Consider the following 110,639-nt stretch of genomic DNA (forward strand, 5'->3'; position numbering starts at 1 on the left):
GTCATCGTCACTCTGCTCGGTACCCGTTCTCGCCCTGTCCGTATCAGTTAGGGAACTTCATCCCCTCGTGTCTCACCTGAGCCTGACACAGAGGGGTCGGGTGCGCGCTGGACAACGCACCGGCCGAGGCGTTCAACTCCACCCTGAAGGTCGAGTACGTCCACCGGCAGCACTTCGCGACCAGGGCCGAGGCCCGAGTGAAGATCGCGACCTGGATCACCGGGTTCTACAACGTCCGTCGGCGGCACACCGCCAACGACGGGCTCCCGCCGACGGTGTTCGAAGAACTCATGCTGGACAAGAGGAAGGCCACAACAGCCCGCTACGCCGAGGCCAAGGTGGCATAACCAGTCTCCACACTTTCAGGGGATTGACAACGCTCACCTACATGCCCGGGAACCACGAATACGGCGAGATCTGGCAACTGGTCAGGGTGGGCACCGAGAGCGTCCTCCTGCTCGCGGGCGTGCTGACAACCGCGATCGCGCGCAGCCCACGCTGGGCACTGGCGGCGGCGATCTACCTCCTGCCCGGTGCGGCCTCCCCGCTGATCAACCCGCCGCCGAACGCGCAAGACACCGGCTATTGGTTGGCCCTAATCGGGCTCCTGCTAGCCATGATCGCAACAGCATGGCGACCCCAGCTCCTCCCCGACAGGGCTTGATCAAGTTCCGGAGACGTGACGCTGGTCCGGTGGTGACCGGTTGGGGTGCATAGCAGAGCAGGCACGGGCTTCGTGATCATTGGGGTGTCGAAGCTCAACGATCATGAGGTGGCCCGTGCCTGCCGTTGTATCCTCTCCCATTCCCCCGGTGCTGCTGAAGCTGGGCTCCTTGGATGCTGGCCGAGTCGCTGACCTGCGGTCTTTCCTGGACCTGGTGCCCGACCCGCGCTCACGGCGGGGCCGCTGGTACTCGCTGACCGCGATCCTCCTCGTCTGTGCCTGCGCGGCTGTTTCGGGAGCCAGGAGCATCGACGAGATCGCCGAGTGGGCGGGGCGGGCCTCGGACGCCGTGCTGACGAGCATCGGCGTCCGGCGGCATCCTCTGCGGTGGCGCCATGCTCCCTCGCGGACCACGATCGGCCGCGTGCTGGCGGCCGTTGACGGTGACGCCCTGGACCGGGCCGTCGGCACCTACCTCACCGGCCACCACAGCACTGGCACCGACTCCGGACAACGACAAAGGATCGCCGTCGACGGCAAGTCACTGAGAGGGTCGGCCCGCCTGCCGACCGGCCGCAGGCACCTGCTCTCCGCCGTCACCCACCACCGGGCTGTGACTGTCGCCCAGACCGAAGTCGGGGCGAAGACGAACGAGACCGCGCACTTCACGCCCCTGCTCGAACCGCTGGACCTGGACGGAGTCCTCGTCACCTTCGACGCCCTGCACTCGGTGCAGGCGAACATCACCTGGCTGGTCAACACCAAGAACGCCCACTACATCGCCATGATCAAGCGCAACCAGCCGACCGCCTACCGGCAACTCGCCGCCCTGCCCTGGCCGGACATCGCCATCCAGCACACCGCCTCCTCCACCGGGCACGGCCGCCGCGAGTCCCGATCCATCAAGACCTGCGGCATCGCCGACGAACTCGGCGGGATCGCCTTCCCCCACGCCCGCCTCGCCGTCCGCGTCCACCGACGCCGCCGGCAGGCCCGCCGACGCGAGAGCCGCGAGACCGTCTACGCCGTCACCAGTCTCGACGCCCACCAGACCACCCCGGCCGAACTCGCCGCCGCGACCCGCGGCCACTGGGGCATCGAAGCCCTGCACCACCTCAGAGACGTGACCTACGCCGAGGACGCCTCCACCCTCCACACCGGCACCGGCCCCCGAGCCATGGCCACCTTCCGCAACCTCGCCATCGGCCTGCTCAAAACCCTCGGAGCCGACAACATCGCCAAGACCACCCGAGCAATCCGCGACCGGCCCGAACGAGCCCTCCCACTCCTGGGCATCAACAACCACGACGTTCAAGGAACTTGATCAAGCCCTGCCCCCGCGCAGCAGGCGAACGGGTTGGAATCCCCGCCTTCAGGCGGGGTGAGGACGTCAAGGGAGGAAGCGGCGGCGGCCGGCGGCGATGAACTCGTCCCGCAGCGCCGCCTTGTCCGCCTCGTCCATCAGGACGTACTCGGGTGCGCCTGTCCCCCCGCGTGCACGGCCCGCCCACCAGAACACGGGGTCGGACGTCCGCCAGCCGTCGAGCTGCAGTTCCTTCTTCTTCAGCTTGCCCGAGCCGGTCGTCGGCAGCGCGTGCGAGACGCGGACGAACCTGGGCGCGCCCTTGGTGCCGAGGTCGTCCTGGCCGGCGAGGAACGCGGGGAAGTCCAGGTCCTCGAACGCGACGTCGGCCGGGATCTCGATCGCGGCCATCACCTGGTCGCCGGAGTGCGGGTCGGGGACGCCGAACGCGACCGCGTCCACGATCTTCGGGTGGCGGCGGACGACGTTCTGGGTGAGCAGCGCCGAGATGTTCTCCGAGTCGACCCGGATCCAGTCGCCGGACCGGCCGGCGAAGTACAGGAACCCGTCGCCGTCGATGTAGCCGAGGTCGCCCGTCCAGTACCAGCCGTGCCGGACGCGTTCGGCGTCCGCATCGGGGTTCTTGTAGTAGCCCTCGAACTTCGCGGCGCCGTGCACGTCGACGATCTCGCCGACGGCGGCCTCGGCGTTGGTGACGCGGCCGTGCCTGTCCAGGACCGCGAGGGCGCACGTCTCACGCGTCTCCGGGTTGACGATCCGGACGCCGTCGTAGGCGGGACGGCCGAACGCGGTCGGCGGCGCGGCCGGGTCCCGTTCGATCATGCCGGCGCTCTCGCTGGAGCCGTAGCCCTCGACGAGCTTCGCGCCGAACCGGCGCTGGAACTCGGCCTTGTCCTCCGGGGACGCCTCCGTGCCGAACCCATGCGTGAGGGTGTTGTCGCCGTCGTCCGGCCGCTCGGGCGTGGCGAGGACGTAGCCGATCGCCTTGCCGACGTAGGTGAAGAACGTCGCCCCGTAGAACCGGATGTCCGGCAGGAACCCGGACGCGGAGAACTTCGGCGCCAGCACGACGGTCGCGCCGGCCGCCAGCGACGGCGCCCACAGCGCCATCAGCGCATTGCCGTGGAACAGCGGCATCGAGCAGTAGCTGATGTCCTCGCGCTTGACGTCGTACTTGGCGCTGTTGTTGCGGCCCAGCTCGGCGAGCCTGCCCTGCGAGCAGTGCGCCGCCTTCGACGCGCCCGTCGTCCCGGATGTGAACAGCAGCAGCAGCTGCGTCGCCGGGGTGACCGACGGGTCGGCCGTGGGTTCGCATGCGTGGGACGAGACGAGCGCGGGGTACTCGGCGGAGTCGACCAGCAGGAAACGGTCGCGCGGGACGCCGATGTCGAGACCGTCCAGCAGCTTCGCCCCGACCCGGTCGGTGACCAGCAGTTGGAGGTCGGTGTGCCGGACCTCCTGCTCCAGGTAGGCGCCCGTCCGGGTCGAGTTGATGCCGACGATCGTCGCGCCGCTCAGCGCCGCCGCACCCAGCCAGAGCACGTACTCGGGGACGTTCTCCAGCAGCACACCGATGTGGAACGGGCCGTCCCGGCGCAACTCGCGCGCCAGGGCGGCGCGCGCCGCGCTCTCCCGGCCGACCTCGTCCCATGTCCATGTCCGCTCGCGGCTGCGCAGGCCCGGCCGGTCATCGCCCAGCCGAGCCAGCAGCAGACCCGCGATCGTCTCGTCACGCACTCGCGCTGCCCCAGGCCGGTTCGGTGGACAGGACGCAGTGGGTGCCGCCGTAGATCGCGGTCATGCACTTGTTGCAGTGGATGCACAGCGACTCGGTGGCGGGGTCGTCCTTGATCCGGTTGATCAGGTCGGGCTCGCGCAGCAGGGCGCGGGCCATCGCGACGAACTCGAAGCCCTCCGCCATGGCGGTGTCCATGCCGGCCTTGTCGGTGACGCCGCCGAGCAGGATCATCGGCAGCTTCACCGCGGCGCGGATCTGCCGGGCGTCCTTGAGCAGGTAGAGGTCCTCGTATGGGTAGGACTTCAGGAAGTGCTTGCCGATCAGCTTGATGCCGAGCTTGGTCGGCTGCTTCATGACGGCGGCGAACTCGCGCAGCGGCGCGTCGCCCTTGAACAGGTACATGGGGTTGAGCAGCGAGCTGCCCGCGGTCATCTGGAGGGCGTCGACGGAGCCATCCTCCTCCAGCCACCGCGCGACCTGGATGGCCTCGTCGATCCAGAAGCCGCCGGGCACGCCATCGTCCATGTTCAGCTTCGCGGTGACCGCGATGCGGTCGCCGACGGCGTCGCGGACGGCGCGGCCGATGTCGCGCGCCAGCCGGGCGCGGTTCTCCAGCGACCCGCCGTACTCGTCCTTGCGGTGGTTGACCTTCGGGCTGAGGAACGCGCTCGTCAGGTAGTTGTGCCCCATGTGGATCTCGACCGAGTCGAAACCGGCCTCGATCGCCATCGTGCCCGCGTAGCCGTGCGCCTCGACGACGCGCTTCAGATCCGCCGGCGTGGCGGGCTTGGTGAAGGTCTGCGTCGTCATGTGGAAGTGGCGGCTGGGCGCCAGCGCGGGCAGCTTGTTGCTCTTGGGGTTGGCGACCGGGCCGGCGTGCCCGATCTGCGCCTGGGCGGCGGCCCCCTCGGCGTGCACGGCGTCGGTCAGCTTGCGCAGGCCGGGCATCGCCTCGTCCCGCCAGTAGATCTGCCTGCGGTCGGTGCGCCCCTCCGGCGCGACCGCGCAGTACGCGACGGTCGTCATGCCGACGCCGCCGCGCGCGTGCCGGACGTGGAAGTCGATCAGCGCGTCGGTGACCTGGCCGTCCTTGGTCAGCCCTTCGTACGTCGCCGCCTTGACAGTGCGGTTCCGCAGCGTGACGGGCCCCAGCTTGGCGGGGGCGAACACGTCGGGCTTCGGGTCGTTCATGCAGAAGTCCTCCATCCGGACTAGACGTTGATCAGCGAGAAGTCTGGGCACTCCGGACATCCCGCTGACCGGGAGCGTCGACGGGCCGCTAGGGGTGTTTCATAAGTCTCGGACGCGCAGCAGGACAGCGGGCTTATGAAACACCCCCTAGGCGTCCCTGCGCAGCGCGGCGGCGATCTGGTCGGCCTGGGCCTGCTGCTCCACGAGTTGGCGCAGCAGCCACAGCCGCAGGACGCGGGTGACGGCGGCGGCCAAGTACAGGGCCGCGCCGAGGACGGTCACCGCCAGGAACCCGAGGGCGAGGGTCTGCAGCGAGCCCACATCCCGCATGTCGTCCTTGGTGAGCGAGACGTTGTAGGCGATGAAGACGCCGGCGACGCCGGCGACCATCGCGACGATGCCGACGACGCGCAGCACCCCGTCAAAGCGGGACTGATCGGTCTTCAGCCTCTGGTTCGCCACGTCGTCCTTGAACTGCTGGCGCCGTTCCTCAGTGAGCATGATGGGGTCAACCTCCCAGGTAGTCGCTGGACAGCCGGTCTTCGATCTCGTCGGGCGGGCCCACCGCCGCCACGCGCCCGTGCAGCATCAGCGCGGCGGTGTCGGCGATCGGCAGGACGGCGCGGGCGAACTGCTCCGCGACCAGCACCGACAGGCCGCCCTCGACCAGCTCGGCGACCGTCTCGTACATCCGGGTGACGATCATGGGTGCGAGGCCCATGGACAGCTCGTCGAGCAGCAGCACCGCCGGATCGGTACCGAGCGCCCGCGACAGCGCGAGCATCTGCTGCTCGCCGCCGGACAAGGATCCGGCGAGCTGGTGGCGGCGCTCGCCGAGGCGGGGGAAGCGGGTGTACGCCTTCTCCTCCAGGTCCTCCAGCTTCGCGCCGGTTCCGGTGGCGGCCCACAGGTTCTCCCGCACCGTCAGGTTCGGGAAGATTCCGCGGCCCTCGGGGATCGAGCACACGCCGAGGCGGGCCGCATCCTGCGCGGAGATGCCGTTGACCTTGCGTCCCGCGAACCGCAACTCCCCGCCGGTCGGGGGATGCAGGCCCGCGCACACGCGCATCGTGGTCGACTTGCCGCCGCCGTTCGGGCCGAGCAGCGCCAGCAGCGATCCCGGCTTCAGCGCCAGGTCCACGCCGTGCAGGACCTCGATCGCGCCGTAGCCCGCGCGGACGTCCACCAGTTCGAGCAGCGGCTCCGGGCTCGCTTCCCCGGCCGCGGTGCGCGGCGCGGGGACCGCCTTGGCTTCACTCATGGGACGCCTCCTCCGTGCCGATGTAGGCGGCGATGACCTCGGGCGAATCCTTGATCTCCGCCGGCGTGCCGGACGCGATCAGGGTGCCGTAGTCGAGGACGTGGATGGTGGAGCACAGCTTCATGACGAGCGGCAGGTCGTGCTCGACGAGGCAGATCGCGAGGCCCTCGCCGGCGAGGCCGGCGAGCATCTCGGCGAACGCCTCCGTCTCGCGATCGGTCTGGCCGGACGCGGGCTCGTCCAGCAGCAGGACGCGCGGTGAGGTCATCAGCGCGCGCGCCACCTCCACGACGCGGGCCCGTCCGATCGGGATGTCGGACACATCGCGGTCGGCGATGTCGGTGAGCCCGGTGCGTTCGAGGACCTTGTCGGTCTCCTCGTCCATGTCGAAGCGCTTGCGGCTGTGGCTGTGGCTGTGGCTGCGCAGGATGTCGCCCGCGACGCGCACGTTGTCGCGCACCGAGAGCGACAGGAACAGCTCCAGGCGCTGGAAGGTCCGCGCCATGCCGCGCCGCGCACGCTTGGTCGGGGACAGCCCGGTGATGTCGTCGCCGTCCAGGAGCACCTGGCCGGACGCGGGCTTCTGCAGACCGGTGATGGTGTTGAACATCGTGGTCTTGCCCGCGCCGTTCGGGCCGATCAGTCCGGTGATCTTCCCCTCGTGCATGGTGAGGCCGACGTCGTTGACGGCGGTGTTGCCGCCGAACCGGACGGTGATACCCCGCGTTTCGAGCAGGGATGCCGTTTCAGGCATGGACGCCTCCCTTCAGGCCGAGTTCGCGGTCGAGGCGGATGCGCAGTTCGTCGGTGTAGGGCTCGTCCACGCCGATCAGCTCCAGCGGGGTCGGGCGGTCGCGCCGCCCCTCGTCCAGGTACATGCGGCCGAATACGGGCAGCAGCATGCCCGCGCAGAGTGCGACGAGAGCGAACGTCCAGGTCCCGATCACACCGGTGAGGGCGAACAGGTAGAGGACGGCGCACAGCGCCGCCGCCCCGTACAGGACGGGCTTGGCCTTCCGCGTCGCCCGGTAGCCCTCGAAAAGGTCGTGCAGGAAACCGCTCGGGCTCCTGCCGACGCCCATCCCGAGAAGCGCCGTGCTGACCATGATGAGGTGACCGAGCGTGGTGTAGATGGTGGCCATGCCCTCGTTGTCCAGCGCCAGGTCGCTGAACGTGGACACGAGGACCGCCGACCCGACGCCCGCCATCAGGCCGCCGAACAGAGCGCCGCTGATGTAGCCGGTACCCGCGACCACGACGAGCATCAGCAGGGCGAGGCTGCCGAGGAACGTGAAGTTCTCCTGTGCGACGGTCCCGGTCGCGGCCGACATCAGCACGCCGCCGAGGCCCGCGATCGCCGCGGAGATCATGAAGACGCTCAGCTTCAGCCGGACCAGGTTCTGGCCGAGCATCGCCGACGCCGCCGGGCTGTCCTTCATCGCCGCGAGCCGCCGCCCGTACCCGCTGTTGCGCAGGGCGGCGAGCCCGACGGCGATCAGCGCGAACAGGACCGTCGCGGTCATCAGCGACGCCGTCCCGTTCCGCAGGTCGAGCGGGCCCGCCTTGAGTGGCGGGATGACCAGCGACCCGTCCGGGAACAGCGTGAACGTCATCCCGAACAGCTTGTGCTCGGTGGTGTCGCGCAGCACCATGTTCGACAGGAACTCGCCGAACGCCATCGTCGCGAGGGCCAGGTAGAGGCCGCGGAGCCGCAGCGCCGGCAGCGCGACGAGCCCGCCGACGAGTGCCGCGGCCGCGATGCCCAGCACGATGCCCTGGACGTTCATCCGCGCGTCGAGGCCGGTGCCGACCACCCCGGCGTGGAACGCCACGACGGTGGCGACCGCGCCGAACGCCAGCGGCGCGAGGTTCAGTTCTCCCGCGTAGCCGGTGAGGACGGTCAGCGACAGCGCGATGATCGCGAACGTCATGCCGAGCGAGAACGTGTTGATCGCGCCGTCCGACAGCAGCAGGCTGTAGAGGTAGACGACCGCGACGAGCACGAGGCCCCACACGGCCGCGCCCCGGACGGTCGGCACCCGGTACCGCTCGCGGGTCCGGATCGCGGCGCCGCGCAGCCGGTCTTGGGGCAGCACCACCAGCACCACGAACAGCAGGATCATCGGCAGCGAGACGCGCAGGTTGCCGGTGAACGTGCCCGCCGACGGCAGGTAGGCGAGCACGTAGTTGGCGGCCAGACCGAGCACCATCGCGCCCACGAACGTGCGGGGGATGCTGCGCAGCCGGCCGAACATCGCCGCCGCGAACGCGTCGATCACCAGCAGGGTGAGCATGTTCGCGTCCAGCCCCCCGCCGCTGATTGGCACGATCAGGATCCCGGCGAGGACGGCGAGGGTGGAGCCGAGCGCCCACGACAGCATCGCGGCGCGCTCGGGGTCGTGGCCGTTGAGGCGCAGCAGGTCGGGGTCGTCGACCGAGCCGCGCATGACCACGCCCGTCCGGCTGCGGGTGAACAGCACCCGCAGCCCGACGGCGATCGCCACGGCGGTGGCCAGGCAGACGATCTCGTGGTACCGGATCACCACACCGGCCAGCGTGATCTTCGCGCCCGCACCGAAGAACATGTCCACGCTGTGCGCCTCATCCGGATTCCAGATCCACTGGGCCAGGTAGACGGTGCCGAGCAGCACCGCCACCGTCACGATGATCTTCGTGACGTCGGCGGTGCCGCGCAGCCCCTTCATGATCGCGGCGTGCAGTGCGGCGCCCATCGCAGGACCGACGAAACCGATCACGACGATCAGCGCGAGCCACACCGGCCATCCCCACCGCTCGGTGAAGTGCCAGTACAGGAACGTGCCGAACATCGCCTGCGCGCCATGGGCGAAGTTGAAGATGCCCGAGGTGTTGTACGTCAGCACGAGGCCCGAGGCCGCGATGGAGTACACCGACCCCAGGACGAGTCCCAGGATCGTGTACGTCAGGAACGTCGTCACTTGCTCACCGCCATGTGGTACCGCCTCCGGCGGGTCGGATCAGGAGGACTGGGGCTTGATGACGTCGTCGGTCAGGAACTTCGTCGAGATCCGGTCGTCGTTCAGCTTCGCGCCCCAGGTCTTCGGGTCCGTCTTGACGACGAACTCGGGACCGCACTCGAACTCGCCGGCGTTCTTCGGCAGGACCTGCTCGAACGAGGTCTTGTTGAGCTTCACCATCAGCGAGCAGGACGCCGGCTTGTTGTTGCCAGGGTCGGTCGGCGCGTGCAGGCCGCCGCCCGTCCACTCGTGCACCTTCGACAGCTCGTTGATCACGCACTGCCGGGTGAGGTCCGAGCCGCACTTGTCCGCTGACTGCGCCCACAGCAGGAACGACGAGGTCGCCTGCAGGCCGAGCATGGCGATCTTGCCCTTCTTGGCGTTCACGGCGTCCATGTACTGCTTGACCGCCGGGACCTTGTCCGCGTTCTCCAGCGGCTGGAAGATCATGCCGACGTGCACGTTGTCGCCGGCGCCCGAGGTGTTCCACTTGGACACCAGCGGGCTGTACCAGGTCGACTCGAAGACGTACTTCGGCTTCGCGCCGGCCCGCTCGACCGACTCCAGCAGGCTGAACTGGCCGGGGTCGGGCGAGTCGGACGACCACAGGTACTTCGCCCCGCAGTCCTTGATCTTCTCGGCGAAGGGCATGTAGCTGCTCTCGCCCTTGTCGTTCAGCCGGACACCGCAGTCCACGCGCTTGACGCCGATGTCCTTCATGGCACTGGCGATCTTGTTGTTGCCGGTGCTGACGGCGGGCGACGTCGACTGAAGGATGTCCGCCTTGTCCTTGAAGTCGGGGAACAGCTTCTCCGCGAGGCGGAGCCCGCCGATGTTCAGCAGGTCCACCGGGTACGGGACGGCCTCGTACTTCATCGGGCCCATCGAGGAGTTCGGGCCGACGGTGTAGCCGGCGACGGTCGGCAGCTTGCACGCCACCCGGTACTGCTCGGCGGCCTCGTCCATCGCGAAGCCCTGCCCGACGAGCATGAAGTCCTGCTTGCAGGACTCCTGCATCACCTTCGCGGACTGCATGTAGGCGGCGTCGTACTGGTTGCCCTTGATCTTGCGTCCGTTGATGCCGCCCTGCTGGTTGCACCAGTCGATCATCGCGGCGACGGCGTCGCCCATCTCCTTGGACAGGCCGGGCGCCGCGGAGAAGCCGCGGTCGTCGCCAAAGCCGATGGTGATGGCGTCGTCGGTGATGCCCTGGTCGGTCTTGCCCTTGGCGTCGCCGGGGCCGCACGGGGACGGCAGCGTCCCGAACGTCTTGCTCGACGCGGCGGCGCCGCCGGAGTCGTTCCCGCCGGACACGCCGTCCGTGCCCGAACGCTCGCTGGAACAGGACGCGGTGACGAGCGCCACCGCGAGGACGCCTGCGGCGAGGCGCCCGATCTTGTCGACCTTCATAGGTCGTACTCCTTTCACTGGCCGCCGCGGCGGCAAGTGGTGTTTCGGGCAGGCGGGGGACGGGGTTCGTGGATGGTCCGCGGCTACCGGCGACCCTCTGGTCCGCCGGGAGACGGGGTACTGCGAGTTGTCGCGCCCCGCTTGAGCGGGGTCGCTCGGAGGCGGGGAAAGTCTGCGCGGGACGGGGCGGCGTCAGCCGAAGTTGGCCTGGCCGCCGTCCAGCGGGATCGTCGCCCCGGTGAGGTAGCGCATCGCCGGCTGGACGAGCGCGACCACGGCTTTGCCGATGTCGTCCTCGCAGTCGCCGATGTAGCCGAGCGGGATCGTCTTGCGGAACTCCTCGGCCGCCTCGGGGTCGTTCTCCGCCCACCACTTCAGCCCCGGGGACAGCGCGTGCGGGGCGATGTTGTTGGCGCGGATCGCGTCCGGCCCCCACTCGGCCGCGGCAGTGCGGGTCAGCGACCGGAGGGCCTGCTTGGCGGCCGCGTAGGCGCCGTAGGTGGACGGGTCCCAGCGGACCATGGCGGAGGTGACCAGGTTGACGATGCTGCCGCCGCCGCGCGCCTTCAGGTGCGGGTGGCACGCCTTCATGAACGCGAACGCCGCGAACGGGCCGGTGACGAACCCCTTCTGGAACTTCGCGTCGCTCATCTCCAGCAGCGGCCCGTAGGAGCCCGAGTAGGCGTTGTTGACGAGGACGTCGATGCCGCCGAACGTTTCGGCGACCCGCTCCACCACGCCGGGGATCGACTCGGTGTCGGCGACGTCGCACACGAACGCCTCGGCCTTCGCACCGCGCTCCCGGATCAGCTCGCACGTCGCGTCCGGCTTGGCCGCCGTGCGGCCGAGCACCGCGACGGCGGCGCCCTCGGAGGCCAGCGCGAGCGCGATGCCCTGCCCGACGCCCTGTCCCGCTCCGGTGACGATCGCGACCTTGTCGCTGAGGCTTGCCATTGGTTCTCCGCTCAGTCCTGCTTGCGCGCCCAGCCCGGCCCGTCCAGGTCATACCTGGTCAGTCCGGTCTGCTCAGTCCTGGTGCGGTCATGGTGATGTGACGCGGCGCACGCAAAAGGCCCAGTCCCGCTCAGCGGGAATGAGTTCGGCGGAAAACGGTCCGTGACCGTCCCGCTGAGCGGAATAGCCTGGTGGCGCCGGTGTGTCCCAGCGCACAATGGACCGTTCCGGCGAGGAGGGGTCCGATGGAGATGATCGCGAAGCTGACCGGTCCCGGCGGCGAGTTCGAACTGCGGGAGGAGGAGGTGCTCGGCGCGCGGCTGCCCGTGTTCGCCAACCGCGCCCGCAGCCTCGGCGAGGTGCTCGCCCGTTCGGCGGCCCACGGCGACCGCGACTACATCGTCACCGCGTCCCGCCGGCTGACCTTCGCCGAGCACGCCGCCGCCGTCGCGTCCATGGCGAAGGCGCTGCGGGACGACCTCGGTGTCCGGCCCGGCGACCGCATCGCGATCAACGCCGCGAACAGCCCCGAGTGGATCATCTCGTTCTGGGCGGCGATCGCCGCCGGCGCCGTCACGGTCGGCTACAACGCCTGGTGGACGGCGCAGGAGATCGAGTACGCGCTCGGCCACACCGACCCGAAGATCGTGATCGCCGACGCGAAGCGGGCCGCGCTGACCGCCGAGGGCGTGCTGACGGTCGAGAAGGACGTCCCGTCCCTGATGGTCCGCTACCCGGACGCCGAGCTGGACATCCCCGACGTCGCCGAGGACGACCCGGCGGTCATCCTGTACACGAGCGGCACGTCGGGCCGCCCGAAGGGCGCCGTCCATTCGCACCGGAACCTGACCTCGGTGATCGAGTACCACCGGTACAACGACGCCATCATGGGGGCGTTCGGCATCGACGCCTCCTCCCGCCGGTACCTGCTCGCGCTGCCGCTGTTCCACATCGCGTCGCTGCACAACCTGGCCATCCCGCGCCTCGCCACCGGCACCGCCGTGGTCATGCACCTCGGCGGCTTCGACGTGGACAAGGTGCTGAGCCTGGTCGAGAAGGAGAAGGTCACGAACTGGGGCGCCGTCCCCACGATGGCGCACCGCATGATGCAGCACGGTGATCTGGCGAAGTACGACCTGTCGTCGCTGACCGCGTTCGCGCTGGCCTCCGCGCCGTCCTCGCCCACGTTCAAGGAACGGCTCCAGTCGGTGTTCCCGCCGGCGCGCGGCGCCCTCGTCGACAGCTACGGGCTGACCGAGTCGTGCACCGCCATCTCCGTCGCCACCCCGATGGACCTCGCGGAGGCGCCGGGGACGCTCGGCGCCCCGAACCTCGGCGTCCAGGTGGAGATCCGCGACTCCGAGGGCAAGCCGGTCCCGGACGGCACCGAGGGCGAGGTGTGCGCCCGCAGCGCCTACAACATGATCGGCTACTGGCGGGACCCGGAGGCCACCGCCGCGAGCATCGACCCGGACCGGTGGCTGCGCACCGGCGACATCGGCATGATCGACAACGGCCGGCTGCGGCTCACCACCCGCCGCTCCGACCTGATCATCCGCGGCGGCGAGAACGTCTACCCGATCGAGGTCGAGAACGTCCTCGCCGAGTACCCGGGGATCTCCGAGTGCATCGTCGTCGGCGTCCCGCACCCCGACCTCGGGCAGGAGGTCGCGGCGGTCGTCGTCGTCGCCGGCGCCCCGCCCTCGGCCGACGATCTGACGACCTTCGCGAAGGAGCGCCTCGCCTACTTCAAGGTCCCGTCCCGCTGGCACGTCACAACCGACCCGCTCCCCCGCAACGCGACCGGGAAGGTCCTGCGCAAGCAGGTCGAGGACTCGGTGTCCTGACTTCTGCGAGCCGGTGGCCGAACCGGCCGGACGCGCGTGTCGCGCGCCCGGCCGCTTCGCCGTTCCGTGCCCGCTACATCCATTCCGCCCGGAAGAGCTGGTGCGGGAGGCCGTCGCTCCAGCGGCCGGTCGCGGCGAGCGACGCGGTGAGGCGGCCGAGCTCGTCGGCGGCCATGACACCGCGTTCTCCTTCGACGACGACCACGACGTTCTCATCGGCGTGGTCGATGTACGGGTGGCCGGTGTGGTTGGTGGAGACCAGGCACGGCCGCACCCGAGCCGGGCCCAGCGCGGCGGCCGAATCCTCGGAGAGCAGTTCGCGCAAGACGGTGAGCGCCGGGGCGATGTCGTCCGCGGCTCCCCTTGTGCGGACCCACGCGGCGATCTCCTCGCGCGTGCCGAGCGGGTTGTCGAGCAGGCTGGTGCCCGAGCACTTGATGTACCAGCGGCCGTCGGGGTAGCGCAGCGGCGTCATGACGATGCCGCCGTAGAGGAGTTCCCCGCCGCGCTGCTTGTAGTACATGATCCCGGGCAGGTCGACCGCCTCCGGGCCGGGGACCTCGATCAGCACGACGGTGGCGCCGAGCGTGTCCATGGCGAGCTTGCGGGGCAGCAGTCCGCCCGCGTTGGTCGACGCTCCCGTGGCGACGACCACCGTGTCCGCTGTCCACGACGCGCCGGACCGGGCGGTCAGCCGGCGGCGGGGGCCGTCGGCCGCGATCGCCGTGACCTCGTCCCGGACGAGCGTCGCACCGGCGGCGGTGGCGGCGGCCAGTTCGGCGGCGGTGAGGTCGCGCGGGTTGACGATGAACGCGTCGCGCTGCACCACGCATTCATGGCCGGGCTCGAAGGCCAGGTGCGGGTACCGCTCGCGGAGCCGGGGTTCGGAGAGGTGTTCGACGGGCTGCCCGATGTCCTCGGCGTTCCGCATCAGCCTGCCGAGGTCGAACCATTCGGACGGCGCGCGGCCGTCGAGGGCGGCCGGCATGACGGCGAGCGAGTGGACCGGCCGGGTGAACTCCACGCCTGTACGCCGCGCGAGTTCGCCGAACCGCCGGATCGAACGTGCGGCGAGCAGTGCGGCGACGAGCGGGGCCTCGAGGACGTGCCCGAGCCGGCCCTGGTCGTAGTGGCCGGACCACACGCCGTCGTGGCCGGCGAAGTCCGGGGGCTCCGCCGGGCCGACGATCAGGACGCGCGCGCCCCGGTCCGCGAGGTGCCGGGCGGTGGCGGCTCCGATGGGGCCGGCACCGACCACGGCGACGTCGAACTCGGTGTGCTCTTGCATGGGTGCCTTCCGGTCAGTGCACGCGGCGGGTCTGGGAGACGATGCGGTACAGGTCGACGCCCAGTTGCGGCGCGACCTCGTGCAGGAACGGCTGCGGGTCCACGCACGCTTCGGGCGCGAGGACGCCGGTCCGGTCGATCTCCCCGTCGACGAGCCGGCGCAGGAAGGCGGCAGCGGGAATCGCCGTCATGTCGCCCTTGTCCTTCAAGAACCTCTTGGTCATGTCGTGGTGCATCTCGATGACCGCGGACGCGGCGGCGCCGTCCTTCTCGCCTTCGGCGCGGATGTGGAACGCGGCCCCGATGGGGTCTGCGGAGATGTCGACGCCGACGGCGCGCTCGCCCTCCGGCGTGCAGAGGTGCCGGGCGAGGAAGGACTGCGGCGACAGGGGAAGGCCGCCGCGTTCGGAGCTCATCAGGCCGAGTTCGGCGAACCGGCGGTAGATCTCGTTGCCCTCGTTCTGCCACCAGGTGAACCGGCAGGTGGCCTCCTTGAGGCCCGGGATGAACCGGGGCAGCGTGAGCGGCTCGGCGTGCCCGAAGTAGCCGAACTCGCGAAGGCCGTACGGGGCGAGCAGTTCGAACGTCCTCGGATCGCCCCACGCGGGCACCTTGCGGTACTCGCCGCCGAGGAACTGGATGACCTCGCCGCTGAGCGAGTGGAACATGTGCTCCAGGATGGTCGGCCCGAGGTTGGGGATGAACGGAAGTCCCATGACCACGTGCACGGCGTCCGCGCGGTCGAGTTCGTCGCACGCCCAGCGCGCCATGAGGTTGGTCACGCCGGGCGCGGAGCCGCAACTGGTGAGGACGGTGACGCCCGCCGCCTTCGCCCGCTCGTCGTAGGCGGGGTCGGTCACCAGGGCTTCGGCGACGTCGTACTCGTCGCAGATGTCGATGTAGTGCGCTCCGGCGTCGATGGCGGCATCGATGATCGGCAGTGCGAAGCGGTAGAACGGGCCCACGCCGTTGAAGACCACGTCGGCGCCGGCGACGACCGCGGCGACGCTCTCCGGGTCGGTCGCGTCGAAGCGCGCGTGGCGGGCGCCGACGGCCTCGCCGAGGGCTTTTGCGTGGTCGGCGTCGAGGTCGGCGACCAGCAGGTCGTCGATCCTGTCGAACGCGGCGGCGCTGCGGGCGACGCGGCTCGTGACCGTGCCGCAGCCGAGTATGGCGACCTTCACGTGGACCTCCGGGAAAGGGCATGCGTCCGGAGCCGGCGGATCGCCGGTGGCGGGGCCGGGCTGCGGACGGAGACGGGTACCGGTGGACGGCATCGGCCGCACACCGCAACGGTGGGAATCGCCCCCGGTGGAAAGCCGACGGCTCGACCACCGCGGGGCATAGTCCATGATGGGACCGCCTTGAAGCTAAAGTCAACACTATGACCCTTTTGGTGGATCGAGATGAGCGACGGCACCACCCGGCCGGCCCCCGCAGCGCGCACGTCACCGGCGGAGGCCGCCGAACCACCGCGTGAACGCGTCCGCACCGGCGGTCGCAGCGAACGGGTCCGCCAGGCCGTCGCGCAGGCCGTCCTGGACCTTCTCGCCGAACGCGTCGTCGACTTCGGCCCCAGCGAGGTCGCCGCCCGCGCGGACCTCAACCGCAAGACCATCTACCGCTGGTGGCCCACCTTCGCCGACCTGGTCCGCGAGGGGCTCAACGCCCATTCCAGCACGGTCGAGGTGCCCGACACGGGCTCGTGGGAGCGGGACATCCGCGAACTGGCGCACCGCCTGGCGGCGTTCTTCGCCGGCCCCGTCGAGGTCGCCACCAACGCGATCATCGCCGCGCGCGGCACGCCCGAGTTGAGCGCGCTCATCTTCGAGCACTTCGAGCCGGTCCAGGAATCCTGGCGCGCCGTGGTCACCCGCGCCATCGCCCGCGGCGAGGTCCACCCGGACTGCGCACCGGAGGCGGTGCTGAACACGCTGGCGAGCCCGCTCATCCTCACCCCGCTCACCCTGCACCGGGCCGCCACCCGGCAGGAGGTCGACACCCTGGTGGACCTCGTCCTCCGCGCGACCCGCCCCTGAGGCGCGCCTGCGGAGGTCACCGGGCCGACCGGGCTGGGACGTGGGCTCACACGAGCTGATCGCCGAGGTGGCTCCGCCGGTACAGGACGTGCCGCCGGCCGCTGCTCTTCTCGATCGCCTACCGGATCCTGGGCAGCGTCAGCGAGGCCGAGGACGCGGTCCAGGAGACCTGGCTGCGGTACACGACCTCCCCGACTCGGCCCTCGTCCGTCAAGTCCTTCCTCTCGGCGATGGTCACCCGGATCTCGATCGATGTGCTGCGGTCGGCCCGGCTGCGCCGGGAGGAGTACGCCGGGCCGTGGTTCCCCGAGCCGCTGCTGACCGACCCCTACCAGGACCCGGAGCGCGCGGCGGAACTGGCCGACTCCCTCTCGATGGCGGCACTCCTGCTGCTCGAACGGCTCAGCTCGCTCGAACGGGCGGTCTTCGTGCTGCGGGACGTGTTCGGGTTCGGTTTCGACGAGGTCGCGGCGGCCGTCGGACGCTCCGAGGCCGCGTGCCGCCAGCTCGCGGTCCGGGCCCGCCGCCACATGGACGCGGGCCGCACCCGCTTCACCGCCGACCGGGCCGAGCGCACCGAACTCGCCGGACGGTTCCTGCACGCCTTCCGGGAAGGGGACGTCGACGGACTGCGGGAGCTCCTGGCCGCCGACGTCCAGATGGTCGGCGACGCCGGCGGCAAGGCCCCGCAGCTCGGTGGCCGGATCATCGGCCTGGAGAAGGTGGCGCGCGCGCTCGCCTGGTCCGTCTCGCGGTTCGTCCGGGCCGGTGCCGTACTCGAACAGCGGGACGTCAACGGGCAGCCGGGCGCGATCGTCCGCGACCGGGACGGCAAGGTCCTCGGTGCGTGGGCGCTCGACATTCTCGACGGCCAGATCCAGACGATCCGCGCGGTGAACAACCCCGACAAACTCCGCCACGTCGGCCCCGTGGCGGACGCCTGGAGCGCCCTCCACGCAGCGAACCAGCCCATGACGGATTGACAGCGTGCGGGCCGTGCCTGCTGCGGGGACGTCAAGGCTGCTGCCGAGCAGGGCAGGTTCACCCGGGTCCGTTGACTTGCGGCGTGTTGTTGGTATGAGCGCGTCGGAAGCAACAACACGCCGCATGTCAACGAGGTGGCGACCCGGCATGGTTCGGAGCGTCCGGTCAGCGGGGGCGGGGCGGGTATTTGGCTACGAAGAGGCCCTCGGCCGACACGCAGGTTTCGCCGTTCGCCTTGATCTCGCCCGTCGTGCGGATCTTGCGGCCGTCCACCGAGACCTGGCGGGCGATGATCGTCAGCGGTTCGAAGAGCGGGGTCAGGTGGTGGTAGCGGACGGTCAGCTCGGCCGTCACCCCCGAGGCGCCCGCCCAGCCGTTCGCCACGCCCAGAGTGTGGTCGAGGAGGAGCGCCGAGACGCCGCCGTGGACGCTGGACGGCGGCCCCTGGTACGGCAGGCCCAGCGTCGCCACGGCCTGGATGGTGTGGGAGTCCACGGCCGTGTATTCGAGGGGCGGCGCGATCGAATTCTCCGGGCCGGTGACCGGGTCATGGCGGGTCATGCCGTCGCCGCGCCACATGTTGACCAGGCGGTCCTCCAGGGGCGGCGCCGTCGCCTCCAGGTCGTCGGCCACGGCGTTCAGGCGGTCGGCGATGCCGGACATGTCGGCGTCCGTCATCTCGCCGGAGCGGACGAGCGCGTCGATCACGCGGCGGGCCGCCTCGACGGCGGCGTCCACACCGGCGGGCCGGGTCTCGGAATGCAGGTCGATCGTCATCACGCAACCGGGTCCCGGGGCAGGCCGAGGAGGCGCTCGCCGATGATGTTCAGTTGCACGTCCGTCGTGCCGCCCGCGATCGACATGTTCCGGGAGTTCAGGAACATCCAGGCCGGGTCCTTCATGCCGCCTTCGCCGCGGCCGGAGAGCGCTTCGGGGCCGATCCAGTCCATGGCGGTCTCCCACACCTGCTGGATGTGCTCCACGCCGATCAGCTTGCCGATGCTCGACTCGGCGCCCGGCTGCCCGCCGGCGAGGGAGCGCAGGGTCGTGCGCAGGCCGAACAGGCTGCTCGACTGGGCGTCGCAGAGGATGCCGCCGAGCGTGGTCAGGCGCTCGTCGTCGACGTCCGCCGCCAGCTTGAGGAGGGCCTCGCCGCCGCTGCCGAGGGACGAGTCGTTCGAGAGCGAGACGCGCTCGTTGGCGAGGGTCGTCCGGGCGAGCTTCCAGCCGTCGCCGGGGGCGGAGACCAGGAGGTCGTCCGGGATGAACACGCCGTCGAGGAACACCTCGTTGAACAGGGTGTCGCCGGTCAGCTCGCGCAGCGGCCGGATGTCGATCCCCGGGGACTTCATGTCCAGCAGGAAGTACGACAGGCCCTTGTGCTTCGGGACGGACGGGTCCGTGCGGGCGAGCAGGATGCCCCAGTCGGCCTCGCGGGCCATGGACGTCCACACCTTCTGCCCGGTGATCGTCCAGCCGCCCTCGACCTTCTCGGCCCGCGTGGACAGCGCGGCGAGGTCGGAGCCCGCACCCGGCTCGGAGAACAGCTGGCACCAGCGGATGCCGCCGCGGAAGGACCCCGGCAGGAAGCGCTCGTGCTGGGCGGGCGACCCGTGCGCGATCAGCGTCGGCACCACCCAGTTGCCGATGATCATGTCGTGCGCGCGGAGGCCCGCGGCGCGCATCTCCTCGGCGATGACCAGCTGGGCGACGGCGTCCGCGCCCTTGCCCCACGGGACGGGGAGGTGCGGGGACGTGTAGCCGCGGTCGGCCAGGTACGTCACGCGCTCCCTGCCCTCCAGGGCCTTGGCCGGCTCCAGTTCGGCTCGGACCTCCGCGCGGACCTCCTCGGCCTCGGGCGGCAGCTCGACGCTCAGTTCGCGGCGGACGCCGTCCAGGGTCAGGCGTGCGACCCGGCGGCGCCACGACGCGGTGGAGCCGAGCAGGATGCGGAGGGTCTGTGCCCGGCGCAGGTAGAGGCTCGCGTCGTGCTCCCAGGTGAAGCCGATGCCGCCGAGGGTCTGGATGCAGTCCTTGGCGGTCTGGAACGCGGCCTGGACGCTGGTCGCGCCCGCGACGGCCGCGGCCAGGGACGCCTCGCGCGGGTCGGGCTCGTCCTGGGCGCGGGCGGCGTCCCAGGCGCAGGCGCGGGCCTGCTCGGCGTGCGCGAGCATCCGGGCGCAGCGGTGCTTGACGCCCTGGAACTGCCCGATCGGGCGGCCGAACTGCTCGCGGACCTTGGCGTACTCGGCGGCGGTCGCCGTCGCCCAGTCGGCCAGGCCGGACGACTCGGCGGCGAACAGCACCGCCGCGAGGTCGCGGACGGTCTGCGTCCCAATGTCCAGGACGGAGACGGCCGCGTTCGCCGGCTCGACCGTGCCCAGGCGGCGGGTCAGGTCGTGGCTGGGCAGCTCGTCGACGACGGCCGCGCCGCGGGGCAGGACGACCCAGGCCGTCCCGTCCCCGTCCCGGGCCGGGACGACGAGGACGTCCGCCAGCGGAGCGCCCAGCACCGGGCCCGAAACGCCGGTCACCGTGACCTCGGAGCCGGAACGGGTGAGGGCGAGGCTCCCCGCGTCCAGGCCCACCGCGCCGGCCGCGCTCCCGTCCGCGAGGGACGGCAGGTGCCCGGCGTGTCCCGCGCGGGACAGCACGGCGCTCGCCAGGACGGTCGGCAGGAACGGCCCCGGGACGATGGCGCGCCCCAGCTCCTCCAGGACGACGGCCAGCTCGACCAGGCCGTAGCCCGCGCCGCCCGCGCTCTCCGAAAGGTGCAGCCCGAGCAGTCCCTGCGCGGCGAGGTCGTCCCAGAACGCCGGCGCCTTCTCCTGCTCGGCGTCCACGGCGAGGCGCACCGCCGAAGGCGTCACCTGCCGCGACGTGAACGCGCGCACGGCGTCGCGCAGGTCGCGGTGCTCCTCGGTCAGCCCAATGGTCATGCTTCAGATCCGTTCGATGATGGTGGCCGTGGAATGCGCGCCGCCCGCGCACATCGTGACGAGGGCGGTCGACGTGTCGGACCGCTCCAGCTCGTTCACGGCCTGCGTGATGAGGCGGGCGCCGGTCGAGCCGACCGCGTGGCCGAGGGCGATGGCGCCGCCGTTGACGTTGACCTTGTCCATGTCGGCGCCGAGCACGGACGCCCACGACAGCACGACCGACGCGAACGCCTCGTTGATCTCGACGAGGTCGATGTCGGACAGCTTCATACCCGCCCGCTCCAGGACGTGCCGCGTCGAGTCGATCGGCCCGTCCAGGTGGTAGTACGGGTCGGACCCGACCATCCCGGACGCGACGATCCGGGCGCGGGGCCGCAGCCCCAGCTCGGCGGCCCGCTCGGCGGACATCAGCAGCACCGCGGCGGCTCCGTCGCTGATCTGGGACGAGTTGCCGGCGGTGTGGATCCCGTCCGGGATGACGGGCTTCAGCCCGGCGAGCGCCTCGGCGGTCGTGTTGCGCAGCCCCTGGTCGCGGGTGACCACGGCCGTCTCACCGGTCGGGCCCTCCTTGGTCATGATCGGCGCCTCGATCGGGAGGATCTGCCCGGCGAACCGGTCGTCGTCCCACGCCGCCTTCGCCTTGGCCTGCGACGCGAGCCCGAGGGCGTCGGCGTCCTCGCGGGTGATGCCGCGCTTCTTCGCGATGCGCTCGGCGGCGGTGAACTGGTCGGGGTAGTCGATGTCCCAGCCCTCGGGCGCGGGGCTGCCGGTCTCGGGGGTGCTCGCCTGCCCGAGGAACACCCGGCTCATCGCCTCGACGCCGCAACCGACGCCGATGTCGATCGCTCCGGACGCGATCAGCCCGGCGATCATGTGCACGGCCTGCTGGGACGACCCGCACGCGCAGTCGATAGTCGTGCACGCCGCCGTGTAGGGCAGGCCCGCGTACAGCCACGCGTTGCGGGTCACGTTGTTGGACTGCTCCCCCGCCTGCGTCACGCAGCCGCCGACGACCTGCTCGACCGCCGCGGCGTCGATGCCGGCGCGGCCGAGCAGCCCGCGCTGCGTGGCCCCGAGCAGCTGGGCCGGGTGCAGCCCGGACAGGGCGCCGCGGCGCTTGCCGACCGGCGTCCGGACGGCATCGACGATAACGGCCTCTGGCATGGAATGTCTCCTTAGTTCTCGGTCAGGACGCGCTTGGCCCAGCGGTAGTCGGCCTTGCCCGACGGGGAGCGGACGATCGCGTCCGCGAAGGTCACCACGGCGGGGATCTTGTAGCCGGCGAGGTGCTCGCGGCAGTGCGCCCGCAGGTCGTCGACGGCCGCGGACGCCCCGGGCCGCAGTTCCACGACGGCGGCGACGCGCTCGCCGAAGCGGTCGTCGGGGACGCCGGCGACCAGCGCGTCCATCACGGCGGGGTGCGACTTGAGGGCCTGCTCGACCTCCTCGGGGAAGACCTTCTCCCCGCCGGTGTTGATGCAGCCGGAGCCGCGCCCGAGGACGACGACCGTGCCGTCGGCCTCGACCCGGGCCATGTCGCCGAGGATCGTCCAGCGCGTGCCGTCGATGACGGGGAACGTCCGCGCCGTCTTCTCCGGGTCGTTGTGGTAGGCGAGCGGGACGTTCCCGGAGCGGGCGAGGTAGCCGACCTCGTCCGAGCCGGGCGGGACCGGCTTCAGGTTCGCGTCCACCACGGTGACGCGGGGGTCGGCGGCGAGCCGCATCAGGCCGTCCGCGCCGATCGCGATGGTGCCGTCCGCGCCCGACTCCGACGCGCCGAACGCGTTGTTCACGTGGATGCCGGGGATCAGCTCGGCGAACTCCTCCTGCACGCTGCGCGACAGGATCGCGCCGCCCGACCCGAGCACCTTGAGGGACGACAGGTCGTACTCGGCGCCGTGCGCGCGGATCGCGTCGGCGAGCGGGCGCGCGATCGCGTCCCCCACCACCGCGACGATCATGGGCTTCTCGCGGTCGATCGTGCGGAGCGCGTCCATCGCGTCGAAACGCCGCATCAGGATCGACTTGCAGCCGGTGAGCATCGCCATGAACAGCGTGTAGGACGCGGCGCCGTGCATCAGCGGCATCGTCAGCAGGTAGCTGAGCTCGAACCCGGTCTTCGCGCCCTCGACGAGCTCCTCGACGGTGCGGCGCGGCTCGCCGTACGGGTTCCCGCCCTTCACGGCGGCCATGTAGAAGTCCTCGTGCCGCCAGACGACGCCCTTCGGGTTGCCGGTCGTGCCGCCCGTGTAGAGGACGTAGCGGTCGTCGGCGCTGCGGCCCTCGCGCAGGGACGGGTCGGGCGAGCCGGGCTCGGACACGTAGTCGGTGACGCTGATCCGCGACGGCCACTCCGGCTTCTCCGCCGTCTCCCCCGTCCGGACGACCGAGACGACGCGCAGGTCGGGGCATTCTCCGGCGACGCGGGCGGCGGCCGGCGCGAACTCGTCGTCCACGACCAGGGCCGTGAGCCCGGCGTCGGTGTAGAGGTACAGCAGTTCCCGGTCGGTGTACCGGTAGTTGATGTTGACCGGCACGGCCCGGATCTTCAGGCAGCCGAGCATCGTCTCGACGTACTCGGTGCCGTTCAGCATGTGCAGGCCCACGTGCTCGCCCGGCGCGATGCCCGCCGAGCGCAGCCGGGCGCCCGCCGCGTCGGCCCGCGCGTCGAGGTCGGCGAAGGTCAGCCTGCGGTCGCCGCAGACGAGCGCCGTGCGGCCGGGGACGGCCGCCGCCACGGCCTCGAAGAAGGTCGCCAAGTTCAGCGTCATGGCCGCGAGACTAGAATTCGTTCTCATCGGAGGGCAAGGGCCGTCCCGCTCAGCGGTCTTCGCCTTTCACTCCACCTGCGGACACCCACTCAGCGGGACCGCGCCGCGGGCGGAACTAGAATTCGTACTAGCCTCCGGACGCGACCTGAACACCGATCCCGGAGGCTGCGATGAACGCTGACCTGTCCCTGGCGGGCCGCACCGCCGTCGTCACCGGCGCGGGCGCCGGGCTGGGCCGCGCCGAGGCGCTCGCACTGGCCGCGCAGGGCGCGAGCGTCGTCGTCAACGACATGGGCCCGGCCGCAGGCGACGTCGTCGCCGAGATCACGAAGGCGGGCGGCAAGGCCGTCGCGGTGACCGGGGACGTCGGCGACTGGTCGATGGGCGACACGCTGGTGTCGGCCGCCGTCGACACGTTCGGCTCGCTGGACATCGTCGTCAACAACGCGGGCGTGCTGCGCGACAAGATGCTGTTCAACCTGGCGGAGTCGGACTGGGACGACGTCATCCGCGTCCACCTGAAGGGGCACGCGGCCGTGTCCCGCGCCGCCGCCGTGCACTGGCGCGCGGCGAGCAAGGCCGCCGGCGGCCCGGTCTACGGGCGCGTGGTCAACACCGCGTCGGAGGCGTTCCTGTTCGGGTCGGCGGGCCAGCCGAACTACTCGGCGGCGAAGGCCGGCATCGTGGCGCTCACGCTGTCGACGTCCGCGGGCCTCGGCCGGTACGGGGTGCGCGCCAACGCGATCTGCCCCCGCGCCCGGACGGCGATGACCGAGGCGACGTTCGCCGAGGGCACCGCGCCCGGCGGCGTGGACGTGATGGCGCCCGAGCGGGTCGGCACGTTCGTCGGCTATCTGGCGTCCCCCGCATCCGAGAAGATCACCGGGCAGGTGTTCGTCGTCTACGGCGACATGGTGGCGCTGATGGCGGCGCCGACCGTGGAGCAGAAGTTCACCGCGGCCGACGGCGTCTTCTCCGTCGAGGAACTCGGCGCGCAGATCACGCCGTACTTCGACGGCCGCGACCCGCGGCAGACCTACGCCGCCTACAGCGTCGCCGCGCTCGACGACACCGGTACCAGCAAGTACTGATCACCCGAACCCGCCGGTGGCCGCCTTCGGCGCGAGGGGGCGGCCACCGGTGTTCCATCCGGTCGTGCTCAGAAGAGGGACGCCTCGCGCAGGGTGGCCTCGGCGCCGCCGTCCACGTAGATGACCTGGCCGGTCATGTGGCTGTTGACCGGGGAGATCAGCCAGCGCAGCGCCTCCGCGATCACCTCCGGGTCGGCGTAGCCGTTCAGCGGCATCGGGACGGCCTCGTTCATGATTTCGAACATGGCCTCGTCCGCGAACAGCGGCTCGGTCATCGGCGTCTTCACCACGCCCGGCGCGATCGCGTTCAGCGGGATGCCCGCGCCCGCCCACTCCGGGGTGGTGCAGACCCGGCGCATCCACTGCGCGAGCGCCGACTTCGACGACGGGTACAGCCGGCCGCCGGCGCCGCTCTCCTCGACCTTCGTCGCCGCCGCGATCGCGGCCGGCTCGTCCAGGTCCAGGCAGGCGCGGACGACGTCGTCGTCCACCGGGTGGGTGCCGGAGATCGAGGCGACGACGGCGGCGCGCGGCGACTCCGCCGCCGCGAGCGCGGGACGCAGCCCGTCCAGCAGCCCGACGACGCCGAAGTAGTTCACCTTGACCGGCATGATCGTGAAGTCGGAGACGCCGGCGCAGGCCACGACGGCGTCGAGCCGCCCGCCGGCCCTCTCCAGCGTCTCCCCGACCGCGCTCGCCCGGCCCTCGGGGACGCTCAGGTCGGCGCAGACCTCCGCGTCGCGCAGGTCGATCCCGATGACGGTGTCGCCCGCGTCCCGCAGCATCCCGGCGAAGGCCTCGCCGATGCCGGACGCCGAGCCGCTGACGGCGATGGTGCGTGCCATGGTCACTCTCCTAGGTGTGTGCGCCGCCGTCGACGCGGAAGTCGGCGCCGGTGTAGTAGGCGGCGTCGGACGACCCCGCGAACGCGATCGCGGCGGCGATCATCTCCGGATCGGCGGCACCGTAGTAGGACCGGATCTTGGAGAAGTAGTCGAGGTCGAGGCCGGGCGGGAACATGTCGGCGGACCGGACCAGCGGCGTGTCGACCGCGCCCGGGGAGATCGGCACGACCCGGATGCGCCGGGCGGCCAGCTCGGCGGCGAGGCTGAGGGAGAACGCCAGCACCGCGCCCTTGGACGCCGAGTACGCCGTCATGTACGGGTTGCCCTGCGTCGCCGACAGCGAGGCGGTGTTGATGATCACGCCCGTCCGGTCCGGGAGGTGCTTCAGCGCCTCGCGGCAGAACAGGGCGGTCCCGACGAGGTTGACGGAGAACAGCCGGTTCAGGTCCGCCACCGTCAGCGTCTCGATGGGGGTGGTCTTGTGGACGCCGGCCACGTTGACGAGGACGTCGATGCCGCCGAGCGTCTCGGCCGCGCCCGCCACCGCGGCGATCACGGCGGCCTCGTCGGTCACGTCGGCCGTGCGGGTGCTGATGGTGCCGGGCCCGGTGACCGCCTCGGCGGTCTCGGCCAGGCCCTTGTCGGAGATGTCCACGCCGTAGACCGCGGCGCCCTCGGTGGTGAGGCGGATCGCCGTGGCCCGTCCGATGCCGGACCCAGCCCCGGTGAGCAGCACTCTCACGCCGTCATAGCGATTCATGGCGGCACGCTAGCCGCGGTCCCGGACCGTCCGCCGGGACCATCCCGATCACTGGGAGGGGCGCGCGGCGTTCGACCGGGGCGCGAGGAGGAGCCGGCAGGCGAGGCGGATGTCGCTCTCCACGTCCGCCATGGACGCGCGGCCGTTCAGGCTCGACTGGAGCACCCCGTACCAGCACTGCATCAGCAGCCGGACGAGCGTGACGTCCTGCACGGTGGGGACCTCGATGCCCACGGCGCGCAGCAGGATCTCCCGGAACGTGTTGTCGATGTGGATCGTGTCGGCGACGGTCGCGACGTGCGCGGTGTTCGACGCGTGCAGCATCGACGCCGACAGCACGGGCTGCGCCATCAGGTTCCGGCTGGCCTGCACCAGCAGGTCGGCGACGGCGTCCTCGGGCGCGACGCCGGGCGCGGGCTCGGCGACCTGCTCGCGGAGCCGGTCGACCTGCGCCGCCATCACCGCGGTGAACAGGTGGACCTTCGACGGGAAGTACCGGTACAGGGTGCCGATCGCGACCCCGGCGGCCTTCGCCACCTCGTGCATCTGGACGCGTTCGAGGGACTTCTCCATGCCGATGCGCGAGGCGGCCCGCAGGATGCGCTGCCGCCGGTCGTGCTGCTCGGGTGAGCTGGGCTCGGCGGACATCCTCGCCGCTGCGATCCTCGCCACGGCCCCCCTCCCGTCCATCGGTTTGCTGACAAGGAACAATATCCAGTTCGAGTGTCATCCCCGCGATCACCGATACCGGTCAGTGGGACGGAGCGTCCCGCTGCGGCACCACCCGCACTTACGTTGTGCGCGCATAGATCGGGAGGGGATTCAAGTGGGAAATGCCCGGTGGGACGACGAATACGACGTGGTGGTGGCCGGTTCGGGCGCCGGAGCGATGGCGGGCGCGCTGGCGGCGGCGTCGACCGGGCTGCGGACCCTGGTCCTGGAGAAGACGAAGGTACTCGGCGGAACGTCCGCGTACTCCGGGTCGGCGATCTGGCTGCCGGGCACGCAGGTGCAGGAACGGGCCGGGATCGGTGACTCGACCGGGTCGGCGCGCACGTATCTGCGGGCGCTGCTGGGCGATGACGGCGAGGCCCACCGCGAGGCGTTCCTGGAGACGGCGCCCCAGGTGGTGGAGTTCCTGGAGAAGGACCCGGCGCTCGAATTCCGGTTCCAGGCGTTCCCCGACTACTTCGACGCGCCCGGACGCATGGACATGGGGCGCTCGTTCGTGCCGCTTGAGCTGCCGGTCGAGCAGCTCGGGGACCTGGCCGGGCTGGTGCGCCCGCCAGTCGACCGCGATCGGGCGGGGCGCGGTCACTCGGCGTCCGAGCCGATGGCGCAGGGGCGGGCGCTGATCGGGCGGCTGCTGCTGGCGTTCACCGCCACCGGCAACGGCGTCGTGCGCACCGAGACCCCGCTGACCGGCCTGATCGTGGAGGACGGCCGGGTCGTTGGCGCCGAGGCCGGCGGGCTCCGGCTGCGGGCGTCGCGCGGCGTGCTGCTGGCCGCCGGCGGGTTCGAGTCGTCGGCCGCCCTGCGCGCCGCGCGCGACGTGCCGGGAGGCGCGGACTGGACGATGGCCCCCGACGGCGCGAACACCGGCGACGCGATCGAGGCGGCGGTGCGGATCGGCGCGTCCACCGGGCAGCTCGACCAGGCGTGGTTCTGCCCCGGCCTGCTGACCCCGGACGGGCGGCCCGCGTTCACGCTCGGCTTCCGGGGCGGGCTCATCACGGACGGCTCCGGGCGGCGCTTCGCCAACGAGTCGCTCCCCTACGACCAGATGGGCCGGCGCCTCGCCGCCGCCGAGGGCCCCTTCCACCTGATCTTCGACGCGCGATCGCAGGGGCTGCCGGCGATCTCCGTCCCGCCGCTGACGGCCGACGAGCAGGTGGCGTCGGGGCAGTGGGTCCAGGCCGGGACCCTGGCGGAACTGGCCGGGAAGATCGGCCTCCCCGCGGACGTCCTGACCGAGACCGTCGAACGCTTCAACGGCTTCGCCGAGAAGGGCGTGGACGACGACTTCCACCGCGGCGAGGACCCCTACGACCGGTACTTCGCCGGCGGAAGGTCCTGCCTCGTCGCCGTGGACAGGCCGCCGTACTACGCAGCGAAGATCGTCCTGAGCGACCTCGGAACGAAGGGCGGGCTGTGCACCGACCCGGACGGCCGTGTCCTGGACGGCTCCGGCCGTCCCATCACCGGGCTCTACGCGGCCGGCAACACCAGTGCCTCGTTCACAGGCCCGGTCTACCCCGGACCGGGCATCCCGATCGGGTCGGCGGTGGCCTTCGCCTACCGCGCGGTCCAGAAGATGAGGAGAGACACGTGAGATCTGTCAGGGCCATGGGGCGCGTCGTCACGGCGGTCGCCGCCGCCGGGACGGTGGCTATCGGCACGGCCGCGTGCGGTGGCACGCCCGAAGTCACCGCGGTTCCCGCGAACGCCGAGGCGGGCCACGTCCCGCCGGGGCAGCGCGGGAACCTGATCAGCCAGCGTCCGCTGACGAACGCGGCGGCGCTCCCGAGCGCCGCGAAGAACCGGTTCGTCACCTACACGTCCGAGGGCGTGGGCGGGAAGCGGATCACGGTCACGGGCACCGTCGCCGTCCCGAAGGGCACACCCCCGCCCGGCGGCTGGCCGGTGCTGAGCTGGGCGCACGGCACGACCGGGACCGCCGACAGGTGCGCCCCGTCCGCCGACACCGCGAACGGCCCGGCCCGCGACTACCTGTCGATCACCGAGCAGTACCTGGACAACTGGGTGCAGCACGGCTTCGCCGTCGTCCAGACCGACTACGAGGGTATGGGCACCCCCGGCGAGCACCCGTACATGAACGGCGCCAGCGAGGCGAACACGGTCACCGACATCGTCCGCGCCGCCCGTAAGGCCGACCACCGCATCGGACGCGACTGGTTCGTCGCGGGCCACAGCCAGGGCGGCCAGGCGACGCTCTACACGGCCGCGGCCGCGCAGGAGCCCCGCGACATCCGCCTCAAGGGCGCCGTGGCGATCGGGCCCGGCTCGAACATGAGCCAGACCGCGAAGTACGTGAAGGCGCAGTACCCCGGCGCCGAGATCGCGCTGCCGTTCCTGTTCGTCCTGCTCAACGGCTACCACGCGGCCGACCCGACGTTCGTCCCCGAGGACCTCCTGACCGACGACGCCGCCGCCGTCGCCAAGGCGGGCCGGACGAACGCGTGCCTGCTGCAGCTCAAGCAGCTCAGCGCGAGCCTGCCGCTGAACAACGTGTTCCGCCCGGACGCCGACCTCACCCGGTTCGAGGACTACTACGACTCGCAGGAAGCGCTCGGCCTGAACATCAAGGTCCCGACGCTGGTGGCGCAGGGCGGCGCCGACCGCGAGGTCTCTCCCGCCGCGACACGGAACGTCGTGAACGACCTCTGCAAGCGCTACGGCAACATCGCCTACCAGGAGTTCGCCGGCGCCGACCACCGAGGCAGCATCAACGCCTCCTTCCAGGCCGGCCTGGAGTTCGCCAAGTCCCTCCGCAACAACGAAACCCCACCCACCACCTGCTGACCGCCGCGGCCTGCCGCCGCCTCCGGGCGGCAGCGGGCCGCCGCATGCCGGACGAGGTTGTCCTCCACCTTCAGGCCGAAGACGCCGCGCCCCCACATGGAGAGGGCGTGTTCTATCGCAGCAGATCAAGCCCGCGTCCCGGTCCGGGGCTCAGCGTCCCGGCCACCAGGACTCGCCGTTCAGGACGCTGACCTCGGTGACGGCCGCTGCAAGTCGATCCCGTACGCGCGCCGCGTCCCGCTGCGCGCCCGGACCGCCGCGTGGCCGACGATGGAGCAGGACAAGCTGCTGTTCGTCTGGAACGACCCGGAGGGGAACAAGCCGCCGGCGGACGTGACGATCCCGGTGATCGAGGGCGCCACCCGCGACGACTGGACCGACTGGCGCTGGACCGAGACGGTCGTCCACACCAACGCGCGCGAGGTCATGGACAACATCGTCGACATGGCGCACTTCTTCTACATCCACCAGTCGTTCCCGACGTACTTCAAGAACATCTTCGAGAACCAGACGGCCACGCAGATCATGAAGGGCGTGACCCGGGAGGACGCGCGCCGGGAGCGGGCGACGGCATCGGACGAGGCGTCGCCCGCCGCTTCGCCGCCGAGGGCGCCCGCGTCCTGGTGGCGGAGCTGAACGCGGAGACCGGCGCCGCGGTGGCGGCCGAGATCGGGGAGAACGCCCGGTTCGTCCAGACGGACGTGACCGACAAGGCGCAGGTCAACGCCATGATCGCGGAGGCTGTCGAGACCTGGGGTTCGGTGGACATCCTGGTCAACAACGCCTGGGGCGCCGGAACCGTCGGCCGCGTCGAGAACAAGACCGACGAACAGCTCGTCCGCGGTTTCGCGATGGGCTACTACGGCCCGCTGTGGGCGATGCAGGCCGCGTTCCCCCATATGAAGGGGCGCGGGTGGGGACGCGTCATCAACATGTGCTCGCTGAACGGGGTCAACGCCCACATGGGGACCCTTGAGTACAACTCGGCCAAGGAGGCCCTCCGGACGCTGACCCGCACGGCCGCCCGCGAATGGGCGCCGACCGGCGTCGTCGTGAACGCGATCTGCCCGGGCGCCAAGAGCGCGGCGTTCCGGCGGATGGCGGCCGAGCATCCGGAGATCGAGGCCGCCGCCGACCGCGCCAACCCGATGGGCCGCCTCGGCGACCCGGAGACCGACATCGCACCTGTGGCGGTGTTCCTCGCCTCCGAGGGCGCCCGCTACCTGACCGGAAACACCCTGTTCGCGGACGGCGGCTCGCACATCAACGGCGTCGCCTGGACCCCGGACCTGGACGGAGAACAATGATCGACGAGTACGGCCCGTGGGCCGTCATCGCGGGCGGCTCGGAGGGGGTCGGCGCCGCGTTCGCCCACCGGCTCGCCGACGCGGGCCTGAACCTGGTGCTGATCGCCCGCAAGCCCGGCCCGCTGGCGGAGACCGCGGCGGCCGTCCGGGCGAAGGGGGTGGAGGTCCGCACGCTGGAGCTGGACCTCGTCTCCCCCGACCCGCTGAAGAAGGTCCGCGAGGTCACCGACGGCCTGGACGTGGGCCTGCTGATCCTCAACGCGGGCGCGAACAGCTACGGCCACGAGTTCGTCACCGGCGACCTGGACCGCTTCCGGGGCGTCATCGACCTGAACATCACCGCGCAGCTGGCCTTCACGCACCACTTCGGCGCACTGATGAAGTCCCGCGGCCGGGGCGGCCTGCTGCTGGTGGGGTCGCTCGCCGGGTACATGGGGCAGGCGCAGATCAGCATCTACTCGGCGGTGAAGTCGTTCGGGCGGGTGTTCGCCGAGGGGCTGTGGCTGGAGATGCGCGAGTACGGGGTGGACGTCCTGGAACTCGTCCTCGGCGTGACGCGGACTCCGGCGATGGAACGCGCCGGCCTCGACATGGACATGCCGGGCCTGAACGTCGCCGAACCGGACGACATCGCCCGCGAGGGCCTGGAGCACCTCAAGGACGGCCCGGTCTGGGTCGCCGGCGGCAACTACGAGGCGGCCCAGAAGCGGGCGGGCTTCCCGCGCGACCGCAAGGTCCTGGGCGCCCACGAGGCCATGAGGCGAATGCTCCCGGACCCGTCCTGACCTCCCTGACATGCGCCTCATAGAGGCGCCTGAGCGGTCGGTCAAGGCTGCGCACGCTCGACACGGCCCAGGGGCCGGGAAACCTTCCCGCCCCTGGGCCGACCACGCTCACCCGGTCAGCCAACACGCCACCTCCGGACGGGGCGGGTCTCGATGAAGTCGATCTGCAGAGCACGCCTCGCGAACCGCCAGCCGCCGTCCGAACGCCGGTACGTGTCGGTGTAGCGCAGGTGCCAGACGAGGTCGGACGGCTTGCCCGGTTCCCGTTCGGTCAGGTGGTGCGCCACGCACGCGATGTGACCGGTCCCGTCCGCCTCGAATACCTGGCCCACGAGTTCGTGTGACGTCATCGGGATGTCGCACAAAGACGACAGCGACCCCACGATGTCGTCCCGTCCGTTGAAGGTCCGCACCGGGCCAAGCTCCTTCGGCGGGTCGGGCAGGACGAGGAGGGCGTCGTCGGTGAACAGGCTCCCGAGGCCGGAGAAATCGCGGCGGTCGGCGTACAGCGCGTACCGGGCGACCAGGTCGAGGAGTTCGACCCGGTCCCCCCCAAGGCAGCGTCATGATAGGCCGAGGCGCTCGGCGCAGGCCGACAGTTCGTCCTTCGCCTCGTTGAGGTCGACGGTCGGCTTGCCGCCCAGGACGAGGCGGCCCGCCCCCAAAGCACCCAGCTTCTCCGCCTTCTCCGGTGTGACGGCCGACAGCGAATGGCCGAGCGTCAGCTCCAGCGCGTCCGGGTCGCGGTCGTTCTTCTCCGCTTCCTCCCGCATCAGCGCGACCAGTGAACGCAGCTCGCCCCCCGCCACGCCCAGCGGCTGCAACCCGTCCCCGTACCGACCGGCACGGCGCGCGGCGGCCTTGGTGTGCCCGCCCACATGAATGGGCACGCCACCCTTCTGGACGGGCTTCGGGTAGCTCATCGCACCCTTGAACTGGAAGAACTCCCCGTCATGTGAAGCCCCCGAAGGCGCCGTGTCGGCCCACAGCTTCCGGAGCACCTCCAGTTGCTCGTTGCCGCGCCGCCCCCGCGAGTCGAAGCCGACGCCGCACGCCTCGATCTCCTCGCGCATCCAGCCCATCCCGACGACCAGCCGCAGTCGTCCACCCGACAGGGCGTCGATCGTGGCGAGCCGCTTGGCCAGCACCACCGGGTGGTGGTTGGGCAGGACGAGCACGCCGGTGGCGAGCCCGATCCGCGACGTCTGCCCCGCCAGAAACGCGAGCAGGTCAAGAGGGTCGGGGATGTCCAGGTCGTCCGCCAGCTCCATGCGCCCCGACGCGCTGTACGGGTACACGCTCGAATAGGAGCTTGCCACCACCGCGTGCTCGACCGCGCAGACCGACTCGAAACCGCAGACTTCGGCGTGCCGGACGTACGCGCCGATCCACGCCGGATCAGCGGTGACGCCCGCCGCCACGGGCAGCAGGACGGCGTAGTTCATTCGGAACCCTTCCCAGAGGAGGCAGCCCGGCCGCCGCGGCGGCCGAAGACGGCGCCGGCGGCTCCGAAGCCGACCACGAGGACGTCGCACTCGTGGTCGAACTCCACCTGGGCGGCGGCGACCGGTTCCACCGAAGGCTTCGCCATCGGCGTCAGCCCTTCTTCTGCGGGGCGAACGCGGCCAGCGGCTCGGACCCCGACCAGTCGTGGCCCCAGTAGCTGTCCTTGCTGATCTCTTCGGCGGTGTAGTGCGTCTCGTCCACGAGCATGCCCTCACAGCCGTACTCGATGTCCCAGCCGCCGGGCGCCCGGACGTAGAACGACACCATCCTGTCGTTGGTGTGCCGTCCGAGCGTCGAGGAGATCGAGAAGCCCCTCTCCTTGACCGCGTCCAGCGCGATGCCGACCGCGTCGAGGGTGTCGACCTCCACCATCAGGTGGACCAGGCCCGGGTCGCCGCCGTGCGGCGCGGGGCAGATCGCCAGGCTGTGATGCCGCTGGTTGACGCCCATGAACCGGATCCGGACCGGGCCGCCGACCTTCATCGCGCCGCGCGGCAGGAACCCGAGGACCTCGGCGTAGAACGCGGCGGCCTCCATGAGGTTCGGCGTGGGCAGGACGACGTGGCCCATGCCCATCGCGCCCGTGACGAACTTCTGCGCGAAGCCGGTGCGGACCGGGCTGTGGTCGAGCACCGGGCCCCAGAACACCTCCAGGGGCGTGCCGCCGGGGTCGGTGAAGGCGATGACCTCCTCGGCGTCGCGCGCCGCGGCCTCTTTGGGCTTCAGCGCCGTCACGTCCGTCCCGGACTTCTCCACGGCCTCGCGTACGGCGGCCAGCGCGTACTGGTCGCGCACCTCCCAGCCGACGGCCAGCACCCGGTCGGCGTCGCCGGGCAGCACCTGCAGGCGCGACCGGCGCTCGTCCATGCGCAGGTACAGGCCGTCGGGGTCCGGCCCGCTGCCTTCGGCGAACCCGAGCCCTTCGAGGGCGAACTCGCGCCAGCGGCCGATGTGCCGGGTCTGGACCTTGAGATAACCCAGCCCTCGGATCTGCGTCACTGTCCTGGATCCCTTCGATGTCGCGGCCCGCGCAGCGGCGGTCCATTGCTCAACCTGCCAAACCGCGTGGCCGGCCGCCTGGATCTTCTCGCTCAGTGAGAGTCGCGCGGCGGCTCTGGCCGGACGACCGGTGAGGATCGTGAGATGACAGCAACGAGACCGGTCGCGCTGGTGACCGGGGCGAGCCGGGGCATCGGCCGGCGGACGGCGCTCGCGCTGGCCGCCGCCGGGTACGACGTCGCGTTCACCGCGCGGACCGCCGCGGAGGGCGAGGGCCGGATACCGCCGCGGCACGGCGCGGCGGCGGCGATCCCCGTCCCCGGCAGCCTGGCGCGGACGAAAGCGGAGATCGAGGCGCTCGGCGTGCGGGCCCTGCCCGTCCGGATGGACCTGCTCGACCGGGCGAGCGTCCGGGCCGCCGCGCAGTCCGTGCTGGACGCGTGGGGCGGCATCGACGTCCTGGTCAACAACGCGGTCGCGCACATAGCGGGCACCCACGAACGCTTCCTCGACCTGGACGTGGAGGTCGCCCAAAAGCTGGCCACCGGCAATTTCCTGAACCAGATCGTCCTGCTGCAGGCCGTCCTGCCTGCGATGCTCGACCAGGGCGGTGGGACGATCGTGAACCTGTGCTCGGGTTCGGCGACCAGCGATCCGCCCGGACCCCCCGGTGAGGGCGGCTGGGGCGTGGCGTACTCGGCGTCCAAGGCGGCCTTCGGACGGCTCGCCGGTGCGATCAACGCCGAATACCTCAAGAACGGGATCCGAGCGTTCAACCTCGATCCCGGCTTCGTCATCACGGACGCGGGAGCGGCGCGCGGCGGCCTCGACTCCCTCAAGGACAAGGGCTTCGAGGCGACGCCCGAGGAGGCTCCAGCGGCGGCTGTCGTCTGGCTCGTCACGCACCCGGACGCTGAGAAGGTCCTCGGCCGCGTCGTCTGGACGCCCAAACTCGTCCAAGACCTCGGCCTCCTCTAACGACCGGCGTGCCGGGGTCGTGGAGTTGCTCACGGCCCCGGCACTTTCATCCCCGAAGGGTCAGATCATGGACCGCATCGGGCCGCAGAGACCGGCGGCACGCCGTCCGGCGCCCCGCGCCCGACCCGGCGGAGCTCCGGAAGGCGATGGCGGAGTCCGGCACCGGGGTCACCGTGCTCGCCGCCGTCGACGGCGGCGAGCCGGTCGGCTTCGCCTGCCAGTCGTTCTCGTCGGTGTCGCTGGAGCCGCCGCTGATCCTGTTCTGCGCGGACAAGCGCGGCCGGTCCTGGCCGCGGATCCGCACGGCCGGGCATTTCCGCGTGAACGTGCTCGGCGAGGAGCAGCGCGAGTTGTGCGAGCGCTTCGGCTCCAGCCGTGGCCGGAAGTTCGCGGGACTCGACTGGGCGGTCTCCCCGTGGGGCCTCGGGGACCGGTGGGGCTGGGGGTGACGGCCCGACCCCGTCCGGGCGCGGCGTCACATCCAGGTGCCGCGTCCGTCCACGGCGAGCAGCCGGTTCATCGTCTCCGGCGACCATGTCGACTCCTCGCCCGCACGGCGGACGCAGCGGCGGCCGCGCGGGCGCGCGGTGCCGGCCGCCGAGCCGGGGAACAGGATCTGCGCGGTATCGCGGGCGGCGGTGACCACCAGCGGCGCGAGGTTCTCCAGCGGCGTCCGGATGTCGCCGACCAGGGAGATGCCGGCGACCGGGCCCTCGTCGCCGCGGATCGCCGCCGCCACGCAGGAGATGCCGGCGAACGACTCGCCGCGCTCGAACGCCAGGCCCCGGCGCCGCCGGACGCGGTGCAGTTCCTGGTGCAGCGTGCCCAGCTCGCCGATGGTGCGGCTGGTGAACCGGCTGATGTTCTCGCCGAGCAGCGCGTCCACCTGCTCGGGCTCCAGCCACGCCAGCATCGCCTTGCCGAGCGCGGTGCAGTGCGCCGGCGCGCGCCCGCCGACCCGCGACGGCACGGAGGCGGCGAGCCGCCCGCCGAGCTTGTCCAGGTAGTAGACCTCGGCGCCGTCCAGGACGGCGAGGTGCGCGACGAGCCCGGTGGTGACCTGCAGCTCGTGCAGCTGCGGGGCCGCCGCCTCGCGGATCTTGCCGTGCCCGCCGTCCTGCCCGCCGAGGCCGAGCGCGCGCTGGCCCAGCCCGTAGCCGAACGAGTGGTGCGCGAGCCAGCGCTGCTTGACCAGCTGGTCCAGGATCCGGTGCGCGGTCGAGCGCGGCAGTTGCGTGCGGCGCGCGACGTCCTCCAGCGTCAGCCGGGCCGTCGGCCCGTTGAACGCGTCCAGGATCAGCGTCATCCGCTCGATCATCGACGGCGGCGACTCCCGCCGCGCCGTCGCCGCCCGCAGCGCGTCCACCGTCATGGCCTTCGGCGCCGCTGCTCCGCGCATCATCGCCTCGGTCATCGCACCTCCCAGAACCAGACTGAAATGAATTCTTGTTATTTGGAATGTAGCAACCGCTTGGTGTCCTGTGAAGAGGGTCGTATCCCTAGGTCAGCGGAGCCTAAGCCGCTGGAACCGGTGCTCAGGTCCCTGCGGCTCACGTGATAGAACGTTTTCCTGCTGATGAGGGGAGCAACGATGCGCATCGGGATCGTCACGCCGGTGGCGGCACAGCCGCCGCCCGGCAACGCCGCCTGGGAGCGGGACGCGGGGATTGAGGAGATCGCGGCGATCGCCGAGACCGCCGACCGGCTCGGCTACCACCACGTCACCTGCAGCGAGCACGTCGCCGTGCCCGCTGAGGCCGCCGAGCAGCGCGGCGGCGTCTACTGGGACCCGCTCGCCACGTTCGGCTACATCGCCGCCCGGACGTCCCGCGTCCGGCTCGCCACGCAGGTCCTCGTGCTCGGCTACCACCACCCCCTAGCGATCGCCAAGCGGTACGGGACGCTCGACCTGGTCAGCGGTGGCCGGCTGGTGCTCGGGCTCGGCGTCGGCAGCCTGGAGGAGGAGTTCGAGCTGCTCGGCGCCCCCTTCGCCGGCCGCGGCGCCCGCGCCGACGACGCCCTGGCCGCTCTCCAGGCCTCGCTGGGGCGGCGCCTCCCCGAGTACCACGGCCCGCACTACGACTTCTCGGGCCTGGTGGTGGAGCCGCACGCCGTCCAGGAGCACGTCCCGCTGTGGATCGGCGGCCGGTCGCGACGGTCCCTGCGCCGCGCCCTGACCGCCGACGGCTGGGTGCCATTCGGCCTCCCGCTGAAGACCCTGGCCGAGATGCTGCGCGAAGCCGACGTCCCGCCCGGCTTCGACGTGGTCCTGGCCCCGTCCCGTCCGCTGGACCCGCTGGCCGACCCCGAGGCCGCGAGCACGGCCCTCACCGGGCTCCGCGACGCGGGCGCCACGATCGCCGGCGTGAAGTTCGCGTCCGCGTCCGCGGCGCACTACCTTGAGCAACTGGCGGCCCTGCGGGATCTGGCCGGCGGCTACGGCCTGACCTTCGAGGAGAAGCTGTGACCGTGGAATCCCGCCTCGCCGCCCTGGAAGATCGCCTCCGCGCCCTGGAGGACGAGCGGGAGATCACCCGCCTGATCCTGTCCTACGGCCCCCTCGTCGACAGCGGCTGCGCCGGCGACGTCGCCGCCTTGTGGGAGCCCGGCGGCGTCTACGACGTGGACGAGATCCTGATGACCGGGCGGCCCGAGATCGAGGGGATGGTCCGCTCGTCCAACCACCAGCGCTGGATCGCCGGCGGCTGCGCCCACTTCGTCGGCCCGCCGCACGTCACCCTCGACGGCGACGAGGCCACCGCCGTCGGCTGCACCCTCATGATCGTCAACCGGGACGGCTTCATCCTGCGCCGCGCCACCGCCAACCACTGGCACCTGCGCCGTACGGAGCACGGCTGGCGCGCCGTCAACCGCACCAACCGGGTCCTGGACGGCCGCGCGGAATCCCCCGACCTCCTCGCCTCCCACTTTCCGGAGGCCGTCCGCCACCGCTGACCGAGAGGGCCTATCTCGGGCTTTTGATCCATTCCGGCCGCGGGGTACGGCCGAGCAGCACCGCCCGTCGGGCATGACGTGCTTGTAGATGGAGTAGTGGTAGCTCTGCATGGTGGTCGGCTCGACCTCGTGGTTGGGCAGCCAGGTCTCCTCGACGTACTTCTTGAAGGTCTGCCGTCCTCGCTTGAGGTTGAGGTTGAGGTTGAGGTCCCTGCCCTTGCCGACCTCGGCCTCGGCGCGCTGCCAGGCCTTGTCGGCCTCCTTCTGGGACGAGAAGGTCCCGGCCGATGTGATCTTGCCTTTGAGGTCTTCGTAGCAGGCGGTGTAGCGCGGCGACCCGCGCGCCTGGCGATCTCGGACTGAGCTGGTGCCGGTACACCTACCCGGTGACCGCCGGGGAGGAGTGCGCGCCCAGATCGCCAATCGCCTCGATGGCACCCCGCCGTCACTCGTGATCGAGACGAATGAGTGACACAACTCGCGCGGAGACCAGGACTCCCCGATCCTCGCCTTCCTGGTGATGAGCCGGAACGCCCTCCGCACGTTCGCGGCGTCCAGCTGCCTTCCGGTCGTCGAGCACAAGTCCAGCCCCAGCCGCGACCGTTCTGGCCGCCTCCCTCCACGAGATCAACACTGATCAGTGCGGTAGTGAACAGATCAGCAGAAATGTTTAGATTCCGTAGGCGCCTTCAATTCCCGGCGCAATGAGGCGCATGTACATCTCGGCCATTTCCTCGGCCGTGTACGGCACGTCGTTGTCCAGCCACCACACCAGCAGGCCGAGCAGCGAGGTCAGCAGGAACTCCGTCGTGACCTCCACCGGCACCGCACCGTCCCGGTGGGGCAGGAACTGCGGTATCTGCCGCGCCATGACCTGCTTGGTCCGGCTGCGCAGCCCGGCCCGCATCACCTCCGCGCCCCGCTCGCCGGCCAGAGCCTTGTACACCTCACGCTGGCGGCCCGCGTGCTGGAACGCGGCCAGCACCGGATTGGGCTGGGCACGGCTGGCCATATGGCGCTCCATGTGCTCATCGAACGCCGCAGCCAAGTCCTCCAGGTTGCTGAGCAGCAGATCATCCTTGTCGGTGTAGTGCGCGTAGAAGGTCGAGCGGCCGACATCCGCACGGTCGATGATGTGCTGCACGGTGATCCGGTCGTAGCCCCTCTCCAGGATCAATTCCACCAGCGCACGGCGAAGAGATTCCCGAGTCCGCCGCACCCTGCGGTCCATCCCTGCCGCCGGCATCAACGCCCTCGAAGTTTCGGAACACTATATTCAGCACCATACGCCGTGTTCACGAACAACCTGCCCGCTCCAGTAGGCGACGAGCACGGCGAAGGGCTCGGGCATCCTCATTCCGCCGCACGGTGACGGCCGGGGACCGGCCGCGGATGCCCCTGTCGGCAAGCCTGGTCCAACCCAGTACGCGCCGCCAGGCCGGGGGCATCCGGGCACGATCATCGCGCTGGCGTGTTGGACGGCCGGGCCGTCGGCTGGACCGTTTCGGCACGGTGACGGAGGTGACCGAGGGGCATCTGCCTTGTTCTTGCCGACCATTCGCCTTGCGATTCTTGGTTCCCGCCACCGGTCACCCGGGTGGGATGTCATGAGCAGATGCCCCCTGAGGCTTGAGCAGGCCTATGGGCGGGGGCGCGGCCAGGCGGCGGAGCGGAGGAGGCGCAGGCCGTTGTCCTCTATGCGGAAGTTCCGGCGGAGCGCCGGGGTTGCGGAGTTTCCGGGAAGATTACCGCCGAGGACAGCGCTGCAGCGTCGTGAACGACCAGGCCTGCACCGACACAGCTACCGTCCGCCGACGGGTCCGGCCATACTCTCCGGACCGTGCGGAGCGGCCCAGCAGAGTGACTCAGCGCACGAGCAAACGTGCACATGACTACACTGAGCCACGTGATCGCTGCGGTCGGTCAACAAACTGAGCGAGGTCATGCTACGGGGCATGGCCTTTCGCTGTTGCTGATCGCCGTGTCGTCGCTGTACTTCGTCCTGTGTCTGCCCAGCGTCCACGATGACGGGTCGGCGCATTCGGGAACGCACCTCGCACCGTCGTCCTCGAGCCCGGTTCCTCACTTCCATGCGCCAGCCGGGCATTCCCAGGGTGATGCGGATGTCGACCATCTCCCCCATGCACCGCATGGCGACTGCGACGGGTCCGCGTTGTCGCCCGAACCGTTCCGTCTGGCGTTGATGCTCTTCGGGGTCCTCTTCGTGGTGGGGTCATTGGGAGCGTCCCGCAAAGTCGAATCGCTCCTGGCCTCGAACGCGCGACGCCGACGATGCGGCTGCCATCGGCCCCTGAGCGGAGTCCGGCTCCTGAACGTGCTCTGCGTGGCCCGGCTGTGATCAGCTCGGTCATGCGTCGGCATTGACCTTCCGGGCTCACGGGTCCCGCGACGGTTCCACCCCTCTCGGCACGTCCGCCGGGAAGGCGTCGAGCATGACCGTTTCTCGCCGCTACCTGTACGAGCCGCGTCTCGGGAGAGAAACGTTGGACACCACCGATCTGCGCGATCATGAAACGCTGGACATCCTCACCGTCTCGGGTCGCCTCGTCGGCGCCGACACATACCACTCGCCCGCCCGACTTGTCGGGAACACGCCCGTCTTGTGGGTTCCCGACCTGCTCGGACAGACGCAGAACGGGTTCTGGGCCAAGATCGAGGGCGCCAATCCCGGCGGAATCAAGGACCGTCCGGCGCTCCATATGATCGCCCGTGCTCGCGAGCGCGGGGAGCTGGCACAGGGCGGCGCGATCATCGAGTCCACCAGCGGTACCCTCGGGCTCGGTCTCATGCTCGCGGCCATCTCCTACGGCCACCCGGCGACGCTGGTGACGGATCCGGGTCTGGAACCGTTGATGATCAATCTGCTGCGCGCTCATGGCGCCCGGGTGGACGTGGTGCCGGCCCCTCATCCGGTCGGCGGCTGGCAGGAGGCGCGGCGACAGCGGGTTCGGGAGTTGCGCGAACGCGAGCCCGGCGCGTTCTGCCCCGATCAGTACCACAACCCGGACAACGTGGCCGCTTATGAGCGATTGGCGCTGGAACTGGCGGGACAGGCCGGTCGCATCGACGTGCTGGTCTGCAGCGTCGGGACGGGAGGCCACAGTGCGGGGGTCTCCCGCGTCCTGCGGCGAATGTACCCGGACATGCGCCTGGTCGGAGTCGACACCGTCGGTTCCACCATCTTCGGGCAGCCCGCCGCGCCACGGCTCATGCGGGGGCTGGGCAGCAGCATCTACCCCCGCAACGTGGATTACGACGCCTTCGACGAGGTCCATTGGGTCGCGCCCGGCGAGGCGGTCTGGGCCTGCCGGATGCTGGCCCGCGCAAGGTACGCCACCGGCGGGTGGAGCGTGGGGGCCGTCGCGCTGGTCGCGTCCTGGCTCGCCCGGACGGGTCCGGGAGATCACCGCATCGCGGCCGTCTTCCCCGACGGGCCGCAGCGCTACTTCGGGACGGTCTTCGACGACGCGTACTGCTCGCGGCACGGGCTGCTGGGCGTCGTCCCGGCCGAGAAGCCCGATGAACTCGCCCATCCGGCCGAACGCGAGGTCACCAGCTGGACCCGCTGCGCGAACGTGACGGTTCCCGCCGGCGCCCGGGCGGGGGCGGGACTGTGAGGGCCACGGTCACCCAGTTCCGGTCGTTCGACCGGCCGGTGAGGCTGCTGATGGTCAACCAGCTCACCATCAACCTGGGCTTCTACATGCTGATGCCCTACCTGGCCGATCACCTGTCCACCGGGCTCGGGATGGCGGCCTGGCTGGTAGGTCTGACGCTGGGCGTGCGCAACCTCAGCCAGCAGGGCATGTTCCTGGTCGGCGGAAGCCTGGCCGACCGGCTCGGCTACAAGCCGATGATCCTGGTGGGGCTCGCGCTCCGCACGGTCGGGTTCGCGCTGCTGGGCGTCGCCGAGGCGCTGCCCGTCCTCATCCTGGCCTCGGCGCTCACCGGACTCGCCGGGGCGCTGTTCAACCCCGCGGTGCGCGCGTACCTGGCGCATGAGGCCGGTGACCGGAAAGTCGAGGCTTTCGCGGCGTTCAACGTCTTCTACCAGCTGGGGATCCTGGTCGGTCCGCTCATCGGGCTGCTGCTGGGCGGCATCGCGTTCCGGGTCACCTGCCTGGTGGCGGCCGGTCTGTTCGCGGTACTGTCCGTCGCCCAGGCAAAGGCCTTGCCCGCCCGGCGCGGCAGCCGCGCGGGCGCCGGCGGCTCGGTGGTCAAGGACTGGCGGACGGCGCTGTCCAACCGCGCCTTCGTCCTGTTCTCCCTGGCGATGGCCGGGTCCTACGTCTTGAACTTCCAGGTCTACCTCGGGCTGCCCATCGAGGTTCGCCGCGTGACCGGCGGGGAGTTCGGCGTCACACTCGTGTTCGTCGTGTCCGGAGCCCTCGCCGTGAGCGGACAGGTCCGTGTCACCTCATGGGTCAAGGCACACTGGACACCTGCCCAGGCCCTCGCCCGCGGGCTGACATTGATGGGACTCTCGTTCGTCCCTATGGGCCTGGCGGCCGCCACCTCCGACGCGCAGGCGGGCGTCACCGGGTTCCTCGACTACACGGCGGCGATCACACCCATCCTGGCCGGCACCGGTCTGCTCACCCTGGCCACCATGGTGACCTACCCGTTCGAAATGGCCACCATCGCGACCCTGGGCGGCGACGAGATGGTCGGCACCTACTACGGCCTCTACAACACCGTGGCCGGAGCGGGCATCGCGATCGGCAACATGCTCACGGGCGCCGCGCTCGATGCCGGACGCGACGCCGGGATGCCCGGCCTGCCGTGGTGGACGCTCACGCTCGTGGGCCTGGCCTGCGCGCTGGCGATCCGGGCTCTCGCGCGCACCGGGCACCTGACTCCGGTGCCCGATCGCCCACGTGATTCCGTCCGCGTGTGACGACCCGGGCAGGTGCGGCCGGTCGGTTTGCGTGTCGGGATCACGACGAGGAGATGTTCGGTTCTCGGGGTCGGGAGTGGGCCTGTTCCGGTCGGTGATCGCGGCGGGTGCGGTGTGCACAGCGCGGCAGCAGATCGCCCAGGCTCCAGAGCACCGTCGCCGCCAGGAGGACGGGCAGGGTGTGGGCGGCGGCGTAGCCGGCGAGGCCGGCGGCCAGCAGCAGGTGCCCGGTGGCCGCCCAGATCACCCGCAATGACCCGGGCCTGGACTACAAGCCCCGCCCGACCCTGGTGCCGCTCGCCCCCGAGCAGGCAGCCGACTTGCCCATCGACACCGACAAGGCCTCACCGGCCCGGATCTACGACTACCTATTGGACGGCAAGAAAAATTACGCCGTCGACCCGGTGTGCGCGACCGGGTGAGGACCGTGGCTGCAGCTCGCGGAGAACAATGTCAGTGCGGGGTCACCTGCGGGGTGATGCCGGTGACGGCGCCGCCGTCGACGAGGAACTCGCTGCCGGTGGAGTAGGTCGCACCGGTGATGATGAAGTGCACCATCCGGGCGACTTCGTCGGGTTCGCCGAAGCGGGGGATCGGCTGGGCGGCGGTGACGGCGTCGTCCATGCCGGCGGTCATGGGGGTGTGGATGGGGCCAGGGTGCACCGAACAGACCCGGATGCGGTCGGCGGCCAGTTCCAGGGCGGCAGTCTTGGTCAGCCCGCGCAGCGCCCATTTGCTGGCGGTGTAGGCACCAAGGCCGGCGTATCCCATCAAGCCGGCGGTGGAGGAGATGTTGACGATGCAGCCACCGCCCGCGCGGCGCAGGGACGGCAGCGTGGTGCGCATGCCCAGCCAGGCCCCGAACAGATTGATTTCGATCACGCGGCGGAACGAGGAGGCCGGCTGCTCGGCGATGGGACCGAATTCCACGATTCCGGCGTTGTTGACCAGGACCGCCACCGGGCCGAACAGCCGTTCGGTCTCGCTGACGGCAGCGTGCCAGTGCGCCGGGTCGGTGACGTCGGCGTGTACGTAGGCGGCGTGCTCGCCCAGCTGTTCGGCCAGGGCCGCACCGTCGCGGTCGAGCACGTCGATGATCATTACGCGGGCGCCGTCGGCCTGCAGCGCGGTGGCGATCGCGGCTCCGATGCCGCGTGCCGCGCCGGTCATAATCGCCGCTTTGCCGTCCAGGTCCATTGTCGCCCCCGGGCTGGTTGCCCTTTGCCGGTGTTGCTGTCGGATCACTCATGCCCGCGTGTGCGGGCGTTATGACCCGTCATGGCCCGGTGGTGGGGGTGCGCAGGGTGAGGATGGCCAGGTCGTCGTGGCCGTCACTGGGCTGGTGGTCGGCCAGGGCGCGGCACAACTCCTCCAGATATTTGCTACTCCGTCCACGGCGCGCGCATGCCGGCTATCGACATCCAGCGCGGACGGCTCCGCTGATGCACTGCCGTTTACTGGCGAGAACGTCCATAATTCGAGCAGTATCTCGTTTCGACATACGGCAGGCTGATGATGCCCCTCTCTGGCTCCGCGTCGGCAGCCCCGCATCGCGCCCGGTCACCGGGCCGCGCGATCGAGTTGCACATCCGTGCGGTCGAGGAGCCGCACCTGCTCCGCGTCCACGGCGACGCCTATGCCCGTTGCGTCGCCGCGCATTCGTGTGCGGCGAGGTTCGCGGCGCCGTGCCTGGACGCGGGGACGCGGCGGGTTCGTCACCGCCTTGTTCGACCAGTTCGCCGCCACCTGGGCGCCGGAACGCTGCCGAGGCGGGCGTCGGCTGGGCTGTGGGGCCGTCCTGTGTCACGGCCGCTGATCGCAGCGGGCGGGTCGGTTGCAGAGGGCGGTTTCGGAGAGAGCGTGTGGCTGTTCAGGTGATGTCGCGGCGGATCGAGGTCAGTGTTCCGGCCACGGCGAAGGCGACGCCGTAACCCGCCAGGACCAGTCCGCCTTGCCATGGGGTCAGGAATTGCTGGTTGGTCAGGGAGATCTGGGTCAGCGAGGCTGAGGCCGAACCGGGCAGGTACATCGTCCAGTCGGTGAGGGCGGGGACGCCCGTGAGGATCGGCTCGGCGACGAACCGGTAGATCAGCAGTGCGACGACGGCGGCGACCTGGTTGCGGACGAGCGCGCCGACGCCGACGCCGATGAGGGCGAAGATGGTGATGTCGGTGATGACGCCGAGCATGGTGGCGGGCAGTCCGTTGCCGGTGAGGGTCAGGCTGATGTTCTTGGCCGCCAGCCACGGGATCGCGATGGCGGTGACGACGCTCAGGCAGGCCAGCGCGTAGCCGATCCCGGTGATGCCGCAGGTGATGAGTTTGGCGGCGACGATGCGGCTGCGGTGCGGGGTGGCCAGGAAGGTCGCGGTGGCGGTCCTGTGCCGGAACTCGCCGGTGATGGAGATGGCGCCCAGAACGGCGACCAGGGTGTTGGCGCCGCCGGCGGCGACCGCGAACAGTGTCTGCTGACCGGCCGCGGTCGAGAGCGGCGGGGTCCAGGTGTCGCCGTCGTCGGAGAAGCCTATGAGCAAGGTGGCGTACAGGCCGGTCAGCGCCATGGAGGCCAGCAGCAGCCATAGCCAGAGCCGGGTGGTGACCAGTTTGTGGAACTCGCCCATGAGGAGGTGGGTCATCGTCAGGTCTGCTCCTGGCTTGTGGCGGTCAGCGCGAGGAAGATCCGTTCCAGGTCGCCGCCGGTGCTGGTGAGCTCGTGCAGTTCGATGCCGCGGCGGTGGGCCAGGCGGCCGACCTCCTCGGGCGGTATCCCGATCACGGTCAGTTCCCCGGGGCCGGTGTGCTCGACCCGTGCCGCGGCCGGTCCGGAGCCGTTCAGTTCCGTTTCCAGGGCGGTGGCCAGTGCGGCGGCCCTGGGGCTGCGGACCGTGGTGGTGGCGAGTGGCCGGCCGAGGTCCGCCAGGGGCCCTTGGCGGACGAGGCGTCCCCTGTCGAGGATGATCACGTGGTCGACGAGTTGCTGGGCCTCGGCCAGCAGGTGGCTGGAGACCAGGACGGTCCGGCCGTCGGCGGCCAACTGTTTTAGGAAGCGCCGCAGCCAGGCGATGCCTTCGGGGTCCAGGCCGTTGGCGGGTTCGTCCAGGATCAGGATTCGCGGGTCGCCGAGGAGCGCGGTGGCCAGGGCGAGACGCTGCCGCATTCCCAGGGAGTAGCCACCGGCCGCCCGGCGGGCCGCCTCGGCCAGTCCGACCTGCTGCAGCACCTCGTCGGCGCGGGCGTGGGGGTAGCGGTTGACGGTGCAGTACACGCGCAGGTGGTCGCGGCCGCTGCGGGCGGGATGGAACCCGGTGGCCTCCAGTGCGGCCCCCACCTCATCACCGGGCCGGGGATGGTCGGTGTACCGCCGGCCGCTGATGCTCACCCGCCCGGAGTCGGGGGTGACCAGGCCGAGCAGCATGCGCAGGGTCGAGGTCTTGCCCGCGCCGTTGGGGCCACAGGAACCCGGTGATCGAGCCTGTCTCCACTGTGAAGCTGACATCGTCGACCGCCGTGACGGCACCGAAGCGCTTGGTCAGGTTGCGGGCCTCGATCGCGGACCCGGTGCCCGGCGTCTGCGTTGCGCTCATCGCGTGCTCGCGGGCGGCGGGTCGGCGGGCCGCTGGGCGGTGCCGAGGATCTGCGGGACGGCCGGGGCGGGAATACCGGTGTCGGCGGTGGTGAGCCGGTCCAGTCGGGTGACGGTGAATCCGGCGCGTTCGATGGCGCCGGCGGTGTCGCGTCCGGTGTGGCAGCCGCCGTTCAGCAGCGGCCAGACGGTGGCGTCGGCCAGGCGCTGGACGCGGCGGCGGGCGGGGGTGTCGGCTCTGACGTGTTCGAGGAACCGCAACTGCCCGCCGGGGCGCAGCACCCGGTGGATCTCGGCGAGCGCGACGGCGGGGTCGGGCACCGTGCACAGCACCAGCGAGACGACGGCCGCGTCGCAGGAGGCGTCGGCGGCCGGGAGCCGGTCGGCGGCCCCGTCGATCACCTCGGCGTGGACGGGCGCCCGCGCCGCGGCGGCTTCGGCCAGCCGCCGCAGGTGTGGTTCGGGTTCGACGGCCAGGACCGTCGCCGCCCTCGCCGACGAGAAGGGGGACCCGGCCCTGGCGGCCCGCGCCCTGTGGCTGGCCGCCGCCGGGGGCGCGCCCGGCGACGCCGTGAGCATCGCCGAGAAGTACGCGGCCACCGCGGACGAGCACGGCGACAGGGCCGCCGCACGCGTCTACCGCAGGAGCGCCGCGGCCTTTCCGGTGGACGGCCCGCCCGATTCGCCTGGCGCGCAGTACGCGGAGCTCGCCCGGCACGCCGCCGCCACCGGTGACCACGAGACCGCCATGCGCCTGCTCGCCCAGGCCGCCGAGGCCGGGGAGCACGCCAAGGTACTCGCGATCGTCCAGGAGGCGTCCCTGCTCTGCACCGCGGACGCCGACGTGCCCAACGCCCACGCCTACTACGCGCTCGGGCTGGAACTCGCGGGCGAGCCGGACCGGATCCGGCTCCACGACCTGCCCGCCGCACGGCCGGAGCTGACCGCGCTGTACGCCGCACTGACCGGCGGGGACGGCGCCGCCATCGTCGTCCTCGCGGAGCTGCGGAACACCGGCCACTTCGAGGCGGCGTGCCAGACGGTCATCGCGGTCGCGATGGCCCGCGCCGAGGCCGATCCGGACAGCGCCCGCGGGCTGCTGAGGCCGGTCGCCGAGATGGCGCCGCCGGAGCAGGCCGTCCGGGCGTGGAACGAACTCGGCTCGCTGGCGGACGACGCTGACGAGGCCGTCCACGCCTACGAGCGGGCCGCCGCCATCGAGCACCCGGCCGCGCACACCGCGCTCCGCCACCTGATCCGGACGCTGTACGAGCAGGACCGGCCAGCGGACACCGCACTCTTCGCCGACCGCGCCACCGCGACCGGCGATCCGCTGACCGTGGCGCACGGCCACCGGCTGCTGGGCCTGCTCCGCGAGAAGCAGGACGACCTGGACGGCGCCATGCGCGAGTTCCGGCTGGGCATCGCCGCGGCCCAGGTGATCAACGAGTCCGAGTTCCCCGGCGAACTGCGCCTCGATCTCGCCCGGCTCCTCCAGCGGCAGGGGAACACGGAGACCGCCATGGCGGAGGTCGAGCACGTCCTCGCCGCGGCCGGCACGGAGCGGTTGCGGGCCAAGGCCGTCACCTACCGGGGGAACATCGCGGTGCTCAGCGGTGACCTCGCCACTGCGTGCGAGGCGTTCGCCCAAGTCGCCCTGATGAACGGGGACGACGACGTGGCCGAGTGGGCCGACGGCGCCGCGAACAACCTGCTCGGCATCGCCAACAGCGCCTACGGCGACGGCCGGCACGATCTGGCCGTCCAAGCGCTTACGCTCGCCGCGCGGACGGGCAAGCGCGACCTCGCGATCGGCGTCGTGGAAGCGCGGACGACCGAACTGGCGGAGGCGGGCGACACCGCGGCGGCGCTGCGCTACCTCGACGCCGGCTTGGGATTCCCGCTCGAACCGAAGGAGGAGATCCGGCTCGCGGACCTGTGCGGCACCGTGGGCGAGCCGGACCGGGCACGGGAGATCTTCGAGCGGCTGGCCGGCCACCCGGACGAGACCGTCCAGCTCATCGCCGGCAGCCGCCTGGTCGACCCCTCGGACGGCGACGCCACACCGGATCCGGCCGCGCGATGGCTGCGCGCGGACGACCTGGTGGACGCGGGCGAGTACGCGGAGGCGCGGGAGATCCTGACGCCGCTCATCGAGGGCGACTCGCACGTCGTCCAGCACGCCCGCCTCTCCCTCGGCCGGACGTACCACGAGGAGGACCCGGCCCGCGCCCGCGAGCTCTACCTGGCCGCGATCGAGACCCCCGGCGGGCGGAGCGACCAGGTCGTCGAGATGGCCAAGATGTACCTCGGCTCGCTGGCCAAGCAGGCGCGCGACTGGCCGGAGGCGCTCCGCTGGTACCAGGCCGTGATCGACTCCGGTTCCGCCGGGAACGGGCCGATGGCGGCCGCGCACCTGGGCGAGCTGGCGTACTGGCAGGGTGACCGCGACTCGGCCGTCCGGTTCTACGAGCTGTGCCTGGCCATGGGAACCGACAACGCGGAGCTGATCGGCGAGTCCGCCTACCGGGCCGGCGAGATCCGCCACGCCCAGGGCGACCTCCCGGCGGCCGCCGCCCACCTGTCCCGCGCCCTGGACGCAGGCCACGAAGGCTTCGCCGACCAGGCGCGCATACTGCTCACCAGGCTGAACGACTGAGCCGCGGCCCCTTCCAGCCGGGCGCGTCCCTGCTCGGTTTCGTTGATCCACCGCGCGACCTGGACCGCCTCGGCACCCGCGTTCGCCCGTGACCTCTGTGGCTGCCGGGCCGGCGGTGAGGGTTGCGAGCGGGGTCGCCGGCTCTGGCCGGTGCGCCGGCCGGATGCACCGTCCGGCGGGTGTGGAAGCATGCGGGCTGTGACGCCCGATGCCACCCATGAGGAAGCCGCCCGGTTCGCCGCCCGTCTCCTGGTCACCGCCGCCGCTCCGCTCGACCCCGCCTCGGCGGACGGCCCACGGGTACTGCACTGGCCGGGGCGCAGGCTGCTGGTGCAGCGCGGGGACACCGAACTGGCCGTCCGCGATCTTGAGGGGGCGGGGGCGGAGGTCCGCTTTCCGGCGCCGTGGCCTCGCCGGTACGGCTCAGTGGCGGTCTCCCCCGCCGGTGATGTCGCCGTGTTCGCCGGCGTGCACGCCTTGCGGGCCGTGGATTCGACCGGCGCCGTGCTGTGGGAGATCCGCCACGGTTGCTGGTCCGCCGCCGTGTGCACGACGGCCCATGCCTCGTTCTCCGAGTACGCCGACGATTACCACCACGGCCACGCCGACAGCGGCTCGGCGGCCTTCTCCTCCGACGGCAAGGTCCTGTGGGCTCACGTCCGCAGCCACACGGGGCACGACATCGAGGAGGAGTGGCTGATCCTCGACGCCGCCGACGGCTCGCTGCTGGCCCGGGTCGCGACGATGACCGTGGGATCGGGCTCCTTCCACTTTCCTCACCCCGATCCGGCGTACATGGGGCTGTCCGTCGCGGAGGGCGAGGAGAGTTCGCCCGTGCTGTGGGGACGCTGGGATGGTACGCAGCTCACCGTCCAGCGATTCGTCGAGGAGGTCTTTCTCGCGGTGAGTCCGTCCGGGGAGCACTTCCTGACGACGGATACGGGGCAGTGGGCCCTCTATCTCCACCGGGGGGAAGATGGCATGGAACTGCGGCGGCTGAACGCCGATGATGCCGTCCCCCCTCCTTCGGGAGACGACCGTGTTCGCTGGGACTTCGAAGCGGCGTTCCCGTACGACGACATCGCCGTGGTCGGCACCGAGTACTACGCGGAGGTCCCCCGCCACTGGCTCGTCGACCCGCGCACAATGGCCCTGCGAGGATCGGTCGTCTACCCCTTCCCTGTCTCGGGGTCTCCCCTGTCGGCAGGAAAAGACGCCTGGTGCACGGTCTCCAAGGATCAGACCGCCCTCCATTTGTGGGGTTTCCCGCACCGGGAATGAGCCGACAGCCCGGCCCCGGCGCTCAAAGCTGCTCGTCCCCCGAACGGTGGTTCGCGCCGGGACGGCTCTCCTCAGCGCCGCCGCCAATCGAATGGCACGAAGAACACGAACTCCAGGCCGTCGAGGTAGCGGGCGATCTGCTCGGGGCTGCGGGGGTGGAGGAGACCGCGCCGCTGCCTGCGTTGTGGGCCCGGATGGCCTCCACATATGCGGAGTCGGTGTCGGTGCCGTCATAGACAGCCGGCACGTGGACGCCACCGCGGACAGGGCCACCGGTCGTCGCGGCCGCTGAGGCGCCACCGTGTCGGCCGGCCGTCGTCGCCGGGCCATCCGACGGTCATGGTGCGTTGGTTCGGACGCGCAGAGAATTGCCCATGAAGAAATTCCTTCGGGCGGCGCACGTCGCGGCGGCCGCCGCCGCCATCGGGTTGGTCCTCCCCGGCACTGCCGATGCGCAAGCCCAGCGCGACCGTCCGGTGACATTCGCCCTGATCGGTGACACGCCCTACGGCGACACCCAGCGAGCCGCCTTCCCGGCACTGGTCTCGGCCGTGAACGACGACAGGAAGATCCGACTCGTCCTGCACGCGGGCGACGTCAAGAACGGCTCGTCGACGTGCGACAACGCCCGGTTCGCGGATCTGGCCGAGTTGTTCGGCACCTTCCGCGCCCCGTTCGTGCTGACGCCCGGCGACAACGAGTGGACCGACTGCCACCGCACCGCCGCCGGCGGCTACCTGCCGACCGAACGCCTCGACAAGGTCCGCAAGGTCTTCTACCCCGTGCCCGGAAAGACCTTGGGCCGCCAGCGGATGCACGTGTTCAGCCAGGCCACCGACCCCCGGCACCGCGCCTACCGCGAGAACGTGATGTTCAGCCGAGGCCAGGTGGTGTTCTCCACCGTGCACGTCGTCGGCAGCGAGAACGACCTGGAACCGTGGTCGCAACTGCCCGGCGGCGACCGGCCCGCGCCGCGGCTGGCCGAGTTCGAGGACCGCAAGGCCGCCGCGCTGGACTGGATCGACGCGGCCTTCGCCAGGGCGGACCGCACCCATGCCTCGGGGGTGCTGCTGATGATGCAGGCCGAGCCGACGGCGACGCCCGGATTCGCCGAGATCAGGGAGCGCATCGTCCAGCACTCCAGGGCCTACGGAAAGCCGGTACTGCTCGTCCACGGCGACGAACACCGATACGAGGTGGAGTCGGCGTACGCCGGGGTTCCCAACCTGACGCGCCTGGAGACCTTCGGGGCCACCGCCTCCCAGTGGCTCCGCGTCACGGCCGACCGCAACGACCCGAAGGTGTTCACCTGGGAGCCCCAGACGGTCCCCGCCGACTGACAGTGACGATGGAGACGAGCGCCTTCCGGCGGGGTCTGACCCAGCGGCCGACCTTGGGTCCTCAACCCGATCGGCCGGCCCTGGCCGGGAGACGCTCGTCCGCACACGGGCGCGCTAATCCGCAACGGCAACTCCTCCCTCGACGCGACCGCGACGGGTGACTCATACGCCGCTCCGCTGGACGTGCCCCTCCACCTACATCGCGCCCGGTCTGATCGCACGAGCCGCCACATCGCGATGCCTGTCGTGTTCGCTCGTTGTCCGCTCGGCGGTTTCGAAACCGGGCTGCCCCCTGGACTCGCCGGTTCTCGATGGCCTGGCCGACGTCAGTGCTGCTTTGCCCGAGCCAGTTCGGCGCGGGTGTGGATCCGGTTGCGCTGCTTGGCGGCACGCAGGAACAACACGGTGGGCACGATGCACACCAGGATGGCGAAGATGCTGGCCTCGGGGCCGAAGGCGCCGCCGGTCAATGCCTGGGGGCCGCTGACCGAAGCGTCCAGCAGGCCGCCGGTGCCCGTTCCGGAGCCGGAGACGCTGGTGCCGAAGATGGCCAACTCGGCCACATTCCAGGCCAGGTGCACGCCGATCGGCAACCACAGCGAGCGGGTGGCGGCATAGATCGCGCCGAGCATCAGCCCGGCCTCGACGGCGATGGCCAGGGCGCCCCAGATCGTCGCGTCCTCGTTGACCAGGTGCAGGCCGCCGAAGAAGAGCGCGGAGACGGCCAGCGCGCCCCACGTCCCGGTCTTCTCCTCCAGCACCCGGAACAGCACGCCGCGAAAGGTCAGCTCCTCGACGACCGCGACACCGATCATGACGCCCAGCGTGGTCAGCGCGCCGCCGATCGAGCCCCAGCCGTGGACATGGTAGCCGCCGAACATCGCGACCAGCGCGATGGTGACCGTGAACAGGCCCAGGCCGAGGGTGGCGCCCCGCTGCAGTCCTTGCCGGGCCTGTGCGGGGGCCAACTCCTGGAGCGTGCGGCGGCCTTCCAGGTAACGCACCGCCCAGACATAGCCGGCCAGAGCGAGCCCGCCGCAGGCCACCCCGGCGATCAGGGCGGTCAGCGGAGTGGCGTCGGCGGCGCCGTTGATCGCACTGATGATCGAGGTGACGACCAGCATCAGCACGAACAGCACCGGCAGACGAACCCACGCTGACGCCGCCCACCGCGGGGGGCGGCGGTCGGCGTTCTTCCCAGTAGAGCCGGTCGGGTGGACACCGGCACCGGCCGGTCGCGGTGACTGCTGGTCGCTGAATGTCATGGCTTCCTCCTCAAGGCCCCGCCCTCTGCGGGTGGCTTCCGTTCTCGACACCGAGAAGCTACGGCCGACGAACACTGTGAGTAGTCACCAGCGAGTAAGCAGTTGCCGTGTCCGCGGGTCCCCCGAGCGAGCTACCCTCTGCCCTCTTCTGGGAGGACGGCGCAGCCGGCACCGGACGCTACGGTCACTGTGCGAGTCCGTTCGGCAGTGCGGTGCCGCGTGGTGCGGATGCCGGACGGGCGTACCGAATGGGAGTGAGCCGCCGGCCACGACCCGTTTCTCGTACCACTCGGCGTTGTACCTACCGGATCGTGAATGATGATGGAAGACCAGGCAGTTCATGAACCATCGGGCCCGGCATCGCCTGCACCGACGGATCACGTCCTCCGCACCGGACGGCCGGAAGCCGTCCGTCCCGGGACGCCGTCCCCCGGGGCCGGGGCGGAATCGAACACGCGAGACGGCGGTGCCTTCGCACGCGTAAGGCTGGTGGCCGCCGCAACCGTTCGGCTGCATTCGCTGTGGTGCTGGTGGAGATCACGCTCTACCGCCACCAGGGACGGTGAGCTCGCGCTCGTCTTCACAATGCTGTCGTTCGCGGCGCCGCTGTCGCAGGTCGCGCCGCAGTTCGGAGACCTTCCCACCCACCCCGCGTCCGTCGCGAGCGTGCTGCTGACGCTGGGGATGACACTGCCGATGGCGGTGCGTACCCGCTGGCCGGCCGCCTGCCTGGCGTTGGCGGGGACCTCTTTCGCGGTGTACGAGTGCCTCGGCTGCCCGCCGAGCTTCGGCAGCCTGGGCCTGTACATCGCGCTGTACTCCGCGGGCGCCCATCAAAACCGCCTCCGGCGGGTCGTGGCGGCAGTGGCGACGGCCGGGTACCTGGTCTTCGCCATCGCCTTGCACGAGCTGGGCTCACCTGCCGGCTTGACCGACTACCTGCTCTTCTCCATCGTCCTGGCGGTGGCGTTCGGGCTGGGTGCCATGGTCCGCGGGCGGAAGGCGCGCGAGGCCGAGCGGCGGTACCTGTTCGCTCAGGCCGCGATCGCCGCGGAACGCAGCCGCCTGGCGCGGGAGCTGCACGACGTGGTGACCCACCATGTGACCGCGATGGTGGTGCAGTCCGGAGCAGCGCAGTACCTCACCGAGTCGCCGGAGAGCGTCACCGAGGCCCTCCGCGCGATCAACGGCACCGGCCGCCGCGCGCTGGCCGAACTCCGATTCCTGCTCGGCGTGCTGGAGGCGACCGGCGATTCGGCGTCCCCGGACCTGACACCGATGCCGCGCCGGGTGCCTGATCTTGTGGAGCAGATACGAGGAGGCGGCCAGCCGATCGAACTGGTCGAGGAAGGAGAGCAGCAGGACATGGCCATAGGCGCCCGGCTCACGGCGTATCGCGTCGTGCAGGAATCGCTGACCAACGCGGTGAAGTACGCCGCCGGACGGAGGACGCTGGTGCGGCTCGCGCACACCCCCGACTGGACCGACGTCGAGGTCACCACCGCTGGGACGTCCGGCGGCGTGGCCGCGTCCTCCGCCCTCCGCGACGGCGGCCCGGGCATCTCGGGAGGCCGCGGCTTGGCCGGGCTGCGAGAACGGGTGGAGATGCTGGGCGGCGAATTCACGGCGGGGCCCGGTCCGGAGGGCGGGTTCCACGTGCACGCACGCATCCCTGCGGGAGGCGCCGCGTGAGCGTTCTCCCTGCTCCGATCAGGGTTCTGGTCTGCGAGGACCAAGCCCTCGTGCGCGCCGGCTTCGTCACGATCCTGTCCTCCCAGCCCGACATGGAGGTCGTGGGCGAGGCCGCGGACGGCCGGGCGGCGGTCCGGAGAGCGGAGGAACTGAACCCGGACGTCGTCGTCATGGACATCCGCATGCCCGTGCTCGACGGAATCGAGGCCACCCGCCGCCTGGCGGGCCCCGAATCCTCCAACCCGGTGAAGATCCTTGTCGTCACGACCTTCAACGTCGACGGGTACGTGTACGAGGCTCTGCGCGCCGGCGCCAGCGGCTTCATGCTGAAGGACGCCGCACCCCCCGAACTGATCAACGCGGTACGCACCGTCGCGCGCGGCGAATCCCTCCTGGCGCCCGTCGTCACCCGCGCGCTGATCGGCCGCTTCGCCGGGCGTCTTCGCCCCTCCACCGTCCCCGCGTCCCCCGAGCGCGACCGCCTGAAGGTCCTCACCCCCCGCGAGCACGAGGTCCTTCTTCTCATCAGCGAAGGCCTGTCGAACGCCGAAATAGCCACCGAGCTGGTCATCGGCCACGAGACCGTGAAGACCTACGTCTCGCGCATCCTCACCAAGCTGGGCCTCCGCGACCGCGTCCAGGCGGTGGTCCTGGCGTATCGAGCGGGCGTGGCGGGCGACGGAGACCGAACCTGACGACTCCCGAATCTCCGCTCCCGGAATTGACGGCGTCAACGCCGATTACTCCCGCAGAGCGCACTGGTGATCACGCGGACTGGCATCTGCTTCTGCTCGAACGCCTGGAAAGCACCGACGCCGGCCATCTGCTCGACCGGTTCGTCGCCCATCTCAGCTCGCCGGTCCCGAACTCACCTACATCCATGCCCGCCGCGCAATAAGGAACGGCTGCCGGTGTTCACCGATGAGTGCCGTCGTGCTTGATGCAGGACGACCAGGCTCACTGACGCGGCTTTCTGACTATCGGCGTACGTGCGGTGACATCATGAAATGATGAGAGGGTCTTGTGGGACTCTCATTTGCGGGCTCCGGATACCGCATTGCGTATCGGGCAGCGAGGGGGACAGCTGAAAATGGAACCGCTACGCCGATCCGATCCTCGGATCCTCGGTCGGTACCGCTTGTTCGGACGGCTCGGCAGTGGTGGCATGGGGCGGGTCTACCTGGGGCGTTCTCCCGGAGGTCGCCCGGTCGCGGTCAAAGTGATCCATCCGTCGGTCGCGGACGAGCCCGCCTTCCGCACCCGGTTCCGACGGGAGGTGGAGGCGGCGCGCCGGGTCGGCGGGTTCCACACCGCGCAGGTGGTGGACGTGGACGCCGAGGCGGACCCGCCGTGGGTCGTCAGCGCCTACATTCCGGGCCCGTCCTTGCGAGACGCGGTGAACGAGCACGGGCCGTTGCCTCCCGCGAGCGTACTGACCCTCGGCGCGGGTATCGCCGAGGGCCTGTCGGCGGTGCACGCGTGCGGGCTGGTGCATCGCGATCTCAAGCCGGGCAATGTCCTGATCGCCGCCGACGGACCGCGCATTCTCGACTTCGGTATCGCCCACCTGGACGACGCGTCCACGCTGACGGCATCGGGCGCGCTGATCGGCACGCCCGCGTACATGTCTCCCGAACAGGCGCGCGGGGACGACGACGAGCTCGGCCCGGCCAGCGACGTCTTCTCCCTGGGTGCTGTGCTGGCGTTCGCGGCCACCGGACGCAGCCCGTTCGCCGCGACCTCGATCGCGGCGGCGGTCTACCGGATCCTGGACAAGGAACCGGACCTGACCGGCCTGCCGGACCCGCTTCGCGGCCTCGTCGCCGGATGCCTCGCCAAGGCACCGGCGGACCGTCCGGACGTGGCCGAGCTGATCGAACGCCTGGCCCCGGCCGCCAGGCATGAGGACTGGCTGCCCGCGTCCATCATCGAGATGGTCACCGAACACTCGCTGACGGCACCCGACGCCGCGGCCCCGCCGCGGGGCCCCGGGATGCCGCCCGAACCCGAGACGCCACAGCCCACCGAGGTGCCGCAGGGGGGCGCCGGTCCGACCATCCCGGACAAGGCCGACGCCGCAGCGGCCATGCCCCGGCAGGCCGCCATGACCACCGTCGGGGACGGGTCGCGCGTCCGTCAAGTGGCCGGGGGCCCGCCACCGGCCGCGGACCCGGTGCCGCCCTCGGCCACGCCACGACGTCCCACGAGCGGCGAACCCTCTCGCCGCAGGTGGCTGATCGCGATTTCGGCCTCCGCCGCGGTGGTTCTACTCGTGACGACCGGTGTGGTAGTCGCCTGCGCCCCATTCGGGTCACAACCGGAAACGAATCAGCCGGGCACGGTGGTGACGACGGCCGAACCGACCAAGGCGGTGGCGACGAGGGCCAGACCGTCCAAGGCGGTGACGCCCACGGTGACGCCCGCGGTCACACCCACCAAGCCGAGGCGCACACCGACCACGTCCACGTCCCGTTCCGTGTCGTCGAGGCCGCCGGCAGGGCCGGTCGTCGCCCTCACCCGCGGCCGGACCGGCGACTACAACGAGACCTGCCAGGCGCCGGAGTGCGCGAAAATGCACATTGTGATGTCCGGCTTCGAGCCGAATACGGAGTACCACATCGAGCCTGTCTCTCCCACCGACGACTACTCCAACCCCGGCGCGACGGTGACCACGAACGGCAGCGGCTACGCGGACACGGACCGCTTCGACTACAACGGCGTGGGCGAGAAGGTCTACATCGTGGTGGAGAAGAACGGCACCGAGGTGGCCAGGTCCAAGACCATCGTTTGGCCCAGCGGCTAATGCGGACGACAGTGGACGATGGCAATCCGGCAGAGGTCGCGGCGGCCATGGCGGCCAACGTCCGCAGGTGACCGGGGGCGATCCGAATCTGGTCCAATGGCGCTAGTCCAACGAAACCGCCTAGCGGGGCTCCTCCAGCAGGTCGAGGTCCTCCGGTGTCAGGACACCGCGCACCAGCAACGCGGTGATGAGGTTGTGGTTGAGCGCGTTGCCGATCGGCGGGGGAATCTCCTTTTCCAGCAGCCCGGCCACCCGGGAACTGTGCCTCTCGCGCACGGTCTTGACGAGATGCGGGGCCACCTTTTTCGTCCAGCCTCGCTGCGGTTGGAGATGGTGAAGTTCCTCTGCGACCTGGGACCAGGTCAGCGGTTGCGGCTGCGGTTCCTGTCGTAGATAGCGCTGAGCGAGACACACCAGCACCAGGCGTTCTTCCTCTGAGAGGTCCCATGCCTTGGGGCTGTCGGTCTCGTCCTCGTGCACCGCCGGTCCGTTCGGCCACATTCGTCCGGTCGCGATCCGTACTTCGAGAAGGTGCTGCCGCCCCTCGGTCACGATGAACAGGGGCGCGTATGTGGACGGCAATTCCGCGTAATGACCACTGAGAACAATCTGTGAGTCGGGGAACCGGATCGCTCGCTTGCCGACGTTGCGCAGCACCCATTTCGAGCCTTCGCGCGTAATGGATCCGTGCCGACGGCTGACTTGCCGGTCGTCGTCACCGACACAGACATGGACGTCGCGTTCGCTGCGGCCGAACAACAGGGTGAAACCGGCGTCGGGCGCCACCCGCATACCACCGTGCGAACCCATGACGAACAGTGTTCCCTGCACCGCGGCCTGCGGAACTCCGTGGGCGAGACTGCCGAGGTCCTTTGACAGCAGGCTGACCTTCGAGCGTTCCAGGAAGCGTCCAGGTGGATCCATTGGCACGTATGGGCTCCTTTCATTCAGAGGTCGTCACCCAACCGGGTTCGGGACTTGGGCCTGGCTTGCGGCTCATGACACACCCGCCGCGATCACCCCGCGGCCTTGCCCTCGCCGTCTCACGAGCCGAGTATGCGGCAAGAGCCCGGGACCCCTCCCGGCGCGCGCCGATGTCGTTCTCGGCCGGTGCTTGCCATTCGTCACCACCAGTGCACCGGAGTCCGCACGAAGGCGCCGTCCCGCCTGGCGATCGCCGGGTGGCGTCGCCGCTCCGTCCCGCGCAGCGCGGCGGTCCTGTTCGCCCTCGCCGCCCTGCTGTCGCTGTGGCCGCCGCTCCCACCGGGAATGATCGTCGCTTCACTCGCGATCGTCATCACCGCCTGGACCGCCGAACAGCCCCGTGAAACCTGAAGCGAAGGGCGCCGTGGGACGTGGGTGACTGCACGCGTTCCCCGTCGGGGCCAGGTTCGGAGTGACCACGGATACGGCGGGCATGGTGCCCCATGAACGGATGTTGCCGAGTCGATCGCACTGAGCAGGAGAAACCGGCAGGTCGCCGGGACGGTCGCTCCGGGGAAGGGGAAGCGATGTCCGAAAGCGTCATCATCGTTGGGGCGGGACTGGCCGGGTTGGCCTGTGCCGTGCGACTGCACCAGGCCGGTGTGCCGGTTCGGATGCTGGAGGCGTCCGACGGGATCGGCGGCCGGGTGCGCACCGACCTGGTGGAGGGGTTCCGCCTCGACCGCGGTTTTCAGGTCTTCAACACCGCCTATCCCGAGGCCCGACAGGTTCTGGACTTCGCGGCTCTGGACCTCCAGCCGTTCTCGTCCGGTCTGCTGGTGTTCCGCCGAGGCCGACGGGAGCGGGTGATGCTGCCGTGGAAGCATCCCGAGCACGCGTTGAGCGGTGCCCTCGCCGATATCGGCACCTTCGGCGACAAGGCGGCGCTGGCGGCGATGACCGCCCGGGACCTGGCCGCCTCCGGTTCCTGGCTGCGCGACTGTCCCGAACGAAGCACCTACGACGAACTCCGGCTGCGGGGCCTGTCCGATGTGATGATCGACCGGCTGATGCGCCCGTTCCTGTCCGGCGTGCTGCTGGAACGCGACCTGGAGACCTCCAGCCGGTACTTCCACATGATCTGGCGGTCGTTCGTCCGCGGCACCATCACCCTCCCCGCGCTGGGAATGGGCCGCATCCCCCAGCAGCTCGCCGACCGGCTGCCCGAAGGGACGATCTCGCTCGACACGGCCGTCCAGGAGATCACCGACGACGGCGTGCGCACCGGCGACGGCTCCACCGTCCAGGCCCGCGCCGTGGTCGTCGCCACCGACCCCGTCCAGGCGGCCCGGCTGCTGCCCGAGGTCGAAGCACCCGTCATGCGCGCGGTGACGACCTTCTACCACGTGGCTCCCTCCTCACCGCTGCGTGAGCCGATCCAGATCATCGACGCCGAGGGCGTCATCACCGACACGCTGGTCCTCACCGACGCGGCCCCGCGCTACTCCCCGGACGGCCGCGCGCTCATCTCGACGTCCGTGCTCGGCCTCGACGCGGACGAATCACGCGTGCTGGAGCGGTTGACCGAGATCTACGGCGACACCTCCGGATGGCGGCTCATCGGGACCTATCCCGTCGAGGCGGCGCTCCCCGCGATGCCGCCCCCGCTGCGGATGCGGCAGCCGGTGCGGCTCCGGCCCGGACGGTACGTCTGCGGCGACCACCGTGACACCGGCTCCACCCAGGGGGCCTTGGTGTCGGGACGCCGCGCCGCGCAGGCCGTCCTCGCCGACTCCCGCCCGCGGACGACCGTCCCCATCTCGGGATGAGCGAGGGCAGCCCGGATCATGCCGGTGGGGTGGTCGCCGCCGGGTGGTGGATGTTCAGGCGGTGCGATCGGGGTCGGCGGAAGTGCGGGCGGCAAGGAGGCGGGCGAGTTCGTCGCGTTCGCGGGTGAGTTCGGCGAGCTGGTGCTGGAGTTCGAGGATGCGGCGGATGGCGGGCAGGGTCATGCCTTGGCCCACCATGCCGACGACCTGCTGGATGCGGCCGATCTCCTGGCGGGAGTAGCGGCGTTGCCCGCCGGCCGAGCGTTGGGGGGAGACGACCTGGTGGTCGTCGATGCGGCGTAGGAACGCCTGCTGCACCTGCAGCATGTCGGCGACCTGCCCGACAGTGAACAGGGCCACATGCTCGTCGTCCATGGGCAGCTTCACACTCCCCTCCTTTCTCCCGGTCGCGGTGCGGCCCGGTTCGCTTGGGCCGCTGTGCACGGCTTGGTGTATCTGCCCCTTCCGCGCCCGGGACGGGTGGCCCGTCCCGGGCGGGGACGGCATGGTGTGACCCTGAAGTGCCGTCCCCGCTCGAGCGGGACCGCGGCCGCTCGGTCCAGTCGGGTGGGTTCAGGCCTGTTGTGTCCGGTGATGTGTTCAGGCCTGGAGGGACTTATGGGTGTCGCCGCTCTGCTGAACGGCGACCTTGCGGGGCTTGGCCCGCTCCAGCACGGGGATGCGGACGGCCAGGACGCCGTTGTTGTAGGCGGCCTCGATCGCGTCGGCGTCCAGGTGCTCCGACAGGTAGACGCGGCGGGTGAAGGCGCCCATCGTGCGCTCGCGGACGAAGACGCGGTCGCCCTCGCCGAACTCTTCCTCGCGGCGCGCGGTGACGGTCAGCACGCCGCGGTCCACGGTCACCTCGATCGAGCCGGGGTCGATGCCCGGCAGGTCGAACCGCAGGACGACGTCGTCCGCGCGGCGGATCCCGTCCATCGGCATGCCCGCGCCCTCACCCCGGCCGCTCAGGCCGGCCTGGCGCACCGCCCGGTCGAACTGGCGCTCGAACTCCTGCACGAACGGGTCGATCGACGTCAGCAGCATCGTCTGTTCACCTCCGATGATTCCCCGGGGGCCTCCACGCCCCGGGATGCTTGTCCACATCGCAGGAAGAAACCTGCAATCGAGATTATAAGTATCCTGCGCCCACGGTCGTCAAGTCCGAGCCTCCGGGCGACGTCTTCGCCGGCTACTCGCGTCGGCCGAAGGCATGCCACGCTCCGCTTCGGCGCCCGGAGTCAGCGGGTGATGGTGGCCGCGCGCAGATTGCCGTCACCGGCGCCGAAGTAGACCACCCCGCCGGACACCACCGCATTGGGGTCCCGGCCGTCCGCCAGCCGCACCTTTCCCAAAGAGGCGCCGTCGCCGGCGTTCAGCAGGTGCAGTTCGCCGGACGTCGTACCGACGTAGACCGTCCCGGACGAGACGGTGAGGGACGAGCTCACCAGGGGAAGGTTACGGCGCCACTTCACCGCGCCGGTCTTCGTGTCGATGGCGAACGCCTGGCCGTTCTCCTCCTGAGGATCGGTGGCGCTGGCATAGAGAAGCCCATCGGCCACCACGGGTGGGCCTGAGTCATCGAAGTCGCGGAGGCCCGTCGGAGAACTCCACAGGCGCCTGCCGTCGCTCGCATCGTGGGCCGAGACGGTGCCGTTCTCGCCCATCGCGTAGAGGACGCCGCCGATGACGGTGAGCGACGCCGGCCTGTCGTGAACATCCTTGGCGAAAGGCACCTTCCACAACCGTTCGCCCGTGCCGGCGTTCAGCGCATGCAGTTGCGGACCCGGCTCCTCTTTGCTGCTCCCGACGTAATAGACGACGTCACCGTGGGCGGCCAGCTCCCACACGAATTCGGTTTCGTGGCTCCACAACTTCTTGCCGGTGGCGGTGTCCAGCGCCTCCACCGACGATTGCCAAATCTCGGATGTTCCGTGGTGGAAGTAGAAATTCCCTCCGGAGAGCACCTCGTCGTGCAGTGCCTGAACCGGGTGCTCCCACAGCCTGCGGCCGGTACCGGCGTCCAGCGCGAACACGCGGCCGCCGTCGAACGAGGAGTCGGTGTATCCGCTGGAGTAGATGCTGTCACCGGAAAGGAGCAGGGAGTCTCCGCTGCCCCAGGCCCCGTCGCTTTTCCACAGGCGGTCGCCGGTTCGGGCGTCCACGGCGTGGACGCTTCCGTCGCCCTCGCCGAAGTACACCGTCCCGTCCTTGACCACCGGCGTCCAGTTCGGCTGCGTTCCGTAGGACCACAGCTGCTTCAGTACCGGCGGGCGGGGCTCCGCGGCGCGGTCCGTCCCGCCTTGCCCGCCGGCGTCCGGCTCGCCGCCGGTGAGGACGAGCGTCGCGGCGGCGGTGACGAGGACGGTGACGGCGGCGAGACCCGCCAGGGCACGGTTCCGTGTGAGCCACCGCCCTCCGCGCCGGGGAAGGAGACCGGGTGGTCGGCCGGGATACGGCGCCGTCGCAACGGCCGTGGGAGCGGCGGCGGGAGTGGGGGGTGCGGGGACGGTGCGGGTGATCTCGGCCGTCAGCGGTTCGGGCAGCCAGCCGGCTCCACCGGGCGGCCACGCCCGCGACGCGCGGCCCAGTTCCCCGACCAGGCCGGGGACGGTGGGGCGCCGGTCAGGGTCCTTGTCCAGGCAGCGGGCCACGACGTCCGCCAGCCCGGACGGCACGCCGGTGAGGTCGGGGTCCCCATGGACGACCCGGTAGTTCAGGGCGTGCACCGAGCCGCCGCCGAACGGTCCGGCCCCGGTCGCCGCGTACGCCAGGACGGCGCCGAGGGCGAAGACGTCGCTCGCCGGGCCGACCGCGCCGCCCCGCAACTGCTCGGGGGACATGAAGCCGGGCGTGCCGACCATCGCCCCGGTCACCGTCAGCCGGGTGCCCTCGGACGCCAGCGCGATCCCGAAGTCGATCAGGCGCGGGCCGTCCGCGGCCAGCAGTACGTTCGAGGGCTTGAGGTCGCGGTGCACCACACCCGCGGCGTGCACGCCCTCTAGCGCTTCCGCGAGCGCGGCGCCCAGGGCCCGGACCGTCCCGTCCGGCAGGGGGCCGTGCGCGTCGATCGCGGCCTTCAGCGACAGTCCCGGCACGTACTCGGTGGCCAGCCATGGAGGCGTCCCGTCCGGGTCGGCGTCCGCCACGGCGGCGGTGAAGGGACCGCTCACGCGGCGGGCCGCCTCGACCTCCCGGACGAACCGTCGCCGGAACCCGGCGTCCTCCGCCAGCTCGGCCCGCACCACCTTCACCGCGACCGCGCGGCCACCCGGCGACGACGCCAGGAACACCTGGCCCATCCCGCCGCCGCCGAGCCGCCCGACCATCCGGTACGGCCCGAGCTGCTCCGGGTCGCCCGCCTCCAGCGGCGCGTACGCCTCCACTCCGCTTTCCCTCCCCATCAGCCGGCGTCCGAGAGCACGCGCAGAAGGTCGTCCTCCACGACGTAGAGTCGTCCGTCGATGACCCTCGGGCTTCCACCCAGATGCTCCTTCCACAGGCGGGTGCCGTCGCGGACGTCCAGGGCGTAGAGGTTCCCGGCCTCCTCGTCGTCACCGTCGCTGACGAGCACCGTCCCGTTCTCGACCGCTCGACCGTCGACAATGCTCGGACTCCCGCCCAGGTGCTCCTTCCACAGGCGGGTGCCGTCGCGGACGTCCAGGGCGTAGAGGTTCCCGGCCTCCTCGTCGTCACCGTCGCTGACGAGCACCGTCCCCTTCTCGACCGACAGCAGACGGGCCTCGTCCACTCCCGTCTTGTGCCGCCACAGCGGCTTGCCGGTGTCGGCGGCGAAGGCGCACACGTAGCCGTCGTTCTCGAAGTAGGCGACTCCGTCCGCGATCTTCGGGGCGCCGGCTCCGCCTGCGATGGCGGGGTCCCAGGAGGCGCCCTCGAAGCTCTGCTTCCACGCGTACCGGCCCGTCGCGGCGCTCACCGCGTGCAGGGAGCCGTCCTGGACGCCGTAGTAGACGATTCCGTCCGCGACGACGGGCGATGTTTCGAGCCGGTCCCCGACCTGGAGGCGCCAGAGGTCCGCGCCGGTCTCCGCGTCCACCGCGCGCAGGGTGCCGTCACTGATCACCACGAAGGCGACTCCCCCGGAGACGGTCGGCCCCTCCTTCGAGTAGCCCTCATAGGTGTTCCGCCAGATCTCCCGCCCGGTTCGGGAGTCGCGTGCGATCAGCCGGACGTCCGACGCGTAGATCTTCTCTCCGACCATCTCGACCGACGGATGAATGCCGTGGTCCTTCCACTTCCACAGCTCCTCGCCGCTGCGGGCGTCCCGGGCGTAGGTGTACTCACCGGCGCCGTAGTACACCACCGATTCGGTGGCCCCCAGGAACCGCGGGCCCGTCGGGACGCCCTCGTCAAGGGGATGCGCGTGCTTCCAGCGCAGCCGGCCGTTCTCGCTGTTCAAGGCGTACAGGCCGCCCTTCCGGTCGTCGATGAACGCCGTGCCGCCGACCACCTGCGTCAGGTCCATGTCCTCTGCCAGGGGGAAGGTCCACAGCTCCTCGCGCTGCGGCGGCCCGGCCGCCTCGGCCTTCCCGTCGTCACCGGACAGCCGGACGGCGAGGACGGCCGCCCCGATGGCGAGGACGACCGCCGCCGCGGCGGCCACCGCGGCCAGGATCCGGCGCCGCGTGGGGCCGGGCGCCCGTGCCCGTCCCGTCGAAACGGGCACGCCGGGCGGGGCGGGGACACCGGGCGGGCTGGGGCTGGGGCCGGGGACACCGGGCGGGCTGGGGCTGGGGCCGGGGACACCGGGCGGGGCGGGGACACCGGGCGGGGCGGGGACACCGGGCGGGGGCGGGAGCGGCGCGGACCGGACGCGGAGGACCTGCGCGGCCACCGGGGCGGGCAGCCAGCCCGCCTCCGTGAAGAAGCCCGCGGCCTGCCCGGTCCCCGCCAGGCGGCTCAACTCCCCGACCAGTCCGGAGACGGTGGGACGCCGGACGGGGTCCCTGGCCAGGCAGCGGGCGGCGACGTCCGCCAGCGCGGGCGGCACACCGGTCAGCTCCGGTTCCTCGTGAACGACCCGGTAGTTCAGGGCGTGGGCGTGCCCTGTCCCGAACGGGCCGGTGCCGGTCGCCGCGAACACCAGCACGGCGCCGAGGGCGAAGACGTCGCCGGCGGCGGTGACCTCGTCGGCCACGAGCTGCTCGGGTGCGATGAAGCCGGGCGTGCCGATGACCATGCCGGTCTCGGTGAGCTCGGTCGCCTCGGCCGCCCGCGCGATCCCGAAGTCGATCACGCGCGGGCCGTCCGCCGCCAGCAGCACGTTCGACGGCTTGAGGTCGCGGTGCACCACGCCCGCCGCGTGCACGCTCTCCAGCGCCTCCGCCAGCGCGGCGCCCAGCGCGAGCACCGTTCCCTCCGGCCAGGTGCCGTGCTCGGCCACCGCCGCGTCCAGGGAGACCCCGGGCACGTACTCGGTGGCCAGCCACGGCGGCGTCCCCTCGGGGTCGGCGTCGACCACGGCGGCGGTGAAGAAGCCGCTCACCTGGCGGGCTGCGTCGACCTCCCGGACGAACCGGCGCCGGAACCCCGGATCCTCCGCCAGCTCCGCCCGGATCGCCTTCACGGCGACCGCTCGCCCGCCCGGCGACAGGGCGAGGAACACGGTGCCCATCCCGCCGCCACCGAGCCGCCCGACGATCCGGTACCGCCCGAGCCCCTCCGGGTCGCCCGCCCGTACCGACGCGACACCGCTCACTCGGCTCCCTCCCCCGGCCGCGGCACCTCGGCCCGACTCGGCCGTGCCCGGCATCCGGCGCATGATCATAGTCGTGCTTCTCCATCGTCGAAGGGGCATCGGGGCGCTCGCGCCCAAGTAGACGCTTCTGCTCGACAGAGGGTTCGCCCGCATTCGCCGGACAACGGACGGGGCGATGTCTCCGACGGCCGGTACGAGGTCGTCGGCGTCCCCCGCCAGGCGGAGCCGGTTCGTCGCCGAAGCGGCGACCTGGAGCCGGTCCGGGGCGGACCTCGTGGGCGGCGCGCAGCCGGTTCCCGCCGGCGCTCCGATGCGGAGGTCAGGTGACCGTTGCGAGGAGTTGTGCGAGTTCGGTGATGACCGGGTCGGTTTCGCCGAGCCAGATGAAGTGGTGGCGATGTAGGAGTACAGGGGAATTGTGGGCCTGCGCCGGGGGCTCAGGGTCTCCGCGTCATGGGGGGAAGCGCACGGAAGACTTCCTGGGCAGCCGCCGGTCCGAGTCCAGCGCGGACGGCGTACCCCTGTGGCGGGATCGGCGCCGGGGCGGCCGAGTGGGCCTGACCCGTTCGTGACGGGGGAGGTACCAGATGGCCGCGAAGCTCAACAGCAGGCCGCCCGTCAGATTCGACAGGGGTGCGGCTCGCAGCTCCCACCCGCGCCCGTACAGCGCCGTCGACACGAGCAGCATTTGCGGGTTGGCCGTCATGATGACGAGGAATCCGACGATCAGCAGGCGGCAGCGCTGAAAGGCGATCTGTATCTGCCCCGCGGTCAGCGCGGTCGCCGTGAGGAACAGGTAGGGGTGGGGAGAAGTGGCGAGGTCCCGGAGTGGACCATCGAGCGTCACCATGCCCACGAGCGAGACCTCGGCCGCGCCGATCAGCATCCCGGCGCTGATCCCGTAGACGATGCCGCTGAGCGGCCGTTCGTGCGCACCCTTGGGTCTCAGGTCGCTGATCAGGAACAGCACGGCGGGCAAGGCGAGCGAGGGTAACATCGCGGCCAGCAGCAACGGCACCGACGGTGCCTGGTCGAAGGAGTCCGCGCCACTGGCGGCGCGGGCGTAGAGGACGATGGCCGCCGCGGCGAGCGCCAGGCAGACCACTTCGCGGAGGCCGAACCGTTCGCCCAGGCCGATGCCTGCGATGAGGGGCAGGAGCGCCAGCCCGGCGAGCATCGCGGGCTGGACGGCGGATAACGGGAGCGCCGAGAGGGCGGTGAACTGCAGCGCGAATCCCACCCCGATGACGGCGAAGCCGATCGCCCAGGTCCCGCTGGAGAGCATCGCGGCGGCGAGCGCGAAGGGCCGGTTGCCTTGCAGCGGAGGCATCTGGCCCGTGGCGCTTTTGAGGAATGCCATGCCGACGAAACAGATGCCGGTCGACAGGAACGCGACGGTCGTCGCCCAGTGTCCCAGTTGCATGATGCGCTTCTCCTCGCCATTGAGGTCCCCGGGAGCGGGCCGCGAAGGGGCTTCCAAGGCGGGGCGGGGCCAGAGCTACTTCGCGGGGTGGGCGTCGCTTTCGGCGGGCAGTGTCGTTCCTCGCAGTGTTTGCGCGGGCGGGAGGGAAGCCTGCTGTCCTGCTCGCGGTTGGGGGGCGGCCTGGTGTCCGGGGCGGGTGTCCGCGTCGCGTGGTCGAGCGGCCGGCTCGCGGACGCCGTGTGCCTCCGGCGCGGACGAGGCCGGCCGGTCGTCGGGGTCGTCGCTGTGAAGGCCCTGGGTCTCGGTCTTGAGGATGCGCGCGGATCTGCCGAGCGAGCGGGCCAGTTGCGGAAGTTTCGTCGAGCCGAAGAGCAGCAGGACGACCAGCAGGATGATGAGGATCTCGGTGGTGCCGAGGCCGGCCATGGTTTCTCCTTCGGTCAGTGTTCGGGGTGGTGGTCGGCGATCGACGGACTCCCGTGTCCCATAGCGGCTCCCTGCCGTCGCGTCGGTGACGTACACCGCCTGAACCGCCACTTTAACCGACATCTATGTCGGATAGGGTGAACGGAACGGACGATGGGAGTCAAGGCGATGGGGGAAGATCCGCCCAAGACGCGGATGCGTGGTCCGGCTCGCAGGGCTGTGATCACTGAGGCGGCGCTGGGGATTTTTGCGAGCAAGGGGTATCACGGGGCGTCGCTGGGAGAGATCGCGTCGGCGGCGGGGGTGGCGCGGACGGTGGTGTACGACCATTTTCCGTCGAAGCGGGTGTTGTTGCTCGCGGTGATGCAGGAGCAGAACGCGGCGTTGGTGGAGTACGTCGGGGCGCGGATCACGGGGGTGGGGCCTGCGCGGGAGCGGATGCGGTCCACCACGGACGCGTATTTCGGGTTTGCGCAGAGCAAGCCCGCTGCGCGGCGATTGTTGTTCGATCGGACCGATGAGGATGATCCGGAGATCCGGACGGTGCGGAGGGGGATCCGGGAGGCGCGGACGCAGGCGGTGACGGTGCTGCTGGGCGGGGATATCCGGGCGCGGGTGGGGCTGGATCCGCAGGAGCCGATCGCCGAGGCGATGGTGGAGCTTTTGATCGCGGGTTTGGATGGTGTGGCGCAGTGGTGGGAGCACCATCCCGAAATGCCGCGGTCGGTGCTAGTGGAGGGGGCCATGCGGTTGCTGTGGACGGGGCTGGGCCATGCCGAGTAGCGGCCGGGGCGGGGCGGGCTCCGGGTGGGGGTGGGGGTTGACGTGGTGCGGTGGCTTGCTCATAGTGGGGAACCACCCGTAACCGACAACAGTGTCGGTTAGCGCCCACCCCCCGTGAGGAGCGCGCCGTGCAGGACACGACCCCACCACAACCCCACCCCGACCACAACGAGAACGACGCCCACAACCAGGCCCAGGGCCAGGCCCAGGGCCAGGGCGGGGGCGGGGGCGGGGGCGGTGTCGGCCGCCGCCAGTTCGTCACCGGCGCGGTCGCCGCCGCCGGCGCCGTCGCCGCCGCCGGAGCACTCGGCACCGGCACCGCCACCGCCGCCACCGCCCCGGCCGCCGGTGCCCGCAAGGCCCCCCGCACCCGCAAGGCCGCCGGCCGCCGCGTCGCGATCTTCGGCGGCGGGATGGGCGGACTCAGCACCGCCCACGAACTCGCCGAACGCGGCTTCGAAGTCACCATCTACGAACGCAAGACCTGGGGCGGCAAGAACCGCAGCATCCCCGTCCCCGGCACCGGCACCGCAGGCCGCAAGGACCTGCCCGGCGAACACGGATTCCGGTTCTTCCCCGGCTTCTACCAGAACCTGCCCGACACCATGAGCCGCATCCCCGTCCCCGGCGGCGGCAACGCCGCCGGCAACCTGCAAGCCGGCAAAGAAGTCAGCGCCTACTACGACGGCACCAAGATCATCCTGCCCGCCGCCGGGAGCATCGAAGGCACCCTCAGCCCCGAATCACTGCTGAACTTCCTCAGCACCGGCATCAACGTCCTGGGCAAAGTCCCCCTCTGGGAAGTCGGCTACTTCCTGCAGAAGATGATCGCGTTCGTCACCAGCGGCCCCAAACGCCGCTACGGGCAATGGGAGAACCTCTCCTTCGCCCAGTTCGTCAACTCCGACAAAATGTCGCAGTCCTACAACGAACTCCTCGTCGACATGTTCACCGGCACCCTCGTGGCCGCCAAACCCGACAAGGCCGGCGCCCACACCATGGGCAAAATGGCCGAAGCATGGGTCTACAGCACCCTGGGCCTGGGCGGCTACGCCGAACCCGACCGGCTCCTCAACGCCCCCACCAACGAATCACTCATCGACCCCTGGATGAAACACCTGCGCTCCCTGGGCGTCACCTTCCAAATCGACGCCACCCTGGAACACCTCAACGTCCAGGACAAACAGATCGCCTCCGCCCGCGTCCGCGGACCCAACGGCACCATCGACGTCCAAGCCGACCACTACGTCCTGGCCGTCCCCGTCGAACGCGCCATCCCCCTGCTCAACAACGACATCCTCGCCGCAGACCCCACCCTCAAATCGATCGCCAACATCACCACCGACTGGATGAACGGCATCATGTTCTACCTGCGGCAACCGATCAACCTCGGCCGAGGCCACGTCGCCTACGCCGCCCAACCCTGGGCCCTGACCTCCATCAACCAAGCCCAATTCTGGAAAGACACCAAAATCAACGAAACCTACGGCAACGGCGAAGTCAACGACGTCCTGTCCATGTGCATCTCCGCCTGGGACGTCCCCGGCATCCTCTACAACAAACCCGCCCGCGAATGCACCGACGAACAAATCGTCAACGAAGTCAAAGCACAACTACGCGCCGCGATCCCCTGGGGACCCATCGTCCTCAACGACTTCAACATCCACTCCTACTTCCTCGACCCCGCCATCACCGGCAACGGCACCCCCCAAGCCGCCAACGCCGAACCCCTCATGATCAACAAACCCGGCTCCTGGAACCACCGCCCCGAAGCCACCACCGCCCTCCCCAACCTCTTCCTCGCCTCCGACTACGTCAAAGCCGACATCAACCTCGCCACCATGGAAGGCGCCAACGAAGCCGGCCGCAAAGCCGCCAACGGCATCCTCCAAGCCTCCGGCAGCAACGAAACCCCCGCCAAACTCCACAAAATGTACCTCCCCGACGAATTCCAAGGCTTCTACGACGAAGACGACCGCCGCTACGACCGCGGCGAAGCCAACATCTTCGACCTCTGGGACCCCGTAAAGCCCTAACCCCCAACCACACACCACACCCCCAACCCCCACACCCCTGAACCCCCACACACCAAAACCCCCACACCCCTGAACCCCAACCCCCCACACACACCCGCACAGGCACCTTCCCCACCCACCCCAAACCGCCGCCCGCGGCCCGGCCCCAGCGCGCCGACCGGCCAGACCGCGGGCGGCACGGAAGGCCACGCCATGCCCCCCACCGACTACCTGCAGGCAGACGCCCTGCCGATGACCGCGCCCGCATCACCGGATCGGGCGCTGTCCGTTCGCATCACCGAACGGGAGATGACGCGGCGGCTGCGGCGGCTGGTCCCGGAGATCGCGGCGGAGGCGGCGGACACCGCGCGCGCCCAAGTCCTCGCCTACGCATGGGGCCGCCGGCCGGACGACCGTGACCTGCTGCGCGAGGCCATCACCGCCGCGATCAACGCTTTCCTTAACCCGGCGGGCCCGCCCGACGAGCCCCCGCCACAGGTACTCGGCCTCTTCCGGCGGCTCGGCGAGACCGAGGTGGAGGACGGCCGCAGCCCCGAAGATCTGCGGGCGGCGCTGTCGGCCGCGACCGGCGCCGTCGCCGAGCGCCTCGCCGCGGAGACCGTCCGGTACCGCACCGCCCTCACCCCCCGGCGCGGCGGGACGCTCGTCCGGCTCGGCCTGACCTACACCGACAGGCTCCACCAGGCCGCCGCCGCCGGACGACTCGCGGCGGAGAAGCGGGACACCGGCCCGGCCGGGCCCGAACGGCGCCGCCTCGTCGACCTGCTGCTGCACCCGTCTCCTGAGCCGCAAGCGCTCAAGGACGCCGCCGCGCACGCGAACTGGCCGCTGCCCCAGACGGTCGCGGCGATCGCCGTGGACCGCCGCAGGCCGAGCGCACCACCCGGGTTCCTGCCCGCCGACGTACTCAGCGGGCTGCACCTGGACGTCCCGTGCCTGATCTTCCCGGACCCGGCGGGACCGGGCCGGCGCGCGGTGCTGCAGTCGATGCTCGGCGACCACCCGTCGGTCGTCGGCCCAACGGTCGAAATCACCCGCACCGCCCTGTCGCTGCGGCTGGCCCACCGTTGCCTGGAACTGCTCCCGTCCGCGACGCTGCGCACCCGGACGCCGGTGCACCTGAGTGAGCACGTCCCGACACTGCTGCTCCTCCAGAACCCGGAACTGGCCCGCAGCCTCGCAGACCGGAAACTCGCTCCGCTCCGGCGGCTGCGCCCCGCCCAGCGGGAACGGCTCGCTGACACGCTGCTCGCCTACTTCGAGTGCGGCTTCAACGGCAACAGCACGGCCGCCCGCCTGCAGACCCACCCGCAGACCGTCCGCAACCGCATCCGCCAGCTCAACGACCTGTTAGGCCCCGAGCTGTACAACCCCGCGCACGCACTGGACTACCTCATGGCACTGCACGCCTGGCGGCTGCTGCCGGACGAGACCCGCAACGACCGGGCCGCCACCCCCGCGACCAGAAGGACGGCGTGATCCACTGGTCCCCGTCCGCCCCGCGCCCCCGGCCGGGGCAGGCCTCGCAGGACGGGAGAGGCGGCACAGCGATGTCCCTTTGGCCGGCCGCCGGTGGTGGCGCACCGTGAACTTGCGCACCCGGCCGTTCTTCTCCCATCTCCTGCTCCGAGCCGTGCGGGCGCGGGTGGTCAGGCGGCCTTGCCGCGCGCGATGTAGACGTTCATTGCGGCGAAGTCGAGGGTGATGTTGTACGGCTTGTAGAAGGAGTGGAAGAACGTGGCCAGGACGTCGAATCCGTGGCGGGCGGTCGCCTGGCCGGGGTTCACCAGGCTGTAGGCGTACTGGGCGGAGGCGCCGCCGAGGCGGCTCTCCTCCGGGTAGCAGGGGTAGGTGACGACCGGGTGGCTGTGGGCGAAGGTCTCCAGCGGGCGGTCGTAGTCGATGCGGACCCCCAGCCGCTTGGCCGTCTCTTCGGACATGACCACGGTGTTCTCGCTGGTTCCGCCGATGGCCAGGCCCACCACCCGGTCGCCGGAGCCGGCGACGCTTCCCGTGCTGTGCGTCATGTGCTCACGGGCCAGCCACAGCGGCAGGGGCTCGGCGCCTGCCCGCGCGGCGTCGGCGCGTGCCCTGCGGGACGCTTCGGGGGTGCGGCGGCGCAGGATCAGCGACCGGCCCGCATAGTCGAAGGTCGTCAGCAGGTGGTAGAGGACCCACGTGCCGATCAGGCCGCCGTCGGCCCCTCCGGGCGACGCCTGGTCGGTCTCCGACCACACGACGGGGACGTTGCGCAGCTCGATGCCGTCCAGCCTGAAGGAGGCCAGCACCCCGAAGTACTGCCATGCCTTGCCGTCCAGGAAGTCGATCTGCTGCTTGGCCACATGGGTCAGCCCGGCCTCCTCGGCCGTTTCCATGGAAAGGCCCAGCCACGGGGCGCCGGTGTAGGGCAGGTAGGGCTTGGGCGGTCCGCCGTTGGCCGAGCCCTCGACCAGCGGTGACGGGTCCAACTGCCGGAACGGCAGTCGCGCGATGTCGCCGCTGACCTGGTACGGCTCGCCGCGGACCGCGCCGAACCAGGTGGCGAAGACGTCGTTGCCGGCCGCTTTCCAGTGGGGAGCGGAGAGGGAGAGCCGGTCCTGCCGGAGGTGGCAGTCGGCCATGAGCCGGTTGGTGTCCTTGTCGCCGGGCGCCAGTCCGAGGGCCATGGTCAGATACTTCTCGGCCTCGGGGAACCTGTTGCTCAGCAGCCCGACATAGCCGCGGCGGCGCCGGCCACCACGGCCGCACTCCGAAGCACCGAACGCCGGTCCCAGTGTCCGTCAGTCGTCATGGCCTTCTCCTTTTCATCATCGTTTTCCGCGGCACTCCCATGCGTGCCGGCGGTGGTGGACGCTCACAGAGTCCGCAGCGCCTCGGTGGGTGAGAGGCGGGCCGCTCGCAGGGCCGGCAGCAGGCCGGCGATCGCGCCGATCACGATCGCGGCGCCGATCCCGCCGGCCCACGCCTGGGCCGGGATGACCACCGCCCAGCCCTTCGTGTTCGCGTAGACCGCGGTGGCCAGCGCTCCGGCGGCGACTCCGGCCACCCCGCCGAGCAGCGCGAGCATGACCGCCTCGGACAGGAACTGGGTGCGGATATGGCCCCGGGTCGCACCGAGCGCCCGCCGCAGCCCGATCTCCGAGCGCCGTTCCAGCACCGAGATGATCATGATGTTCGCGACCCCGATCGCGCCCACGATCAGCGCCACCAGCCCGAGCCCGAGGAACAGGCTGTTGAACGCGCCCTCTGCGGCGGCTCGCGCGGTGAGCGCGTCGGACGGCTGGCTGACGTCGACGTCGCCGGGTGACTCCGGGTTCGCGGTCTGCGCGAGCACCCCCTGCACCGAGTTCACCTTGTCGGTACGGGCCCGCACGTACACCGTCGTCGGTGGTCCGGCCACCGGCTCGCCCTTGTCGACGGCCGTGTAGCCGAGATAGCGCTCCGCGGCCGGATAGCCGATCAGGGCGCTGGTGTCGATGTCGGTCGACAGCGTCGCGGGCTTGAGGATGCCCGCGACGTAGAACCACTGGTTCTTCAGCCAGATCCGCTGCCCCGGATGGACACGGTCGATCCCGAGGCGCTGCGCGGCGAGCGCGCCGAGCACCGTGACCGGCCGGCGCTCGGTCGCCGTGTTCAGCCAGCGGCCCTGCGCCACGCCGGTTCCGACCACGTCGGGGAGGTTGAGGCTGGCCGCCTCCACCTTCAGGGCGTTGGTGTTGATCGCCGGGACCAGCGGGCTGCGGTACACGTTCGCGTCGTCGATGGCACCGACGTGCGCCACGTCCTCGACATCGGGCAGGTGGGAGATCCGCTGCGGCGCGGCGACCGGAAGCCGCGCCGTCCCACCGGTGACGGATGTGCCGGTGTTGGCGGTCAGGAGGTTCGTGCCCAGCTCGTCGATCTGGGCGAGGAGCCCCGCCTGGGACGACGCGGACAGGCCGAGCACCGCGACGATCGCGGCGGTCCCGATCGCTATCCCGAGCGCGGACAGGGCGGCCCGCAGGAGGCGCGCCCGGATACCGGCGCCGGCCACGCGCATCTGGTCGGACAGCCTCATACGCCCTCCATCGAACGCGCCGCGTCGCCGGCGACGATCCGCCCGTCGAGGACGTGCAGCCGGCGGGGCATCCGGGCCGCCAGCCCGCCGTCGTGCGTGATCACGAGGATGGTCGCCCCGCCGGCGTTGAGCTCGTGCAGCAGCTCGATGATGGCCGCGCCCGTCCGGCTGTCGAGGTTTCCCGTCGGCTCGTCGGCGAGCACGATGGCCGGGCGGCCGACCAGGGCGCGGGCGATCGCCACGCGCTGGCGCTGGCCGCCCGAGAGCTTGCCCGGACGGAAGCCCGCCCGGTCCTCCAGCCCGACCCGGCTGAGCGCCTCGGCGGCGCGCTCACGCCGCTCGGCCCGTCCCGCGCCGCCGTACAGCAGGCCGTCGGCGACGTTCTCCAGGACGGTGGCGTGCTCGGACAGGAAGAACTGCTGGAAGACGAAGCCGATGCTGCGTGCCCGGAGGGCGGCGAGCCGGCGGTCGGTGAGCGTCGCGACGTCCTCCCCGTCGATCCGCACCGTGCCCTCGCTGGGCCGGTCGAGCGTGCCGAGGATGTGCAGCAGCGTGGACTTGCCCGACCCCGACGGGCCGGCGATCGCGACCAGTTCCCCGCGGCGGACGGTGAAGCTCACCCCGCGCAGCGCGTGGACGGGAGGCTCCGAACCGTACGTCTTGGTGACCCGCTCCAGTTCGATGACATTCGGTGCGATCCCGGGTGCCGGGGGCCGTGCCCCTGAACGACTCGTCCCGTTCATGTCGACGGCACCACCACTCGGTCGCCGGCCGACAGGGCGCCGGAGACCTGGACCCGCCCGTTGGCGTGGTCGAACAATCCGAGCGTGACTGCCACGAAGCGGGTCCGGCCGTCCCCCGCCGCGACCTCGACTTCGTATCCCCCGCCGGCCCGGCCGACGAGCGCGGTCACCGGCACGCTGAGCGCGTCCTTGACGCCGTCCGTGGTGATCTGCACCTGGACCGGCGCCTGGTCGAGCGTCCCGGCGTCCTTCGGGCGCTTGAGCGTGATGTGGACCGGGAGCGTCGCGGGCTGCGTGTCGGAGTCGTCCTTGCCGGAGGGCGCCGCGACCGCGCCGATCCGGCTGACCACGCCCGGCGTGGTCCGGTTGTCCGGCAGCGTGATCTGCGCCTGATCGCCCTTCTCGACGTCCGACTGCTGGGAGGGATCGAGGTTCACGACCACCTCGCGGCGGTCCGACGACGCCTCCATGATCGGACGGCCCCGGGCCGCGCCCGTGCCGTTCCCGGCCGTCACCTTGCTGATCCGCAGCGGGCCGGGCAGGAACACCGCCTGGCCGAGGTCCAGCCTGCCGGTCACGTCGGCGCCGCGCTCGTCCTGGAGCTTCTCCAGGGCCGCCGCGGTCGCCCATCCGAAGTGGCCGGAATCGGGATCGGGCCCGGACCGGCCGGCGTGGCCCCCGTCCACCAGGGTCTTGTTCAGCGCCCGGACGTCCTTGCCGTCGTCGCCCACGGCCAGGTCCCGGTACGCGGGCGTGCTCCCGCAGATCAGGAACACCGGCTCCTGGTCGACCTTGTAGAGCGTCTCGCCGCAGCCGATCTGGGCGCCCGCCACCGGCACCCAGGTGTAGGTCCCCTTCGCCTGGTTGACCACCGGGTACGGGGCCCCGCCGGCGCCGCCCGCGTACGAGAGCGTCCCGGTCTGGCCGACCTGCGAGGAGAGCGGGCCCTTCTGGACCGCCACGAGCGACGTGCCGCCGCCGGCCGTCGTCTCGGCCGCGCCGCCGTCACCGGACGAGCCCGGCACGGCGACCGCCGCACCGACCGCGGCCACGACCGCGAGCACGGCACCGCCGCCGATCATTCTGCGGCGGCTGCGCCGCGGCCGGAGCCGGGCGGGCGCGTCCCGCGTCTCCACGTCCCGTTCGGTCACTCTGAGGTTCATCGAGTCCCCGCCTCAGCCGCCGGTGCCCTTGGCACCACCGGCTTCGAGAGGGCGGCAGGCCTCCACGGCCCTCCGGAACTGCGGTGACTTGTTGTCGATGGTGCCCCGTTCCACCTGGATGCGCCCGTTCTGCGGGTCAGGGAAGTTCGGGACGCCGTTCTCCCGCATGCACTGGGTCCACTTCAGCATCTTCCGCTGGAGCTCGGCGTTCTCCGGCGTACCGGGCTGAAGCTGGGGCGGCTCCAGCGACTGGCACGCCCGCCGCGCCTTCCGGAACGCCGCGGAGTCGCGCCCCGGGAAGTTCGCGCCCGGGGTCTGGCCGGGGTCGGGGTAGCCCGGGAGGCCGTTCTCACGCATGCACTGCGCGTGCTTGATCCCCTGGTCCGCCGTGGCGCTCGCCTTCGCGCCGGACGAGTTCGCGCCGGACGAGCCGGTCTTCGAGTCGCCGGAGCCGCCGCATCCGGCGCCGGCCACGGCGAGGACGGCGGCGGAGGCGGCCAGCAACACAGAAGCCCTGTTCATCGTTCCCCTTCCGACGGATATCGCTTGCGAGGTCATTTCTAGGGAGGGGGCGGTCACATGGCGGTGCGCGAGGCTGTGACCCGGCTGTGACCGCGGATCGGGGAGTCTGATCGGTGATGAGAGTGCTGGTGGCCGAAGATCACGCGGAGTTGGCGGATTCCGTGGTCCGCGTCCTGCACCGCGAGGGGATGGCGGTGGACGTCGCCCTCGACGGCCAGGCCGCGCTCGACCGCACGGCGCTGACCGACTACGACGTGGTCGTGCTGGACCGCGACCTTCCCGGGGTGCACGGCGACGACGTCTGCCGCGCGCTGGTGGCCGCGCCGTCCCGCCGGACCCGGGTCCTGATGCTCACCGCGTCGGGCACGATCGCCGACCGGGTCGAGGGGCTCAGCCTGGGCGCCGACGACTACCTGCCGAAGCCGTTCGCGTACGCCGAACTCGTCGCGCGGATCCGCGCCCTGGGGCGGCGGGCGCAGCCGGCGCTGCCGCCGATCCTGGAGCACGGCGACCTGCGGCTCGACCCGGCCCAGCGGGTCGTCACCCGCTCGGGGCTGCGCCTGGCGCTGAGCCCGAAGGAGCTGGCGGTGCTGGAGTACCTGCTCGCCGCGGGGGGACGCGTCGTCTCCGCCGAGGAACTGCTGGAACGCGTCTGGGACGAGGCGGCGGACCCGTTCACCACGACGGTCAAGGCGACGATCAACCGCCTCCGGGCCAAGCTGGGATCCCCGCCGGTGATCGAGACCGTCCCGCAGAGCGGTTACCGGATATGAGGCCGCTCATGCGCAAGGTGCCGCGGACGGTCCGGATGCGCCTCACGCTGCTGTACGGGACGTTGTTCACCGTCTCCGGCGCGGTCCTGCTGGCGATCACGTTCCTGCTCGTCCAGAGGAACGCGGTCTTCAAGGTGAGAGTGCCGTGCTTCGACAAGGCGGCGGAGGACTGTGCGTTCCGGCTGCCCGGCACGCCCCTCGAGTCGGCCGATTCGGTGCGCGCATGGAGGGAGCAGCAGACCCAGACGCAGGCGCAGGAGTTCCTCGTCCAGGCCGGGATCGCACTGGCGATCATGCTGGTGGTCTCCCTGTTGCTCGGCTGGTTCGTCGCGGGACGGGTACTGCGCCCGCTGCGCACGATGACCACCACCGTGCAGCACATCTCGGCGCGCAACGTGCACGAGCGGCTGGCCCTCACCGGCCCCCGCGACGAGCTCAAGGACCTCGCCGACACCGTGGACGGCCTGCTCGGACGCCTGGAGACGGCGCTCGACGCGCAGAAGCGCTTCGTCGCCAACGCCGCGCACGAACTCCGCACCCCGCTCACGCTCGAACGCGCACTGCTGGAGGAGACGCTCACCGAACGCCGGCCGACCCTTGAGGCGTTCCGCGCGACCTTCGAGCGGATCCTGACGATCAGCGATCAGCAGGGGAGCCTGCTGGAGTCCCTGCTCACGCTGGCGATCAGCGAGCGGGGGCTGGACGGCCGGGCCCCGGTGGACCTCGCCGCGCTCACCGAGCAGGTGCTGGCGACCCGGCCGGAGACACCCGCGGGCGGGCCGGAGCCACCCGCGGGCGGGCCACGCCTGTACCCGCGGATCGCACCCGCCGCGACCGCGGGCGATCCCGCCCTGGTCGAGCGCCTCGTGGCCAACCTCGTCGACAACGCCATTCGGTACAACGTGCCCGGAGGGAGCGTCGACGTGGCGACCGGAACGCGGGACGGGCAGGCCGTGGTCAGCGTGAGCAACACCGGGCCGGTCGTCCCGCCCGAGCAGGTGGCCCGGCTGCTCGAACCGTTCCAGCGGCTGGACCGGTCCGCGCGCGGCGACGGGCACCACGGGCTCGGCCTGTCCATCGCCCACGCGATCGCGATCGCGCACGGCGGAACCCTCAGCGCGGTCCCCCGCCAGGACGGCGGTCTCGTCGTCCAGGCCGCCTTCCCCGCCGCAGATAGCTGATCAGCGAGGGACGGCGTGCGGCTCACCTGCGTTCGTCTCCGCCGTGCGGGTGGCGGGCGTCGCCACCGCTACGGGCGCATGGCCGGCCGACGCGACCCGTCTCGCTCGATGACGATGTCGGCGCGCCGGGGCCGGCGAATCACGTGATCAGAAGGTGACGAGCGGGTCGCCGATGAAGTCGGCGATGAAGTTGATGAAGAAGAACCCGAAGAACAGGAAGTTCAACACCAGGATGACGTAGTGCCACGGGCGGGGCCGGGCCGGCCGGGGCAGCCTGCTGTTGAGGTAGATGAGCATGAACGGGAAGATCAGCGCGCCCAGGTTGGACATGTTCGCCGACCACTGCACCAGGCTGACCGGCAGCGCGAAGTGCAGGATGACCCCGATGATCACCAGTAGCAGCAGCATGAACGGGTAGTAGAAGCGCCGCGGGTCGCCCTCCAGCAGCACGCGCAGCCGGGGGCTGGTGGCGTGCGCGGCGTCGGTGGTGACGCGCACCATCGCCTCGAAGATGCCGAGCTGGGTGGTGAACAGCACCAGCACACCGACGATCAGCGCGATGTAGAACAGCCAGCGACCGTACTCGGCGTCCAGCGCGGCGGCCACGAAGGTCGGCACGTTCTCCTGGGTGACCTCCTGGCCGGAGATCTCGACCGCGTGGGCCATCAGGAGGGTCGGCAGCAGCATGCCGATGATCGCGCCGGCGAAGAAGACGGCCCACATGTCGGTGAGCAGCAGCCGGTACCAGCGCTTCCACAGCCCCCGGTTCTTCTCGTCGTCGGGGAAGGTCACGCCGCTGGGCAGGACCTCGACGCGCCGGCCCCGCAGGCCCGCGATGAACCCGGCCCGGTGGCCCATGCCGTAGCCCTTGTCCCGGTAGTGGCCCATCACGTACCAGTTCAGCCCGGACGCCAGCGCGGTGAACCCGGCCAGCCCTCCGATCTGGGTGGCGGTGATGCCCTCCGGCGGCGCCGCCGGGGTGACGAAGCCGGTGATGCCGTCCCACCAGATTCCGGGCGGCACCAGGAAGACGCACAACAGCAGCAGCGTGATCAGGATCGCGCCGATCAGCACCCAGTTGACCAGCTCCAGCGTCCGGGAGACCCGGCGGGCCGCGGCGGCCATCAGGAACACCACCACCAGCAGCGCGATCGCCCAGATCCGCGGTTCCTCGGCGCCTTCGGGCGCGGTCTCGGCGTGGACGAGGGCGTACAGCCCCTCCCCCGCCGAGGCCGCCCAGCCGCCGGCGATGAACGCGAAGAGGATGAGGAACACCGAGGCCGGCACCCACAGGAACCAGCCGGGCGGGACGCGTCCCCAGCCCACCACCGGCACCTCACCGGTCGCGACCACGTACCGCGAGCACTCGATGTTGTAGAGGGTCTGCAGCAGCGCGGAGACCAGGATGATCCAGCCGACGCCCTCGAACCCGAACTGGCCGACCGCCTGCGGGCCCAGCAGCCACTCACCGCTGCCGATGGAGATGCCCAGCGCGATCAGGCTCGGGCCGAGCGCGTACTTGACCAGCTCCTTGGGACCGATCCGGCGGACGCCGAAGACCTCCTCGGGGGTGGGCAGATCGGTGACCGGCAGGTCGGGGCGGCTCACCCCCAGCTTGTACGTCCCGGCCACGGCGGCCTCCGCCGGCCCGTCCTCGGGAACCCCGCCCATCGGCTCGGGGGTCTCGGTCATGGGGCACCTCCCGGTGGATCATGCCCCCGACTTCCTCGGCTGCCCGCATGATCCGCCAAGGATGCGCCCTCTGCAAGAGCCCGCCGGCGGCAATTGAAACGGGTTCCCCGTGCGAGCCACCACCGGTCGGACACGCCCGCGCCCGCACCTGCCGGCCAGGTGCGGGCGCGGACGGCCGGTCAGTCGGCGAAGGTGAACCAGTTGAGGTTGACGAAGTCGGCCGGTTGGCCGCTGCTGAAGGTGATGAAGACGGTGTGGGTGCCGGTCACGCCCGCGATGTTGGCGGGTACCGTCCGCCAGTTCTGCCAGCCGCCGGTGTTCGCTACGGCGAACTCGCCGATCACCTGGCCGGTCGGGCTGTCCAGCCGCACCTGCACCAGGCCGCTGACCCCGGCCGGCGCACCCGAGGCGACCCTGGCCCGGAACTGCGTGGCCGGGGTGCCGCCGAAGTCGACGTCGTCGTAGCGAAGCCAGTTGCCGTTGTCGATGTGGCTGACGTTCTGGCCGCCTCCGGTGTCGGTGGTGGTTTCGAGCTGCGTGCCCGACTGGGCCTGACGGCTCTCCGCCTGGATGGTGGAGCGAGCGTCGACCTCGCCGCCCGTCGGGGGCGGGGTGCTGGAGTCGCCGCTCTGCCAGACCGCGACGTAGTCGACGACCATGGGGCGTCCGGAGACGGTGTCCGCGGTGGGGGTGGCGTGCCCGGCGACGCCGTTGGGGAACGCGCCGCCCATGGCCACGTTGAGCAGCAGGAAGTAGCCGCCGTGCCCGGTCATGTTCGCCCACGTGGTGGCGTCGAGCTGGTTCTGGCTGATGCTGTGGAACTGCTGGCCGTCCACGTACCAGCGCAGCTGGTTGGGGCTGACGCTGCGGTCCCACTCGAAGCGGTAGGTGTGCATGCCCGCCTGGCAGGACGTGCCGGGGCAGGCGCGACTGGCGCCGAGCCCGGTCGTCTCGTTGCACGGGCCGCCGGAGCTTACGCCGCAGTGCAGGACGGCCCAGACCGAGTTGATCCCGTTGACGTTCTCCATGATGTCGAACTCGCCGATCGACGGCCAGTTCCAGTAGTTGCCCCGGTAGGGGGAGCCCAAGGCCCAGAAAGCGGGCCAGTAGCCCAGGGCCGGGGCGCCGGTGACGTCGGGCATCTGGATCCGTCCCTCGATGCGCAGGACGCGTCCGTCGGCGGGCTTGAAGTCGGCGCGGCGCGTCTCGATGCGGGCCGACGTCCACCCGCCCGACGCGGTCTTGACCGGGGTGATCCGCAGGTTGCCGCTGCCGTCCAGGCTGACGTTGGCGGGGTCGGCGGTGTAGTTCTGGATCTCCCCCGTGCCCCAGTTGCCCGGGCCTCCGGGGTAGCCGTGACCGGTATCGATGATCCAGTTCGCGGACGAGGGGAGCGAGCCGGCCGAACCGTCGAAGTCGTCGCTCCAGACCTGGCTCCAGCCCTCCGGGGGCGGCGGAACGGACGCGCCGGCCGGCGGCGGCGTCACGGCGGTGGCGATCGCCACCGGAAGCGCGGCGGCGAGGACGGCGAGAACGGACCTGCGCCAGAGCCGGGGATGTCTCGGTGAGGTCATGGCGGGGGGCCTCCAGAGTGGGGGTGGAGCAGGCGCGGGGTGCCTGCCCTCTGGTGGGGTCAATGTCACCCGCCCGGAACGGTCCGTCAATAGGCAAGAGAGCGCTCTCTCACAGCCCCGCGCACGCAATGGTGCATCTAGCAGCGAACATGGCGTTTCGCCGTCAATTGGAGGATCATTAAAGAAATCGCTCTCTTGGCACATGCGCACGTTGACCCGGTGGGGAGGCGGCATGAAACGTCCCACGCTGGAGGCCGTGGCGGCCAGGGCCGGGGTCTCCCGGGCCACGGTGTCGCGTGTGGTCAACGGCTCGGACACCGTGAACCCCCGGATCCGCGCGGTCGTCCTGCGCGCCGTCGAGGAACTCGGTTACATCCCCAACTCGGCGGCCCGCAGCCTGGTGACCCAGCGCACCGGATCGATCGGGCTGGTCGTCTCCGAGCCGCTCGCCCGCGTGTTCTCCGACGACCCCTTCTTCTCTCTGGTCGTCCGTACCGTGAGCCAGGAACTGGAGGCCGCCGACAAACAGGTCGTCCTCATGATCCCCTCCTCGCCGGCGGGCCAGGCGAGGGTCGAGCGGTACGTCACGGGCCGCCATGTGGACGGGGTCATCCTGCTCTCCCAGCACGGCGCGGATCCCCTGCCCGCGGCTCTCCTGCGGACGGGCGTACCCGTGGTGTCGCACGGGCGGCCTGTGTCCACGGCCAAGCCGCCGTACTGCGACGTCGACAACGTCGCGGGCGCACGGACCGCGGTGGAACACCTCCTGGCGAAGGGGCGGCGGCGCATCGCCACCATCACCGGCCCGCTCGACATGTCCGCGGGGCTGGACCGGCTGGCCGGCTACCGCGAGCTCCTCTCCGGAACCGGCCGCCGGTCCCTGGCCGCCATAGGGGACTTCACCCGTGAGTCGGGGGCGGCCGCGATGGACCAGCTCCTGGAGGACGACCCGGGTCTCGACGCGGTGTTCGCCGCGAGCGACCTGATGGCGACCGGAGCGCTGCACGCGCTGCGGAAGGCGGGCCGTCGCGTCCCTGACGACGTCGCCGTCGTCGGCTTCGACGACATCGACGCCGCCCGGTACACCGATCCGCCGCTGACCACCGTCCGCCAGCCCATCGCCGAGGTCGCCAAGGCCATCGTCCGGATGCTGCTCACCGGGGTCGACCATCAGGCCGAGCCGGTGATCTTCCCGACCGAGCTCATCGTGCGTGACTCCACCTGAGCCGGCCGCCGGCCCCGCGCGCGCCGGGCGGTTCGCGGATCAGGCGGGAATGGTGGCGAGGAGAGGCCAGGGGGTGGCCCGTTCGACCTGTGCGGCAGCACGCCGAGGAGATCAGCGGCTGGAACATCCGCGAGGTCGGAGCGGTCCCCGGCATCGCCGGGTTTCGCGCTGCACGTCGCGGCCGAGGAGTGCTACGAGGCGGCCGGGGTGCCCGGCCGGGCGATCTCCGGCACGGGTGCCGCTTCGGCGGCGCCACGGCGAACATCGAGGCGTTCACCGAGACCGCTGGATCACCATGCGCGGCGAGCCCCCGCAGTACCCGCTCTGACCGGCATCGGAATCGCGTGCGGCGCGGCGGGCGTTGACAGTCAGGTGACCATAGCGGAGGAACGCCTGATCGCGGATCGCGCCGCCACCGTGGAACTCGTGGCATCGCTGAGCGGCGACTGGGACGGCATCGTCGAGGCGTCGGCGCAGACCGGGGTGGATGACGAGCACGACCCGGAAGGCGCCACCATCGCCTTCGAACGCGCCCGGATCCAGGCGTCGCTGAGCCGGTCCCGCGCGCATCTTGCCGACCTTGACGACGCGCTCCGCCGCCTCGGTGACGGTACCTACGGCATCTGCGAACGCTGCGGCGGCCCGGTCGGGGAGGAACGCCTGGCCGCACGGCCGGCCGCCCGTACCTGCATCGCCTGCGCAAGCACCTGACCCGCATCACACGTTGCGCGGGGTCCTCCGCCGGTTCGCCGACCCCGGTGCGGGCGCTGGGTTCCACCATGAGACGGTCGGAAACGTGACGAACTACGCCCGCATGTATCGCTTCGGCGTCACCCCCTGGGAGCGCTACGGAAAAGCCGCGGCGGCGAGTATCGCCGCGCTGCTCGACCGCGAGGAGACCGAGCGGCCCCGCCCGCTCGGCCGGGCCCTCGACCTCGGCTGCGGTCGCGGCCAGTTCACCCCCGAACTCGGACGCAGAGGCTGGGAGGCGGTCGGCGTCGACTACGTGCCGGCCGCGATCGAAGCGGCCGGACGCCAGGCGGTGGAGGGCGTCACCTATGTCGTGGGGGACGTGACGAACCTGCCGCCGGCCGGCCTCGGGACGTTCGACTTCTTCCTCGACGTCGGCTGCTTCCAGGGTTTCGACGCCGAGCAGCAGCGGGCCGAGGGGCGGGGCGTCTCCGCGCTGGCCAACCCCGGCTCGACGCTGCTCATGCTCGCCTTCGGCCGCACCCGGCTGCGCGCCCGGGTGGGCGGGGTGTCCCAGGCGGAGGTCGAGGCCGCGTTCCCGGACTGGGAACTGCTCGACGTCCAGCCCGCGGACACCAAGGGGCTGGGCTGGCCGATGAACAGGACCTCACCGCAGTGGTACCGCCTCCGCCTGCGGTGACCTTGGCCGGTGTCACACGAAGAGGATGAGTTGGGCGGCGATGAGGACGTCGATCACGGCGCACCATAGGGCGTACGAGCGGAGCACGACCTTGTCGAGCCTGAGGTGGACGAGGTCCCAGATGCCGTGCAGGAACCAGCCGGCCGCCACGACGTAGCGGCCCGCCTCCGGGTCGATGATCAGGCCGGCCAGCGCCACGGCGCCGAAGCCGATCATGGCGAGTGCCTGTGCCTGGAGCTCACCCGACCGGAACAGGCGCCCGTCGGCGGCGCCCCAGACGAGGACGGCCAGGGCCACGGCCGCGGCGACCCCGGCCGGGTCGACGACGTCCACCGCCTCCAAGGCGGTGAAGGCGACGAGGAGGACGGCGAGCACCGCCCACGTCCCCCGGCGCCAATGGAACTTCGCGACCAGCAGGTAAAGCAGGGGCAGCAGTATGAACGCCTGCGCGAGGGACGTGACCTGCTCGCCGGTGTCGCCGCCGCCGCCCCAGGTGGCGGCGCTCATCGCGACGGCGAGGGCCGTCGGCCAGAGATACCGGGCGGCGGTGCCGATTCTTGACGTGGGCCGCGCTTCCGCACCGGGCGCGGCGGTGCCGAGCTCAGACATGGGCCGCGCTCCCGTACTCGGTGCGGCGGCGGAGCATGAGCAGGAACATCGCAGGCAGCATCAGGACGTGTTCCAGAAGCATCAGCGAGCCGCCCGCGATCACGCTCAACCACAGCAGCGGGAACAGCAGGGCGAGCGGCGCGAACATGGCGGCCGTCATCTCCAGGGAGCTCGCCCAGCCGTGGCCGCGGTAGCGCATCCACACGACCATTCCGACGGACATCTCGGCGGCCATCTCCACGGAGGCCCACTCGTCGCCGCCGGGGAACTCCAGCCCGGTGAGGGCCAGGGCGCCCCGCACGGCGATGCCGAGGACGGCCATCCCGACGAACATCGCTGCGATCATTTCCAGGTAGTGGCGGAGGAGGTGCCGCCAGGCGATCGCCTGCGGGCGACCGGTGGTGGGTGTCGTCATGACCGGGTCCCTTCTATACGGGGGTTGGGTATCTTCGCGTCCAAGCCTGGTGGACGCCCGGAACAGCCGTCAGTGCCGGAACCGCACGGGAGAGCAGGAAATCGTCATGGGATCCGATGACATTCGTCATGCGCCGCCCGGATCCGGTGTGCGCCGCCCGGACGGGGCCGCGGTGGGTCGCGAGCCGGGCCTTGAGCGTTTCCGCAGGCACGTCCGGTGGAGCCTGACCGCGACGTTCGCGATCTTCGTGGTCATGTTCGCCGAGGACTGGATCACGCATCCCGAGCTGAGCGTCCCGGGGCGTGCCTCGGCCGCGGCGGCACTGCTCCTCCTGATCGTGGCGATGGTCGTGTTGTTCGGCCGGCGGCTGCCGTCCACCGATGCGGAGGGGGGCGGGGACTCCGAACTGCCCCGGCCGCCGGTGGCGTGGCTCACCGCCGGGTGGGCGGCCGCGGTGCCGCTCGCGGTGATTCCGCTGGCGCTGCCCGGCCAGCGGCTGTGGTCGCTGGCGCCGGCGGTGATGGTGTCGGTCACCGCGACGTTCCTGCCGCCGGAGCGGCGGCGGCTCCTCATCGCCGCCGGGATCGTCGCCGCCGCGGCGATCGGCGGGCTGGCGGGCGGCGCCACCGGCGACGGGTGGCGGTTCGCGACGGGATTCCCGGCCGGGATGGTCGCCTTCACGGCGTGGACGACGCTCGGGGCACTGTGGGCGTGGGACGTCGCCGACCGGCTGAACCAGGGCCGCCGAATGGCCGCGGAGCTGGCCGTCAAGGACGAGCGGCTGCGCTTCGCCGCCGACCTGCACGACATCCAGGGCCATCACCTGCAGGTCATCGCGCTCAAGAGCGAGCTGGCCGCGCGGCTCGCCGGCACCGACGCGGCGCGGGCCGCGGAACAGATGACGGAGGTGCATCAGCTGGCCGTCGACGCGCTGAGCGACACCCGGGCCGTGGTGCAGGGGTACCGGCGCACCACACTGGACGAGGAACTCGCCAACGCGGCCAAGGTGCTGTCGGCCGCCGGCATCGAGACCCGCGTGGAACCGGGACACGACCCGGGGGCAGGCGAGCTGCCGGACGCCTGCCGGCACCTGCTGGGACTGGTGATGCGGGAGGCGACCACGAACATGCTGCGGCACAGCCGGGCGCGCGGCGCCGCGATCGGCTACCGGGTGGCGGACGGCACGGCCCGGCTGCGGGTGCGCAACGATGGGGCGGTGGACACGCCCGGAACGGGAACCGGCACCGGCCTGCGCACCCTCGCCGACCGGCTGGAACAGGTCGGCGGCAGGCTGACCTGGGAACACGACGGCGAGTGGTTCGAGCTGACCGGCTCGCTGCCGCTGCACGCGGAGGCGGGCGACCGATGATCCGGCTGCTGATCGCCGACGACGAGGACCTGCTGCGCGGCGCGCTCGCGGCCCTTCTGGAGCTGGAGGACGACCTGACCGTGGTCGCGGAGGCGGCGACCGGGACCGACGCCGTCGAGCTGGCCCGCCTGCACCGTCCCGACATCGCGGTGCTCGACCTGGAGATGCCGCCGGCGGACGGGCTGCACGCCGCCGGGCTCATCCGCGCCGAGCTGCCGACCCGGATCATCCTCGTCACCCGGCACGCCCGGCCGGGGGTGCTGCGCCGCGCGCTGGCCGCCGGGGTCCAGGGGTTCGTGCCGAAGACGACGCCCGCTTCCCGGCTCGCCGAGATCGTCCGGGACGTCGCCGCGGGCCGCCGCTACGTCGACCCCGACATCGCCGCGTCCGCGCTGACCGAGAGCGACTGCCCGCTCTCCGGGCGGGAGTTGGAGGTGCTGCGCGCGTCCCGGACGGGAGCGCCGGTCAGCGAGATCGCCGCCGAGGTGCACCTCGCTCCCGGCACGGTCCGCAACTACCTGTCGTCGGCCATGGCGAAACTGGGTGCGAACTCGCGGCATGCCGCCGCGCACCGCGCCTGGGAAGAGGGCTGGATCTGATCACGGCCCATGGTCGCGGCCCCTGGTCGCGGTCCCTGGTCGCGGTCCCCGGCGTCACGGGCTCCGGGCCGCGCGCTTTCGGGTGTGGGCGGCGCGGTGGGCGGCCATGCGGACGGGTGCGTTGGCGGTGCCGTAGCCGGTATGGCCGGAGGAGCGCTGGACGAATTCGAGGAAGACCCGCGACCCCAGGATCTCCGTGCAGAGGTGGAAGTACTCGGCGTCGCCGTCCCGGTCGTAGAGGACGCCGTGCTCGCGCAGGGCGGTGAGCAGGGCCGGGTCGGGTGCGAGGCGGGCGTCCAGGTCGTCGTAGTAGTTGCCGGGGACGTCCAGGAGCGGGGCGCCACGGCCGCGCAGGACCTGTGCGGTGCGGAAGATGTCGCCGGTGTGGAAGGCCACGTGCTGGGGGTCGGGGACGGCCGGAGCCCAGGAGCCGCGGCGCAGCACGGTCCCGTCGAGCAGGAGGCGCAGCCTGCGGCCGGGGTCGGTGACGGCCCGGCTGCGGACGAGCCCGAAGGGCGCGGCGAGTTCGGCGTCGTGCTCGGGCGCGAGACCGAACAGCGAGCGGTAGAAGAGGGTCGCCTCATCGAACGCGTCGAAGGGCTGCGACAGGGCGAGGTGGTCGATGGCGGTGATGCCGGCCTCGGCCGGTCCCGGCATGCCGGAGAGGATGAAGTCGCCGAGCCAGCCGTCCGGGGCGCCGGTCCGGCAGAAGAAGACGGCGGTGCCGTCGGGGGCGGCCACCGAGGTCAGGTCGGCCTCCGCCGCACCGCGGGTCCGCGGCAGGGCGGGGGCAAGCAGCGCGGTGGCACGCCGCGCCGAGCGTCCGGGATCGCCGGTCTCGACGGCGAACGCGCCGATGGCGGCCCGGGCCGTTCCGGTGGTGTTGAGCAGGACGCGGGCATCGCCCTGCTGCCAGAGCTGTACCGGCTTGGACCGGTGCTGCCCGATGTGCGCGAATCCGGTGGCGGCGAGGGTCCTGGCCATCTCGGTGCCGGACTCGGCGTCGGCCGCCAGTTCCACGAAGGCGAAACCTTCGGGCGCGGACGCCGCCGGGACCGGCGCGGGCAGGCCCCGGCGGGCGGCCGCCGCGGGGTCGCGGTGGACGAGTCCCTCCTCCAGCACGATCAGCGAACGCATCGCGTCCACGGCCGCGCGGCCGGGGGGTGCCTGCCGGAACACGTCGTTGAAGACCTCCAGCGACAGCGGGCCGGGGTAGCCGGCCGCGAGCACCCGCGAGGTGAAGCCGACGAGGTCGAAGGCGCCCTGCCCCGGGAAGAGCCGGTGGTGGCGGCTCCACTGGAGCACGTCCATGCGCAGGTGCGGGGCGTCGGCGAGCTGGAGGAAGAAGAGCTTCTCGGCGGGGAACTCCGCGATGCCCGTGATGTCGCCGCCGCGTGACAGCACGTGGAAACTGTCGAGGCACAGCCCCAGCGCGGGATGGTCGGCCCGCAGGACGAGGTCCGCCGAACGCTCCCACGTCCGGACGAACCTCCCCCAGGCCAGCGCCTCGTAGGCGACCCGGACCCCGTGGTCGGCGGCGACCTCGGCGAGGGCGCGCAGGTGCCGGGCGGCGAGGGCGTCGTCGTCGACGGCCTCGGACGCGACCGACGAGCACACCAGGACGGTGCCGGCGCCGAGGCGCCGCGCCAGCGCGAACTTGTGCCCGGCCCTGCGCAGGTTGCGCCGGTGCAGCTCCTCCGGGACGGCCTCGAAGTCGCGGAACGGCTGGTAGAGCTCGACGGTCAGGCCGAGGCCGGCGCAGCGTTCGGCGACCTGCTCGGGGCTGAGCGGGCAGGCGAGGAGGTCGTTCTCGAAGATCTCGACGCCGTCGAATCCGGCGGCCGCGGCCGCGCTCAGCTTGTCTTCGAGCGTGCCCGACAGGCACACCGTCGCGATCGACCGTCGCATGGTCCTTCCCTCCATTCCCGCGCAGGGCCCGGTTCGCCGGTCAGGGGGCGGTGGAGCGGATCGTCTTGAACAGCCCGGCCTGCTCGCCTTCGAGGTTCGCGCCGAAGTACGCCCTGGCCTTCGTGGCGAACGCGTTGCGGTCGACGTCCTCGACGATCGCGGGCTCGCCCTTGCCCTTCCACTCGGCGAGGATCTTCGCCTCGTCCTGCTCGATGCACTTCCGGTTGGCGGCGCGGGTGTCCGAGACGGCCTTCTGGAGGGCCTTCTGCTGCTCGGGACCGAGCTTCTTCCAGCTTTCCTCGTTGATGACGATGAGCTGGGAGCCGGTCTGGTGTCCGGTCAGGCTGACATGGGTCTGGACCTCGTCCAGGCTCTTCTCCGCGATCGTCGGGATCGGGTTCTCCTGCCCGTCGATGGTCTTGCGCTGGAGGCTGAGGTACAGCTCCTCGAACGCGACGGCGGTGGGGGTGGCGCCGACCGCCTTGGCGTTCTCCAGGTAGATCTTGGAGTCGGGGAACCGCATGCGCAGGCCCTTGAGGTCCTCGGGCTTGCGGATCGGCTTGTTGGCGGTGAAGTGCCGCATCCCGAAGTACCAGACGTCCAGCACGCGGGCGCCGGTCGCCTTGGCGAACTCCGCCTTCAGGCCGGTGCCCTCCTGCCCGTCGAAGAAGGTGAACAGGTGGTCCGGCCCGTTGAACGCGTAGGCCATGTCCAGGACGCCGATGGGGGCGTAGCTCCCGGCCAGCGCGGACGAGCCCTGCACGTCCATGTCGAGGTCGCCGGACCTGACGGAGGTGAAGCGCGTGTCGTCGTTGCCGAGCTGGCTGTTGGGGAACGTCTCGACCTTGACGCCGATGTCCTGGCCGTTGACCGCGTCGGCGACGGCCTTGATGCCGCAGCGGGTGTGCGGATGGTTGTCGGTGTAGCTGTTGGCGAAGGACAGGGTGACGGTTCCTCCGTCGTCGCCGCTGTTCATCGCGCTGCAGCCGGTCGCCAGGACGGCCGTGGCGGTCAGGGCCAGCAGCGTCTTGTGGGGTGTTCTCGGCATCTGCCTTGCTCCTCACGGGGTGGGGGGTGTCGGGTCGTGGGTGGTGCCGGCCCGGGTCGCTACAGGCCGAGCAGCCGGGGCAGGAAGGTGACGATCCCGGGGACGAAGGTCACCAGCATCAGCACGGCCAGGAGCGGGAGCAGGAACGGAAGGGTCCCGCGGAAGACCTCGTGGACCGGCATCCGCGCGACGGGGCTCATGACGTACAGCACCGCGCCGATCGGCGGTGTGAGCAGGCCGATCATCAGGTTCATGATGATGATCACGCCGAAGTGCATCGGGTCGACGCCGAACTCGGCGGCGATCGGCAGCAGGATCGGGACCGTGATCACCAGGACCGAGATGCCCTCCAGGATGGCGCCCAGCAGGATCATCAGAGCGTTGACCAGCAGCAGGAAGACGAGGGGGTTGTCGGTGAGCCCGAGCATCGCCTCGGAGACCCGCTGGGGGATCCGCTCCCGGGCGAGGATCCAGGCGAGCAGCCCGGACGCGCCGACGATCAGGGTGATCGACGCCGTGGTCGCGGCGGTCTCCCGGGCGATGCCGAACAGGTCCCGCCAGGTGATGCGGCGGTAGGCGGCGCCGAGGACGAGAACGTAGGCGGCCCCCACCGCCGCGGCCTCGGTCGGGGTGAACACCCCGCCGAGGATGCCGCCCAAGATGATCACCGGGGCGCCCAGCGGGCCGAGGACGCGCAGGCCCGTGCGGCGCAGCGTCGCCCAGGAGAAGGGGTCGCCGCGCAGATCGCTCCGGCGGCGCACCAGGACGTAGACCATGACGGCCAGGCCCGCGGCCATGAGGAACGCGGGGGTGACCGAGGCGGCGAACAGCGCCCCGGTCGAGACTCCGGCGATGCCGGCGTAGACGACCGCGGGGATGCTCGGCGGCATGACCGGCCCGATCAGGCTGGAGGAGGCGCTGATGCCGACGGCGAACCGCGGCGTGTAGCCGTTGCGGACCATCGCGGGGACCTCGACCTTGCCGAGGCCGGCGGCGTCGGCGAGCGCCGAACCGCTCATCCAGGAGAACCCGAGGCTCACGCCGATGTTGACGTAGCCGAGGCTGCCCCTGACCCGTCCGACGGCGGCGAGCGCGAACTCGAACAGCCGGTCGGCGATGCCGGCGTGGTTGGCGACGACGCCGAGGAGGATGAACAGCGGGACGGCCAGCAGGGGGAAGCTGTTGACCGCCTCGGTGGCCTGCCGGACGCTCAGCCCCGCCGAGTAGCCCTCCAGGGAGACGTAGGTGAGGCACGGGCCGAGCAGCGCGAACGCGACGGGGACGCGCAACAGCAGGAGGGCGGCGATGGCCGCGCCGAGTAGCACCATGCTCATGTCGGCTGCTGGTCCTCTCGGTTGTCGGGACCGCTCTGGCCGCCTTCGGCGGTCGCGTCCGTCTCGTCGGTGTCGTCCGCCTCGGGTTCCGGCCGGAAGACGGCGACGATCGAGCGGACGGTGGTGAGGAGCAGTCCGGCGAGCGGAATGGCGTAGAACAAGCGCATCGGCATGCCGAGCGCGGGCGAGGCCTGTGAGTCGCCGGCCGTGACCAGGACCCACGCCTCGTAGAGGAGGTTGAGGCAGACGATCGCGACGGTGATGTTGGCGGCGGCGCGGACGATGCGCAGCAGCCGGGGCCCGGCCACGATGTCGACCAGTTTCAAGGTGATGTGGCTGTCGCGTGCCGCGAGGTAGCCCGACATCGCGAAGGTGAGCCAGACGAAGCTGAACCGCGCGAGTTCACCGGTCCAGACCCAGCCGCCGGCGGGCAGATAGCGCTGCGCGGCCTGGAGCAGCATCAGGACGCCGATCACCGCCAGCAGGACGCTGCCGGTGATCGCCTCGGCCAGGGACAGCGCCCGAAGGACGCGGCCGGGCCGGCGGCCCGGGGGCACGGTGGTGGCAGGGGTCATCGGTGGTCCTCCCCCCAGTCGGACAGGTCGATCCAGGACTTGCCGGGCTCCGTCCGGGCCTCGGCGAAGGCACGCTCGGCCTGCCGCGGGGGCAGGCCCGGCCGCAGCAGCCCGGCCAGCCGGGCAGCCGCGCCGGCGACCGCCGCGACGGTCGCGGCGAAGTCGTCCGGGTGGTCGTAGATGAGGGTGCCGCGCACCTGGAGCTGCCGCCGCGTCAGCTCCATCGTCGACAGCCCGACCGGCTCACTGCTCATGCCGATCACCATGACGGTCCCGCCGGTCGCGACCTTGTGGGCGGACGTCTCCCAGGCGGCGGGGACTCCGGCGGTGTCGAAGACGAACGGGAAATGACGTTCGTCGTCGGGCGCGACGGACCGGGCCCCGATCCGCTCGGCGAACGCGACCCGGTCGGCCCGGGGGTCGGTCACGAACACGCCGGCTCCGGCCTCCAGGAGCGACAGGCAGGTGAGGAGGCCCTGTGACCCGGCGCCGACGACCAGGCACTCGGTACCGGGGCCCACACCGGCGCGCCGCACCGCCGACCGGGCGACCGCGAACGGCTCGACGCACGCCATGGTCTCCGCGCCTACCGGGGACGGCAGCGGCCAGGCGAACCGCGCGGGGACGGCGACCCGTTCGGCGAGCAGTCCGGGGACCGTGATGCCGGGACTGAGCCTGCGCTCGCAGCCGGAGGTGAGGCCGCGCAGGCACGGGGAGCAGGAGAAGCAGCAGTAGTTGGGCTCGACCACCACATGCTGTCCGACATGCCGGTCGTGGACGGCCGGGCCCACGGCGACGATGCGTCCGCCGCCCTCGTGGCCCGGCACCCAGGGCAGGGCGGGCGTGGGACGGGTGCCGTCGTGGACGGCGAGGTCCGATCCGCACAGGCCGACCGCGCTCATCGCGACGACCACGTCGTGGGGTCCGGGGTCCGGCTCCGCCCAGGAGTCGACGACCTCGGTGCGCCGGGGTTCCGTCAGGACGATTGCCCGCATGTGTTCCGTTCTTCGCGCACGGGTGGCGGTGGCCGCTGTGACCCCCGCCACATTTCTTGAATGTGCCGTTGACCCTAAAATCAGTGGTCGAGCCATGGCAAGCGGTTGCCAAAACTTTCCATCATGGGAAACTGAGGCCGGCGCGGGCCGAGCGGAGGGTGGGCGAGTGGCAGAGGGACGAGCGGGCAGCGGGCGGCCGACGATCTACCACGTGGCGCAGGAGGCGGGGGTGTCGCCCTCCACGGTGTCGCGTGCGATGTCCAACCCCGGACGCGTCAACGCGGCGACCGCCGCCCGCGTCGCCGAGGTCGCGGCCCGGCTCGGCTACCGCACGAACACGCTGGCCAGGGCGCTGCCGTCCGGCCGGACCGACACCCTCGCGCTGTTCGTCTCCGACATCACCAACCCCCACTTCTTCGGCGTCATCCGCGGCGCCGAGCACCAGGCGCGCGCCGCGGGCTGCACGCTCATCGTCGGCGACACCGAGGAGTCACCCGAGGTCGAGGCGCGCAACATCGAACGGCTCGGGCCGTCCGTCGACGGGTTCGTCATCGCGGCGAGCCGCATGTCCGACGAGGAGATCACGAAGCTCTCGGCCGGGCACCGCCTCACCCTGGTCAGCCGGCAGGTCGCCGGCGTGCACAGCGTCATCGTCGACCACGCCGAGGGCACCCGCCAGATCGTCGAACACCTCGCCTCGCTCGGCCACCGCTCGATCGTCTTCCTCGGCGGACCGCCCCGCTCCTGGCTGGGCGCACGCCGCTGGGAGTCCCTGGCGGTCGCCGCCGGACGGCACGGCATCTCCGCCCGGCGCATCGGGCCCTTTCCCCCCACCGTGGCCGGTGGCGCCGCCGCCGCCGACGCCGCACTCGGGACGGGCGCCACGGCCGCCGTCGCGCACAACGACCTGCTCGCCATCGGCGTCCTGCGCCGCTGCGCCGAACGGGGCGTGGCCGTGCCCGAGGACATCAGCGTCGTCGGCTATGACGACATCTTCGGCGCGGACTTCTGCTCTCCGCCGCTGACCACCCTCGCCGGCCAGTTCGAGGAGTCCGGCCGCACCGCCGTCGACATGCTCCTGGCCATGCGCGACCGCGACGGCGTCCGCCCGGCCCGCGACCAGGTCGTCCTCCCCTCCCACCTGGCCATCCGCCGCTCCACCGGCCCCACCCCCCGCTGACCCTGGGAGCGCGGGCCGGTCAGGGATTCGGGGGCGCGTCGCCGGCGGCGAGGCGGGCGCGCAGGGTCTTGCGGTCGAGCTTGCCGACGGCGGTCTTGGGGACGGCGTCGCTGAAGACGATCCTGCGGGGCTTCTTGTAGGAGGCGACCCGTTCGGTCACGTGCGCCACCAGCCGTTCGCGGAGCTCGTCGTCGGCGGTCGTCCCGGGGGCGAGGACGACGACGGCGGTGACCGCCTCCACCCAGCGTTCGTCGGGGGTGCCGACGACCGCGGCCTCGCGCACGGCCGGGTGCTCCAGCAGGGCGTCCTCGACCTCGCGGGGGTAGACGTTGTAGCCGCCGCTGATGATCATGTCGGAGGTCCGGTCCTTGAGGTGCAGGAAGCCGTCGTCGTCCAGGACGCCGACGTCCCGGGTGTGGACCCAGCCGTCGCGGAAGGTCTCCGCGGTCAGCTCCGGGGCGTCGAAGTACCCGGCGACGGACGAGGGGCCGCGCACCACGATCTCGCCCGGCTCGCCCTGCGGGACTTCGCGGCCGTCCTCGTCCAGCAGCCGCAGTTCGATCTCGGTCGAGATCTGCCCGCAGGCGGCGAGCCGGTCGCCGGTGTGGTCCTCGGGACGCAGCACCGCGATGCACAGCGGGATCTCGGTCTGCCCGTAGTACTGCCAGAAGCGGTCCCGGCCCCAGACGCCCATGGCGCGCTCGATGACGGGACGCGGCATGGGCGAGGCGCCGTAGATGACCCGGCGCAGCGTGGAGACGTCGGCGGTCGCGAAGTCCGGGTGCTCGACCAGCATCTGGATCATGGTCGGCACCAGGTTGATCGCCGTGGCCCCATGGCGGGTGATCGCCTGCAGGAACGGCTCCGGTGCGAAGCCGGGCAGGATGACCGTGCGGCCGCCGCGCAGCCACAGCGGCAGCACGAACACCCCGCTGGCGTGGATGAGGCTCGCCGCGTGCAGCATGACGTCCTCGTGCGTGGCCGGGAAGAGGTTGAGCAGCACGTTCCGGCAGATGCCCGCGTAGGACGCCTGGGTGTGCTGCGCCGCCTTCAAGGTCCCGGTCGTGCCGGACGTGAACAGGGTGAGGATCACGTCGTCGGCGCCCACCTCGACGTCGGGCAGGGTCGCGGGCGCGCTTTTGGCCCGTTCCATGAGGGGCGGTTCGCCGTCCAGGCCTGTCTCCAGGCCCAGGAACGCCACGCCGGGCAGCGCGGCGGCCAGCTCGCGGGCCCGTTCGGTCAGGTCGGCGCCGAACACCACGAGTTCGCACCGGGTGTCGGTGAGCATGGTGACGTGCTCGGCCACCGACAGCCGGGCGTTGAGGGGAACGCGGTTGATCCCGCCCTTCACGCAGGCGAAGTCGAGCGGGACGCTGAGCATGCTGTTGTTCACCAGGAGGCCGACGCGCCGGTGGTGGCCGGCGCCCTCCCGCGCCAGCGCGTGGGCGAGCCGGTTGCTGAGCTCGTCGACCTGGCCGAACGTCAGCTCCTCGTCGCCGAATATCACGGCGGCCCGATCGGTGTGCTGGCGTGCGCCACGGACGATCAGCTCACGGGTGGTGGGACTCATGGGGTGGTCTCCTCTCGGGCGAACCGGCCGTGCCGGCCCGCTCCGGCGGCGAAGCGGGCGGCGCCGGCCACGCCCTCACGCTGGACGATGGGAACGCCGGCGGCCCCCTCGGCGCGCAGCGCCTCGGCGAGGGGCAGGTCGAGGCCGGCGTAGGTGGAGGCACGGTCGGCGAGCACGCATTCGAACGGGAAGCCCGCGATCTGGTCGGCCAGCTCCCGTGCGGCGTCGACCGCCTGCCCGGTTTCGACGACCCGGTTGGCGAGGCCGATGGCGAGCGCCTCGTCGGCCTCCACGGGCCGTCCCGTCATGATCAGGTCGAGCGCCCGGCCCAGGCCGACGATCTGCGGCAGCCGGACGGTGCCGCCGTCGATGAGCGGCACGCCCCAGCGGCGGCAGAAGACGCCCAGTACCGCGTCGCGCTCCACGATCCGCAGGTCGGCGAGCAGGGCCAGCTCCAGCCCGCCCGCCACGGCGTACCCGCTGACGGCGGCGATGAGCGGCTTGCCGAGCTTCATCCGGGTCGGGCCCATGGGGCCGCTTCCGCCACCGGCGGGGTCGAGTTCGTTGCTGCGTTCGGGGTCCCCCACCGAGGTCAGGTCGGCTCCGGCGCAGAACGTCCCGCCGGTCCCGGCGAGCACCGCCACGCGCTGCCCCGGGTCGGCCTCGAACGCCTCGAACGCCTCGCGCAGCTCGGCGGCCATCCGCCGGTCGACGGCGTTGCGCCGGTCGGGACGGTCCATCCAGATCGTGGTGGTCGTGCCCGCCACCTCGACACGCACGTCTGCCATCGGCACCTCCCGCGGTCCGCAGAACACGACCTACAGTGAAACGACCTCTTCCATTTGTAACACACTGTGGAAAAATCTGGCTAGGAGTTGTTACAAGTGCTCGAGCTGACCGCCCGCAAATTCCTGCTGGACCTGGTGACGGCCCGGCCGCGCACCCGGTTCTCGATCTCCACGCTGTGCCTGGGCGGGGAGATCGTGGGGTTGAGCGCGCCGAGCATCCGGATGGCCGCGAAACGGCTGAACGAGCAGGGCGTGCTGGAACGCGACGGCCGCGGCGTCTACATCGCGCGTCCCGACCGGCTGCGCGCCTACCCCCACATCGAGCAGTGGGCGACCCGCCACACCTCCCGCGTGCCGTGGACGGGACGCTGGGCCGCGGTCGAGAACTCCGCCACCGCCCGCACCGACCGCGCGGCCCTGCGCCACCACGACCGGGCCCTGCAGCTCCTGGGACTGCACGCCTGGCGCGGCGCGCTGCACGTCCGTCCCGACAACCTCCGCGGCGGCGTGGACGGGCTGCGCGGGACGCTCACCGGCACCGGCATGGCCCCCGAGGCGGTCGTGTTCGCGATCGACCGGCTCGATCCGGCCACCGACCGGGAACTTCGCGGCCTCTGGGACACCGGCGGCCTCATCGCCCGCCTCACCCGGACGGCGGACGAGCTCACCCGGAGCCGCGACCACCTCGGCACCCTCACCCCCGAGGAGTTCGCCCACGAGTCCCTCCTGCTCGGCAGCCGGGCGATCGCCACGATCCTGCACGACCCCCTGCTCCCCGAAGAGCTCTGCGACCCCGAACCCCACCGCCGGCTGGTCGCGGTCACCACGGCCTACCAGAACACCGCCCAAGCCACCTGGGGACGCCTCCTCGGCCTGGACGCCGACAACCCGGACTGAAACCCTCGGGCCAGAGTGACCCGGCCGGACGCGCGGCCGTTGTCAACTCTTTCCCTTGAACCCACCTGATTCTCGGGTGATGGTCGCAGGAGCGGCGTCGTCCGGTACGGATCCGGCCGTGTCGCAGCGGGGGCACAGGACCGGCGGAACCGGATCGTGGAAGGGAAGCCCCCGATGGCGGCCAAGGAAGTGTTCGGCAGCAGGATCACCTTCGTCGCCGCCGCGATCGGGATGGCCGTCGGCACCGGGAACATCTGGCGGTTCCCCCGGGTGGCGGCCGAGTGGGGCGGGGGCGCCTTCCTGGTCGCCCTGGTGGTGGCGAACCTGGTGTGGGCCGTCCCGATCCTGATGGCCGAATCCTTCATGGGCTCCAAGAGCAGGCTCGGCACGGTGGGCGCCTTCCGCGACTTCATGGGGCGCAGGTTCGCCTGGATGGGCGCCTACATGGGGTTCGTCACCGTCGGCATCCTGTTCTACTACTCGGTGGTGTGCGGGTGGACGCTGCGCTACCTGCTCTACTCGCTCACCGGGACCTTCGACGAAGGGCGCGACACCCAAGCGCTGTGGGACGAGTTCACCTCCACCCCCTGGCAGACGATCCTGTTCCACCTGCTGGCCATCGGGCTGGTGGGCGCCATCGTCGCCCGCGGACTCAAACGCGGCTACGAGCAGATCCTCAAGTGGGCCATCCCCGCACTGTTCGTGATCCTGCTCGTGCTGGCGGTCCGGGCGCTCACGCTGGACGGGGCGGAGGAGGGGCTGCGGCACCTCTTCGTCCCCGAGTGGGACCGGCTCGGCGACGCCCAGCTCTGGCTCCAGGCGTTCACCCAGATGGCCTTCTCCACCGGCGCCGGGTGGGGCCTCTACCTGACCTACGCGGTCTACATGCGGCGGCGGGAGGACTTCGGGCTCAACGCCACGGCGGTGTGCGCGGGGAACCTGCTGGCGTCCCTGCTCGCCGGCACCGCCGTGATCGGCGCGCTGTACGCGCTGGGCGAGCCGCAGCAGATCGCCAGCGCCACCGCGGGCAACGAGGGCCTGGCCTTCGTCTTCTTCCCCCAGCTGTTCGCCGAGATGCCCGGCGGCGCCTTCTTCGGTGTGCTGTTCTTCCTGGCGCTCGTCATGGCGGGGCTCTCCAGCCTGATCGCGATGGCGGAGCTGGCCACCCGCAACGTCATGGACGCCGGTGTGACCCGCACGCGCGCGGTCGGGCTGGTGGTCGCGGTCACCGCCGTCGCCGGCATTCCCTCGGCGCTCAGCCTGGACTTCTTCGCCAACCAGGACTTCGTGTGGGGTGTCGCGCTGCTGATCAGCGGCCTGCTGGCGGCGATCGCGATGATGAAGTACGGGCTGGAGCGGGCGCGGGCGGCGATGGACGCCGACAGCGACTTCCGCATCCGGGCCTGGTGGCCGTGGCTGATCCGGCTGTTCCCCGCGATGTTCGCGTTCGTCATCGGCTGGTGGGTCTACCGGGCGATCGACGAGTTCGCCCCCGACGACTGGTGGAACCCCTTCGCGACGTTCAGCGTCGCCACGCTGCTGCTGCAGTGGACCCTGCTGTTCGTCGTCCTGTACGCGCTGAACAACGTCTTCGCCGACCGGATCGGCGGCGGGCCGATGACCGCACCGGCGCCCGCCGGGGCCGTCCCGCCCTCCGGCGCGGTCGAAGGCGCGGTCGAAGGCGGCGATGACAAGACCTCCTCCTGAGTTCCGCCCGGTGAGAAAGGAGACCCCGTGGACACCGAAGTCCTGGTGTGGACCGTCGTGTTCCTCGGCGGCGACGTGCTCGTGCTGATCCTGCTGCTCTTCTGGGCGGTCAGGAAGGATCGGGAGAAGCGGGCCGCGGCCGGGCCGGGAGTGCGCGGATGAGGAACGCGATGACCACCAGCGACGACAGCGCCCACCAGATGTGCGCGTCCTGCCACGGGGCCGGGGTCAGTCGCGTCATGAACAGGTAGGCGAAGGCCGCCCAGAGGCCGGTGACGACGATCACGGGCCAGGTGCCCCGGCCCCAGCGCATGATGAGGTACGGCATCGGCCACATCAGGTACTGCGCGCCGAACCGGTAGGTCACGATGAGGAAGACCAGCAGCAGCGCGAGGGTCAGGGCGACGGGGTCCGCCTTGCGCCACCACCAGGCGGCGGCGAGCAGCGCCAGCGCGAGCACCGGGGTGCCGACGGTGCCGTACCCGGCGGACACCACCTGCTCGCCGCCGGTCACGATCGCGGTCCATCCCCAGTCCCCCACCACCGGACGCGCCGACAGCGACGCCGACAGAGTGGCGGGCAGCCGGTCGATCGGGGTGCCGAAGACCGGGACGCTGCTGACCAGGAACGCGACGGGGACCACGGCCGTCCACCCGAGGACGGTGAGCCGGCGCCGCAGGCCGGGGACGGCGAGCAGGACACCGGGCAGAAGCAGCACCGACCAGTTGGCCGAGGTGACGGAAAGGCCGATGAGCACACCCGCCAGATGGACCCCGCCGTTGCGGGCGGCCAGGAGCGCCGCGGCGCCCAGCACCAGCGTGATGGGGCCGAACTGGCCGTGCACGGCGCTCACCATCAGCACCACCGGCGCGCACGCGTACTGGAGGCCCCGGAGGGCGCGGACCCGCGAATCCGGATCCGTGCTCAGTTTCGCCACCAGCGGGATCAGAGCGAGATCGGCCAGGACGGGAACGACGCGTCCGGTGAACCCCCAGGGCAGCCCCAGCAGGTCGCCGAGCGCCCGGACTCCGGCGAGGAGATAGGCCAGCAGCGGCAGGAAATGCCAGCCGCCCTCGCGCAGTTCGAAGAGCGGGTCCCGGCCGTCGAGCACGGCGTCGGCGGTGGCGGGGAAGTCCACGGCCAGGTCATAGGGCTGCCAGGTGTCCTGCGCGGCGATCAGCATCATCGCCGCGCGCAGCACCGCCCCGACGGCCACGGCCGCCCACAGCGGGGGCGCCCACCGCCGCCGCGCGGCGAGCACGCCGAGGGCGAGCCCGGCCACCAGCGGCAGCCCCATCACCAGAACATGGATCACCGCTCGCCCCTCATCCGTTGATCACCATGCCGGACCCGGTGCGCCTCGCCGGTTCGAGTCGGTACCCCGGCCGAGGTTCCGTTAGGGTCGGCGATCAGAAGTTTCACGAGCGTACGGCGGGTGAGCAAATGACAGGGACGACGGCTCCGGGGCAGGACCCGGGCCTCACCGGGGCGCGGGTGCTGGTGACCGGGGGTGCCGGATTCATCGGCGGCCGCCTGGTCACCGCCTTGCTGGACGCTGGGGCGGAGGTCGTCGTCGCAGATCGGCAGCCCCATCCCGACCCCGCCGTCCGGTCGGTGGTCGGCGACCTGTGCGACCCGCAGGTGCGCCGCGCCGCCGTCTCGCGCGGGCTGGACGGCATGGTCCACCTGGCCGCGGTGACCTCGGTGCTGCAGTCGGTGGAGGACCCGGCCGGCGTCTACCGCCTGAACGTCGAGGCCACCGCCGACCTGCTGGAGCTGTGCCGCGAACGTGAGGTGCCGCGCGTGGTGTTCGCCTCGACCAACGCCGTGACCGGCGACGTCGGCGGCACCCCCATCAGCGAACGGATGCCGCTGCGGCCGCTCACCCCCTACGGCGCGACGAAGGCGGCGGCGGAGATGCTGCTCAGCGCCTACACCGGCGTGTACGGGATGCAGACCTGCGCGGTGCGCTTCGCGAACGTGTACGGGCCGGGCATGCGGCACAAGGACAGCTTCGTCCCGCGGCTGATGCGCGCCGCCGCCTCGGGCGGCGGCGTCCAGGTGTACGGCGACGGCGCCCAGCTGCGCGACTACGTGCACGTCGACGACGTGGTGCAGGCCGTGCTGCTGGCGTGGCGGACCGGCCGCACCGGCCCGCTCGTCGTCGGGTCGGGTTCCTCCACGAGCGTCAACGACCTGATCGACACGGCGCGGGCGGTCACCGGCGCGCCCATCCCCGTCGAGTACACGCCGGCCAAGGCGGGCGAGATGCCCGCGGTCGTCCTCGACATCTCCGAGGCGCGCGCGCTGGGCTATGAGCCGCACCACGACCTCCGCTCCGGGATGGCGACCGTCTGGCCCGATTTCGCACCGGTGGAGGTCGCGTGACCGGGGCACCGAACCGCGCGGGAGGCGGCGTGAACGACGCGGGAGGTTCCGTCGACGACGCGGCGGTCGCGGACTTCGCCGACGAGTACGGCACGAAGCTGCCGCCGATCGCGGTCGTCATCGCCGCCTACGACGAGGAACGCGGCATCGGCGAGGTCGTGCGCTCGATCCCCGGAACCGTCGCCGGACGCGCCACCGCGGTGATCGTGGTGGTGGACGGGGCGACCGACAAGACCGCCACCGTCGCCCGCGAGTACGGCGCGATGGTCTGCGACGTGCCGGTCAACCGCGGGCAGGGGGCCGCGCTGCGGCTGGGCTACCGCCTCGCCCGCGAAGGCGGCGCCGAGTTCATCGTCACCACCGACGCCGACGGCCAGTACGACTCCGCCCAGATCCCGCGGGTGCTGGCCCCCGTGCTGGAGGGCGAGGCCGACTTCGTCACCGGGTCGCGCCTGCTGGGCCGGCAGGAGACCTACGACCGCGTCCGCCGCGTCGGCGTTCACGTCTTCGCCTGGCTGGTGAGCAGGCTGACCGGGCAGCGCATCACCGACACCTCGTTCGGCATGCGGGCCATGAGGGCCGAGGTCACCGGCGCCGTCACCCTCCGGCAGCCGCAGTACCAGTCGTCCGAGCTGCTCATCGGCGTCATCTCCAGGGGGTACCGGGTGCGGGAGGTGCCGGCGACGATGCGGCTCCGCACGGCCGGGTCCACCAAGAAGGGCGGCAACCTCGTGTACGGCTTCCGCTACTCACGGGTCGTCGTCGGGACCTGGTGGCGGGAACGCCGCGGCGCGTCCGCCTCACCGGCCCCGGGCCGGGTGCCGGGGCCGCCCGCGAAGACGAGGTAGTGGAACAGGACGAACTTCACCACGAACATCAGGCCGTAGACGGCGAGGAAGACCCCGCCGACGAACGCCGTCTTCAGGCCGTCGGAGTCGAACAGCCGGGGGCTCAGGCGGTCCGCCGCGCCCGTCGCCCAGGCGGAGATGACCATGCTGGCCACGGCGATCCCCCAGTAGGGCACCAGCTCGCGCCACAGGGACGCGCGTCCTCGCCGTCCCCACGCCCACCGCCGGTTGAGGACGTAGTTCAGGCCCGCGCCCGCCCCCCAGGCGGCCACGGACGCGGCGCCCGGGCTGAGGAGCCCGGGCCCGTACGTCAGCAGCAGCGTCGCCTCGCTCGCCACCGCCGCCAGCACCGAGCCGATCGTGTAACGCGTGAAGATCAGCCGGAAGGCGCGCCGGCCGCGGGACCGGGGCCGGGCCTCGTCCTCGGGTCGAGCCTCGTCCTCGGGCCAGGGCTTGTCCTCGGACCGGGCCTTGGACCGGGCCTTGGACCGGGACCAGGCGGAATCGGCGTGCATCAATCCCGCGATGCCTCCGGCTCGGCCGGCACACGGGCGACCGCCAGGACCGACTGGCCGAAGCGCACCGGCAGGATCCGGTCCAGCACCCGGGTGACCGGGACGATCACCCGGTCGTACACGCCGACCGCTCCGCTGTTCGGCGCCTCCGCCCGCCCGAGCCGCATGGCCGCCCACCAGGCAAGGCCGCCGAGCAGGTTCACCGGCCGCACCCGCTCGCACTCAAGCCCGGCACGCCGGATCGCGTCCCGCAGCGTCGTGGGCGTGTAGCGGCGGAAATGCCCGACCCTGCGGTCGAAATCGCTGTACAGGCTCTGGTAACCGGGCACCCACAGGACGATCGTGCCGCCGGGAACGACCGAGCGCGCCAGCGAGGCGAGCACGCCGGCGTCGTCCTCGAAATGCTCCAGCACGTTGATCGCCACGACCGAGTCGACCGGCCGGTCCAGGCGATCGCCCGCGTCCAGGTCGAACCCCTGGACCTCGATCTCACCGGCGATCTTCTCGTCACCGGCGAACCGGTCCTTCATCACGGCCACGGCGCCGGGGTCGACGTCGGTGACCACGAGACGGTCCAGCCCGGTGAACTGGGCCGAGAACTCGCCCAGGCCCGCGCCGACCTCCAGCACACCGGCGCCGCAGTGCGGGGCGATCAGATCGAACTGGTAGCGCCGGTAGCGGGGCTTGTCCGCGCCCGCGGACTCGGCGTCCCGGTCTCCGAGCCCGCGGCCGGTGGCGCGGGTGAAGGCGCCCTGCGAGTCGTTCATGAGGCTCCCAGCCGTGTCACGTTTCCTGAACGGGTCCGGCCTGCTCACGCCAGTTGACCTTGGGACGCAGCGCCTCGGGCTTCACCCGGGCCGCGTACCGCTTGGCGACGTCGAACAGCGAAGTGATCAGGGTATCGGACAGCAGGTGCGGGGACAGGCCGAGATCGAGCAGCCGGGTGTGCACCACGTTGTAGTAGTGCTCCTCGCGCTCGACGCGGGGGTTGTCGAGGTGGTCGATCTGGACGTCGCCGGGGAAGCAGCGGGCGACGGTGTCGGCCATCTCCTGGACGGACGCCGCCTCGGTCATCTGGTTGAACACCCGGAACTCGCCGCGCTCGGCGGGGTTCTCGCAGGCCAGCTGGACGCACCGGACGGTGTCGCGGATGTCGATGATCCCGCGGCGCTGCCCGCCGCTGCCGTACACCGTCAGCGGGTGCCCGAGGACGGCCTGGATGACGAACCGGTTGAGCACCGTGCCGAAGACGGCGTCGTAGTCGAATCGCGTCGCGAGCCGGTCGTCCAGCATCGTCTCGGGGGTCGCCTGCCCGTAGACCACGCCCTGGTTGAGGTCGGTGGCCCGCAGCCCCCAGATCCGGCAGGTGAACTCGATGTTGTGGCTGTCGTGGACCTTCGACAGGTGGTAGAACGACCCGGGCCGCTTGGGGTACAGGACCCGGTCGCGGCGGCCCTTGTGCTCGACCTCCAGCCAGCCCTCTTCGATGTCGATCTCGGGTGTGCCGTACTCGCCCATCGTGCCGAGCTTGACGAGATGGATGTCGGGGTCGACCTCCCCGATCGCGTACAGCAGGTTCAGCGTGCCGACGACGTTGTTGACCTGCGTGTACACGGCGTGCTTGCGGTCGATCATCGAGTACGGCGCCGCGCGCTGCTCCGCGAAGTGCACCACGGCCTCCGGGCGGAACTCGCGCAGCATCCCGTAGGTGAACTCCGCGTCCGTCAGGTCGCCGACGTACACGCCGATCGATTCACCGGTCAGCTCGCGCCACGCCCCGACCCGCGTCTGCAGCGACTCGATGGGCACCAGGCTCTCGACGCCGAGCTCGAAGTCGTACTGCCGCCGGACGAAGTTGTCGGCGACGGCGACCTGGTGACCGCACTGCGACAGATGCAGGGCGGTCGGCCAGCCGAGATATCCATCGCCGCCGAGGACTAGAACACGCATGTACCTCTCCTGTAATTACCTCAAGCCACGGCGGGCCGGACGAGACCGCGATCGCGTCCACCCCCCTGCGGGACGTGGCGAGGTGGGCCGATCGTCTCCCCACACCGACACCACTGGACCGTGCGTAACCACCATGCCGACAAGACTTCCCGGCTCATCTGGCCGACACCCTATCGACCATGTCGAACTTGCGGCCATCGTGCGCGGCCGCGTCGCGTCGAAGCCGTAACGCGCCGACGGCCCCGGCAGTTCCCCGCGCGTCGCCCAGGCTCCGCCGCACTACGGGGTCAGCGGCGCCGCCACAGTTCCGGCGACCGGGTGCGTCCGCGGAGCCGGCCGGTCCCGAAGACCAGGACGAGCAGGAACGTTCCGGCCGCCAGGGTGGCCATGGCCATGATCACCGCCATGGGCGGGGTCGTCGTCGCCCAGAACACCGTGAAGACGATGAGCGCGACCGCGATGATCGACACGGGCCCGGTGAGACTCATCCGGGACGCCCGGATGGGGTGGTCTCCGTCGACGTGGCGGGTGCGGTCCGGGAGCGGCATGGCGTCCCCCTTCGGGGGCGAGCCGGCGTGGCGGGTCAGCCGCGGGCGGGATGCCGTCGTTGCCGGATATCCGGAGTCTACGCGTTCGGATTCACGTGTCCGTTGCGTAAGCTGGCGGTTGCCGAGGGCATTCCGCGCGCGGGCCGTCTTGCCGGCGCCGTCCCCGGCGGTTCACGACCCGGTACCGCATGGACCGAGAATGAGGCCCGCTGCATGGCCCGCTCCGCTCAGTTCGCCACCACGCCCGCCACGGCCGCGCTTCCCGATGACGAGACGGTGCCGCCACGGTTGCGCCTGGCACCGGGTGGCCGGGGACGCGGCATCATCGACGGCGGCTGGTGGCCGCGATCCCGCGCCGCCGTCCACGAGCTCACCGCGCTGGTGACCGCCCTCGCGGAGCCCTCGGACGAGATCACCCGCGTGAACGTCGACTTCGACGACTGGGACGACGTGCCCCTCCGCATCACCGCCCTCGGACGCGAGGTCAGGGTCGGCTGGCTGGCCAACCTCGACCACATGATCGCGGTCACCCGCGGCCACGCGGACCCGACCCTGCTGCTGGTCGTCCCGCCGGGGGCGAGGCCGTCGTCCGCGGAGGCCGCCCTGGCCAGGTCCGTCGTGGAGACGGAAGGCGTGATGCCGCAGGAGATCCTCGCCTCCTGCGACATCTCCACCGCCCGAAACTGAGTCCGCGGGCGGCCTCACCTGCCGAAACCGGATCGGGCCGGGGTGGATCGATACCCGTTCACCCCTAGCTTCCCGAATCAAGTTCTAGTATCTAAGAAGCACAACCGGCTCCAGTCCATCAGGAGGCATCAGTGGAGACTCGAGCAGCGATCCTGTGGGAACCGCACACCGACTGGAGCATCGAGGACATCGAGCTCGATGATCCCAAGGCGGGCGAGGTCAAGATCAAGCTCGCCGCGTCCGGCCTGTGTCATTCTGACGAGCATGTGGTCACCGGGGACATGGTGCTCAGCGAGGAGATCGCGGCACTGCTGGGCGCGGAGCAGTTCCCGCTCATCGGCGGCCACGAGGGCGCCGGCGAGGTCGTCGCGGTCGGCCCCGGCGTCACCAACCTGCAGGAGGGCGACCACGTCGTTCTGTCGTTCGTCCCTGCCTGCGGCCGCTGCCCCTCGTGCGCCATGGGCCGCCAGCACCTCTGCGACATGGGCGCGGTGCTGCTGGCCGGACGGCAGATCAGCGACATGACCGCCCGGCACCACTCCAAGAGCGGCAAGGACCTCGGCACCATGTGCTGCACCGGCACGTTCGCGCCGTACACCGTGGTCAACGAGGCGTCCGCCGTCAAGATCGACGACTGGATCCCGCTCGACAAGGCCGCGCTGGTCGGCTGCGGCGTGACCACCGGCTGGGGCGCGGCCGTCAACGTGGCCAAGGTGCAGGCGGGCGAGAGCGTCGTGGTGATCGGCCTCGGCGGCATCGGCATGAACGCCGTGCAGGGAGCGGCCATGGCCGGCGCCCGCCACGTCATCGCCGTCGACCCGGTCGACTGGAAGCGGGAGAAGGCGACCGAGTTCGGCGCCACCCACTCCGCCGCGTCCATGGAGGAGGCCGCCGCCAAGGTCATGGAGCTCACCTGGGGCGCCAACGCCGACAAGGCCCTCCTCACGACCGGCGTCGCCACCGGCGACCTCATCAACCCGATGATGAGCATGGTCGCCAAGGGCGGCCGCGGCGTCGTCGTCGCGGTCGCGCCGATCCTCCAGGAGGACGTCAAGCTCAACCTGTTCGACCTGGCGATGCAGCGCAAGGAACTGGTCGGCTGCATCTTCGGCAACGCCAACCCGCGCCGCGACATCCCGCGCCTGCTGCGCCTCTACGACGAGGGCAAGCTCAAGCTGGACGAACTGGTCACCAACACCTACACCCTCGACCAGGTCAACCAGGGCTACCAGGACATGCGGGACGGCAAGAACATCCGCGGAATGATCAAGTACTGACCCGTTCCGGGACGTCCGGTCCGCGCAGCGGCGCGGGCCGGGCGTGACCCGCCGGAACGCCGGGCGGCGCGCCCTCCGTGACCTCACCCACATGTTGATCAAGGTGAGTGTGTCACCACGCCATGTGGCGGGCGTCACAGGACTCCTCGACCATGACGGGCACCACCCCGTCCGAGGAGTCCACATGCGTCTGAAAATCAGACAGGGGATCTGGGCCGCGATCGCGGCCGTGGCCCTGGCGACCACCTCGCTGTCCATCGTCCACGCCGCCGTCCCACCGCCGACCCGCGCCCCGCTCGCCAAGTACGACATCAGCGGCACCTACGTCAGCGGGGTGTCGTCCGGCGGGTTCATGGCCAACCAGCTCCACGTCGCCTACTCGTCGGTGTTCCAGGGAGCCGGCATCTTCTCCGCCGGCGCCTACGACTGCGCGCAGAACAGCCTGAGCACCGCGCTCAACGCGTGCATGGCGACCTACCTGCCCCGCAAGACCCCCGCCCAGCTCGAACAACTGACCCGCGACCGCGCCGCGGCCGGCACCGTCGACCCCGTGGAGAACCTGCCGGGCGACCCGGTGTGGCTGTACCACGGCACGTCCGACACCACCGTCGCCGAGCCGGTCAACGACGACCTGGCCACCTACTACCGCGACCTGGGCGCCGACGTCGCCTACGACCACGACTCCCCCGCGGGGCACGCCTGGATCAGCCCGATCGGCCCCGGCGCCTGCTCGGTCACCCAGTCGCCCTGGATCAACGACTGCGGCGGCGACGCCGTCGGGGACATGCTGACCCACCTGTACGGCGCGGTGCAGCCCGCCGCCTCGTCCCTGACCGGACGGCTGCTCCAGTTCGACCAGAACGCCTACGTCCCCGGCGGCGACGCCACCTCCATCAGCATGGGCGACGAAGGGTTCGCCTACGTCCCGCAGGCCTGCGAGCAGGCGTCCTGCACGCTGATGGTCGCACTGCACGGCTGCTACCAGTACTACGGCAACATCGGCGACACCTTCATGGACAAGGCCTACCTCAACGAGTACGCCGACACCAACGCCATGATCGTCCTGTATCCGCAGGCCACCGCGTCCGGGACGAGCAACCCCCGCGGCTGCTGGGACTGGTGGGGCTACCAGTCCGCCCAGTACCCGCTCAAGACCGGCCCGCAGATGACGGCCGTCGTCAACATGGTCAGAGCCATGAGCGACGGCGCCACCACCCCGCCCACCACGCCTCCCACCACACCCCCGACCACACCGCCCACCACGCCTCCCGCGGAGTGTGTGACCGCGTCCAACTACGCCCACACCACCGCCGGGAGAGCCCACCACTCCATGGGCTACGCCTACGCCAACGGTTCCGACCAGAACCTGGGGCTGTGGAACGTCTTCACCACCAGCACCATCAAGGAGACCGGCACCGGCTACTGGGTCAAGTGCTGACCTCCTGAAGCCCTGCCGGGCAGCGCTGTGGCGCGGCGGTCACGAGCCGCCGCGCCACAGGTGCGTGCCGGGGTCAGCCCGTGCTGCAGGAGACCGTCGGCCACGTCCAGTTGCCGTTGTGCTGGATGGTCACGCCGAAGTTGTTGCCGCTGCCGTTCGGCCTGGCCGTCAGCACCTGGGCGCTGGGCCAGCTGGCGTCGATGTTCCAGGTGGCGATCGTCTTGGCGGGGGACGGGACGTTCATCGTCACGGTCCAGTTGCTGGACCCGGACACCGAGACGTTGAGGTTGTAGCGGTCGCTCCACTGCTCACCGGCGGACAGGGTCGCGGTGCAGCCGTTGTTGCCGCCACCCCCACCGCCGCCGCCTCCGCCGCCGCCACCGCCGCCGCCGGAGGTGCCGCCCACGGTGATGTTGGAGCTCCCGCTGCTCTGGTAGCCCTCCGTCGCGAGGATCATGTAGTCGTGGTTGCCCAGGTTCATTCCATGACTGGCCCAGGCGTCGAAGTGGTTTCCGGACGTGATGGTGCCGCCCGTGCGCCTCGACTGCCGGACGCTCCAGAACTGCGGGAAGGTCGCGGTGCCCTCGATGGACGGCTGGTTGTACCGCATCGTCTTGTAGATGTCGTACGTACCGCCGTCGCTGGTGACCGTGCCCATGTAGTCCCCGGTGGGCCGGTAGCTGCCCCAGTTGTCGACGACGTAGTACTCCACGAGCGGGCTCCTCGTCCACCCGTAGAGGGTCAGGTACGAGTTGCCGGACGGGTTGAAGCTGCCCGAGTAGTTCACGGTCCGGCGTCCACCGGTGCTCCATCCCTTGCC

General features: G+C 71.2%; 104 protein-coding genes and 1 pseudogene (1 of these 105 running past the window's edge). 46 read left to right on the forward strand and 59 right to left on the reverse strand.

Going from position 1 to position 110,639, the window contains the following annotated elements; genetic code table 11:
• The first annotated feature begins 107 nt into the window (after positions 1-107).
• The 3 genes from ACGFIS_RS11120 to ACGFIS_RS11130 all read left to right on the forward strand — a co-directional run bounded on the left by ACGFIS_RS11120 (position 108) and on the right by ACGFIS_RS11130 (position 1,988).
• The gene (locus ACGFIS_RS11120) at positions 108-347 is read left to right on the forward strand and encodes an integrase core domain-containing protein (RefSeq protein ID WP_392970775.1); all 240 of its coding nucleotides are present in this window, start codon (positions 108-110) and stop codon (positions 345-347) included.
• Positions 348-370: 23 nt separating this feature from the next.
• A complete protein-coding gene (locus ACGFIS_RS11125) occupies positions 371-664 on the forward strand; it encodes a hypothetical protein (protein ID WP_392970388.1) in 294 nt (97 codons plus the stop codon).
• Between the two features lie 148 nt (positions 665-812).
• On the forward strand, positions 813-1,988 hold the full coding sequence (locus tag ACGFIS_RS11130; protein ID WP_392912990.1) for an ISAs1 family transposase: 1,176 nt from the start codon (positions 813-815) through the stop codon (positions 1,986-1,988).
• A gap of 66 nt (positions 1,989-2,054) precedes the next feature.
• Here the strand turns inward: ACGFIS_RS11130 and ACGFIS_RS11135 are convergent, their stop codons facing one another.
• The 8 genes from ACGFIS_RS11135 to ACGFIS_RS11170 all read right to left on the reverse strand — a co-directional run bounded on the left by ACGFIS_RS11135 (position 2,055) and on the right by ACGFIS_RS11170 (position 11,538).
• Positions 2,055-3,725 (reverse strand): AMP-binding protein, encoded by a 1,671-nt coding sequence (locus tag ACGFIS_RS11135; protein ID WP_392912991.1) that lies wholly within the window; start codon positions 3,723-3,725, stop codon positions 2,055-2,057.
• On the reverse strand, positions 3,718-4,917 hold the full coding sequence (locus ACGFIS_RS11140; RefSeq protein ID WP_392912992.1) for an NADH:flavin oxidoreductase: 1,200 nt from the start codon (positions 4,915-4,917) through the stop codon (positions 3,718-3,720). The genes ACGFIS_RS11135 and ACGFIS_RS11140 overlap by 8 nt, the downstream gene beginning before the upstream one ends.
• Before the next feature lie 147 nt (positions 4,918-5,064).
• On the reverse strand, positions 5,065-5,418 hold the full coding sequence (locus ACGFIS_RS11145) for a hypothetical protein (RefSeq protein WP_392912994.1): 354 nt from the start codon (positions 5,416-5,418) through the stop codon (positions 5,065-5,067).
• Between the two features lie 7 nt (positions 5,419-5,425).
• Positions 5,426-6,178 (reverse strand): ABC transporter ATP-binding protein, encoded by a 753-nt coding sequence (locus ACGFIS_RS11150; RefSeq protein ID WP_392912995.1) that lies wholly within the window; start codon positions 6,176-6,178, stop codon positions 5,426-5,428.
• Positions 6,171-6,932 (reverse strand): ABC transporter ATP-binding protein, encoded by a 762-nt coding sequence (locus ACGFIS_RS11155; protein WP_392912996.1) that lies wholly within the window; start codon positions 6,930-6,932, stop codon positions 6,171-6,173. Before ACGFIS_RS11155 ends, ACGFIS_RS11150 begins: the two co-directional genes overlap by 8 nt.
• Positions 6,925-9,135: an ABC transporter permease gene (locus ACGFIS_RS11160; protein WP_392912997.1), complete on the reverse strand. Its 2,211-nt coding sequence runs from the start codon at positions 9,133-9,135 to the stop codon at positions 6,925-6,927. Before ACGFIS_RS11160 ends, ACGFIS_RS11155 begins: the two co-directional genes overlap by 8 nt.
• Positions 9,136-9,174: 39 nt before the next feature.
• Complete coding sequence (locus ACGFIS_RS11165; protein ID WP_392912998.1) at positions 9,175-10,584, reverse strand: ABC transporter substrate-binding protein; 1,410 nt, start codon at positions 10,582-10,584, stop codon at positions 9,175-9,177.
• 192 nt (positions 10,585-10,776) lie between these two features.
• Positions 10,777-11,538, reverse strand: a complete 762-nt coding sequence (locus ACGFIS_RS11170; protein ID WP_392970391.1) for an SDR family NAD(P)-dependent oxidoreductase — start codon at positions 11,536-11,538, stop codon at positions 10,777-10,779.
• A 245-nt stretch (positions 11,539-11,783) separates the two neighbouring features.
• Between ACGFIS_RS11170 and ACGFIS_RS11175 the strand changes: the two genes are divergently transcribed.
• A complete protein-coding gene (locus ACGFIS_RS11175; protein ID WP_392970394.1) occupies positions 11,784-13,385 on the forward strand; it encodes a class I adenylate-forming enzyme family protein in 1,602 nt (533 codons plus the stop codon).
• 73 nt (positions 13,386-13,458) lie between these two features.
• Here ACGFIS_RS11175 and ACGFIS_RS11180 read toward each other — a convergent pair whose 3' ends face one another.
• Together ACGFIS_RS11180 and ACGFIS_RS11185 are read right to left on the reverse strand one after the other, a co-directional pair.
• On the reverse strand, positions 13,459-14,673 hold the full coding sequence (locus ACGFIS_RS11180; protein ID WP_392913001.1) for an NAD(P)/FAD-dependent oxidoreductase: 1,215 nt from the start codon (positions 14,671-14,673) through the stop codon (positions 13,459-13,461).
• Between the two features lie 13 nt (positions 14,674-14,686).
• Positions 14,687-15,856 (reverse strand): saccharopine dehydrogenase family protein, encoded by a 1,170-nt coding sequence (locus ACGFIS_RS11185; protein WP_392913002.1) that lies wholly within the window; start codon positions 15,854-15,856, stop codon positions 14,687-14,689.
• 222 nt (positions 15,857-16,078) lie between these two features.
• Here ACGFIS_RS11185 and ACGFIS_RS11190 point away from each other — a divergent pair, with 222 nt between their 5' ends.
• The gene (locus ACGFIS_RS11190; RefSeq protein WP_392913003.1) at positions 16,079-16,711 is read left to right on the forward strand and encodes a TetR-like C-terminal domain-containing protein; all 633 of its coding nucleotides are present in this window, start codon (positions 16,079-16,081) and stop codon (positions 16,709-16,711) included.
• 125 nt (positions 16,712-16,836) lie between these two features.
• Positions 16,837-17,694: an RNA polymerase sigma factor SigJ gene (gene sigJ / locus ACGFIS_RS11195; protein ID WP_392913062.1), complete on the forward strand. Its 858-nt coding sequence runs from the start codon at positions 16,837-16,839 to the stop codon at positions 17,692-17,694.
• Between the two features lie 166 nt (positions 17,695-17,860).
• Here sigJ and ACGFIS_RS11200 read toward each other — a convergent pair whose 3' ends face one another.
• From ACGFIS_RS11200 to ACGFIS_RS11215, 4 genes are read right to left on the reverse strand one after another with little or no spacing between them, the layout of a single operon-like run.
• Positions 17,861-18,472 carry a PaaI family thioesterase gene (locus ACGFIS_RS11200; protein WP_392913005.1) on the reverse strand — a complete coding sequence of 204 codons (612 nt, stop codon included), beginning with the start codon at positions 18,470-18,472 and terminating at the stop codon, positions 17,861-17,863.
• Positions 18,472-20,634: an acyl-CoA dehydrogenase gene (locus tag ACGFIS_RS11205; RefSeq protein ID WP_392913006.1), complete on the reverse strand. Its 2,163-nt coding sequence runs from the start codon at positions 20,632-20,634 to the stop codon at positions 18,472-18,474. The genes ACGFIS_RS11200 and ACGFIS_RS11205 overlap by 1 nt, the downstream gene beginning before the upstream one ends.
• Before the next feature lie 3 nt (positions 20,635-20,637).
• Positions 20,638-21,798 carry a steroid 3-ketoacyl-CoA thiolase gene (locus tag ACGFIS_RS11210; protein WP_392913007.1) on the reverse strand — a complete coding sequence of 387 codons (1,161 nt, stop codon included), beginning with the start codon at positions 21,796-21,798 and terminating at the stop codon, positions 20,638-20,640.
• An 11-nt stretch (positions 21,799-21,809) separates the two neighbouring features.
• A complete protein-coding gene (locus ACGFIS_RS11215) occupies positions 21,810-23,405 on the reverse strand; it encodes an acyl-CoA synthetase (RefSeq protein WP_392913008.1) in 1,596 nt (531 codons plus the stop codon).
• 170 nt (positions 23,406-23,575) lie between these two features.
• Here ACGFIS_RS11215 and ACGFIS_RS11220 point away from each other — a divergent pair, with 170 nt between their 5' ends.
• Positions 23,576-24,496, forward strand: a complete 921-nt coding sequence (locus tag ACGFIS_RS11220) for a 3-oxoacyl-ACP reductase (RefSeq protein ID WP_392913009.1) — start codon at positions 23,576-23,578, stop codon at positions 24,494-24,496.
• Between the two features lie 68 nt (positions 24,497-24,564).
• Here ACGFIS_RS11220 and ACGFIS_RS11225 read toward each other — a convergent pair whose 3' ends face one another.
• The 3 genes from ACGFIS_RS11225 to ACGFIS_RS11235 are packed head-to-tail and all read right to left on the reverse strand — an operon-like array spanning position 24,565 to position 26,773.
• The gene (locus tag ACGFIS_RS11225; protein ID WP_392913010.1) at positions 24,565-25,341 is read right to left on the reverse strand and encodes an SDR family oxidoreductase; all 777 of its coding nucleotides are present in this window, start codon (positions 25,339-25,341) and stop codon (positions 24,565-24,567) included.
• A 10-nt stretch (positions 25,342-25,351) separates the two neighbouring features.
• Positions 25,352-26,101 carry an SDR family NAD(P)-dependent oxidoreductase gene (locus tag ACGFIS_RS11230; RefSeq protein WP_392913011.1) on the reverse strand — a complete coding sequence of 250 codons (750 nt, stop codon included), beginning with the start codon at positions 26,099-26,101 and terminating at the stop codon, positions 25,352-25,354.
• Positions 26,102-26,149: 48 nt separating this feature from the next.
• Positions 26,150-26,773 (reverse strand): TetR family transcriptional regulator, encoded by a 624-nt coding sequence (locus ACGFIS_RS11235; protein WP_392913012.1) that lies wholly within the window; start codon positions 26,771-26,773, stop codon positions 26,150-26,152.
• A gap of 154 nt (positions 26,774-26,927) precedes the next feature.
• Between ACGFIS_RS11235 and ACGFIS_RS11240 the strand changes: the two genes are divergently transcribed.
• The 5 genes from ACGFIS_RS11240 to ACGFIS_RS11260 all read left to right on the forward strand — a co-directional run bounded on the left by ACGFIS_RS11240 (position 26,928) and on the right by ACGFIS_RS11260 (position 31,736).
• Positions 26,928-28,433, forward strand: coding sequence for an FAD-binding protein (locus tag ACGFIS_RS11240; protein WP_392913014.1), 1,506 nt, complete (start codon positions 26,928-26,930; stop codon positions 28,431-28,433).
• Positions 28,430-29,644, forward strand: a complete 1,215-nt coding sequence (locus ACGFIS_RS11245) for an alpha/beta hydrolase family protein (RefSeq protein WP_392913015.1) — start codon at positions 28,430-28,432, stop codon at positions 29,642-29,644. The genes ACGFIS_RS11240 and ACGFIS_RS11245 overlap by 4 nt, the downstream gene beginning before the upstream one ends.
• Positions 29,645-29,914: 270 nt before the next feature.
• On the forward strand, positions 29,915-30,280 hold the full coding sequence (locus ACGFIS_RS11250; RefSeq protein ID WP_392913063.1) for a hypothetical protein: 366 nt from the start codon (positions 29,915-29,917) through the stop codon (positions 30,278-30,280).
• Positions 30,217-30,951, forward strand: a complete 735-nt coding sequence (locus ACGFIS_RS11255) for an SDR family NAD(P)-dependent oxidoreductase (RefSeq protein ID WP_392913064.1) — start codon at positions 30,217-30,219, stop codon at positions 30,949-30,951. Before ACGFIS_RS11250 ends, ACGFIS_RS11255 begins: the two co-directional genes overlap by 64 nt.
• Positions 30,948-31,736: an SDR family NAD(P)-dependent oxidoreductase gene (locus ACGFIS_RS11260; RefSeq protein WP_392913016.1), complete on the forward strand. Its 789-nt coding sequence runs from the start codon at positions 30,948-30,950 to the stop codon at positions 31,734-31,736. Before ACGFIS_RS11255 ends, ACGFIS_RS11260 begins: the two co-directional genes overlap by 4 nt.
• A gap of 116 nt (positions 31,737-31,852) precedes the next feature.
• On the opposite strand, the pseudogene ACGFIS_RS11265 reads toward ACGFIS_RS11260, so the two are convergent.
• From ACGFIS_RS11265 to ACGFIS_RS11280, 4 genes and pseudogenes are all read right to left on the reverse strand, one after another.
• Positions 31,853-32,272, reverse strand: a pseudogene (locus tag ACGFIS_RS11265) (nuclear transport factor 2 family protein); the annotation flags it as partial.
• Between the two features lie 27 nt (positions 32,273-32,299).
• Complete coding sequence (locus ACGFIS_RS11270; RefSeq protein WP_392913018.1) at positions 32,300-33,181, reverse strand: TIGR03619 family F420-dependent LLM class oxidoreductase; 882 nt, start codon at positions 33,179-33,181, stop codon at positions 32,300-32,302.
• Entirely contained in the window at positions 33,178-33,327 is a 150-nt protein-coding gene (locus tag ACGFIS_RS11275; protein WP_392913019.1) for a hypothetical protein, read from the reverse strand. Before ACGFIS_RS11275 ends, ACGFIS_RS11270 begins: the two co-directional genes overlap by 4 nt.
• Before the next feature lie 5 nt (positions 33,328-33,332).
• Positions 33,333-34,241, reverse strand: a complete 909-nt coding sequence (locus tag ACGFIS_RS11280; protein WP_392913020.1) for a VOC family protein — start codon at positions 34,239-34,241, stop codon at positions 33,333-33,335.
• Positions 34,242-34,385: 144 nt separating this feature from the next.
• On the opposite strand from ACGFIS_RS11280, the gene ACGFIS_RS11285 reads away from it, so the two are divergent.
• Both ACGFIS_RS11285 and ACGFIS_RS11290 read left to right on the forward strand, forming a co-directional pair.
• The gene (locus ACGFIS_RS11285; protein WP_392913021.1) at positions 34,386-35,219 is read left to right on the forward strand and encodes an SDR family NAD(P)-dependent oxidoreductase; all 834 of its coding nucleotides are present in this window, start codon (positions 34,386-34,388) and stop codon (positions 35,217-35,219) included.
• A 146-nt stretch (positions 35,220-35,365) separates the two neighbouring features.
• Entirely contained in the window at positions 35,366-35,668 is a 303-nt protein-coding gene (locus ACGFIS_RS11290) for a flavin reductase family protein (protein WP_392913022.1), read from the forward strand.
• A 26-nt stretch (positions 35,669-35,694) separates the two neighbouring features.
• Here the strand turns inward: ACGFIS_RS11290 and ACGFIS_RS11295 are convergent, their stop codons facing one another.
• Positions 35,695-36,633 (reverse strand): IclR family transcriptional regulator, encoded by a 939-nt coding sequence (locus ACGFIS_RS11295; RefSeq protein WP_392913023.1) that lies wholly within the window; start codon positions 36,631-36,633, stop codon positions 35,695-35,697.
• Positions 36,634-36,810: 177 nt separating this feature from the next.
• Here ACGFIS_RS11295 and ACGFIS_RS11300 point away from each other — a divergent pair, with 177 nt between their 5' ends.
• Both ACGFIS_RS11300 and ACGFIS_RS11305 read left to right on the forward strand, forming a co-directional pair.
• Complete coding sequence (locus ACGFIS_RS11300; RefSeq protein ID WP_392913024.1) at positions 36,811-37,686, forward strand: TIGR03619 family F420-dependent LLM class oxidoreductase; 876 nt, start codon at positions 36,811-36,813, stop codon at positions 37,684-37,686.
• A complete protein-coding gene (locus ACGFIS_RS11305) occupies positions 37,683-38,174 on the forward strand; it encodes a nuclear transport factor 2 family protein (protein WP_392913025.1) in 492 nt (163 codons plus the stop codon). Before ACGFIS_RS11300 ends, ACGFIS_RS11305 begins: the two co-directional genes overlap by 4 nt.
• A gap of 670 nt (positions 38,175-38,844) precedes the next feature.
• Here the strand turns inward: ACGFIS_RS11305 and ACGFIS_RS11310 are convergent.
• Positions 38,845-39,357, reverse strand: a complete 513-nt coding sequence (locus ACGFIS_RS11310) for a TetR/AcrR family transcriptional regulator (RefSeq protein ID WP_392913026.1) — start codon at positions 39,355-39,357, stop codon at positions 38,845-38,847.
• A gap of 1,270 nt (positions 39,358-40,627) precedes the next feature.
• Between ACGFIS_RS11310 and ACGFIS_RS11315 the strand changes: the two genes are divergently transcribed.
• Both ACGFIS_RS11315 and ACGFIS_RS11320 read left to right on the forward strand, forming a co-directional pair.
• Entirely contained in the window at positions 40,628-41,812 is a 1,185-nt protein-coding gene (locus ACGFIS_RS11315; RefSeq protein WP_392913028.1) for a PLP-dependent cysteine synthase family protein, read from the forward strand.
• Complete coding sequence (locus ACGFIS_RS11320; RefSeq protein ID WP_392913029.1) at positions 41,809-43,092, forward strand: MFS transporter; 1,284 nt, start codon at positions 41,809-41,811, stop codon at positions 43,090-43,092. The genes ACGFIS_RS11315 and ACGFIS_RS11320 overlap by 4 nt, the downstream gene beginning before the upstream one ends.
• Before the next feature lie 40 nt (positions 43,093-43,132).
• Here the strand turns inward: ACGFIS_RS11320 and ACGFIS_RS11325 are convergent, their stop codons facing one another.
• Complete coding sequence (locus ACGFIS_RS11325; RefSeq protein WP_392913030.1) at positions 43,133-43,339, reverse strand: hypothetical protein; 207 nt, start codon at positions 43,337-43,339, stop codon at positions 43,133-43,135.
• On the opposite strand from ACGFIS_RS11325, the gene ACGFIS_RS11330 reads away from it, so the two are divergent.
• Positions 43,323-43,514 (forward strand): SAM-dependent methyltransferase, encoded by a 192-nt coding sequence (locus ACGFIS_RS11330; RefSeq protein ID WP_392970398.1) that lies wholly within the window; start codon positions 43,323-43,325, stop codon positions 43,512-43,514. The two genes, ACGFIS_RS11325 and ACGFIS_RS11330, sit on opposite strands and share 17 nt — an antisense overlap.
• 31 nt (positions 43,515-43,545) lie before the next feature.
• Here the strand turns inward: ACGFIS_RS11330 and ACGFIS_RS11335 are convergent, their stop codons facing one another.
• The 5 genes from ACGFIS_RS11335 to ACGFIS_RS11355 form a co-directional block, all read right to left on the reverse strand.
• Positions 43,546-44,289: an SDR family oxidoreductase gene (locus ACGFIS_RS11335; protein ID WP_392970401.1), complete on the reverse strand. Its 744-nt coding sequence runs from the start codon at positions 44,287-44,289 to the stop codon at positions 43,546-43,548.
• 363 nt (positions 44,290-44,652) lie between these two features.
• Positions 44,653-44,838: a hypothetical protein gene (locus tag ACGFIS_RS11340; protein WP_392913033.1), complete on the reverse strand. Its 186-nt coding sequence runs from the start codon at positions 44,836-44,838 to the stop codon at positions 44,653-44,655.
• Between the two features lie 124 nt (positions 44,839-44,962).
• Positions 44,963-45,727, reverse strand: a complete 765-nt coding sequence (locus ACGFIS_RS11345) for a hypothetical protein (protein ID WP_392970404.1) — start codon at positions 45,725-45,727, stop codon at positions 44,963-44,965.
• A 2-nt stretch (positions 45,728-45,729) separates the two neighbouring features.
• Complete coding sequence (locus ACGFIS_RS11350; protein ID WP_392913035.1) at positions 45,730-46,506, reverse strand: ATP-binding cassette domain-containing protein; 777 nt, start codon at positions 46,504-46,506, stop codon at positions 45,730-45,732.
• Between the two features lie 165 nt (positions 46,507-46,671).
• Positions 46,672-47,274, reverse strand: coding sequence for a class I SAM-dependent methyltransferase (locus ACGFIS_RS11355; RefSeq protein WP_392970407.1), 603 nt, complete (start codon positions 47,272-47,274; stop codon positions 46,672-46,674).
• On the opposite strand from ACGFIS_RS11355, the gene ACGFIS_RS11360 reads away from it, so the two are divergent.
• From ACGFIS_RS11360 to ACGFIS_RS11370, 3 genes are all read left to right on the forward strand, one after another.
• A complete protein-coding gene (locus tag ACGFIS_RS11360) occupies positions 47,246-49,333 on the forward strand; it encodes a tetratricopeptide repeat protein (RefSeq protein ID WP_392970410.1) in 2,088 nt (695 codons plus the stop codon). The two genes, ACGFIS_RS11355 and ACGFIS_RS11360, sit on opposite strands and share 29 nt — an antisense overlap.
• Before the next feature lie 189 nt (positions 49,334-49,522).
• Positions 49,523-50,614, forward strand: coding sequence for a hypothetical protein (locus ACGFIS_RS11365; protein ID WP_392913038.1), 1,092 nt, complete (start codon positions 49,523-49,525; stop codon positions 50,612-50,614).
• 374 nt (positions 50,615-50,988) lie between these two features.
• Positions 50,989-51,954 (forward strand): metallophosphoesterase, encoded by a 966-nt coding sequence (locus tag ACGFIS_RS11370; protein WP_392913039.1) that lies wholly within the window; start codon positions 50,989-50,991, stop codon positions 51,952-51,954.
• 326 nt (positions 51,955-52,280) lie between these two features.
• Here the strand turns inward: ACGFIS_RS11370 and ACGFIS_RS11375 are convergent, their stop codons facing one another.
• Entirely contained in the window at positions 52,281-53,093 is an 813-nt protein-coding gene (locus ACGFIS_RS11375; protein WP_392970413.1) for a CPBP family intramembrane glutamic endopeptidase, read from the reverse strand.
• 711 nt (positions 53,094-53,804) lie between these two features.
• On the opposite strand from ACGFIS_RS11375, the gene ACGFIS_RS11380 reads away from it, so the two are divergent.
• From ACGFIS_RS11380 to ACGFIS_RS11390, 3 genes are all read left to right on the forward strand, one after another.
• Entirely contained in the window at positions 53,805-54,911 is a 1,107-nt protein-coding gene (locus ACGFIS_RS11380; RefSeq protein WP_392913041.1) for a sensor histidine kinase, read from the forward strand.
• Complete coding sequence (locus tag ACGFIS_RS11385; RefSeq protein WP_392970416.1) at positions 54,908-55,606, forward strand: response regulator; 699 nt, start codon at positions 54,908-54,910, stop codon at positions 55,604-55,606. Before ACGFIS_RS11380 ends, ACGFIS_RS11385 begins: the two co-directional genes overlap by 4 nt.
• Positions 55,607-56,001: 395 nt before the next feature.
• The gene (locus ACGFIS_RS11390; protein ID WP_392913043.1) at positions 56,002-57,714 is read left to right on the forward strand and encodes a serine/threonine-protein kinase; all 1,713 of its coding nucleotides are present in this window, start codon (positions 56,002-56,004) and stop codon (positions 57,712-57,714) included.
• A 120-nt stretch (positions 57,715-57,834) separates the two neighbouring features.
• On the opposite strand, the gene ACGFIS_RS11395 is transcribed toward ACGFIS_RS11390, so the two are convergent.
• A complete protein-coding gene (locus ACGFIS_RS11395) occupies positions 57,835-58,638 on the reverse strand; it encodes an FHA domain-containing protein (protein ID WP_392970779.1) in 804 nt (267 codons plus the stop codon).
• A gap of 186 nt (positions 58,639-58,824) precedes the next feature.
• On the opposite strand from ACGFIS_RS11395, the gene ACGFIS_RS11400 reads away from it, so the two are divergent.
• Both ACGFIS_RS11400 and ACGFIS_RS11405 read left to right on the forward strand, forming a co-directional pair.
• Positions 58,825-59,049, forward strand: coding sequence for a hypothetical protein (locus tag ACGFIS_RS11400; protein ID WP_392970419.1), 225 nt, complete (start codon positions 58,825-58,827; stop codon positions 59,047-59,049).
• A 176-nt stretch (positions 59,050-59,225) separates the two neighbouring features.
• Complete coding sequence (locus ACGFIS_RS11405; protein WP_392970422.1) at positions 59,226-60,467, forward strand: NAD(P)/FAD-dependent oxidoreductase; 1,242 nt, start codon at positions 59,226-59,228, stop codon at positions 60,465-60,467.
• 54 nt (positions 60,468-60,521) lie between these two features.
• On the opposite strand, the gene ACGFIS_RS11410 is transcribed toward ACGFIS_RS11405, so the two are convergent.
• The 6 genes from ACGFIS_RS11410 to tatA form a co-directional block, all read right to left on the reverse strand.
• Positions 60,522-60,854, reverse strand: coding sequence for a MerR family transcriptional regulator (locus ACGFIS_RS11410; protein WP_392913047.1), 333 nt, complete (start codon positions 60,852-60,854; stop codon positions 60,522-60,524).
• A gap of 213 nt (positions 60,855-61,067) precedes the next feature.
• On the reverse strand, positions 61,068-61,514 hold the full coding sequence (locus tag ACGFIS_RS11415) for an Hsp20/alpha crystallin family protein (protein ID WP_392913049.1): 447 nt from the start codon (positions 61,512-61,514) through the stop codon (positions 61,068-61,070).
• A gap of 194 nt (positions 61,515-61,708) precedes the next feature.
• Positions 61,709-63,871 carry a PQQ-binding-like beta-propeller repeat protein gene (locus ACGFIS_RS11420; protein WP_392970424.1) on the reverse strand — a complete coding sequence of 721 codons (2,163 nt, stop codon included), beginning with the start codon at positions 63,869-63,871 and terminating at the stop codon, positions 61,709-61,711.
• Positions 63,871-66,186, reverse strand: a complete 2,316-nt coding sequence (locus tag ACGFIS_RS11425; RefSeq protein ID WP_392970427.1) for a PQQ-binding-like beta-propeller repeat protein — start codon at positions 66,184-66,186, stop codon at positions 63,871-63,873. The genes ACGFIS_RS11420 and ACGFIS_RS11425 overlap by 1 nt, the downstream gene beginning before the upstream one ends.
• A 451-nt stretch (positions 66,187-66,637) precedes the next feature.
• The gene (locus ACGFIS_RS11430; protein WP_392970430.1) at positions 66,638-67,609 is read right to left on the reverse strand and encodes a hypothetical protein; all 972 of its coding nucleotides are present in this window, start codon (positions 67,607-67,609) and stop codon (positions 66,638-66,640) included.
• A gap of 75 nt (positions 67,610-67,684) precedes the next feature.
• The gene (gene tatA / locus ACGFIS_RS11435; RefSeq protein WP_392913060.1) at positions 67,685-68,035 is read right to left on the reverse strand and encodes a Sec-independent protein translocase subunit TatA; all 351 of its coding nucleotides are present in this window, start codon (positions 68,033-68,035) and stop codon (positions 67,685-67,687) included.
• Positions 68,036-68,188: 153 nt separating this feature from the next.
• On the opposite strand from tatA, the gene ACGFIS_RS11440 reads away from it, so the two are divergent.
• The 3 genes from ACGFIS_RS11440 (at position 68,189) to ACGFIS_RS11450 (ending at position 72,333) form a co-directional block, all read left to right on the forward strand.
• The gene (locus ACGFIS_RS11440) at positions 68,189-68,818 is read left to right on the forward strand and encodes a TetR/AcrR family transcriptional regulator (protein WP_392970433.1); all 630 of its coding nucleotides are present in this window, start codon (positions 68,189-68,191) and stop codon (positions 68,816-68,818) included.
• A 128-nt stretch (positions 68,819-68,946) separates the two neighbouring features.
• Positions 68,947-70,854: an FAD-dependent oxidoreductase gene (locus ACGFIS_RS11445; protein WP_392970436.1), complete on the forward strand. Its 1,908-nt coding sequence runs from the start codon at positions 68,947-68,949 to the stop codon at positions 70,852-70,854.
• Between the two features lie 192 nt (positions 70,855-71,046).
• Entirely contained in the window at positions 71,047-72,333 is a 1,287-nt protein-coding gene (locus ACGFIS_RS11450) for a PucR family transcriptional regulator (protein ID WP_392970439.1), read from the forward strand.
• Between the two features lie 170 nt (positions 72,334-72,503).
• Here the strand turns inward: ACGFIS_RS11450 and ACGFIS_RS11455 are convergent, their stop codons facing one another.
• The 5 genes from ACGFIS_RS11455 to ACGFIS_RS11475 form a co-directional block, all read right to left on the reverse strand.
• Positions 72,504-73,520 carry an aspartyl protease family protein gene (locus ACGFIS_RS11455; protein WP_392970442.1) on the reverse strand — a complete coding sequence of 339 codons (1,017 nt, stop codon included), beginning with the start codon at positions 73,518-73,520 and terminating at the stop codon, positions 72,504-72,506.
• 188 nt (positions 73,521-73,708) lie between these two features.
• The gene (locus ACGFIS_RS11460; RefSeq protein WP_392970445.1) at positions 73,709-74,911 is read right to left on the reverse strand and encodes an ABC transporter permease; all 1,203 of its coding nucleotides are present in this window, start codon (positions 74,909-74,911) and stop codon (positions 73,709-73,711) included.
• Positions 74,908-75,654 carry an ABC transporter ATP-binding protein gene (locus tag ACGFIS_RS11465; protein WP_392970448.1) on the reverse strand — a complete coding sequence of 249 codons (747 nt, stop codon included), beginning with the start codon at positions 75,652-75,654 and terminating at the stop codon, positions 74,908-74,910. The genes ACGFIS_RS11460 and ACGFIS_RS11465 overlap by 4 nt, the downstream gene beginning before the upstream one ends.
• Positions 75,651-76,817 carry an efflux RND transporter periplasmic adaptor subunit gene (locus ACGFIS_RS11470; protein ID WP_392970451.1) on the reverse strand — a complete coding sequence of 389 codons (1,167 nt, stop codon included), beginning with the start codon at positions 76,815-76,817 and terminating at the stop codon, positions 75,651-75,653. The genes ACGFIS_RS11465 and ACGFIS_RS11470 overlap by 4 nt, the downstream gene beginning before the upstream one ends.
• A gap of 12 nt (positions 76,818-76,829) precedes the next feature.
• A complete protein-coding gene (locus ACGFIS_RS11475; protein ID WP_392912784.1) occupies positions 76,830-77,339 on the reverse strand; it encodes a hypothetical protein in 510 nt (169 codons plus the stop codon).
• 116 nt (positions 77,340-77,455) lie between these two features.
• Here ACGFIS_RS11475 and ACGFIS_RS11480 point away from each other — a divergent pair, with 116 nt between their 5' ends.
• Both ACGFIS_RS11480 and ACGFIS_RS11485 read left to right on the forward strand, forming a co-directional pair.
• Positions 77,456-78,112, forward strand: a complete 657-nt coding sequence (locus tag ACGFIS_RS11480) for a response regulator transcription factor (protein ID WP_392912785.1) — start codon at positions 77,456-77,458, stop codon at positions 78,110-78,112.
• 8 nt (positions 78,113-78,120) lie between these two features.
• On the forward strand, positions 78,121-79,293 hold the full coding sequence (locus tag ACGFIS_RS11485; RefSeq protein ID WP_392970454.1) for a sensor histidine kinase: 1,173 nt from the start codon (positions 78,121-78,123) through the stop codon (positions 79,291-79,293).
• 147 nt (positions 79,294-79,440) lie between these two features.
• On the opposite strand, the gene ACGFIS_RS11490 is transcribed toward ACGFIS_RS11485, so the two are convergent.
• On the reverse strand, positions 79,441-80,985 hold the full coding sequence (locus tag ACGFIS_RS11490; protein WP_392970458.1) for an Nramp family divalent metal transporter: 1,545 nt from the start codon (positions 80,983-80,985) through the stop codon (positions 79,441-79,443).
• Between the two features lie 179 nt (positions 80,986-81,164).
• The gene (locus ACGFIS_RS11495) at positions 81,165-82,559 is read right to left on the reverse strand and encodes a glycoside hydrolase family 16 protein (RefSeq protein ID WP_392970461.1); all 1,395 of its coding nucleotides are present in this window, start codon (positions 82,557-82,559) and stop codon (positions 81,165-81,167) included.
• Between the two features lie 232 nt (positions 82,560-82,791).
• Here ACGFIS_RS11495 and ACGFIS_RS11500 point away from each other — a divergent pair, with 232 nt between their 5' ends.
• From ACGFIS_RS11500 to ACGFIS_RS11510, 3 genes are all read left to right on the forward strand, one after another.
• Positions 82,792-83,784 carry a LacI family DNA-binding transcriptional regulator gene (locus ACGFIS_RS11500; RefSeq protein ID WP_392912789.1) on the forward strand — a complete coding sequence of 331 codons (993 nt, stop codon included), beginning with the start codon at positions 82,792-82,794 and terminating at the stop codon, positions 83,782-83,784.
• 372 nt (positions 83,785-84,156) lie between these two features.
• Positions 84,157-84,495: a TraR/DksA family transcriptional regulator gene (locus tag ACGFIS_RS11505; protein WP_392912791.1), complete on the forward strand. Its 339-nt coding sequence runs from the start codon at positions 84,157-84,159 to the stop codon at positions 84,493-84,495.
• 103 nt (positions 84,496-84,598) lie between these two features.
• Positions 84,599-85,174 (forward strand): class I SAM-dependent methyltransferase, encoded by a 576-nt coding sequence (locus tag ACGFIS_RS11510; RefSeq protein WP_392912892.1) that lies wholly within the window; start codon positions 84,599-84,601, stop codon positions 85,172-85,174.
• Between the two features lie 12 nt (positions 85,175-85,186).
• Here the strand turns inward: ACGFIS_RS11510 and ACGFIS_RS11515 are convergent, their stop codons facing one another.
• Positions 85,187-85,783 (reverse strand): hypothetical protein, encoded by a 597-nt coding sequence (locus tag ACGFIS_RS11515; RefSeq protein WP_392912792.1) that lies wholly within the window; start codon positions 85,781-85,783, stop codon positions 85,187-85,189.
• On the reverse strand, positions 85,776-86,198 hold the full coding sequence (locus tag ACGFIS_RS11520; RefSeq protein ID WP_392912794.1) for a hypothetical protein: 423 nt from the start codon (positions 86,196-86,198) through the stop codon (positions 85,776-85,778). The genes ACGFIS_RS11515 and ACGFIS_RS11520 overlap by 8 nt, the downstream gene beginning before the upstream one ends.
• A gap of 106 nt (positions 86,199-86,304) precedes the next feature.
• Here ACGFIS_RS11520 and ACGFIS_RS11525 point away from each other — a divergent pair, with 106 nt between their 5' ends.
• Together ACGFIS_RS11525 and ACGFIS_RS11530 are read left to right on the forward strand one after the other, a co-directional pair.
• The gene (locus ACGFIS_RS11525; protein WP_392912795.1) at positions 86,305-87,567 is read left to right on the forward strand and encodes a sensor histidine kinase; all 1,263 of its coding nucleotides are present in this window, start codon (positions 86,305-86,307) and stop codon (positions 87,565-87,567) included.
• Complete coding sequence (locus ACGFIS_RS11530) at positions 87,564-88,166, forward strand: DNA-binding response regulator (RefSeq protein ID WP_392912797.1); 603 nt, start codon at positions 87,564-87,566, stop codon at positions 88,164-88,166. The genes ACGFIS_RS11525 and ACGFIS_RS11530 overlap by 4 nt, the downstream gene beginning before the upstream one ends.
• Positions 88,167-88,220: 54 nt before the next feature.
• Here the strand turns inward: ACGFIS_RS11530 and ACGFIS_RS11535 are convergent, their stop codons facing one another.
• Genes ACGFIS_RS11535 through ACGFIS_RS11555 form a run of 5 tightly spaced genes read right to left on the reverse strand, consistent with a single transcriptional unit; the run spans position 88,221 to position 94,026 of the window.
• Complete coding sequence (locus ACGFIS_RS11535) at positions 88,221-90,074, reverse strand: bifunctional sugar phosphate isomerase/epimerase/4-hydroxyphenylpyruvate dioxygenase family protein (protein ID WP_392970464.1); 1,854 nt, start codon at positions 90,072-90,074, stop codon at positions 88,221-88,223.
• 40 nt (positions 90,075-90,114) lie between these two features.
• Positions 90,115-91,122: a DctP family TRAP transporter solute-binding subunit gene (locus ACGFIS_RS11540; protein ID WP_392970467.1), complete on the reverse strand. Its 1,008-nt coding sequence runs from the start codon at positions 91,120-91,122 to the stop codon at positions 90,115-90,117.
• Positions 91,123-91,181: 59 nt separating this feature from the next.
• Positions 91,182-92,456, reverse strand: a complete 1,275-nt coding sequence (locus tag ACGFIS_RS11545) for a TRAP transporter large permease (protein ID WP_392912800.1) — start codon at positions 92,454-92,456, stop codon at positions 91,182-91,184.
• Positions 92,453-93,031: a TRAP transporter small permease gene (locus ACGFIS_RS11550; RefSeq protein ID WP_392912801.1), complete on the reverse strand. Its 579-nt coding sequence runs from the start codon at positions 93,029-93,031 to the stop codon at positions 92,453-92,455. The genes ACGFIS_RS11545 and ACGFIS_RS11550 overlap by 4 nt, the downstream gene beginning before the upstream one ends.
• Positions 93,028-94,026: a zinc-binding dehydrogenase gene (locus tag ACGFIS_RS11555; RefSeq protein WP_392912802.1), complete on the reverse strand. Its 999-nt coding sequence runs from the start codon at positions 94,024-94,026 to the stop codon at positions 93,028-93,030. The genes ACGFIS_RS11550 and ACGFIS_RS11555 overlap by 4 nt, the downstream gene beginning before the upstream one ends.
• Positions 94,027-94,192: 166 nt before the next feature.
• Between ACGFIS_RS11555 and ACGFIS_RS11560 the strand changes: the two genes are divergently transcribed.
• The gene (locus ACGFIS_RS11560; protein WP_392970470.1) at positions 94,193-95,206 is read left to right on the forward strand and encodes a LacI family DNA-binding transcriptional regulator; all 1,014 of its coding nucleotides are present in this window, start codon (positions 94,193-94,195) and stop codon (positions 95,204-95,206) included.
• Between the two features lie 19 nt (positions 95,207-95,225).
• Here ACGFIS_RS11560 and ACGFIS_RS11565 read toward each other — a convergent pair whose 3' ends face one another.
• Positions 95,226-96,776: a class I adenylate-forming enzyme family protein gene (locus tag ACGFIS_RS11565; RefSeq protein ID WP_392970473.1), complete on the reverse strand. Its 1,551-nt coding sequence runs from the start codon at positions 96,774-96,776 to the stop codon at positions 95,226-95,228.
• A complete protein-coding gene (locus ACGFIS_RS11570; RefSeq protein WP_392912806.1) occupies positions 96,773-97,564 on the reverse strand; it encodes a crotonase/enoyl-CoA hydratase family protein in 792 nt (263 codons plus the stop codon). The genes ACGFIS_RS11565 and ACGFIS_RS11570 overlap by 4 nt, the downstream gene beginning before the upstream one ends.
• A 96-nt stretch (positions 97,565-97,660) precedes the next feature.
• Here ACGFIS_RS11570 and ACGFIS_RS11575 point away from each other — a divergent pair, with 96 nt between their 5' ends.
• The 3 genes from ACGFIS_RS11575 (at position 97,661) to ACGFIS_RS11585 (ending at position 100,330) form a co-directional block, all read left to right on the forward strand.
• Entirely contained in the window at positions 97,661-98,461 is an 801-nt protein-coding gene (locus ACGFIS_RS11575; RefSeq protein WP_392970476.1) for a hypothetical protein, read from the forward strand.
• Between the two features lie 174 nt (positions 98,462-98,635).
• Positions 98,636-100,168 carry a sodium-dependent transporter gene (locus ACGFIS_RS11580; RefSeq protein WP_392970479.1) on the forward strand — a complete coding sequence of 511 codons (1,533 nt, stop codon included), beginning with the start codon at positions 98,636-98,638 and terminating at the stop codon, positions 100,166-100,168.
• Positions 100,169-100,195: 27 nt separating this feature from the next.
• Positions 100,196-100,330, forward strand: coding sequence for a hypothetical protein (locus ACGFIS_RS11585; protein WP_392970482.1), 135 nt, complete (start codon positions 100,196-100,198; stop codon positions 100,328-100,330).
• Here the strand turns inward: ACGFIS_RS11585 and ACGFIS_RS11590 are convergent.
• Positions 100,278-101,483 (reverse strand): hypothetical protein, encoded by a 1,206-nt coding sequence (locus ACGFIS_RS11590; protein WP_392970485.1) that lies wholly within the window; start codon positions 101,481-101,483, stop codon positions 100,278-100,280. The genes ACGFIS_RS11585 and ACGFIS_RS11590 overlap by 53 nt on opposite strands.
• A 128-nt stretch (positions 101,484-101,611) precedes the next feature.
• On the opposite strand from ACGFIS_RS11590, the gene ACGFIS_RS11595 reads away from it, so the two are divergent.
• On the forward strand, positions 101,612-102,556 hold the full coding sequence (locus ACGFIS_RS11595) for an NAD-dependent epimerase/dehydratase family protein (protein ID WP_392970488.1): 945 nt from the start codon (positions 101,612-101,614) through the stop codon (positions 102,554-102,556).
• Positions 102,557-102,585: 29 nt separating this feature from the next.
• Entirely contained in the window at positions 102,586-103,404 is an 819-nt protein-coding gene (locus ACGFIS_RS11600) for a glycosyltransferase family 2 protein (protein WP_392912812.1), read from the forward strand.
• On the opposite strand, the gene ACGFIS_RS11605 is transcribed toward ACGFIS_RS11600, so the two are convergent.
• The 4 genes from ACGFIS_RS11605 to ACGFIS_RS11620 form a co-directional block, all read right to left on the reverse strand.
• A complete protein-coding gene (locus ACGFIS_RS11605) occupies positions 103,302-103,919 on the reverse strand; it encodes a GtrA family protein (protein ID WP_392970491.1) in 618 nt (205 codons plus the stop codon). The two genes, ACGFIS_RS11600 and ACGFIS_RS11605, sit on opposite strands and share 103 nt — an antisense overlap.
• Positions 103,919-104,686: a class I SAM-dependent methyltransferase gene (locus ACGFIS_RS11610; protein WP_392970494.1), complete on the reverse strand. Its 768-nt coding sequence runs from the start codon at positions 104,684-104,686 to the stop codon at positions 103,919-103,921. The genes ACGFIS_RS11605 and ACGFIS_RS11610 overlap by 1 nt, the downstream gene beginning before the upstream one ends.
• A gap of 16 nt (positions 104,687-104,702) precedes the next feature.
• Positions 104,703-105,869, reverse strand: coding sequence for an NAD-dependent epimerase/dehydratase family protein (locus tag ACGFIS_RS11615; protein WP_392970497.1), 1,167 nt, complete (start codon positions 105,867-105,869; stop codon positions 104,703-104,705).
• 287 nt (positions 105,870-106,156) lie between these two features.
• Positions 106,157-106,417 (reverse strand): hypothetical protein, encoded by a 261-nt coding sequence (locus ACGFIS_RS11620; protein ID WP_392912816.1) that lies wholly within the window; start codon positions 106,415-106,417, stop codon positions 106,157-106,159.
• Positions 106,418-106,630: 213 nt separating this feature from the next.
• Between ACGFIS_RS11620 and ACGFIS_RS11625 the strand changes: the two genes are divergently transcribed.
• The 3 genes from ACGFIS_RS11625 to ACGFIS_RS11635 all read left to right on the forward strand — a co-directional run bounded on the left by ACGFIS_RS11625 (position 106,631) and on the right by ACGFIS_RS11635 (position 109,819).
• The gene (locus ACGFIS_RS11625; RefSeq protein ID WP_392912817.1) at positions 106,631-107,104 is read left to right on the forward strand and encodes a DUF5994 family protein; all 474 of its coding nucleotides are present in this window, start codon (positions 106,631-106,633) and stop codon (positions 107,102-107,104) included.
• A 131-nt stretch (positions 107,105-107,235) separates the two neighbouring features.
• A complete protein-coding gene (locus ACGFIS_RS11630) occupies positions 107,236-108,381 on the forward strand; it encodes an NDMA-dependent alcohol dehydrogenase (RefSeq protein WP_392912818.1) in 1,146 nt (381 codons plus the stop codon).
• A gap of 184 nt (positions 108,382-108,565) precedes the next feature.
• The gene (locus ACGFIS_RS11635; RefSeq protein ID WP_392912819.1) at positions 108,566-109,819 is read left to right on the forward strand and encodes a hypothetical protein; all 1,254 of its coding nucleotides are present in this window, start codon (positions 108,566-108,568) and stop codon (positions 109,817-109,819) included.
• Positions 109,820-109,892: 73 nt separating this feature from the next.
• On the opposite strand, the gene ACGFIS_RS11640 is transcribed toward ACGFIS_RS11635, so the two are convergent.
• Positions 109,893-110,639, reverse strand: partial view of a glycoside hydrolase family 11 protein gene (locus tag ACGFIS_RS11640; RefSeq protein WP_392912893.1) — the 3' portion only. 255 nt of this gene lie beyond the right edge of the window; 747 of the gene's 1,002 nt are visible here — the last part of the coding sequence; its start codon lies beyond the right edge, outside the window — the gene reads right to left on this strand; its stop codon occupies positions 109,893-109,895.

Source organism: Spirillospora sp. NPDC048824, assembly GCF_043198455.1.
Lineage (GTDB): Bacteria > Actinomycetota > Actinomycetes > Streptosporangiales > Streptosporangiaceae > Spirillospora.

What these genes read in the sequence shown, in the direction of transcription:
- ACGFIS_RS11290 (WP_392913022.1), top strand. Translation starts at nt 35,366, where the DNA reads ATGGCGGAGTCCGGCACCGGGGTCACCGTGCTCGCCGCCGTCGACGGC.
- ACGFIS_RS11300 (WP_392913024.1), top strand. Translation starts at nt 36,811, where the DNA reads ATGCGCATCGGGATCGTCACGCCGGTGGCGGCACAGCCGCCGCCCGGC.
- ACGFIS_RS11520 (WP_392912794.1), bottom strand. Translation starts at nt 86,198, where the DNA reads ATGACGACACCCACCACCGGTCGCCCGCAGGCGATCGCCTGGCGGCAC.
- ACGFIS_RS11485 (WP_392970454.1), top strand. Translation starts at nt 78,121, where the DNA reads ATGCGCAAGGTGCCGCGGACGGTCCGGATGCGCCTCACGCTGCTGTAC.
- ACGFIS_RS11210 (WP_392913007.1), bottom strand. Translation starts at nt 21,798, where the DNA reads ATGCCAGAGGCCGTTATCGTCGATGCCGTCCGGACGCCGGTCGGCAAG.
- ACGFIS_RS11285 (WP_392913021.1), top strand. Translation starts at nt 34,386, where the DNA reads ATGACAGCAACGAGACCGGTCGCGCTGGTGACCGGGGCGAGCCGGGGC.
- ACGFIS_RS11605 (WP_392970491.1), bottom strand. Translation starts at nt 103,919, where the DNA reads ATGCACGCCGATTCCGCCTGGTCCCGGTCCAAGGCCCGGTCCAAGGCC.
- ACGFIS_RS11230 (WP_392913011.1), bottom strand. Translation starts at nt 26,101, where the DNA reads ATGAATCGCTATGACGGCGTGAGAGTGCTGCTCACCGGGGCTGGGTCC.
- ACGFIS_RS11515 (WP_392912792.1), bottom strand. Translation starts at nt 85,783, where the DNA reads ATGTCTGAGCTCGGCACCGCCGCGCCCGGTGCGGAAGCGCGGCCCACG.
- ACGFIS_RS11415 (WP_392913049.1), bottom strand. Translation starts at nt 61,514, where the DNA reads ATGCTGCTGACGTCGATCGACCCGTTCGTGCAGGAGTTCGAGCGCCAG.
- ACGFIS_RS11460 (WP_392970445.1), bottom strand. Translation starts at nt 74,911, where the DNA reads ATGAGGCTGTCCGACCAGATGCGCGTGGCCGGCGCCGGTATCCGGGCG.
- ACGFIS_RS11345 (WP_392970404.1), bottom strand. Translation starts at nt 45,727, where the DNA reads ATGACCCACCTCCTCATGGGCGAGTTCCACAAACTGGTCACCACCCGG.
- ACGFIS_RS11635 (WP_392912819.1), top strand. Translation starts at nt 108,566, where the DNA reads ATGCGTCTGAAAATCAGACAGGGGATCTGGGCCGCGATCGCGGCCGTG.
- ACGFIS_RS11270 (WP_392913018.1), bottom strand. Translation starts at nt 33,181, where the DNA reads ATGAACTACGCCGTCCTGCTGCCCGTGGCGGCGGGCGTCACCGCTGAT.
- ACGFIS_RS11175 (WP_392970394.1), top strand. Translation starts at nt 11,784, where the DNA reads ATGGAGATGATCGCGAAGCTGACCGGTCCCGGCGGCGAGTTCGAACTG.
- ACGFIS_RS11540 (WP_392970467.1), bottom strand. Translation starts at nt 91,122, where the DNA reads ATGCCGAGAACACCCCACAAGACGCTGCTGGCCCTGACCGCCACGGCC.
- ACGFIS_RS11170 (WP_392970391.1), bottom strand. Translation starts at nt 11,538, where the DNA reads ATGGCAAGCCTCAGCGACAAGGTCGCGATCGTCACCGGAGCGGGACAG.
- ACGFIS_RS11405 (WP_392970422.1), top strand. Translation starts at nt 59,226, where the DNA reads ATGTCCGAAAGCGTCATCATCGTTGGGGCGGGACTGGCCGGGTTGGCC.
- ACGFIS_RS11615 (WP_392970497.1), bottom strand. Translation starts at nt 105,869, where the DNA reads ATGCGTGTTCTAGTCCTCGGCGGCGATGGATATCTCGGCTGGCCGACC.
- ACGFIS_RS11625 (WP_392912817.1), top strand. Translation starts at nt 106,631, where the DNA reads ATGGCCCGCTCCGCTCAGTTCGCCACCACGCCCGCCACGGCCGCGCTT.
- ACGFIS_RS11550 (WP_392912801.1), bottom strand. Translation starts at nt 93,031, where the DNA reads ATGACCCCTGCCACCACCGTGCCCCCGGGCCGCCGGCCCGGCCGCGTC.
- ACGFIS_RS11495 (WP_392970461.1), bottom strand. Translation starts at nt 82,559, where the DNA reads ATGACCTCACCGAGACATCCCCGGCTCTGGCGCAGGTCCGTTCTCGCC.
- ACGFIS_RS11295 (WP_392913023.1), bottom strand. Translation starts at nt 36,633, where the DNA reads ATGACCGAGGCGATGATGCGCGGAGCAGCGGCGCCGAAGGCCATGACG.
- ACGFIS_RS11140 (WP_392912992.1), bottom strand. Translation starts at nt 4,917, where the DNA reads ATGAACGACCCGAAGCCCGACGTGTTCGCCCCCGCCAAGCTGGGGCCC.
- ACGFIS_RS11610 (WP_392970494.1), bottom strand. Translation starts at nt 104,686, where the DNA reads ATGAACGACTCGCAGGGCGCCTTCACCCGCGCCACCGGCCGCGGGCTC.
- ACGFIS_RS11500 (WP_392912789.1), top strand. Translation starts at nt 82,792, where the DNA reads ATGAAACGTCCCACGCTGGAGGCCGTGGCGGCCAGGGCCGGGGTCTCC.
- ACGFIS_RS11200 (WP_392913005.1), bottom strand. Translation starts at nt 18,472, where the DNA reads ATGACGATCGACCTGCATTCCGAGACCCGGCCCGCCGGTGTGGACGCC.
- ACGFIS_RS11455 (WP_392970442.1), bottom strand. Translation starts at nt 73,520, where the DNA reads ATGGCCCTCGGACTGGCGCCCGGCGACAAGGACACCAACCGGCTCATG.
- ACGFIS_RS11555 (WP_392912802.1), bottom strand. Translation starts at nt 94,026, where the DNA reads ATGCGGGCAATCGTCCTGACGGAACCCCGGCGCACCGAGGTCGTCGAC.
- ACGFIS_RS11180 (WP_392913001.1), bottom strand. Translation starts at nt 14,673, where the DNA reads ATGCAAGAGCACACCGAGTTCGACGTCGCCGTGGTCGGTGCCGGCCCC.
- ACGFIS_RS11190 (WP_392913003.1), top strand. Translation starts at nt 16,079, where the DNA reads ATGAGCGACGGCACCACCCGGCCGGCCCCCGCAGCGCGCACGTCACCG.
- ACGFIS_RS11490 (WP_392970458.1), bottom strand. Translation starts at nt 80,985, where the DNA reads ATGACCGAGACCCCCGAGCCGATGGGCGGGGTTCCCGAGGACGGGCCG.
- ACGFIS_RS11205 (WP_392913006.1), bottom strand. Translation starts at nt 20,634, where the DNA reads ATGACCATTGGGCTGACCGAGGAGCACCGCGACCTGCGCGACGCCGTG.
- ACGFIS_RS11250 (WP_392913063.1), top strand. Translation starts at nt 29,915, where the DNA reads ATGGAGCAGGACAAGCTGCTGTTCGTCTGGAACGACCCGGAGGGGAAC.
- ACGFIS_RS11395 (WP_392970779.1), bottom strand. Translation starts at nt 58,638, where the DNA reads ATGGATCCACCTGGACGCTTCCTGGAACGCTCGAAGGTCAGCCTGCTG.
- ACGFIS_RS11350 (WP_392913035.1), bottom strand. Translation starts at nt 46,506, where the DNA reads ATGCTGCTCGGCCTGGTCACCCCCGACTCCGGGCGGGTGAGCATCAGC.
- ACGFIS_RS11225 (WP_392913010.1), bottom strand. Translation starts at nt 25,341, where the DNA reads ATGGCACGCACCATCGCCGTCAGCGGCTCGGCGTCCGGCATCGGCGAG.
- ACGFIS_RS11565 (WP_392970473.1), bottom strand. Translation starts at nt 96,776, where the DNA reads ATGAGTCCCACCACCCGTGAGCTGATCGTCCGTGGCGCACGCCAGCAC.
- ACGFIS_RS11470 (WP_392970451.1), bottom strand. Translation starts at nt 76,817, where the DNA reads ATGAACCTCAGAGTGACCGAACGGGACGTGGAGACGCGGGACGCGCCC.
- ACGFIS_RS11570 (WP_392912806.1), bottom strand. Translation starts at nt 97,564, where the DNA reads ATGGCAGACGTGCGTGTCGAGGTGGCGGGCACGACCACCACGATCTGG.
- ACGFIS_RS11525 (WP_392912795.1), top strand. Translation starts at nt 86,305, where the DNA reads ATGGGATCCGATGACATTCGTCATGCGCCGCCCGGATCCGGTGTGCGC.
- ACGFIS_RS11475 (WP_392912784.1), bottom strand. Translation starts at nt 77,339, where the DNA reads ATGAACAGGGCTTCTGTGTTGCTGGCCGCCTCCGCCGCCGTCCTCGCC.
- ACGFIS_RS11220 (WP_392913009.1), top strand. Translation starts at nt 23,576, where the DNA reads ATGAACGCTGACCTGTCCCTGGCGGGCCGCACCGCCGTCGTCACCGGC.
- ACGFIS_RS11595 (WP_392970488.1), top strand. Translation starts at nt 101,612, where the DNA reads ATGACAGGGACGACGGCTCCGGGGCAGGACCCGGGCCTCACCGGGGCG.
- ACGFIS_RS11390 (WP_392913043.1), top strand. Translation starts at nt 56,002, where the DNA reads ATGGAACCGCTACGCCGATCCGATCCTCGGATCCTCGGTCGGTACCGC.
- ACGFIS_RS11370 (WP_392913039.1), top strand. Translation starts at nt 50,989, where the DNA reads ATGAAGAAATTCCTTCGGGCGGCGCACGTCGCGGCGGCCGCCGCCGCC.
- ACGFIS_RS11150 (WP_392912995.1), bottom strand. Translation starts at nt 6,178, where the DNA reads ATGAGTGAAGCCAAGGCGGTCCCCGCGCCGCGCACCGCGGCCGGGGAA.
- ACGFIS_RS11510 (WP_392912892.1), top strand. Translation starts at nt 84,599, where the DNA reads ATGTATCGCTTCGGCGTCACCCCCTGGGAGCGCTACGGAAAAGCCGCG.
- ACGFIS_RS11580 (WP_392970479.1), top strand. Translation starts at nt 98,636, where the DNA reads ATGGCGGCCAAGGAAGTGTTCGGCAGCAGGATCACCTTCGTCGCCGCC.
- ACGFIS_RS11465 (WP_392970448.1), bottom strand. Translation starts at nt 75,654, where the DNA reads ATGAACGGGACGAGTCGTTCAGGGGCACGGCCCCCGGCACCCGGGATC.
- ACGFIS_RS11545 (WP_392912800.1), bottom strand. Translation starts at nt 92,456, where the DNA reads ATGAGCATGGTGCTACTCGGCGCGGCCATCGCCGCCCTCCTGCTGTTG.
- ACGFIS_RS11620 (WP_392912816.1), bottom strand. Translation starts at nt 106,417, where the DNA reads ATGCCGCTCCCGGACCGCACCCGCCACGTCGACGGAGACCACCCCATC.
- ACGFIS_RS11380 (WP_392913041.1), top strand. Translation starts at nt 53,805, where the DNA reads ATGCTGTCGTTCGCGGCGCCGCTGTCGCAGGTCGCGCCGCAGTTCGGA.
- ACGFIS_RS11165 (WP_392912998.1), bottom strand. Translation starts at nt 10,584, where the DNA reads ATGAAGGTCGACAAGATCGGGCGCCTCGCCGCAGGCGTCCTCGCGGTG.
- ACGFIS_RS11145 (WP_392912994.1), bottom strand. Translation starts at nt 5,418, where the DNA reads ATGCTCACTGAGGAACGGCGCCAGCAGTTCAAGGACGACGTGGCGAAC.
- ACGFIS_RS11530 (WP_392912797.1), top strand. Translation starts at nt 87,564, where the DNA reads ATGATCCGGCTGCTGATCGCCGACGACGAGGACCTGCTGCGCGGCGCG.
- ACGFIS_RS11365 (WP_392913038.1), top strand. Translation starts at nt 49,523, where the DNA reads ATGCGGGCTGTGACGCCCGATGCCACCCATGAGGAAGCCGCCCGGTTC.
- ACGFIS_RS11450 (WP_392970439.1), top strand. Translation starts at nt 71,047, where the DNA reads ATGCCCCCCACCGACTACCTGCAGGCAGACGCCCTGCCGATGACCGCG.
- ACGFIS_RS11420 (WP_392970424.1), bottom strand. Translation starts at nt 63,871, where the DNA reads ATGGGGAGGGAAAGCGGAGTGGAGGCGTACGCGCCGCTGGAGGCGGGC.
- ACGFIS_RS11535 (WP_392970464.1), bottom strand. Translation starts at nt 90,074, where the DNA reads ATGCGACGGTCGATCGCGACGGTGTGCCTGTCGGGCACGCTCGAAGAC.
- ACGFIS_RS11315 (WP_392913028.1), top strand. Translation starts at nt 40,628, where the DNA reads ATGACCGTTTCTCGCCGCTACCTGTACGAGCCGCGTCTCGGGAGAGAA.
- tatA (WP_392913060.1), bottom strand. Translation starts at nt 68,035, where the DNA reads ATGGCCGGCCTCGGCACCACCGAGATCCTCATCATCCTGCTGGTCGTC.
- ACGFIS_RS11260 (WP_392913016.1), top strand. Translation starts at nt 30,948, where the DNA reads ATGATCGACGAGTACGGCCCGTGGGCCGTCATCGCGGGCGGCTCGGAG.
- ACGFIS_RS11440 (WP_392970433.1), top strand. Translation starts at nt 68,189, where the DNA reads ATGGGAGTCAAGGCGATGGGGGAAGATCCGCCCAAGACGCGGATGCGT.
- ACGFIS_RS11215 (WP_392913008.1), bottom strand. Translation starts at nt 23,405, where the DNA reads ATGACGCTGAACTTGGCGACCTTCTTCGAGGCCGTGGCGGCGGCCGTC.
- ACGFIS_RS11480 (WP_392912785.1), top strand. Translation starts at nt 77,456, where the DNA reads ATGAGAGTGCTGGTGGCCGAAGATCACGCGGAGTTGGCGGATTCCGTG.
- ACGFIS_RS11275 (WP_392913019.1), bottom strand. Translation starts at nt 33,327, where the DNA reads ATGGCGAAGCCTTCGGTGGAACCGGTCGCCGCCGCCCAGGTGGAGTTC.
- ACGFIS_RS11155 (WP_392912996.1), bottom strand. Translation starts at nt 6,932, where the DNA reads ATGCCTGAAACGGCATCCCTGCTCGAAACGCGGGGTATCACCGTCCGG.
- ACGFIS_RS11430 (WP_392970430.1), bottom strand. Translation starts at nt 67,609, where the DNA reads ATGCAACTGGGACACTGGGCGACGACCGTCGCGTTCCTGTCGACCGGC.
- ACGFIS_RS11335 (WP_392970401.1), bottom strand. Translation starts at nt 44,289, where the DNA reads ATGGACCTGGACGGCAAAGCGGCGATTATGACCGGCGCGGCACGCGGC.